The organism is Magnetococcales bacterium (assembly GCA_015228815.1).
Taxonomy (GTDB): Bacteria; Pseudomonadota; Magnetococcia; order Magnetococcales; family UBA8363; genus UBA8363.
On sequence record JADGCV010000009.1, the window covers coordinates 1 to 115,343 of the forward strand.

Genomic DNA, 115,343 nt, shown 5'->3' on the forward strand with positions numbered 1-115,343 from the left:
AAAATCAAAAACAAAGTCAAAAACAAAGTCAAAACCCTGGGGGCAATCCCCCAGACCCCTTTTTTCTTTCAATAATTTTGATCTTTGGGGGTACCTGGGCCGTGAAGATGATCGATCATCGATCATCATCCCCGTTTCAGGACCCATCCGGTCCAGAATCCCATGAGGATGTCGCGCAGGACGTCAAGAATCCGAAACAGGATGACGATCGCAAGCGCCGCATCCATCCCCACGACCGGCTCCAGACAGTAGACCAGAACCCCTTCGCGGATTCCGATTCCACCGGGGACGAAAAGGACGAAAAAACCGGCGAGGATGGCGGCGGGAGTCGCGGTCAGGGCAGTGATGACGAGTGTGGACGAAAGAGGAACTCCGGTGGCCATGGCAATGGCGAGCAGCAGCAAGCCGCTCAGGAACCACTGGCCGAGGGCAAACAGGGACAATCCGAAAAACCTCCAGGAACACAGATGCCCCGATCCCTGTTCGACGAGGAGGAATCCTTTTTTCAAGGGTCCCCTGGCCCATGGTTTTGGATGGACCATCCCCTTCCGAAGGACAGGGCAGAGGACGAACCCGGTCACCACCAGAAGGGGGAGAAGCCAGGCAAGGTGTCCCTGGAAGGGACCGGCCACCGCCAGCAGCAGGCCCGAAAGAAGGATGGCCAGTTGTTCAAGGGCCGTGGCGGTGGTGACCGCGGCGGGAGTCCACCCCAGACGGCGGGCATGAAGACCGCGTCCAACCAGCCCCCACAGTTTTCCGGGGATGTATTTGGCCACGAGAAGGATGCCGACATGGGCCAGGGCCAGACGATGGTCGAGGGGGTGGGGGATCATGGTCTGCAGGGCGCGTCGCCAGAGGAGGGCGGACCAGACGACCTGGAGGACTTCGAGCAGCAGGATCGGAAGGAGAAGTTCGGGACGGTCCAGGGAAAGAGAATGATCGTCTCCGAGCGAAATCATTTTGAGGATCGCACCGCCGAGACCGATGACCAGGAACCCATGAACGAGAATCGAACGCCAGGGAAGGGGGGGAAAAATGGATTCCTCGGGTTCGGACATGGACGGGGGCGTCGGGATCACAACAGCGTCGCCAGGTGATCGACGATGATGCGGCTTGGCGATACCTCGGGCAAGGGCCGGGGATGCCATTGGCGATCGTGGTGCCGGTCCACGAAGGCATCGATGACGTTGGGATCGAGGTCGGCGATGATGGTCCCCTGATCCAAACCTTCGTGCCGTTCGGTCGCCTGGCGCAGCAGCAGACAGGGGAGTCCCAGGTAGGCCGCTTCTTCCTGGTTGCTGCCGCCGTCGGTCATGAGGAAGCGGGCGCGGCGCAATCGTTGGATGAAAGAGATGTAATCGGTCCGTTCCATCAGTGTCACGTTGCGATTGGTTTCGAGTCGGGACAGCCAGGGGGTGGATCGAAGTTTGGCGCGGGTGGCGGGATGGAGGACGAAATAAAGCTCGATCCGTCGGGAAACCCGTTCGATGGTTTCCATGATGAAGCGGAAGCGGTGGCGGCTGGACAGATTCTCGAAGCGGTGGACCGAAACGACGGCAAAATTTTGTGAATTGGTTTTACAGGACAACGTGGCGTTTTCCTGGTTCAAGGCGAGGCGCAGGGTGTCGAGCAGGGTGTTGTGGTGGGTGTCGATGATGGTGTCGTGGCGGCGGGGGGAAAGGTTTTGCACGGCCCAGGACCCGGGACAATAGAACACATCGGCGAGGCGGGACACCAGGATGCGGGTTGGTTCCTCGGGGAAGGGATGGAAAAGGTTGAAGGAGCGCAAGCCCGCCTCGACATGGGCGACGGGGACCTGGGCCCCCTTGGCCATGATCGCTCCGGCCAGGGTGGACAAGGTATCGCCATGGACCAGAACGATTCGTGGTTTGGGATGCCAGAGGGTTTTCCTCCGTGAAACGCCGCTCTGCCACAGGAGCTTCCCCAACCATTGCAGAAGCCTGGATTGGGTATTGGCCTCCATGCGCGGGATGAGTTCGAGATCGGGAGGAGAGAGGGCGAAGCGGTCGAACAGGTCCTGCATGGTTTCGTGGTGTTGTCCGGTGAGGACCAGGTCGTGGGGGAGATGCCGGCGCCTCAATTCGAGGAGGATCGGGGCCATTTTGATCAGTTGGGCTTTGGTACCCAGAATGATGCGAATCATGAGTCGCTCGAAAGAAGATGATCGTCAACGCGATGAGCGTATCTTTTTTTGTTCATCCTCGAACCGTTTCAACTCGGTTCGGGCAATATCGTATTCCTGATCGGCACGGGTGAAATGGTCGAGGGCCGCGCGGTAGTGAAACAAGGTCATTTTTTCGTCCATCAGCAGGGCGTGATGTCGGGCCATCGCCAAATGGGCCGGACCCAGCCGCTCACGCTGCCCTTCGACCAATCCCAATTGATACTGATAGTTCGGCACCATCGGCTTTTCCACCGTCAACCGCCGCAACGATCGTGCCGCCGCGTCGCGTTTTCCCCCCTCCGAGAAACTGACCGCCAGCCGATAGCGCAAATCGGGATTGTCGGGCTTGAGTTCCAGGGCTTGCAGAAAAACCTCCTCGGCAAGGGCCGGCTTTCCTTCGTCGAGCAACAACAACCCCTTTTCTCTCAGAAACCAGGGATCCCGGGGATGGGTGGCAAGAAGGGCATCGATGTCGGCCAGGGCCTTTTTTGTTTCTCCGGCATAACGGTGAACCATGGCCAGACCATAACGGGCTGAAATGTCATCGGGCCGCGTCTTCAAGCGGTTTTGCAAGAGCGTTTCCGCCTTGCGTGGATCGGTTTCGCTCGCGGCGATCAGAAAAGCCTGAACCCGTCGCAGCGACTCCGGGGCGACGGGGGCGGCGCTGTTCGTGGTGGTACGAACGACGCTCGCCGTTCTTTCGGCGTCCAGGACCCGTTCGGCGCTCAAGGGATGGGTCAAAAGATAGGGGGCCGGCATGCTCGCCTTGCGCTGTTCCCCGAGAAGATGCCTGAGAAAGATGGCCATGCTCTCGGGATTGGTACCGGTCTTGGCCAGATAATGAATGGCAAGCCGATCCGCCTGGCTCTCTTTCTCCCGCATGGAATCGAGCATCATCGATTGCGCCGCCGCCGAACTGCCAACCATGGCCGCTTCGGTGATCCGGTTGTTGCCCGACGCCACGCCCGCCGCAAGCCCCGCCACGGTGGCCAGAAGCGCCTGAATGGAAACCGAGCGCATCTCCTTTTGCAGCCGGACATGATGTCCCGCCGCCAGATGGGCCGTCTCATGCGCCATGACGCTGGCAAGCTCCTCGGGAGACTGGCATTGGTCCACCAGGCCGCTGTTGAAAACCAGATGGCCGTTGGGCAGGGCCATGGCGTTGATCTGACTGTTGAGGATGATGTGAAACTGCACCGAGTCGGCGGGAAGTCCCGCGGCCTTGACCAGTGGTTTGCCCAAAGTATCCAGGAGTTCCTCGATTTCCGGACTGTCCAGGACCACGACCGTTTCCTTTCGCTCGGAGGCTTCGGCGGACGCAAGGAGAAACGAGCCGGCGAAAAAAAGGACCAGAAGTCCAGGCAAGGGACGAAACCGCGAAACAATAGGAAAAAAAGCGGCGACAGACATGGGGAATACCTTGTGGCAGGTCGTGACGAAGGGCATGGAAAATTCAAGGCATGTTTTTTGCGTTCTTTCTCTCGTTTTTTCCGTTCCCTTTCGATCGCGGCGGCAGTAAAAGAGGCGCCAGATGGCAACCGGTGAAGATTTTCACCCATCGGCGGGGTTTTTGCGAGCATTAATCATGTGGAAGGGATTTTTGCGGGCATTCGTCATGAAACAGAGGTATCCTTCCATGAACCGGACGGTAGCGAAAATCAAGAGGGACGAGCAATCATGAACCCGAACCGTTTTCGACGTCTGGTCGAACTGCGACGGATCCGCGAAGAGACCGCCGCCAATGCCCTGGCACGGGTGATGGCCCGGATCCGGAAGGTCGAGGGGGAGATTGCCGGGCTCGATCGGGAGACGGAAGAGGAAAAAAGGATGGCCAAGGAAAACCTGGCCTCGGGCTGTCCCCTGTCGCCGAAAATGTACGAGGATTTTTTTCGTGGTCAGATGTGGCGGCGGCGGCGTATGGAAGAACACAAGGGGCGGTTGTTGCTCGAATCCCAATCGGCCAGGAAAAATTGGCTCGATGCCAGAACCCTGCTGGAACAGGCCGGGAAACTTGCCCAGAAGGCGGACGCTGTCCAAATCAAGGAAGAGCGGCGCAAGGAAGGCAAGGAATTGGACATGATGGGTGTTCTGGGAGCGTCGCATTCGATTTCGTAATCGCCAAAGCCAGTGACAGGAGGAATCCTTGACGTATCGGAAAAACACGACCAGTCCGGTCATGGCGCGGGGGCTGGAAAGGGGTTGCTCCTTTTGGGGGAACCGATTGTTGGTGTTTCCTGGATTTCCAGGCTGGGTGCTTTTCCTCTTCCTGTTCGCCGCGCCGGGTTGGACGGCGGATGCGGGCAAGGAGGTTCAGGCGCCACCCCAACAGGCGGGAGGCAGCGCCGTTGCCGCCGACAAGAAAAGTGGAACGGCCCAGGGGACGGTGCCCCAGGCCTCTTCCGTCGGACACGCCGCCAGCGCTCCCACGGCAAAAAAGGGGGATGAGGCCAAAATTCCCGCCAAAATTCCCCAAGACCCGCTTCATCTGCTGGACCTCCTGGAAAAACGGCGTCTGCTCCTGGAGGAACAGACACGACGCATGGAGGTGCGCGAAGGGGATCTCAAGCGCCTCGAGGAAAAACTGGCCGGTCGCATCGAAGCCCTGGAAAAACTTCGCGATGCCATCCGTGGTGACCTGGAACGCGAAAAACAGTTCGATGACGTCAATATCGCCCGGCTCGGAAAAATCTATACCAGCATGAAACCGGGAGCCGCCGCCGAAGGACTCAAGACCCTGGACCCCGATACGGCCGTCAAGGTGCTGAAGGTGATGCCCGAAAAGGTGGTGGCCAAAATCCTCAACAAAATGGATCCGCTCTCGGCGGGCCGTCTGGCCGATGAACTTGGCATGCCTCTGGCCGACAAGAGGCGGCGGGGCGAGTGACCCTGCCAAACGCCGCGGATGAAAAAATAACGAGACCCTCGAAAAAGATTCAGGAGACCCCCGAATGTTCCGATAAGGTCAGGGTGGGCGGGAATGTATCGCTTCTCCCCACCACCTTGAATCGGATCCTCAAGTGGCAGAAAAAAAGGTTCAGGAACGAACCGGAACATCCGATAAAAGGGTAAAGACAACATCGCACCGCTTGCGGTCGAAGTTGGCGCCGGCAGGATGCCGCGCACAGGGTGCGAAACCAAGGTTTCGCGGTACCTGAAGCAGGAACCTCGGGCTAGGGTTGGCCTGAATTTGAACGAACAACCCACCTCCATCCAGGGACGGGTAATGAAACGGATTCGATCCGTATTCAGGAGGTGACGATCATGTCCGCTTTTTTCCTCTCCCCCGGTCGGTTTCATCCAAGACCATCCCCAGTACCACGCCTGTCCCGTCCGTACCATCGGAAACAAACCGACGAGCCGGGATCCAGGAACTGAAATCAATCACATCGTCGCCACTCCAGGTTTCAGCGCGTCGCCATCGCCTCGCATGGAATCCGGGAGGGGGACCAAACACGATCATGATGTCGCGTTTTTCCATGTCTTGATGGTCGATCCCGAGATCGAACTGTCCAGGAAAGGGGTGATTGCATGATCAATCTAAAAAATTGATTAAACGTCAGGAAAAATAATCTTCTGCATTGCGATACGGCCAGCGTCCTTTGGATTGGGGTGCGGCAGGAATGATGACGGGTTGGGGCCAACCTGAGAAGAACGGCTCAAAAAGACCAGGGAAGGTTAATCAGAGGTCATTGATCACACTCAAGGAGGAATTTCCATGGCTCTTTCCATCAACACCAATATGGCGGCATTGAACGCCCAACGTCAGCTCAACAAATCGACCGGCAGTCTGGGCAAGACGTTCGAGCGGCTTTCGTCGGGACTGAGGATCAATCGTGCGGCGGACGATGCGGCGGGATTGTCGATTTCGACGCGGATGACGGCCCAGATTCGCGGGACGAGTCAGGCGATGCGGAATGCCAACGATGCGATTTCCGCGGTTCAGGTTGCCGATGGCGCCCTGGAGGAGACCACCAACGCCTTGCAGCGGATTCGCGAACTGGCGGTTCAGGGGGCCAATGATACGGTGATCGCGGGGGACCGGGAAGATATACAACTGGAGATCAGTCAGTTGGTTTATGAGGTACAACGGATTTCATCGCAGACAGAGTTCAACAATCAGAGAATTGTCAACGGATCGTTTGCCACCAAAAAGTTTCATGTGGGGCCTGATGGCGGCCAGACGATTCAGGTGACGGTCAATGCGGCGAGCGTCAAGGCATTGGGGGTCAACTCGACCAATGCCAAACTCTACAGTGCGACGATGACGGCGGCCCAGATGCAATCGATGGCCAATGGTCTGATCGGGCGGGTCGATTCGGCGTTGGATTCGGTGTCGGACATCCGCTCCAATCTTGGCGCCTACCAGAACCGGTTCGAAGCGGTGATTGCCAATCTGGGCAGTATTGTCGAGGCGACCCAATCGGCGCGGTCGCGCATTCTTGATGCCGACATCGCCAGCGAAACGGCCAATCTGACCCGCAACGCCATTCTGCAACAGGCGGGAACGGCGATCCTGGCCCAGGCCAATCAACAACCGCAGATCGCCCTGCAATTGTTGGGTTGAAGCGAAGGGAGATTCGTTCTCCCTCGGGTGAATGAAAGAAATCGAGGGGTTGGACCAGCCCCGGCTAATGAATGGTCCAAGCCTATCCACGGACGGACGCGAAATGCGCGGCTGAAATTCAGGGCTGCATTCAAGGAGAAGTATCATGGCACTTTCGATCAATACCAATCTGGCCTCCATCAATGCCAATCGCCAACTGGGCAAATCGACGCTGGCTCTGGGAAAGACTTTTGAACGGCTTTCGTCGGGATTGAGGATCAATCGTGCGGCGGACGATGCGGCGGGGTTGTCGATTTCGACCCGGATGACGGCCCAGTTGCGTGGTACCCAACAGGCGGTGCGCAATTCCAACGATGCCATTTCATTGATCCAGGTTGCCGAAGGGGCGCTGGACGAAACGACCAACGCCTTGCAGCGGATTCGCGAACTGGCGGTCCAGGCGGCCAACGATACCCTCGTGGCCAGCGACCGTGCGGACCTTCAGGATGAGGTCAATCAACTGTTGTCGGAAATCGACCGCATTTCCATCGATACCGAGTTCAACAATCAGAAGTTGCTGAGTGGTGGTTATGAGACGGCGAAAAAGTTTCATGTCGGCCCCGATGGGGGACAGACCATTGCGGTCTCCATCATGCGCGCCACGACCACATCCCTGATCAGCGCCGCGGCGGCGGGCGCCGGCAGGGTGCTGATTTCCACCCAGACCCAGGCCAACCTTGTCATTGGCCGGATCGACAGCGCCCTGGATTCGGTTTCCGACATCCGTTCCAAGCTTGGCGCCTTCCAGAACCGGTTCGAGGCGGTGATCGCCAACTTGAGTTCCATCGCCGAGGGGACCGCTTCGGCCCGTTCACGGATTCTGGATGCCGACATCGCCGCCGAAACCGCTAATTTGACGCGGAATGCGATTCTGCAACAGGCGGGAACGGCGATTTTGGCCCAGGCCAACCAACAACCTCAGATCGCCCTGCAACTTCTGGGTTGAGGATGACGAGGGGGGGAGGGTTTGGACCGGCCCTCGCAAATGAACGGTTCTGATTGCCAGGGAAGGCAATGATCAATGGAATCATCGATTCCTCACTCATGGAGATTATGATGGCACTCGCAATCAACACCAACATGGCTTCGATCAACGCCCAACGCCAACTGCAGAAATCGACCACCACTCTGGGCAAGACGTTTGAACGGCTTTCATCGGGATTGCGCATCAACCGTGCCGCGGATGACGCCGCGGGACTGTCCATCGGCACCCGGATGACGGCCCAGATGCGTGGCACCAATCAGGCGATCCGCAATGCCAACGATGCGATTTCCCTGGTTCAGGTGGCCGAGGGGGCGCTGGATGAAACCACCAATGCCCTGCAACGGATCCGGGAACTGGCGGTTCAGTCGGCCAACGATACCCTGGTGGCCAGCGATCGGTCCGATTTGCAGGACGAGGTCAATCAACTGATGTCGGAAATCGATCGCATCGCCATCGATACCGAGTTCAACAATCAGAAACTTCTGAGCGGTGGGTATGAGACGGCGAAAAAGTTTCATGTCGGTCCCGACGGTGGCCAAACCATTGCGGTGTCGATCATGCGCGCCACGACCACATCCCTGATCAGTGCCGCAGCGGCAGGCGCCGGCAGGGTGTTGATTTCCACCCAGACCCAGGCCAACCTTGTCATTGGCCGGATCGACAGCGCCCTGGATTCGGTTTCCGACATTCGTGCCAAACTGGGTTCGTTCCAGAATCGTTTCGAAGCGGTGATCGCCAATCTGGGGAGCATCGTCGAGGGAACTTCCGCCGCCCGGTCGCGCATCATGGATGCCGACATTGCTTCCGAGACCGCCAATCTGACGCGGAATGCGATTCTGCAACAGGCGGGGACGGCGATCTTGGCCCAGGCCAATCAACAACCCCAGATTGCACTGCAATTGTTGGGTTGATCGCGGCCCTTCCCCCGGCAGCGTCCATACCGGTGTCGGCGCGGCATTGAATGTCCGACCGGCGCCGGGTGGACCGGCAACATGATGGCCCGGTTCAAAGGGTTCGTGGATGCCAGGGGCGGCGTTGCCCGATCGACGAGGGTATGAGGCCGGCCCGCGTCAAAAAGAACGGCTTTGTTTTCCAGGGAAGGTGAATTCAATCGGGGATCATGAGGATCCCTTACAGGAGCATGGCAATGGCACTTGCAATCAATACCAACATGGCTTCCATTGGCGCCCAGAGACAACTGCAAAAATCGACCAGCGCCTTGGGCAAGACCTTCGAACGGCTTTCTTCGGGTCTGCGTATCAATCGGGCCGCCGACGATGCGGCGGGGATGTCCATCGGCACCCGAATGACGGCGCAGATTCGTGGCACCACCCAGGCGATCCGCAATTCCAATGATGCGATCTCAGTGGTCCAGGTGGCCGAGGGGGCGTTGGAGGAGACCACCAATGCGTTGCAGCGGATTCGCGAGTTGGCGGTCCAGGGGGCCAACGATACCCTGATCGCCGGCGATCGCGAAGATCTGCAACAGGAAATCACGCAGCTGGTGTATGAGGTGCAGAGAATTTCGTCTCAGACCGAATTCAACAATCAACGGGTCGTCAATGGTTCGTTTGCCGCCAAGAAGTTTCATGTCGGTCCCGATGGCGCCCAGACGATTCAGGTGACGGTCAATGCCGCGAGCGTCAAGGCGCTCGGGGTCAACTCGACCAACGCCAGACTTTACAGCACCACGGCGACGGCGGCTCAGATGCAATCAATGGCCAATGGCCTGATCGGACGGGTCGATTCGGCACTGGATTCGGTTTCCGACATCCGCTCCAATCTTGGTTCCTACCAGAACCGGTTCGAGGCGGTCATCGCCAATCTCAGCAGCATTGTCGAAGCGACCCAATCGGCCCGGTCACGCATCATGGATGCCGACATCGCCACGGAAACCGCCAATCTGACGCGCAATGCAATCTTGCAGCAGGCGGGAACCGCGATCTTGGCCCAGGCCAATCAGCAACCCCAGATCGCCTTGCAGTTGTTGGGATAAGGGGCTGATCGGTTACCTTGACCAATGGGGCAGAGCTGACCCCGAACGAATGACAGGCTCACCTCCAGCCAGGGATGGAACGTAGCGAACAAAAGGGAGATTCGCTTCCGGGAGGGTAGGATCATGGTACTTGCGATTCATCGAAGCATTCCAGCCATGAATACCCAACGCAATGTTTTACGCATGTCCAGAGAGAAGGATGGGGTTGCATCACGGGTATCTTCAGGACTGGAACTCAAAAGGACGGTTGATGATCTTCAAGGGGTGTCGATTGGGATCGGGATGACGGCCCGTATTCGAGGCATCAACCAAACGATGCGCAATGTCAACGAGGCGGTTTCGCTGGTACAGGTTGCCCAGACGGCAATCGATGAAACGGCAACGGCATTGCAGACCATACGTGCGTTGGCGATTCAAGCCGCCAACGACACCATGACCACCGATGAACGGTGGAATCTTCAGCATGGTGTACGACAATTGCTTGAGGAAATCGACCGTATCGCCCGGGAATCGGCGGACGAAGGTTTGGAAAGGGAACAGGTTGGATTGTTGCCGGTCACGGGTGATGGGAAGGATGGCGATGGGGAGATTCTCCAGGCCATCAAGGAGGCGATGGCCTCTTCGTTGTTGCGGATGGGACAGGCCATTCGTCAATCGACCCGGGACCGGGAGTATCCGGTGGTCAGCCACATCGACAAAATGTTGGATCTGGCGACCGACATCAGTACACGATTGGATGGGTATCAGGACCAGGTCAACGAACTGATCGCCCATCTGGAGGAAGACAAGGCGAGCCGAGTGACGAATTTGGCGCACGATGGAGAAAAAAACGAGTCGCGATGGACGGTTGAAGCGGTTCGGGATGCACTCATCGAGAATGCCGACGCGGCGATCCAGACTCAGGCCAATCAGGGTCCGAAACTGGTCCTTGAATTGTTGGACGGGTAGAAAAAAAGAGCCGACAACGGCCCAATGGCGGCCTCTCCGATCTTCGGATCGCGAGGGGCCGCCCGACAAGGAGAAATTCATGGAGAGCAACAATGATACAGTCGTCAGGACGGAGAGAGAGAAGGTCGCTTCGATCATGAAACCCGTGGCGGGAAAGCTTCATCCGGGGATCGATCGGGGTGGTGGCTTCGATGCCGAGTTGGTTCGGGCGGAGGCCAGGGTGGAAAACAGGCTTTCGGTGGTGGAAAAGGATAATCTCAAGGGATTGGCCGATGAAATCACCCAGGCCTTGTCGGGGTTCAAGTCCTTGCGTCTGAGCATGGACCGGGAATTGAACCAGGTGGTGGTCCGGGTGATGGACGTCCGCAGCAATCATGTCCTGCGCCAGATCCCCGGGGAGCGGATGGTGGATCTGGTGAAACAAATGCGCGACCTGGAGGGGGTATTGTTGAAGGCGACCGCGTAAAACCGGTGTGGCGCCGCCCGGATCGCAAGATTCCGGGCGGCACTGTTTATGGTGCTTTCAGCCAGGTTCAACGGTTCCTTGGGCAAACCTTCGGACCTTTTGTTTTAATTTTAGGTGTCTCGTCAAAACTTTAAATAATTTCATCCAAATTCTCGGACCTCTTGCTTGAGCCTTCAGCCCCTCCGTTCAAACCTTCGGGCCCCTTGTCCACACCTTCAGGCCCCCTATCGATCATGAAAAGCCTGCAATCGGGATGTCCTTTTCTTTATGGCTTGTGATAACATGCCGGCGTTTCCTACCCACTTGTGACTGAAATCCCATGGCCTGGATCAAAGCGAACGACCTGCACTTGAGTCTTGGAGGCGCTCCATTGTTGGATGGGGTCGATTTTTCGATCGAGGCGGGAGATCGGGTTTGTCTGATGGGCCGCAATGGGGTGGGAAAGAGTACCCTTCTGCGCCTTCTGGCTGGCGAACTCCTTCCCGACGGCGGTCGGATCTTGTTCGAGCCGGGGAGTCGGATCCGTTATTTGCCTCAGGAGGTTCCTTCCGGGTTGTCGGGAACGGTTTGGGACATCGTGGCCTCGGGGCTGGTTGCGTCGCAGGGAGAACACCTGGGAGCGGCTGATGGGTCGTTCGGGGAATGGAACGCCCCGGTACAGGTCGAGACCACCCTTTCACGGTTGGGCCTGGCGGGGGAAGAGCGGTTCATGGAGCTTTCGGGAGGGTTGAAGCGGCGGGTGCTTCTTGCCCGGGCCCTGGTGACTGCTCCCGATGTCCTGCTGCTCGACGAGCCGACCAACCACCTGGACATCGAGGCGATTGCCGGATTGGAAAAGCTGTTTGCCGGTTTTCATGGTTGCCTGGTGTTCGTTACCCACGACCGCATGTTCGCCGACACGGTGGCGACACGAATTTTCGAATTGGACCGAGGCATTCTGACCGACTGGCCTGGAAACCACGCCGAATATCTGCGCCGCCGTGAACTGCGATGGCAGGAGGAGGCGGAACGGATGGCCCGGTTCGACAAGAAATTGCAACGCGAGGAGGCGTGGATCCGCCAGGGAGTCAAGGCCCGCGGGACGCGCAACATGGGTCGGGTCCGGGCGCTGGAACGATTGCGCGAGATGCGGCGGCAGCGTCGGGAACGGATGGGATCGGTACGGATGCGCATCGAGGAGGCGGAACAATCGGGAAAACGGGTCATCGAGGCGGAACGGATTTCCTATCGCTGGAAGGACGTGCCCATCATCGACGATTTTTCGACCATCATTCAACGTGGCGATCGCGTTGGGATCATCGGTCCCAACGGTTGTGGCAAAAGTACCCTGCTCAATCTGCTCATGGGGCTTCTGATGCCGGCGACGGGGTGTGTCCGTCAGGGGACGCGGTTGGAAGTGGCCTATTTCGATCAGATGCGCGCTGCCCTCGACGAGGAACGATCGGTTGCCGACAATGTGGCCAACGGTCGGCAACAGGTCGAATATGGTGGCCGCAGTCGCCACATCATCGGCTATCTGGAGGAATTTCTTTTTTCTCCCGACCGTGCCCGAATGCCGGTCAAGGCGCTTTCGGGAGGGGAGCGCAATCGTCTGTTGCTGGCGCGGCTGTTTCTGCAACCTGCCAACCTTCTGGTCATGGACGAACCGACCAATGACCTGGATGTGGAGACCCTGGAACTGCTCGAAGAGGTTGTGGGCGGGTTTGCCGGAACCCTGATTCTGGTATCGCACGATCGCGCTTTTCTCAACAATGTCGTGACCTCGATCCTGGTTTTCGAAGGGGAGGGGAAAATCGGCGAATACGTGGGTGGTTATGATGATTGGCTGGCCCAGCGTTCGCCGCCCCAAGTGGCGGAGGCCAGGGAGAAGCCGGCGGAAAAAAAACGCAAACCGGTGGAAGTGAACCGGATACGGCGAAAAAACATGGCCGAGCGCAAGGAACTGGCGGAAATTCCGGGACGGATCGAAACTCTGGAACAGGAACTGGCTCTTGTGCAGACGACCATGGCCGATCCCGCCTTCTACAGGAAGTCCCAGGGGAGGGAGGTCAACGATCTGCGCCAGCAGGAACAGCGGCTTGAACAATCCCTGGCCGAATTGTTTCAACGATGGGAAGCCTTGGAGGCCATTCCCGATTGAACGACGAGGGAGTCCGGGAGATGAACGAGGATGCGCGGGAAGTTCCCTACAACGATTTGCGGCCCGATCTGATTCTGGATGCGGTCGAATCGGCGGGTTGGCGTTGTGACGGCCATTTGTTGGTGCTCAACAGCTATGAAAACCGGGTCTACCAGATTGGACTGGAAGATCATCCGCCCGTCGTGGTCAAGTTCTACCGTCCCGGGCGCTGGTCGGACGCGGCGATCATCGAGGAGCATCGGTTTTCCCGGGAACTGGCCGATCTGGAAATCGATGCCGTTGCCCCGTTTGCGGTCGGAGAAAGGACTTTGCACGAATATCGTGGTTTTCGTTTTGCGGTCTATCCGCGGCGTGGCGGACGGACGCCCGATCTGGAAAACCCGGATATTCTGGAACGGCTCGGGCGGTTTCTTGGGCGCATGCATGCCGCCGCGTCGGTGTGTTCCTTCGACCATCGGCCCGGTCTTGACGCCCGGTCTTTTGGTCTTGAACCTGGCCGTTATCTGATCGAGAGTGGTTGGGTCCCTTCCGCTTATTCCCAGGACTATCGGGAGGTTCTTGAGCGGTTATTGTTTCTGATCGATGCCGGGTTCGACCGGGCGGCGCCATGGCGTCCGATCCGTCTGCATGGTGATTGCCATGGTGGCAACATGTTATGGACCGATACCGGTCCCTGTTTTGTCGATTTCGATGATGCCCGCATGGGACCGGCGATCCAGGATTTGTGGATGTGTCTTTCGGGAGGTCGGGAGGAGCGGACGTTGCAACTGCAATCGCTTCTTTCCGGATATCGGCAGTTCCATGATTTTCAACCGCGGCAATTGCATCTGGTGGAACCGTTGCGTACCCTCAGGATGATCCACCATACCGCGTGGATTGCGCGTCGTTGGCACGATCCTGCCTTTCCCTTGGCTTTTCCGTGGTTTGCCGAAGGGAGGTTCTGGGAGAATCATCTGTTGGCGCTGGGGGAGCAGATTCCACTGATGGAAGAACCGCCCCTGGAGGTGATGCAATAAAAATTATTGAAAGAAAAAAGGGGGCTTAAGGGATTGCCCCCAGACCCCTTTTTTCTTTCAATAATTTTTTCCCGAGATTGCAATCCTTGGCCCTGTTTCTCCTTTCGGACGATCCCCGATTTCCCAGCGCCGACCTCGCCGAGGGCAACGGTCTTTTGGCCGTCGGCGGCGATTTGACTCCCCGACGTCTCCTCGCCGCCTATCGGGGCGGCATTTTCCCCTGGTTTTCCGAGGGTGATCCCCTGCTGTGGTGGAGCCCCGATCCCCGTCTGGTCCTGAAACCGGAATGGTTGCACATTCCGCGCTCGCTCGCGAAAACCATCAGACGCAAAACATTTGCAATCACCTTCGACCACGCTTTCGGAGAAGTCATCACCGCATGCGCCAAGATCCGAAGATCGGGAGAATCGGGAACCTGGATCACCCGCGAAATGATCGACGCCTATCTGGCCCTGCACCGGTTGGGACATGCCCACTCGGTGGAGGCATGGACCGGAACCGGTGCATCGCGGACTCTGGCGGGAGGACTCTACGGCATCGTCCAGGGCGGATGTTTTTTTGGTGAATCCATGTTTCACCGTGTTCCCGACGCCTCCAAGGTGGCCTTCGTGACCCTGGTGCATCACCTTGCCGCCCAGGGGTTTACGCTGATTGATTGTCAGATGACGACCGATCATCTTCTGCGTTTCGGCGCCCGGGAAATCGCGCGCGCGCTTTTTTTGAAGATGTTGCGGGAAACACGGCACGATTCCATGCCCCCCGGTCCCTGGCATTCTTTTTCCAGACCTTGATCTTGTCTTTACTGTTGTTGGCCGCCAGACGACGAAAACATCTCCTTGCCGAACAATTCATCGCAGAATCATGGCTTGTCTTTTGCATTGATCCCTCTTCGATAGCGCCTTGCCCAACCTCCTTTTCGAGGTGGATCAATGACGATTGGGGAAAAAATCATGATGCCTGTAGCGTCCCAGGGACACTTTACGACACCCCTTCCATGGAAGGATCGTTACCGCGGCGCCGTCATCCTTGGGACGGTTCTGGGAGGGATGTTGATGACCTCCTGTCAAACGACCGACATCAAGGCCTCGAAAAACCATTTTCTCCGCCCGACCGATCCCCCGGTCCATATTGCCGCGGGAAGCGACCTGGTCCCGGAGGTGGTGGCGGAAATGAAAAACGGCGCCGATGACGGGCGGCGTGACGAGGTGTACACGATCACGGTTACCGAAATGCCGGTGCGCGATCTTCTTTTTGCCCTGGCGCGGGATGCGAACAAGAACATCGATGTCTATCCGGGCATTACCGGTCGGGTCACCCTGAGCGCCATCGATCAAACCCTGCCGCAAATTCTCGACCGCGTGGCCAAGCAGGTGGGAATTCGTTATGAAATCGATGGCGAGACCGTCATTGTCTCTCCCGATCGTCCATACCTCAAGATCTATCAGGTGGACTACATCAATGTTTTGCGCGATGCGGTGAGTTCCAACAAGGTTTCGACTCAGGTCTCCACGACCTCCCTGAGTTCCGCCGATCTGACCGGAACGGATGCCAATCAATCCTCGACCAACCTTTCGACGTCATCGACCAACCGATTCTGGCGCACGCTGACGCTGAACGTTCAGACCATCCTCAACAGCGACCGGACCGGAAGTCTCGACACCGGCGCTGCCGCCGGGCAATCGGGGGGGGGTACGGAAGGCGAAATCATTCTCCCCGGAGGGGCGACCTCGAAAGTGATTCCAGCCGCGGGGGTCGGGGATACCATCGGCGGGGTGATACCGCCGACGGGAGCGGCCACGGATGAAACGGCGACGGGAACCGAGGCGGAAGGGACGGGCATCGTCGCCATCAATCCCGAGGCGGGATTGATCTCGGTCTATGCCTCCTCGACGCAACATGAACGGATCCAGAAGTATCTGGACACGGTTCTGGACAACGTCCATCGTCAGGTGTTGATCGAATCGACGGTGGTCGAGGTCGAACTGAGCGATGGTTTTCAGGAGGGGGTGGACTGGAACAAAGTGTTCAACCAGGCAGCGGGCATGACGGTCAGCGGCGCGTTTTCCACCATGAATCCGCTCGACGAACCCCTGGATTTCTTCACCATCCAGCACGACGGCGATACCGGTTCCAACGGGACGATCAGCGTCGCTCTGAAGGTGTTGGAAACCTTCGGCAACACCAAGGTGCTCTCCTCGCCCAAGATCATGGCCCTCAACAATCAATCGGCGCTGCTGAAAGTGGTCAAGAACGAGGTATTTTTCACCCTGGAATCGAGTGTCAACAACAGTTCCACCAACACCAGCACGACCGGTACCGCCGCGACCGCGCAGATTCCGGTGTTCAACACCAAGGTGCATACGGTGCCGGTGGGCCTGATCATGTCGGTCACGCCGCAGATTTCCAACAACGACATCGTCAGTCTCAATGTCCGACCGACCATTTCCCGGATCTACGACTGGAAAAAAGATCCCAACCCCGCCCTGAAAAGGAATACCCTGACGACCGGCCTGGAGGAGGATGTCGAGAGCAAGATTCCGCTGATCGAGGTCAAGGAGATGGAAACCTTGATGCGGATTCATTCGGGACAGGTGGCGGTGATGGGTGGATTGATGCAGGATGTGACGGCGGAGGATTCCAACGGCCTGCCGGTTTTGGGACGGATGCCGGGATTGGGATTTCTTTTTGGCAATCAGGCCCGGCTGTCGAAGAAATCGGAGTTGGTGATTTTTCTCAGGCCGGTGGTGATGAGTCAGGGCAAACCGCGCGACATGACGGCGCGTGATCCCAGGCGGACCCGTCCGGTACTGGCGCAACCGGTCGTCAAACCGCCACAAAAACAGGACCAGAAACCAGCCGCGCCCGCCAAGGATTCCCCCCTGCCGGAACAGGGAGGGACCCCGGAGAAGGGCAATGGGACGGAGGAACCCGCCGCCCCGCCACCGGCGGCCCCCACGGGTGAAACCCCGGCGGCGGCATTGGCTCCGGGCGAATCCTATCTTGATTTCACGATGCCGGGTGGCATGGGGGGCGGTGTCCCGCCGCAACCTTCCGCCCCGACCGCCATGAATGCTGCCACCACCCACATTGCCCCGACCCCGGCGCAACCGGCCCTTCCTCCGGAGATGGAGGAGGATCCCATGCTTCCCATGGACAATGGCGAGCGTCATCATGGAGACGGTCCGGAGATGGGACGGAGTTCGGCTCGGAGCGGGGTCTTTCTGGAACTGGGCTCGTTCCGGCAACAGGCGCTCGCCGACAATGTTCAATCCCAGGTGAAGGCGATCGGTTTGCCGATCCATCGGGAACAGGCGATCGTGGCGGGAACCGCCTATCAGCGGGTCCGGTCCGGCCCCTACGGCAGCCGTCAGGAGGCGGATCACGCCCGCAACCGTATCGCCAGCGTGACCGGGATCCAGGCCCGACTGGCGACCAATTGAACCATTGCCAAAACCGATCCGGGAGCACTTCCCGGATCGGCTCCTTTCGTAACTTTCCTGCCAACGGTCTTGGACCGCCATGGATCCGCGAACGCGATCACCCTGGTTTCGTTCCACCCGGACCGTCTTTAAGAGTTTATCCTTGACAATTGGTGCCCCTGGTTACGATTCTTTACTGAATAATCGTCGTATTTTCAGGACATTCTGGTATAATGGGTACCAAATCGGGGCAGAACCGGACCGGGTAGTGACGCCCGGACTCCGGCGTTTCTCCTGTACGCCAAAGGTGGCCGGCAATGTTTAAATTATTGCAAAACAAATGGCTTGTCGCAATTCTCATCATCCTTGGCATCACCGTGGCGGGGGCCTTTTTGTTGATGGTTCCCCAGACTGCGATGGAGCGCAAGGGGATCGCCCTGGACCGCGACAAGCTTCCGGCGCGACAAAAACAGGCGGACACCGGAAAGAAGGAACCACCGGTGCAGGTGGAGGCCGCCAAACGGGAACCGGTGGGTGGGGTGACCCAGCTCAAGGGGCTGGCTTTTGCCGAATTCGAAAAGGTCAAACGGGTCCTCGAAGAAGGGAGCCCGGTCTTCCAGGGCGACCGGATCGTCACCGGGAGCAAGGCGCGCCTGATCCTCAAGATGAAGGATGATGCGGTCATCGCCCTGGGCGAGGACAGCGAGTTTCTTGTTCAGCACTATACCTTCAAGGTCCGTCCCGACAATACGGTCGGCGAGGAGGATGGCAACAAGGGCCAGGTGGAACTGACCCGGGGTCTGGCCAAGTTCACCTCGGGGCGGCTGGGGCAGATGAAGAACAAACCGTTCCACCTGGTGACGCCGGTGGCGACGATGGGGGTTCGCGGCACCCAGGGGTTCATCCGGTTGAACGGCAGCGGTGCCGACATGGCCATCGAGGTCGTCTCCCTGAAGGACGAGGTCCTTGTATGGATGGAGGAGCCTGCGAAAAAATTAAGTTCCTCTTCAGGAGAGATCCACTTTTTGACCGCCCTGATCGGCGAAGCGTTTGCCGCGGATCTTGGCCGGGAGCCGGCGACGGTCAAGACGAATCAGATGTTGTCGGGATCGCCGACCTCCCCCCCCGTGATTACCGATGCCCCCAAGGAAAAATTGAGTGATGCCCACACGAGTACCGCGGTGAAAAAGCTGCCGGAAGGGGCCCGGAAGGACCTGGCCCAGAAAGCGGCCCAATCCCTGGTGGACAAGGGGGCGGCGGCCAATGTCGAAGAGGCGGCCAAACTCCTGGAACAAACGCCCCAGGCCCTGGAACAATTGGTCGAAGAGGCGGAAGAACACCTCATGGAGGAGACCCGGGCCGATGTGGAAAAACAATTGGAAAAAGACGAAAAGCTGAAAGAGATCGATGCGGACCTCAAGAAGGCCGAGGAGGGTGGTGACACGGCAAAGCTCACTGAATTGAACGAAAAGAAACAGGCATTGCTTGCCGACTCCCATCCCATCGACACGGTCATCGATGGGGTCGATCAAAAGAAATCGGCGGACGGGGCGATCGAAAAGGTGATTCCCAAGGTTGAAAGTTTTGCCGAGGAGGTGACCAAGGCGGTCGCAGAAGGAAAAAACCTTCAGGAAGCGCTCGAAGGGAAGGCACAAAACTATCGGGAAGATGTCAAGAGCAAGGCCAAGGCGCTGGGCATCGAGGATTACGAAGGGGCAAAACGGACTGGAGAGAAAATACGGGAAGAGGTCAAGGACCAGATTCCGGGACAGCCTGCTCCGGGTGAAAAAACGTTATCGCCCCTGGGGACGCAACCCCTGCCGGGAGAAACGCGACCTTCTTCTGCGGCAACGGATGTAGAGGGAACGGTCTCCGGGACTTCGGAAGGGGCTTCGACCGATGCAGCCGCCAAGGATGCGGGTGGGACAGCAGCGGAAGGGACCAAGGATGCCGCCAAGGGGAGCACCACCGCCACCGATGCGAAAGCCGGAAGTGCTGTACGGGATCCCAACAGTGTTTTTGCAGACACCGCCCGAACCGCCGCCACCCCGACCACAACCACGACGGGAACGACGTCATCCACCACGTCCGATTCGAACAAGACGACTTTTTCTCCCACTCCTATTTCCTTCAACAAACCACCGGTCATGGCGGCCCAGACGTTTTCGGTGGACGAAAACAAACCCCTCAACACGATCGTCGGAACCCTGGCGGCGACCGACCCCAATACAGGCAATGTCCTGAGTTTCACCCTGACACCGACGGACGTGTTCACGGTGGATGCCGCAACCGGGGTGATCACCACGGTGGCACCCCTCGATTATGAAAAAACCGCCTCCTACACCCTGACCGCCACGGTGACCGACAACGTTCCCGACAATACCAAGGACAAGAAGATCACCACCATCACTGCGGCGATTACGATCAATGTAAAAAATATCAATGAGACTCCGACAATCGTCGCTCCAGGGACGCTGCTTGTCGATGAGGATGGAACGCTCAAGGTGTCGGGCATCACCGTTGCCGATCCCGACACCCTCGTTGCCGTGACGACGGGGGTGGAACCGGGGGATTTGTCGGTAAAACTTGAAGTAGTCCATGGACTTATCACCCTGACCGATACCTCTGGAGTCACAATCGTCGCCTCTGGGGCCAATAATTTAACAATGAAAGGAAAGCTTCCTTCCCTGAATAATGCTCTAGGAAAACTCACCTATACACCAAAGAAGGACTATAACGGAAGTGATGTTCTGTATGTGGATGTTGATGACCTTGGAACTCAAGGCAGTGGGACAGCGAAGTCCACATCCACCCAGATAGCAATTACTGTGCAACCAATCAATGATGAGCCAAAGTTTAACAATGCCGATCTAAAATTTACCGTCGATGAAAACATGCCGGTGGGAACACAGGTTGGTAATAATATTTTCGCCTCCGACGTTGAGCTTGATACTATTACCTATTCCATCACCAAAGGCAATTTGGGCAATGCCTTTGCCATCGAACCAGACACAGGCAAAATCACCGTAGCAGCTAAGATCGATTTTGAAGTCAATCCGATCTATACTCTGGAAATAGTAGCAAAAGATGCCGGTTTAGCATCACAACAGACAGGTGCCATTCCCGCCAAGGTGGTAATCGAAGTCAATAATGTCAACGAACCGCCCCGCTTCAAGGATCTTCCCAACGCCATCGGCGCCCTGGAGGACACGATCAAGGCGTTATCCGAGATCCAGATCGACGATCCCGACCTGACCGCATCCAGTACCGAAACTTTGAAACTGACCCTTTCCGTCGAACACGGGACCCTTTCGACCCGTTCCGACCACAGCCTGGCGGAAAAGACCCTGACCCTGACCAATACTCTGGCCAATTTGCGCAAGGAATTGGAACGGTTGAACTATCGGGGCGAGAACAACTATGCCGGGGTCGATACCCTGACCCTGAAACTGGATGACCAGGGCAACATTGGTTCCGGAACGACGATTCCCGCCACCGGGACCGTGGCCATTTCCATCGTTGGAGTCAATGATGTCCCCACGATCACCCCGATCACCGATGTGATCATCGACGAGGACAAATCGAAATCATTTTCCTTCCAGGTGGCCGACCTGGACACCCCTGCCAGTGATCTTCTGGTCAGCGTTGCGTCGTCCAACACCGACCTGTTTCCCACGGCCAATCTGGTCCTGTCGGGGACCAGTACCGATCGGACCCTGACGGCGACGCCGGCGCTCAACCGTTTTGGCGACGCGGTCATCACCTTGACCGTTTCCGACAAGAACGATGCCACCCAGACGAAGACCTCAAGTTTCAAGGTGACGGTGCGGGCGGTGGCGGACAAGCCGGTGATTACCGCGGCCACGACCAGCGAGGATGTGCAAACCACCTCGGGACTGGTACTGGCCCGCGCCGGGGTCGATGGCGACGAGGTGACCCATTTTCAGATCAAGAACATTGTCAACGGAGCGGTCTACAAAAAGGATGGGGTGACGATTGTCAATGAAGGCGAGTTCATCACCGTCGCGGAGGGAACCGCGGGATTGAAATTCACCCCTGGGACGAATCTTTATACCGTCAGCGGCAGCGTTGTCTTTGGATTCGATGTATTTGGCGCCACGGCGGCGGCGGATACGAACGTTGGTCCCGAAAAAGCGACCGCGACCATTGCGGTCACCAGCGTCAACGATGCGCCGGTGATCACCAAACCGGCCAACGCGACCGTCCTTGAGGACACAGCGCTTGTCATTACCGGTTTGAGCGTTGCCGATGTCGATGCGGGAACCGCTTCCCTGCAAGTGGTTCTGTCGGCTCTGGACGGTACCGTGACCCTGGCCAAGACCGATGGCATCTCCATCGAATCGGGGACCAACGACAGCGCAGCGATCACCTTTTCCGGTCCCGTGACCGCCATCAACGGGGCGTTGTCGGGGATGAGCTATCGGGGGGACACCTCTTTTTCCGGCAGCGACACACTGACCCTCAAAGTGAATGACCAGGGCAATACCGGCGCGGTCACCACCCCCCTGACCGATGAAAAAACGGTGACGATCACCGTGACGGCGGTCAACGATGCGCCGGTGATCACCCGGGGAATCACGACATCCCAGACCTATACCGAAGGCGACGCGGTGGGCAACAACACGGCCATGGTCATTGATGAGGCCATCGTGATCGAGGATGTCGATGATGCCGACCTGAGCGGCGCCACCCTCACCATTGCCACGGGGAAAGATGGAACCAAGGATCAACTCGATGTCACCGCCACCGAGACGATCGCCAAGAGTTGGAATGCGACCACGGGCGTTCTGACGTTGACCGGCAGTGCGACGGTCGCCGATTACCAGGCGCTTCTGCGCCAGGTGACCTTTACTTCGACGAGCGACGATCCAAAAGCGGGAACCCGGACGGTAACGATCAAGGTCAACGATGGTGATCTTGACAGTGCCTTGGCCAGTTATTCCATTGTCGTCGTTGCCGTCAACGATGCCCCCTCCATGACCGCCGGCAGCACGCTTAACTATACCGAGAACGATGCCGCGACCGTCGTCGAATCCTCGTTGACCGTCACCGACCTGGACAATGCCTCCCTGACGGGAGCGAGCGCCACCATTTCGAGCGGCTATCAGAACGACACCAGCGACAGCGACACCCTGGCTTTCGCGGACAGTGGTGGTATCACCGGTTCCTGGGACGCCACGACCGGGGTCCTGACCTTGACGGGCAGCGCCACCAAGGAAGCCTATGCCGCGGCCTTGAAAACGGTCACCTTTGTCCACACGGGGGACAACCCCACCACCGATAACCGAACCATCTCCTTTGTCGTCAGCGACGGCAGCGCCTCTTCGACGGCGGTCACAAGTACCGTGGCGATGACCGCGGTCAACGATGTTCCGGTGGTGACCGCCACGGCGAGCATTTCGGTCAACGAGGGAATCGATGCGGTGCAGAACACCGCCATGGTGATCGACGGTTCGATCACCGTGAAAGATGCGGAAAGCGACACCATCACTGCCGCGACGATCACCATCGGCACCAATTATGTCAACGATGAGGATGTCCTGATCTTCCCTGCCACCCTGGGCAACATCCAGGCAGACACGACGAACGGCAGCGATAGCGGCTACAGCGGTTGGAATGCGACCTCGGGCACCCTGAAACTGACCGGTTCCGGGACCGTTGCCGAATACCAGGCCGCCTTGCGGACCATCAAATACCACAACCTGGACAGCGATATTCCCACCGCCTCGACCCGCGGCATTTCCTTCCAGGTTACCGATACCGGACAAAGCCTTGCCGCCACCGCCCAGGTAACGATGGTTCCCCAGAACGATTCACCCACTCTGGTCCAGGGATCGGCACTCCTTCCGAGCTACACCGAAGACAGCCCCACCAGCAAGCATGCCGAGCTTATCGATAACGGCATCGTCCTGGCCGATGTCGATGACACCAACATTGAAGGGGCGACGGTGACGATCTCCGCCACCTATGACAGTGGCAAGGATCTTCTTGCCTTCGACAGCGCCTTCACCAGCAGCACCATTACCGGCACGTTCAACGCGACCACAGGCGTGTTTACCCTGGCGGGATCCGACACCGTAGCCAATTATCAAACCGCGTTGCGGGCAGTCACTTATGCCAATTCGAGCGATCATCCCACCGCCGGATCGCGGACGATTACCTTTGCGATTTCCGATGGTTCTCTTTCCAGCAACAGCACGAGCGTCACTTTTGATGCCACCGCCGTCAACGACGCGCCGATCGTGGTTTCAGGTGGAACACGGGCCTATACCGAAAATGATGCCGCAACCCCTATCGATACCGCCATTACCGTATCCGATCATGAAGGGGATGGTCTGACCGGAGCCACGGTGAAAATCACCGGCAATTATGACAGCGATGAAGATGTTTTGGCCTTTGCCACCATCGGTTCGATTTCCGGCTCCTGGAATGCGATCGACGGTACCTTGACCTTGAGCGGTTCGGGTACGACCAGTGAATACCAGGCGGCGTTGCGCACGGTGACCTATATCAATTATTCCGGCAGCGCCACCAACGACAATCCGACCGCCGGCAATCGGACGGTTTCCTTTGCCGTGACTGAGACAACGCCTACCGTGAATGGCACTTCGGCTTTGACGAGCACCGCCGCTACGGCTACCGTCACCGTCGTTGCCGTCAACGACCCTCCCGTTCTGACTGCCCCGACCAGCACGGATCCATTCACAGAGGACAGTACTTCTTTTGTTCTCATCGACAAGAACAACCAGTTTATCATCATTGACGCGGAATCGAATCAGATACAGGGGGCGACGATCGCCATTTCCGGCATTCCCACAACGACAGGGGATGGTCCTGCCGACGAATTGCAATTTACGACCCAGAATGGCATTACCGGAACCTGGAATGGTGGAACCAAGACACTGACTTTGTCGGGAACAGCCTCCCTGGGAGACTATCAGACGGCCCTTCGTTCGGTTACCTATTACAACAACAGCCAGGATCCGGGTCAGGGAATCCGGACCCTGACCTGGACCGTGACCGATGCGGGAGGTGGCAGCGCCACGAGCATTTCAAAAACAAGCTCCCTGACAGTCAATGCAGTCAATGGGGTGCCACAGTTGTCCGGTGGAAGTGCTTCACCTTTGATCTTTACCGAAAACGCTGCTGCAACAGTCATTGATACCGGTGTCACCGTCACCGACGAGGAAAACAACAAGATCTATGGCGCTACGATCACGATCAGCACCAATTTCCATGCCACTGATGTCGGAGGCAATACGGAAGATACCCTTTCCTATACTGGCAATGGTACCAATATCAATGCAGGAGTTTGGAATTCAACAACAGGGGTATTGACTCTGAGCACTACTACCGGCCAAACCGCTACCCTGGCCGATTACATGGCCGCCTTCGATAATGTCAAGTATGTCAACAGCAGTAATGCGCCACACGCCGGAGTTGATAACAAGCGCACCGTTACCTGGAGCGTTACGGACTCCGAAGGAGCGACAAGTTCAGTTGGGACGACAAGTCAAATCCAAATAACAGCGGTCAATGATGCCCCCACCGACATCCAGATCAGCAACAATGGCCTCTATGCAGCGTCGCCCGTCGGTACCGTCATCGGTTCTCTGACCGTCACCGACCCCGATCTTTCCACCGACACCTATACCTTTTCCTTGACAAGCGGTACGACCGAGTTTTCCCTGGCCAATGGCAAGGATACCTCCATTTATACCTCGGGCAATCTGACGGTCAATCTGGCCACACTCAGCACCACGGGAGGCAATGGCAGCGGCGTCTACACCGTAAGTGTGCAAGTAACCGACAGTGGTGGATTAACCCTTTCTACTCCAAAAACCCTGAACATCACCGTCACATCGGCTCCGTTCGATAGCGGCAACATGACCCCAGTCGGCGACGCCACCGCGGTCGCCACGATTGTTTCCACTGCCAAGACCCTGTTCAATACCGTAGTGACCAATCTCGTTGGAACAACGCCAACAAGCGTCAGTCTGACCAACGACAACCTGCGCACCATGATCCTGGCCAAGCTCAACCAGCAGTTGACCGGAAGCACTTCGGGCCTGGAACATATCGGGCAGATCATCGACAGGATGGGGGTCTCGGTCACATCCGACCCAAAAATCGAGGTCACCATGCGCATCAAGGCATTGAGTACCATTCATTCCCGCCTTCCGGCCTCGGTGCAGACAAGTTTCTGGGGCCTTGTGGATACCATCACCCCGTATGGCGGGAGCTATACGTTTGACATGAAACTGACCGTCGTTCCGGTCGTCAGCGGTACGACGATCACCTACAACAACTCCAGTTCCAAACTGGAAATCCTTCATCTGAAAATGCTGCCGGATGTTTTATCGCCCACGGTTCCCTATTCCATTGCCCTGGATACACTGGTTTCCAGTTACAACAGCGTCCTGACCAATCTGAAAACTGATGGAACCCTGGCTTTTTTCCTTGGAGGGGGCGTTCCCCGGCATATCGTCGAGGCCGCCGTTGGCAGCGTTACGGGTGACACGGAATACAATGCGATGAAGGCTCAAGGGGTTTGGACGACCGCAACAGGCAATTCAACATCGGCGCCCAATTCTTCTTCGGGGGTACGTCTGGACTATTTCCTGCCGGGCAACATCAGTGGCATCACCTTCAACACGGGAAACATTACCTTGTCTCCGTAAGTGTGTATTGTGGTTTTTTTTCAGTTTGCCGTAACGAAGAAAACAGCGAATGGCGGGTGCTGTTCCGCCTCGGGTGGAATTCGACAAGTGCCTTTTTTTGATAAACTGGATACATTGCCATCAAATGGAGGAACTGATCATGGGTACGATGAAAAGTGTCCAAGTTATTTTTGCCAGACTCCTTTAGATCGGCTCCACCATTCTCCTGGCCGCTTCCATAAGAAAGCCTGATCTTGTCATGCCTATTTCCCGGGCAGTCACATCGATGCGTTGCAATAGAGTTTCTGCCATGGAAACGTTGACCGTTACCCATTTTGCCGGTACATCCACGCGCACCAAGGCCCGCAACACCTCATCGATTTCTCGGTCATGCCCAATTGCGCTCAACAGTGATGGGGCAGGGATATCTTCGCCATCTTTTACCATGGCTCCAATATGCATCGCCAACGCTTTCTCCGCATTGAGCAGCGCTTCGTCCAACGAATCTCCGCCAGACACACATCCTGGCAAGTCCGGGAAAAAACTCCCAAATCCAACTTCTCCGGCATCGTTTTCCCCTCGTTCGACGATGACGGGGTAATGTCTCACATCCATTGGATTCTCTTGGCGTATTTTTAAACCGCTTTGCCGTTCGATGGATTTGATTGTCCCTATCGGAATGATTTTTCTGGGATGTGGAACCGTAACTTTACCTGCTCTTCCTGGATGAACAAACTGATGGTGACTCCCAGAAATATCCGATAGCACCCAGCCGGCAACCTTCAACGCATCAATAATTTCCCGGCTGGATAAAGTATTCCCCATGTTATCCCCGATCTCGATTCCGGTGAATGGCCATTGTTGTCCAATAGTCTGCACGTTGGGCGCACCCGCCTGCACCCCGGTGATGATGTAATTCACGTCAGCTACGGCCATGCATCATCCTGCATCCCCGCGCAATCCAGGAAAGAAAGACGATTATTAAAATGATCGCAGGTGTTTTGTTATTTTTGGTGGGCCGTGTAGGGCTCGAACCTACGACCCGCTGATTAAGAGTCAGCTGCTCTACCAACTGAGCTAACGGCCCAAGGATGGGGTAATGCGAAGAAGCCGGTGTGGTGTGGATTGGTGACCTGCGCGATTGTGGTTCCCGCCCATCGGCGCCTGCTGCCAGGATTATCGGGTGATGGAGGATTCAAGTCAAGTGGCAAATTGGATATCGTGGTTTTCCCTGAACGCATGACGATGAAGTCGTCCCATGGATGTTAAATTAATACATTTATATATAATATTATGGAAAATTTCATCGATCAAGTGACACATCATCATGGATGATTTCTGGGAACTGTTCATTGCGTTATTGATCGAACCATTTGAAAGTTCATGAAATTTACATTAAAATTTGGCGGAAATTGAATTTAATCAGAATTATATGTATAATATAGTCAATTGCAAAATAATTTCCAATCGGTCATGGTGCGATTGCAGGAATGTCCTGGTTCCCGGGATGTGATCTATGGGATGATCCATCGAAATCATTTGGAGTCGGCAATGCTGGATGGTATCGATCTGACCGTTGTTGAATCCCGGTCCTTGATGCATCGTATCGAGGTGGCCATGGTCAGTCATGAGGAGTGGCTGGCCAGGTTGTACCGCGTTCTCATCTGCGGCGGATCCCTGGGCGAGGAGTATACCGCCAGTGATGCCCATGATCGGTGCAAATTCGGGCAATGGTTGCGCAAGATGTGTCAATACAACCCCAAGCTCGAATCCTTCCCCCTGGTCGTGGATATTGCATTCCTTCACCGACGGATGCATGAAGCGGTCCAGGATCTGCTGCGTTACCACGCCTCCCCCAATATGGATCGGGACATTCTGGCGCGCATGTATGACGAGGTCATCGCAAAAAAAATGGCGTTTCGCTGGCTGGTGGCGGCTTTGGATCACCTGATCTGCTACCAGATTCTCCATACCGACCCCCTGACCAATACCCTGGGTCGTGAAAAACTTCTCGCCACCCTCAACAGGGAAATCGCCGATGTCGCCAAAAACCCGCAGCGCGAATCCCTGATCGCCATGGTCGATATCGATTATTTCAAAAAAATAAACGATACCTACGGCCATCTTGCCGGCGACCGTGTCCTGATCGAAGTGACGCGATTCATCAAGGCCAACCTGCGACCGACCGATCTTGTTTTTCGTTACGGTGGCGAGGAATTTGTCCTTTTTCTTTCCAATACCTCTCTTTCCAGGGCTGGGAATCTGCTCGATCGCCTGCGGCAACGGCTTTCCAGTTACGAGATTTCCACGACCCCGCTCTCCTTTCCCCTGACCATTACTGCCTCCTTTGGCGTTACCCGCCTGACCCCCCATGAATCGGTTCAGGATCAACTTGAACGCGCCGATGGCGCCATGTACCAGGCCAAAAAACAGGGACGTAACTGCGTCGTCGTCGTTTGATGCCACCTCCCATCCATACTGCCCAGGTACCTCCCCGGTTTGGGACTATTGAAAGAAAAAAGGGGTCTGGGGGCAATCCCCCAAACCCCCAGACCCCTTTTTTCTTTCAATAATCCTTGGCCCTGGGGGTACTTGGGCCGTTACGAATATTCCATTCATTTTTAACTTGCAGATATTCAGTTGGTCTGCCATTATTAAAAGCGTCGAGGATCGCCTATATGGTCCTATATTGAATCATTGAATCGCATCATATCATCAATCGTGATCATTGGAAAAAAACATGGCGCAACCATCCGGAAAACTGACCATGAAGGGAGGATTGTCGCTGCGTTTCGCCGGGGCGGGTGACGAACATTTTTTGCTGGACATGTTCAAGGCGGCGCGTCCCTGGCTGGCCATGGCTTCTTCCGATGCCGACCTGGTGCAACACCTCTACGAGGAACAAAAACGGATCACCCGCATCGGCAACGAGACGGTTTATCCCGAACATCTGGACTTCATCATCGAAAAACTGGGCCAGGATGTCGGGCACATGGTGGTCGATCTTTCCTCCGACCATTGGCGTCTGAGCCAACTGGAAATCCATCCCCAGGGGCAAGGAAAGGGGATCGGCTCCGATGCCGTCTTGAGCATCATGTCGGCGGCGGGAAATGCCCGGGTGCCGCTGACCGTCGCCACTCCTGTGGTGCTGTCACGGGTTGTCGGGTTCTATCGAAAATTGGGTTTCGCGGTGCGTGCCCTGGTTCCACCCATGGTGGAATTGATCTGGATTCCACAATCCATGCGGAAGTAATCAACAGACGATTGCGGTGATCGAATCCCTGAGGGGTCTTCCTTTTGAAAATCAAGAGGGATGATGCTTCGGAGGAACAAAGTGAATCAAGGAAATGAATACTTCGGAGCCCGGTTCCAGGTGCAAACCGGGAAGGGAAAATCCCTTCCCGGATTTGTGGGAAACAGTTATTTGAAAATAACCATCAGATAAGATTGTACTGCATTGTTTGAATCGTATTGGTGCTGGTATTGTCGGTCCAACCGAGGCTGAGCGCCGTGGAAACGGCACCGCTTGTCGGATCGGTGACCTGAATGGTATTGATCGATGGCCCACCGACCATGCCATTGGTGATGCTGATCGGGGTGATGCCACCGTTGAATCTCCAGACACCATCCAAACCCATCGTGATCGTACTCAGACACAATCCCTTTTGGCTGTCGTTCCAGGCAACATATCCATTTTTCAGATCGGGCATGAGTGTCAGGCTCGGCCCGTAGAGACTTGACGCCCCGGAAAGGGTGACGGCAGAGGAAATATTAAAATTGAATCCTCCCTGCGGATCATAGGCCATCTTCAAGGTGCCGTCGGTGTTGGTCCAGAGAAGGATATTGGACAAGCCACACGCTTCGATGACCGGGCTTCCCTTGCAGGAAGCGGAAAGTGCGGTGATCGTCGATGGGGTGCCGGAACCCGGGGTGCAAGGGATCGCCGCCCAGGAGATCGATTGTGTCTTCCCATCTTGCCAGGCAACAACATAATACAATTGGCCGCCGATGAGTTTAAGATCGGCGCTCGGCCCCCCGGTCGGTTGCGATCCGGTGATGGAGCTTTCGAGACTGGTGTTGAATTGCCATGATCCGGAACTGCTTTGGTTGATTTGAACATAACGCAACACACTGTCTGACCAGAAGATCATTCCCTGATTGTCCGCAGGGCCCAGAACAAGCGCGGGAGGAAAGTTGCTGGTTCGGCTGGTGGCGTAGACAGCATTGGAAAATACAAGCGTGCTGGAAACAGCAAAATTGACCCAGGTATAGCCACTGGCACCAATCCAGGACATGAAGTTGCTGCCCCCATTCTGGATCTGAAAGCAGGGACTGGTGCTTCCGCGTTGTCCGGCAGAGACCTGAGGATTGGGGCCGGGAGTGGTTGAACTCATGATCGATTCCTTACTTGGGGGTCCTTGAAAACGGTCCATTTCAGACGAGCGTGGCATCGACCGTCCTTATCGCGTATGCCGAACTAATTGAAATGAACCTGAAAAGCCGCCTCCTTGGTGTCATCCACATGTCCTGGATGAATCCGTACAACATGGACCGGACCGATACGATCATTCGAATCCAAGGTCAGGGTGTAGTGTCCCGATTCGAAGGCACAAGGACCCGAAACCAGAAGATTGACCGTGAAACCTTCCCGTGGGGAATGGGGTTTGGTCGCCTTGGGTTTGGCAATGACCGAACGAATCGTGGCCGTCATTGTATTCCCTCCCGCATCTTCCAAAATGATTTCCTTGCCGTTCCTGGGAGCGAAATGGGTGCTTTGGATGGTTTCCAGTCTGGACATGCCGGGTCTCCTCAATAGGGTATTTTGTACGAGTTATGCCTGAGTCGCGTGATGTTTCGGCCTTAACATCTTTCAATCAGGCACCGGATAATATCCCTGAAGGGCAATGATAAAATTGATCGTCAAATAAGGAGGGAGGGTGGGAAATGCGCTCGGATTGGCGCTGCCTCCTCCCGGGCCCACCGTTACGGCACCATTGGTCATGGTGCTGATGGTGGTGGAAAGGGCCGGCATGGCGGGTTGATAGGTGGATGTATCGACAACGACGTTGGTTCCCTGGAGCGTCGCCTTGTTGGTTGGATCCACCGCCGTCGTGGTGACGGGACCGTTGGATGGGGTGGTAACGCCCGTCAGATTATAAGTTTTGCCGGCGACCGGATCGACCGCTCCGGGGCTTCCGGGGACGATGTCGGTCGTCGCCTTGGCGGTAATGGCCCCCTTTTGTGGTGTTGCCGGAAAATTGATGGTTTGTGAACTCATGGTCGGCTGAAACGTGGCGCTGTGGGTATGAAGCGGCAAGTAGGATGCCGTGATCGTTGTTGCAGTGTTTCCTGCGGAAAGGCCAAGTTGCCGGAAATAGAATGCCTGGGTATCTACGCCGAATGGGCTTTTTCCCTTGAGGTTCGGCAAGCCAAAAGTATTCTTGCCATCGCCACCATAAAATGTGCCAAGCAATGAAAACAATGCATTGTATTGACTGACGTTAAGGATCACTCCATCGCACAGGTGGAAGCCCGATGGAATTCTATTTGTAGGCCATGGAAGAATTGTACTCATATAACTATCCATTGCTGTTCTCCTTTGCGATCGATGTTTTCAATGAATCGTTTGTCTCGGGCTGACTTTGTGGATACTCGATGTCTTAAGACGCAATATCGGAACAATAAATATGTTAACTAATTATGAAATCTGATCATGGTTATCACATGAACGCCATGTGTTTGTCAACGGAAATTATTCATTGATGGGACCAAAATTTATATATAAATATCATATTTTCATTAAAAATCATATATCTGAAAAAGAAAAAGCCCGAGGAGGAACCTCGGGCTTGAGGGGTTTATCGGTGTAGAGGCCTGAGAGGTGAATCCCTCGAAAAATTTGCAGAGGGAATCAGGGACGGTACAGATCGATGATTCGGTTGACGTCATAATCGGCGTGACCGCCGACCCGTTGTACAATCGCTTCCATCCGCTCGTCCAGGGTGGGTCGTTCCACCTTGTAGAGCAGTCCCATGGGGGCCTGACCGCGGCTGCTGGCGTGGGCCAGGGCCATGGCGGCGCCGAGGTCGGTTACATCGTGTTCCGGTGGGATTGGTTGGACCATTTCACGGTAGGATTCCACCGTGTCCAGGTTGTTGAAGGAGGGGCATTGCGAATAAATGTTGATGTAGGCGAAGCCGCGATGTTCCAGCCCTCCCTTGATCAGGTCGGCGCACACCGATGGTTTTCCGGCGAAGCCTTGGGCCACATAGGTGGCGCCATAGGTCAACATGTACAACAGCGGGTTCATGGGGACCTCGGGGCCGCCATAGGGGGTGGTATAGGCTTTCATTTCGGGACGTGAGGTCGGGGAGTACTGTCCCTTGGTCAGGCCATAGATGCCGTTGTCGAACAGGACGTAGGTCAGATTGCTGTTTTTGCGCGCCATGTGCGGCATGTGACCGCCGCCGATGGAAAAACCGTCGCCGTCGCCGCCCATCACCATGACCGTGAGGTCGGGACGGGCCAGTTGTGCTCCTGTCGCGACCGGGCCGGCCCGTCCGTGCAGCGTGTGCATTTTGTAGGAGTGCAAAAAATAGGGGGTTCGTGACGAACAGCCGATCCCGGAAATGCAGATCAGTTGACTTGGATCGACACCGGCCCCCGCGAGGGCGCGATAGATGGCGTTGAGAATGCCGTAATGGCCGCATCCGGGACACCAGACAACCGGAACCTCCGATTTGTAATCGGCGGGCTTCAGGTCGATTTTGTTGTATGTTCCACAGAACATGAAAGGATCTCCTTTGCTTTTTTCATTATTTGATTCGGAGTGAATGGAATGCCGCCGCAAATGGTGAACGAAATCGGGTGGATCGATGTTTCGGCGCGGATGAAGTGGGCGAGTTGTCCCTGAAAATTGACCTCCGGTACCAGAATCTTGTGACACTGGCGGGCAAACTCTTCATAGTGCCGCACCGGCATGGGATACATCAGTTTGGGATAGAATCCCTTGACGCGAATCCCCTCCCGGCGCATCCGGGCCACTGCCTCGCGCACGACGCCGATGGTGCTGCCCCAGGCGATGATCCCCAGGTCTGCCGTGCCGTCGCCATCGATCTCGGTCGGTTTGACATGATCGACCACCGTGCGCAGTTTGCCGAACCGTTTGCGGTGCATTGCCTCATGGTTGGCGGCGGAATAATTGGGCGCTCCCGTCGGGCCGTGTTCCAGACCGGTGGCCACATGCATTGCTGCCGGGGTTCCCGGATCGGCCATTGGCGAGATGCCGTCTTCGGTTTGCCGGTAACGTTGGTATTCCCCCTGGCCATCCCAGCGTTTGCGTTCGATCCGGCGGATGGCGTCCGGATTGGGGGCGGGGACGGTTTGCGTCGAGAAGGCGAGCGATCCATCCGACAGCAGAATCACTGGACATTGATAATGTTCCGCCAGGTTCAGGGCTTCCACCGTCAAATGGATGCAGTCGTTGACATCTTCCACCGACAACACGATGCGTGGCGCGTCGCCGTGACTGCCGTGAATGGCCAGAAACAGGTCCGATTGTTCGTGTTTGGTCGGCATGCCTGTCGCTGGTCCGCCCCGTTGCACATCGACGATGAGCACCGGGGTTTCGCTCATCGAGGCCATCCCCAGCATTTCACTCATCAACGCCAATCCTGGTCCCGAGGTTGCCGTCATTGCCCTCTTGCCGGCGTAGGAGGCGCCAAGGACCTGGGAGATGGAGGCGATTTCATCTTCTGCCTGGATCAGGACGCCATCCATCTTTGGTATATGGGTGGCGACAAACTTGGCGATTTCGGTGGCGGGGGTGATCGGATAGGCGGAAAAAAACTTGAGTCCTCCGAGTATCGCCCCCAATCCCACTCCGGCGTTGCCCGAAATGATCAGGACATCCCTGGGGGCCACGGGTGGATCGATGCGCCAGGGATCGTTCTTGTTCAATCCATCGACCAGGGCCTTTCCCCGGGAAAAGGCTTTCAGGTTGAATTCGAGGGCCTCTTTGCCCTTGGATTCGAACTTGTCGGTCAATACTGTGATCAGGGTTTTTTCGTCGATGTCGAACAGAACCGACAACGCCCCGAGTGCCACCATGTTTTTCGATCGGTAGGACTTGAGGCTTCGGGCTGTTTGCGACATGGGTATGGGGTAGGCGTGGACGCCTGGTGGAATATCCGGAGTGAAGCCGCCTTCGCCGGCATCGTAGACCAGGACGGTTCCTGCAACCAGGAGATGTCGGTTGATGGTGTAGGCTTCTTCGTTGAAGGTACACAGGATGTCGAAGGAATCTCCCGGATTGAATACGGCTTCCCGCGAGGTGCGCACCTGGTACATGGCGTATCCACCCTTGATTTCCGCCGGGAATGTCTTGAAGGTATAGACCTCTTGCCCGACCCGGGCGCAGGCTGCGGCTATGAAATCGCCCGTGGAGATGACGCCTTCTCCACCTTGTCCGGCGATTCTGATGACAAGATCTTTCTTTTCCATGTGCAGCACTCCTTTGTCATCCGCAGTGATTCCGATGCGACTGTCTCCCGACGACACCCATGGCGACCGAGACTCCCGCGATTCCCTTCTTGAAGAACAAGATCGGGGCCAGATTGGAAACATCGTTCTTTTTTATATAACAAATTGAAAAAAATGAAAAAAAATATAGGCAGCCCTCCATTGCCAGCGACGATGTACAATCGCGGAAATCAAAAAAGCCCGATAATCAGGCATTTGCGATGACTTTTCAGGCACCGTGAAAATTTCGAGGGCAGGAAGGATGGTAACCATTCGGATTCCGCCCCGTATTCAAAATTATTGAAAGAAAAAAGGGGTCTGGGGGCAATCCCTTAAGACCCCTTTTTTCTTTCAATAATTCCCAACCAGGGAGGAGTACCTGGGCCGTTACAGGATTTTCTCCCGCGACGCCCCTGCCGGTTTGGTATCCATTCTGCCTATGAAACATTGAAGGATCTGATTGTTTCCGGTTGTGCCGCCCGTTCGGATCAATAAACAGGCAAACGCCGAAATCCAACGGTACGATCGGGAAAACAATGCCCAATCAATAAGCACTCTGATCAAAGGATGCGCACCATGTTGGCCATCGCAAACTCCAGCGTTTCTCAAACCAGCCTGTATCGGGCTCCAGGGGTCCACGACGAACTCGTGACAGGCGCCACCGGCGGACGCAACAATGCCGAATACCGTCTGTTATCGTATCTGGAACAGCTCGGGCAGAAGGAATTGAGCCGACGCCAGGGAGTAGCGGAAATGGCCATCGTCAACTTCGGCATCACCTTCACCATCTATTCGGAAGGAGAGAACATCGATCGCGCCTGGCCGTTCGACATCATTCCCCGATGCATGGCCGAAACGGAATGGCGCCGTCTGGAATCAGGCCTGATTCAAAGGACACAGGCGCTCAACGCCTTCATCGACGATCTCTACAATGGACAGAAGATCATCAAGGATGGCCGTTTTCCCGGCGAAGTGGTGCTCAAATCGCGCAACTGGCGTCCGGAACTCTCCGGCATGGCCCCCAAGTATGGCGTCTGGGCGCACATCTGCGGCAGCGACCTGCTGCGGGACAAGGATGGGGTGATGTATGTCCTGGAGGACAACCTCAGAGTCCCTTCCGGCGTCTCCTACATGCTGGAAAACCGGATGCTTACCAAACGGATTCTTCCGGAACTCTTCTATGACCAGAGAATCCTTCCGGTCGATGATTATCCGAGCCAACTTTACGAGATGCTGGCCTCGTTGTCGCCACGCTCGGGCGACAAGGCGCGGGTGGTGGTGCTGACGCCAGGTATTTTCAATTCCGCCTATTTCGAGCATGCCTATCTGGCACAACAGATGGGGGTCGATCTGGTCGAGGCGCGAGACCTGATCGTGGACGAGGAGGATACGGTCCACATGAAGACGATTCATGGACTGAAGCGGGTCGATGTGATCTACCGCAGGATCGATGATGATTTTCTCGATCCGGAGGCGTTTCGCCATGATTCAATGCTTGGTGTCCCTGGTTTGATCCGTGCCTGGAGGCGGGGACGGGTGGGCCTGGCGAATGCTCCGGGGACGGGCGTGGCGGACGACAAGGTGGTCTACAGCTACATGCCCGAGATCATCCGCTATTACCTCGACCAGGATCCCATCATTCCCAATGTTCCGACCTGGCGCTGCCACATCCCCGAAGAACGCCAACACGTATTGGCCAATCTGGACAAGCTGGTCGTCAAACCGGCCAACGAATCGGGCGGGTATGGCATGCTCATGGGACCCCATGCCGCGAAAGAGGAACGGGAAAAGTTTGTCGGTCTCATACAGGCCAATCCGCGCAACTACATTGGCCAGCAGACACTGACCCCTTCCACCGTCCCCACCCTGGTCGATGGACGGATCGAGCCCAGGCATGTCGATCTCAGGCCGTTCATCCTGAGCGGAAAACAGACCTGGGTCACTGCCGGCGGTCTCACCCGCGTCGCCCTGCGACGCGGATCCTACGTCGTCAATTCGTCGCAGGGGGGGGGGAGCAAGGATACCTGGGTCATCGCCGATCATGACGGGGGAAAATGATGCTTTCGCGCGTCGCCGAAAATATATACTGGATGGCCCGGTATCTGGAGCGGGTCGAGGATACGGCACGTCTGGTGGTCGCAACCCATCATGCCATGCTCGACATGGCGCCGGTCAATCATGTACAACCGATGAACTGGGAACAGTTGCTCGCCATCACCGGCAGCCGGGAGGAGTTTTTCAAGCACAACAGCCAGGCCGGGGAACAGGAAATCACCAACTTTCTCATCCGTGACGATGACTATCCGGGCTCGATCCTCCGGGCGCTCCATTTTTCCCGGGAAAACATGCGTACCACCCGGGAATTGTTTCCACGGGAAGGCTGGGAATTTCTCAATCGTTTGTTTTTGAATACGAAAACTGCCTGTCAACAGGATATACAGGCTGCGGGGCGGCTTGAATTTCTCGAACAGGTCATCGCCGAATGCCTTCGGATCACCGGCCTGCTCGATTCGTCGATGGTTCGCGATGAAACCTTCAGCATGTTTCGCCTGGGGCGGTATCTGGAGCGGGCAGACATGGTGACCCGGATCCTCGACGTGCGTGGCGCCTTGATGCTTTCCCGCCAGGAGGATGTCGATCGCCCGTTGCGCAATGCCCTGTGGTTGACGGTGCTTAAATCGTTGTCGGGGGACCAGATGTACCGGCGTCGGGTCCGTCCGCGTGTCCGGGGAGCGGATGTCCTGGCGTTTTTGCTCAAGGATCAGGCTTTTCCCCGCGCGTTTCGTTATGGGGTGAGCGGCGTGGCGCAATGTCTGGAGTTCATCGGCGGCGCCCACCTGGCCCAGGGGATCATCGCCCGGATCGAGGACCAGCTTTATCTGGCCGACATCACCCGGCTGGCGGACAATACCGGTTTGCACGATTTTCTCGACCGCCTGCAAATCCTGCTGGGGGAACTTCATGCCACCATCAGCCGGACCTATTTCAATCAGGTGGTGGAACTCCCGTCCGTCGGCCACGCCGATCCATCGCCCGCCGGGGGGGGATCGTCGAGGGGAAGGACATCGACCGCGACGCTCAACCGGTGTTCCCGGCCTCCGGTGACGACCCCCTTCACAGGTGGCACGTCGGCATAGTCCCGGCCCACCGCCAGAACGATGTGTCGTTGTCCCGCCACCATGGCGTTGGTGGGATCGAAACCAAACCAGCCACTTCCCGGGAGGAACAGTTCAAACCAGGCATGGGAGGCATCGGTTCCCAGAAGCCGGGTTCCTCCCGGAGGGGGCTGGGTTTCAAGGTAGCCGCTGACGTATCGGGCGGCCAGCCCCAGCGAGCGCAGCACGCCGATGGCCACATGGGCGAAATCCTGACAGACCCCCGCCCTTTGCCTGAGTACCTGGGTCAGGGGGGTGGTGACCGAAGTGGCACCGGGGGCGTAGGAAAAGGAGTCATGAATGTGCCGGGTCAGGTGGTGGACCGCATCGAGAACGGGACGGCCAGGAGTGAAAATGTCCCAGGCCAGACGTGACAGCTCCGGATGCGGACCGACCAGGGGTGAGGGGAGGGTGAAAAAAACATTGCGTCGCGACTCCAGGCTTGCCTGGGGACTCCGGATCCATTGGCCAAGTTCTTCCCACGAATGTGAAAATCCAGGCCATTGCAGCATCTCGGGCTGACGGAGAACCTCGCTGTTGGCGGTGATCTCCAGGGTTGCGTGGGGACGGTGAATTTCAAAATAATGGATCCAGTTGCCGAAAAAATCGCGAAAGGAACGGATCAGATTCGGCTCGGGGCGCAGGCGAAGATCGAATTGCAGGCAGCGCTGATCTTCCCGTTCCACCGGTTGCAGTTGCACCCGGTTGTGGCACACGGTCACCGTTTCGGGATAGTGGTAGCAGGTGGTGTGGCGGACATGGTAACGCACGAGGATCCTTTAGGTTCAGACGGTAAAAAGGTGATGGGGAGTTTCGGCATGGCGAAAATAACTGTTGCTGGCGGTTTCGGAAAAAAGCGGCAACAGATTGCGGATGCGTTCGGTCAATTTCATCAACTCCTCGCGGCGTCCGCTTTCGGGGTCGATCCGCGCCAGGACGGCGGCATCGGCCAGACGGATGGCGGCAAGGCTTTCGAAGACGGTCCGTCCCAGGTAGGTGCGGTAGAGGGTCTGCCCCGGAGACCGGGGGGCCTGACGGGCATGTTTTTCCATCAGCGTCAGTTGGAACACCAGGGACCGGGGATCGGTGTCGTCCTGAAGCAGTTTCGCCAGAACCGGTTCCACCTCCAGTCGGGTCTGAAAATGGAGGCGAAAACTTTCAAGACCGTCGTTGAGGGCGAGCAGACGTTCGAGCATCGCCATTTCGTCGGCCCGGGGCGCGGCTCTTCCCAGGCATGTTTCCAGAAGCCACGCCAGAAACATCGCCCGTTCCAGACGCCGTCCCAGGTCGAGAAAAATCCAGCCAAGGTCGCGATTCATGTTTTCCCAGGTCAATCCGGCAAACGCCGTCAACCCCTGCAACAGCGGGCCCAGATCCCAGAGAAGGTGGTTGATGTCCTCGCCCCGTTGCCGTTGCCACCGTCCCAGGTGGGTGCTGACATTGTCCAGGATCCACCATGTATCCGAGGAAAGGCGGTCGCGCAGGGAAAAACTGGCCTGGATCAACGCCTGCAACGAATAGGCGAGCGATCCGGTTCGCGATGGATCGAGCAGGACCGAACGCAATTCCTGTTCGGGATCGACCTTTTGCGCCTGGGAGTCCGTGGCGGCGAAACCGGGATAGGTGGCAGTGACATGGGTCAGGGTGATCAGCAGCCGTTCGCGGCAGTATTGCCGTTGGCGGCGACCGAGTCCAATCTCTTCTTCTTCGCGCAGGGTGGTCGCTTCGCGGAACAGGCGGATGACGCTTTCGGCCCGTTCGGCGTACCGTCCGATCCAGAACAGATTTTCCGCCACCCGGCTGGGAAGGCCGACGGGGGGGGCTGAATCATGCGACGGGGTGGAGACGATCTGTTCCGGGACCGGTTGTCCCTTGCCGCCGACGACCCAGACATCCTTGGTCGAGCCTCCCTGGGCGGGGGAAAAGGAACGTTCCCGGGGATTGGCGGCTTCCATCGCTCCATCCTCGGTGGGGGCGACCCGGGCCAGTCCACCCGGCATGACCAGCGAACTGGTGCCGTCATGATGGAGAAACGCCCGCAACAACAGATGACGCCGGCACATCCCCTGGGCATCGATTCCCGGGACCACCGAGGGATGGATCAGGGACCGGGCGATGAAGCGACCGGGATGGGCCTCGATCCTCTGGCGCAGGGATTCATCGGCGGGCAGGCCGTTGAGGGGCAGCGACAATTCGGGTTTCAGCGGGAGGATCGCCCAGGGAAACGGGGTGTGATTCCAGGAGGAAAGGATATGGTTGCGGGCCGTTTCATCCCCCAGCCACCAGGTTTCGGGGTTTTCCAGATGCAGGTCCTCGCCGAGAAGAAAGCGGGCCAATGCCGGAAGATAGGGTTGCAACCCCAGGTTTTCCAGGAGGCCGCTCCCCAGGGGGTTGGCCATGACGGTGTGCCCTTCGCGTTGGACCTGGGTAAGGCCCACGACTCCCAGGAGGGAATCGCCGCGCAGTTCGAGCGGATCGCACCATTCCTCATCGACGCGGCGCAGGACGACATCGACCGGAACGAGGCCGTTGAGGGTTTTCAGGTACAGACGTCCGCCGCGGACGGTCATGTCGTTTCCCTGGGCAAGGGTCAGCCCCATGGCATGGGCGAGGAAGGTGTGTTCGTAGTGGGTTTCGTTGGCGGGTCCGGGGGTCATGAGGACGATGTGGGCATTTTGCGCCGCCCGGGGGGTCAGGCGGGTCAGTCCGTTGCGCAGGGCACGATAGAAGGGTTGCAGGGGGGCGATCGCGCCGAAGACGGAACGGGCCGGATACAGACGGTTGGTCAGACGACGGTTTTGCAGGACGTAACCATGACCGGAGGGGGCCTGGGTCCGGTCGGAGACGACCTGGAAGCGGCCATCGGCCAGTCGGACCAGATCGGCGGCATGGATGGGAAGGTTGAGTTTGCGCGCCGCGCCGTTCCAGAGGGGAAACAGAAAACCTTCATTGCCGAAGATCAGGTCCGGGGGAAGGATTCCCTCGCCGATCACCCGTTGCAGGCCATACAGGTCGCGCAACAGAAGGGTCAGGAGATGATGGCGTTGGATCATGCCCCGTTCCAGGCGTTGCCAGTCGGCATGATCGAGGATCAGGGGGACGGGATCGAACGGCCAGGAGCGCCTCTGGTTCGACCCGGCGGTGGGGGCCGTGCCTGTCCCAGGGGTGGCGACCGAATAGACCGCGCCCGATTCCCGGAGTTGATGCCGCGCCTCATCCCAGAGTCGTCCCGGTCGTTCGGGACCGCCGGCATACAGATGATCCAGGTAGGCGCGCCAATGGCTTCGCGGTTCCGCCGGTTGGGCGAAGGCTTCGTCGTAGGCGACCGGACCGGGTATGAAAAATGTCACGTCGCGGGAACTCCCCGGCTTGGGTTCAAGGTCAACATGACCTGGAGATGGCATCCCCCAGTCCGTGCCGGGGGGATATGAAGTCGGAGTCGAAGTCTTTGGGGCGATCCTCCGTCATTCCCTGCCATGGCGGGAGCCCCTTTTTGCTTTCAATGATTTATTTTTTCCAAGACCCTGGAATGCTTGCAAGAGTTTTGCCTTTTCGGGACAGGTTCCCGCGAAAAAGGCGCGAGACCTGAAAATATCAAGGCGTTGTCTTGGATTTTGCCATCGGGAGGGGCGTTTTGCCCGGTTTTCCAGGTTTGGGATCGCCCTTGCGATCCCATTCTGGTCAGGGTCGGATCTGTTGTCGCTGTCAACAAGGATAAAAAAAGGAAAATTTCCATGACGTACTGTGTCGGCATCTTGTTGGACGAAGGAATCGTCCTGGCTTCGGATTCCCGTACCAATGCCGGAGTCGATCATATTGCCTGTTATGCCAAGACCCATTCCTTCACCTGGGAGGGGAAGCGGCACATGGCGCTTTTGTCCTCGGGCAATCTGGCGACCACGCAGGCGGTGATCAGCCGGTTGCAACGGGAGATCCAACTTGCCGAGGACAACGCCCCCTCTCTGGCCAATGTCGGCAACCTGGAGGAGGCGGCGCACCATGTGGGACGCACCAGCATTGCCATTCAGGAACAATACAGCAGCAAGGCCCACGCCGAGGCCCGATTCGATGCTACCTTCATTCTCGGAGGTCAGATTGCCGGGCAGCCGCCACAAATGTTTCTCATCTATCCCGAGGGCAATCCCATCACACCGCCCCCCTACGGACCGTTTCTTCAGATTGGCGAGACAAAGTATGGCAAACCGATTCTCGACCGGATCATCGTGCCCACCCTGTCGCTGGAAAATGCTGCCCGCTGTGCCCTGGTTTCGATGGATTCGGCGATGCGTTCCAATCTTTCGGTGGGGCCGCCGCTGGATCTTCTGATCTATCGCCGTGACCGGATCGACGGGGGGATCCATACCCGGTTCGAAACGAATACCCCCTATCTGGGGGCGCTGCGCAAGAGTTGGAACAACGGCCTGAAACGGTTGTTTCAGCGGTTGCCCGAGTTTACCTGGGAAACAGCCACCCGCAATGCCGCTGAACGATCGGGAGATGCCTCATGAGCCTTCGCGTTGCCGTACATCACCATACCCATTATCGTTACGATCGCCTGATCGCCCTGTCGCCGCACGTATTTCGTTTGCGACCGGCGCCGCATTGCCGTACCCCGATCGAATCCTTTTCCCTGTCCATTCAGCCGAAGGAACATTTCATCAATTGGCACCAGGATCCGTTCGGCAATCACATCGCCCGTCTGGTGTTCCCGGAACGGTGCCGGGAACTGGTGATCGATGTGGAATTGATCGTTCGCATGGTGACCATCAATCCGTTCGATTTTTTTCTCGAAGAGTATGCCCGGGAGGTTCCGTTCGCTTATGAAGAGGGGTTGCTGCGGGAATTGGCCCCCTATCTGGTCCTCGATGATTCGGGGCCGCTTCTGGAGGAATGGGTGGCGGGGTTCGAATGGAAGAAGGAGGAGGGGACGACCATCGATTTTCTGGTGAAGGTCAATCGTCGGTTGTGGCGGGAGATCGGATATACCATCCGCCTGGAGGCGGGGGTGCAGAAGGTCGAGGATACGTTGAAGAAAAAGACGGGATCGTGTCGTGACAGCGCCTGGCTTTTGGTGCAGATCATGCGACGTCTGGGATTGGCGGCCCGTTTTGTTTCGGGGTATCTGATCCAGTTGACGGCGGATGAAAAATCCCTGGATGGCCCCTCGGGGCCGGAAAAGGATTTTACCGATCTGCATGCCTGGTGCGAGGTTTTTGTCCCCGGAGCGGGATGGGTGGGATTGGATCCGACCTCGGGGTTGTTCGCCGGGGAGGGGCACATTCCCCTGGCCTGCACGCCGCACTTTGAGAGCGCCGCGCCGGTGAGCGGTCTGACCGATCCGTGCAAGGTTCAATTCCGGTTCAAAAATTCGGTGCGCCGCATCGCCGAGACGCCCCGTACCACCAAACCCTACACCGAAAATCAATGGCGTGCCATCGACGCGCTCGGGCTCAAGGTTGATACGATACTCAAGGAAGAGGGAATTGCCCTGTCCATGGGTGGTGAACCGACCTTCGTCTCCATCGACGACATGGATGGGGCGGAGTGGACCATCGCCGCGGACGGCGCTCACAAGAGGGATCGGGCCCAGGACCTTTTACAACGGTTGCGCAACCGGTTCGCTCCGGGGGGGGTGCTCCATTTCGGCCAGGGAAAATGGTATCCGGGAGAGGAGTTGCCTCGATGGCGTTATGGTTGTTTTTTCCGCGCCGACGGGATTCCCTTGTGGCAACGTCCTCTGCTGCCGATGGCGGGGACCCCGGGGATGGATACCGACCGTGGATTTCATTTCCTGAAGATTGTGGCGGGGAACCTGGGAGGGATCGAACGATTCATCCAACCGGCGTATGAGGATCCCTTTTACCATTTGTGGCAGGAAGGAAACCTTCCCGTGGATGTCGATCCGCTGAAGTCGAATCTGAAGGATCCGCTGGAACGGCGGCGATTGTCGCGGTTGTTGGATCGTGATCCCGGGGCACCGGCGGGTTATGTTCTTCCTCTGGATCACGATGCGGCGACGGGCCATTGGGTCAGTGGTCCGTGGCGTTTTCGTCGCAAGGCTTTGTATCTGGTTCCTGGAGATTCACCTTTGGGATTGCGTCTTCCTCTGGGATCCCTGGAATCGGCCCCCGATCTGCCGTATGAGCCTGATCTGGACTCCTGTCCGTTTGCCCCGCTAAACCCTTTGCCGGAGGGATTTGTCGCGAAGCCGTGGTTGCTGGGGTTTGTCCGGACGGCCCTTGGGGTAGAGGTTCGGGAAGGACGGTTGCATCTGTTTCTCCCGCCCATGGCGCGTCTCGAAGGTTTTCTGGAGTTGATCGCCGCCATCGAGGCAACCGCCGCGGTGACTGGAATCGATCCTGTTCTGGAAGGGTATGCTCCTCCGGAGGATGTCCGGCTGCATCGTTTTTTCGTCACTCCCGATCCGGGAGTGATCGAGGTCAACATTCATCCGTCGCGTTCCTGGGCGTCTCTCAGGGAAAAGACGGTTGGTTTGTATGAAGAGGCGCGGCTGGCGCGGCTTGGAACCGAGAAATTTCTTGTCGATGGCCGGCATACGGGGACCGGCGGCGGCAACCATATCACCGTCGGTGGCCCGACGGCGGCGGAAAGTCCACTGTTGTCACGGCCCGATCTTCTGGCAAGCCTCATCACCTGGTGGCAACACCATCCGGCCCTGTCCTATTTGTTTTCCGGCCTGTTCATCGGTCCGACCAGTCAGGCGCCGCGGGTGGATGAGGCGCGCAACGACAGCCTGCACGAACTGGAAATCGCGCTCGGGCAGATTCCCGAGGGACCGGTGACCCAACCATGGTTGGCCGATCGGCTGTTGCGGCATATTCTGGTCGATCTGACCGGCAACACGCATCGGGCCGAATTTTGCATCGATAAACTTTATTCTCCCGACAGTCCCTCCGGGCGCCAGGGGCTGTTGGAACTGCGTGCGTTCGAGATGCCGCCGCATCCACATATGAGTCTGGTCCAGGCGTTGCTGTTGCGCATCTTCATCGCCTGGTTCTGGCGTCAACCCTATCGCCGACCGGTGATTCGCTGGGGCACGGCCCTTCATGATCAATTCATGCTGCCATTTTTTGTCGAGTCGGACATGCGGCAGGTGGTTGACGAAGTCCAACGGGCTGGTTTTCCGTTCGATTTCGATTGGCTGCTCCCCTTTTTCACCTTTCGTTTTCCGGTGCTTGGCGAGGTCACGGCAGGGGGGATCGTTTTGGAGATCCGGCAGGGACTCGAACCCTGGCATGTCCTTGGCGAGGAGACCACCAGCACGGGGACGGCGCGTTTTGTCGATTCCGCGGTGGAGCGGTTGCAGGTCCGGGTTTCCGGATTGATTTCCGAGCGGCATGCGGTGACCTGCAACGGGTATCGTTTGCCATTACGTTCGACGGGGGTGGGTGGGGAGTTTGTCGCCGGGGTTCGATTCAAGGCGTGGCAACCGCCATCGGGGCTGCATCCCCTGATGCCGGTCCATTCTCCTCTGGTGTTCGATGTCATCGATCTGTGGAACCAGCGTTCGATCGGTGGTTGTACCTATCATGTCGCCCATCCTGGAGGGCGCAGTTACGACACCTTTCCCATCAACGGCCTGGAGGCGGAATCACGGCGGTTCAGTCGTTTCTGGGATCATGGCCATTCCATGGGTACGTGGCAACCCGCGGCGATTCCGCCCGCCGGAGGGCGTTTTGTTCCGGAGGGGAGTGGACAGCCAGTATTGCGCGATGATCCCCGGACGGTGACTCGGGAGCTGGTGACGACCCTTGATTTGCGAAGGGTTTTTTCAGTGGCATGATGATTATTGTGGGTCCAGGGGCGAAGCCCCTGGTGGGGTCCAGGGGCGAAGCCCTTGGTGGGGTTCGGGGCGAAGCCCCGGAAAGTTTTGTTCATCAAGATAAATTGTAATTTGTTTTCCCGTTATTTTTCCGCGATTCGGGCAATTCATCCGGGTTTCCCCCGAGTAAACATATGTCCCTTATTCCAAACAGGACTGAAACCATGAAACTGCGCGAAATCCACCTTAAGGGATACAAATCGATCGATGGGGAGGACGGTCAAATCATTCCGCTTGGTGATGTGACGGTACTGCTTGGTGCCAACGGTTCCGGTAAAAGCAATCTGGTTTCTTTTTTCAAGATGCTGAACTTCATGACGACCGGAGCGCTTCAGCAGTATGTCGGCAAACAGGGGGCCAGCCGTCTCCTGTTCCATGGGCCAAAGCAAACGGAATCCGTTTCATTCAAACTCGGTTTTGAATTGGATTCCGCCAATGATACCTATGAAGTGAAATTGTCGCACGGGATGCCGGATCGGTTATTCATCAGCGGCGAGAAGATTACGTACCACAAAAAAAGTCCCCCGATGCCGTATCCGCAGGAATACTATCTTGATGCGGGAAGTTCGGAATCGCAATTACGCAACGATGACAGAATGACCAGCAAAGTTCTTTACCAACTGTTGTCCGGCATTCGTGCCTATCAGTTTCACGACACTTCAGACACGGCCAAGATCAAAGATCGAGGCTATGTCGATGATGCCAGATATCTTCGCAGCGATGCGGGAAACCTGGCGGCATTTTTGAAGATGCTGAAAGACCATGCCGATTATAAGAAATACTATGAGCGGATTGTCCGGCATATCCAGAGGGTGATGCCACAGTTCGGCGATTTCGACCTGGACCCTGTTCCTGGTGCCAAGGACTATGTTCGATTGAACTGGAAAGACCGTTCCAGCCATGAGTATCTTTTTGACCCTGGCCAGATATCCGATGGATCTTTGCGGTTTATGGCCATGGCGACGTTGTTGCTTCAGCCGCCGGGACTTTTACCCAGGTTTATAGTCCTGGATGAACCTGAATTGGGGCTGCATCCGGCTGCCATTGCCGCATTGGCTGGGATGGTTCGCGCTGCCGCGCAAAAGACCCAGATACTGCTGGCAACACAGTCCGCCCGTTTGGTGGATGAATTCTCTCCGGAGAATCTGGTGATCGTCGAAAGAGATGACGAAAAGCGGTGTTCGATATTCAAGAAACTTGATTCCGAATTGCTCAAAGAGTGGCTTGACCGCTACAGTCTTTCCGAATTGTGGGAGAAAAATGTTCTGGGAGGTCAGCCATGATTCGCCTGCACATGACCGCCGAGGGGCAAACGGAACAGGCTTTCGTCAAGCGCGTACTCATGCCGCATTTGGCCTGTTTCAATGTTTTTGTCGATGCCCGCTGTGTTTTGACCAGCAAGGATCATCGTGCCAGCAAGGAGTATCGTGGAGGGATGACGACCTATACAAAGGCTCGGAACGACATCCAGAATTGGATGAAAGAGGACTCAGCCCAAGAATGTCGTTTCACGACCATGTTTGATCTTTGCCGCCTACCCAACGATTTTCCGGGGTATGGGCAGTCTGATGGAATGGAGCCCTATAAACGAGTATCCGCACTGGAGGCGGATCTGGCGAAGGATATTAATTGTTCTAGATTTATTCCTTATATCCAACTGCATGAATTCGAGGCTTTGATTCTGGCCAATCCCAAGTGTTTGGATTGGGAATATATGGAACACAACGGCCCGATCAATAAACTGATTAAAGATGTGGGGAGCAAGAATCCTGAACTGATCAATGGCGGGCTGACTACAGCTCCATCACAACGAATTCTTGCGCAGATCCCGGAGTACGACAAGGTTGGCGCCGGCCCCGTGGTAGCAGAAAAGATCGGACTTCCAACACTCCGCCAAAAGTGCCAACATTTCAATGATTGGCTTATCGGTTTGGAGCGACTTGCTGGTTTTCCAAATGGATGACTGCATGTCTCAGGGACGGGATGTGAGCGGTGACCAGGATTGCGTCCCACGGTTTCCTTTTTCCTCAACGATTTTCTTCATCGTCTGGACTTTGGGATGGTAATGCTGTAGCCTTGATTCACTCCGTGCAAAATGTGAAAATCCATCGCCACGATCTGGAACGTCTCATGAATCCCGAAGAGGTTAAATTCATCGAAATCCTTCTGGTCGAGGACAGTCCGGGAGATGTCGAACTGACCCGCGAGGCCCTTGCCGACAGCAAGATGCTCAATTGCCTCAACGTGGTCGAGGACGGCGAGGAAGCGATGGCCTATCTGCGGCAACAGGGGCGGTATGCCCATGCCAAACGTCCCGACGTGGTTCTGTTGGATCTCAACCTGCCGCGCAAGGATGGCCGGGAGGTTCTCGAAGAAATCAAGGCCGATCCCGAACTCAAGGCGATCCCCGTCGTCATCCTGACCACCTCGCAGGCGGATGAGGACATCTTGCGCACCTACCGCCTCCATGCCAATTGCTACATCACCAAACCGGTCGATATCAACCAGTTTTTCGCCGTCGTCAAATCGGTGGAAAACTTTTGGTTTTCGGTCGTCAAACTTCCCCCCCAGAACCATCATGTTTCCTGAATCGCCCCATTCGGGCAGAATATCGACCACCAAGGTGCCCCTGTCGAATGGAGTGTCACCTGTCCGCGGGCTGCTGGTTGAAGACGATGTCGGCTTTGCCGGGCTTCTTGAAGAATGGTTGAACGATCTTGACCATCGTTCTTCCCCCATGGCTCCCTTCCATCTTACCCTGACCCGGGTCGATAATCTGTCCATGGCCCTCCAGGCGTTGGCGATGGACCCGTTCGACATCCTGTTGGTCGATCTCAATCTGCCCGATTCGGTCGGATTGGAGACTTTCGAACGAATCTGCGGCCCCGCCTGCAATCATCCGGTGATCGTCCTGTCGGGCCTGGACGACGAATCGCTGGCGATCCAGGCGGTACGCTCCGGCGCCCAGGACTATCTGGTCAAGAATACCCTTGACGGCAATCTGCTGTTCCGCTCCGTCCGTCACGCCCTGGAGCGTCACGCCCTGAATCAGGCCCTGGAGCGGGTTCGGGAAGAGGATCGGCGGCAACGGGAACAGGGGTCTCTGGAGCGTCTTTCGGAACGCAACATCAGCCGGATCACCTCGCAAATGCTGGGGATCGTCGAACTGAAAAGGGGCTATCCCGAGATTTTTTCACGCATGGTGTTGCGATTGGGCACTCTGGTGGAAAAACAATTGCAGATGCGGACCCACAAGATTCATTACAACATTTCCGACGAACTCAAGGAGATCGCCGCGGAGATGGGGTTCCTGCGCTGCGGTCCGCGCGACGTGGTGGATGTCTACATGGCGACGATGGAACTGCGGGAAAATCCGGAAAACCAGCTCCGCAACGAGGCGATGCACGAGGAATGCCGCTATCTGGCATTCGAACTGATGGGCCGCCTGGTCGCCTTCTACCGCCCCTACGCCCTTGGAGGGGAAGGGTGAGCAACCATGGTCCCACCCGGGATCTTTCACCGGCCATCGGGTCCGGATGCAAGGAAAACCGATCATGAGCGTCCACGAAAAATATCTTCTCAAGCTCTACATCACCGGTCACACCCCCCGGTCGGAACGGGCCATCAAGAATCTGCGCCGTATCTGCGAACACGATCTCGCGGGCCGCTATGAAACGCGGGTCATCGACATCCTGGAACAACCGCAACTGGCGGAAGACGAAAAGATTCTGGCCACGCCAACCCTGATCAAGGCGTTGCCCCCGCCGCTGCGTCGCATCATCGGCGACCTTTCCGACACCGACCGGGTCCTGCTGGGACTGGATCTGCTTCCGGTCGAAGTGCGCTGACCGCCATTCGCATGCCAAGGGATAGACACTGATGGTTACGGAAAATTCCAGAATTCCCGTTGAAAAATTGAGTACCGGGATCGAAGGTTTCGATCTGATCTCTCAAGGAGGGCTGCCCAAAGGGCGAACGACGCTGATCACCGGAACCGCCGGAAGCGCCAAGACCGTCTTCGCCGCCCAGTTTCTCGCCGAGGGGATCCGCAAGGAACATGAACCGGGGGTATTTGTCACCTTCGAGGAACATCCTGCCGAAATCCGGAAAAACCTTCTTTCCATGAACTGGCCGATCCAGGAATGGGAGGAACAAAACCTGTGGCGCTTCGTGGACGCCTCGCTGCAACCGGAGCAGGAAACCATCGAGGCGGGAGAATTCGATCTGGGGGCGCTTCTGGTCCGGATCGAACATGCGGTTCGTTCCATCGACGCCCAGAGGATTTCCATCGATTCCCTGGGGGCGGTGTTCACCCTGTTCAACAACTCTTCCCTGGTCCGGTCGGAACTTCGCAGGCTCAGTGCCGCGCTCAAGGCGATGGGGGTGACCGCCGTGATGACCTCGGAACGGACCCAGGAATTCGGCGAAATCGCCCGTTTCGGCGTCGAGGAGTTCGTCGCGGACAACGTCATCATCCTGCGTAATGTCCTGGAGGGGGAGAAACGGCGCCGCACCATCGAGATTCTTAAATTCCGCGGCACCACCCATCAGAAAGGGGAGTACCCCTTCACCGTCCTCCCCGATCAGGGGATCATCATCATCCCGCTGTCGGCCATCGAACTCAAACAGCGCTCTTCCGAGATGCGGGTTTCCTCGGGTAACCCGGAAATGGACCGGATGTGTGGTGGAGGTTTGTTCCGTGACTCCCTGATTCTGGTCTCGGGGGCCACCGGCTGCGGCAAAACCTTGATGACGGCGGAATTCATCGGCGGTGTTGCCAACAAAGGGGAAAAGTGTCTTCTGTTCGCCTATGAAGAAAGTCGTGAACAGTTGTTGCGCAATGCCAGTGGCTGGGGTTACGACTTTGAGGTTCTGGAACGCAGCAATCAACTTCGGGTCGTTTGTGCCTATCCCGAAAGTGCGGGACTTGAAGATCATCTGATCGCCATCAAGAGGGAAATCGATCAATTCAAACCTGATCGTGTCGCGGTGGACAGTGTTTCGGCTCTGGAACGAATCGGCAGCAATCGTGGCTTCAGGGAGTTCATGATTTCCCTTGCCTCTTTCGTCAAACACCGGGAAATCCCCGGTTTGTTTACCGCCACCACCGCCACCCTCATGGGGGGTCCATCGGTCACCGAATCGCATTTTTCTTCCATCACCGATACCATCATCCTGCTGCGCTATGTTGAAATGCTCGGCGAAATGCGTCGTGGCGTGACCGTTCTTAAAATGCGTGGTTCGATGCATGAAAAGGAAATCCGCGAATTCACCATCGACAACAAGGGAATGCACATCGGCAAACCTTTTCGCAACATTGTGGGTATCCTGACTGGAAAACCGGAATACCTCAATCTGGAAAGTGCCGACCGGCTGGCGGGAATGTTCAAGGATTGAGCGGGGACAAGGAACGGCCCAGATATCCCCTCCCCCCAGGGCCAAGGATTATTGAAAGAAAAAAGGGGGCTTAAGGGATTGCCCCCAGGGTTTTGACTTTGTTTTTGATTTTGTTTTTCCACGCGCCCTTTCACCCGAAGCAAGATTCCCGCATGATTTTTGCGGGAGTCTTGCGTAGGCGCGCGCCTTGGTCCCGATCTTTTCGCGGTTTTTGCGAAAAGATCGGGACGCATTGCAAGTTTTCATGCAGTGCGTTTGCCCTTCTTCGCAAAAATCGCTTTGCTTCGGGTGAAATGGCGCGTGAAAAAAAAGTCAAAAACAAAACCTTGGGGACAATCCCTTAAGCCCCCTTTTTTCTTTCAATAATCCAGAACCGGGGAGGGGATACCTGGGCCGTTACCTTCAGTGGGCTTCCCCCCAGTTGCGACCGGAGCCGATCTCCACCTTGAGCGGTACCGAAAGTTGCATGGCCGATTCCATCGAAGATCGAACCACGTCCCGGACCTGTTCCAGTTCGGGCAGTGGCGTTTCAAGCACCAGTTCGTCGTGAACCTGAAGAATCATCCGGCTTTGCAATCCTTCATTTGCAAGACGATGATGCAACTTGATCATGGCCAATTTGATCAGATCGGCGGCGGAACCCTGGATCGGGGCATTGATGGCGGTCCGCTCCGCCACCTCGCGCAGATTGCGGTTGGGATGATTGATGTCGCGAATCAGGCAACGTCGTCCTCCCAGGGTTGTGACATGGCCCAGACGACGGGCCGCGTCGATCGAACGTTCCATGAATTCGCGCACCCCCTGGTAACGTTTGAAATAAACTTCCATGTAACGGGCCGCTTCGAAATTGGAAATCTCCAGCCGTTTGGCCAGGCCGTAGGGACTCATGCCATAGATCAAACCAAAATTGATCGTCTTGGCCATGCGCCGTTCGACGGGACCATCGGCATTGAACAATTCCCGGGCGGTGGCGCTGTGAATGTCCTGATCGGCGGCGAATGCCTCTCTGAGGCGGGGGACCTCGGCCAGATGGGCCAGAAGACGCAACTCCACCTGGGAATAATCGGCGGAAAGGAGGCAAAAGCCGGGTGGGGCGATGAATGCCTGGCGGATGGCGCGGCCATCGGCGGAACGAATCGGAATGTTTTGCAGATTGGGTTCCGAGGAGGACAACCGTCCCGTCAGGGTGACCGCCTGGTTGAAGCTGGTATGCAGCCGTCCCGTGACCGGATGGACCAGTTGCCGGAGATTGTCGGTATAGGTCGATTGCAGCTTGGTCAGTGAACGGTATTCCAGGACCTTGTCCGCCAGGGGATGTCCCTGTTCGGCCAGTTTGGTCAATACCGTCACGTCGGTCGAAAAGCCGGTCTTTGTTTTTTTTCCCCCTTTCAGTCCCATTCTGTTGAATAAAATCTCTCCCAACTGTTGCGTGGAATTGACATTGAACCGTTGGCCTGCCTGTCGTTGAATTTCTTCGGACAGGGCGGCACAACGTTGTCCCAGGTCCGTTCCCATTTTTTCCAGGACGTTGACATCGATCAAAACGCCCCGGTGTTCCATATCGCCCAGGACCGGGATCAATGGTTCCTCGACCGCGGCGTAGAGATGCCAGACCTCCTCCCATTGCCGCAATGGCCCTTCCATTTTCCGCGCCGCTTCCCAGGCGACCTCGGCATCCTCGCAGGCATAAGGACCTGCCTTGTCGAGCGACACCTGGTCGAAGGTGACCTGGTTTCGCCCCGTTCCCGCAACTTCCTTGAAGGTGATCGTGGTACGTCCCAATTCTTCGAGGGCGATGGTGTCCAGATTGTGGCGCCGGTTGGAACCATGGAGCAGGTGGGAAAAAATCATGGCATCCTTGAAGAAACCGCGAAGGTGGATGCCGTATTTTTTCAGCAGGACGTATTCATACTTGATGTTCTGGCCGATCTTGATCGTGCCTGGATCCTCGAACAGGGGTTTGAGGCGTTCGAGGATCCGGTCACGGTCCAACTGGCCGGCGGGGGCCGCTTCGGGACGGTGACCTACCGGAAGATACCAGCCCCGTCCATCGCCCCAGGAAAACGAAAGCCCAACCAGTTCCGCCTGTACCGGATCGGTGCTGGTGGTTTCGGTATCCATCGAAAACTCGGATTGTCGTTCCAGGTGACGGACGAATGTTTCAAAGTCATCCATGGACATGATCAGCTGATAATCGAGGGAGGACGGGGGCGGCTCCGGTGGGATTGGGACGGTGTCGGCGGCGCCCGGCACGGGGGTGGATGGAGTGGTGGCGGAATCGGGAAAGGACGTCTTCAGTTTTCGCGCCAGGGAGGTGAATTCCATTCGGGTATGAAACGCCAGCAACCGTTCCCGGTCCACCGGTCGGCGGCGAAGGGTGGAAAGATCGACCTCCAGGGGGACATCGACCTTGATGGTCACAAGGTCCAGGGCCTGCCGCGCCAAATGTTGTCCGGCAATCAGATTTTCACGGCGCTGTTTTTGGGGAATTTCCATGACCCGGGCGAACAGGGCATCGAGACTGCCGAAGGTTTGCAACAGCTGGGCCGCGGTCTTGATGCCGATCTTGGGGATTCCTTCGATGTTGTCGGAGGTGTCGCCAACCAGGGCCATCGCCTGGGTCAGCAGGGAAACCGGAACCCCCCAGAGTTCCTCGACCTCCCTGGGACCGATCCAGCGATCCTTGGCGGTATCGAAAATTTTTGTTTGTGGCGAAATCAATTGCATCAGGTCCTTGTCGCCCGAGACAATCACCACCTCCAACCCCGCCGCTTCTCCTTTCCGGGCCAGGGTTCCCAGAAGATCGTCCGCCTCGAACCCCGGGAGGGTGAAGGATGGAATGTTGCAGGCGGCGACCATTTCGTGAATCGGTTCGATCTGGCAGGCCAGGTCCTCGGGCATCGAGTGTCGGTTGGCCTTGTAGCTGGGGGACAGTTCATGGCGAAAAGTGGGACCTTTGGCGTCGAAGGCGACGGCAAGATAGTCGGGCCGATGGTCCTCCAGCACCTTGGCGAGCATCTGGTGGAAGCCGAAAATGGCGTTGGTGGGAAATCCGTCGCGGCGGGCCAGATTGCGAATGCCGTGGAAGGCACGGTGGATGTACCCATTGCCGTCGATCAGAAAGAGCCTTTGAGGAGACGGGAACTGCGAAGGAGCGTCCATGGTGTCCTTGGGAGAATGTGGATTGTTGGCTCAAGGTGCTGCACAACACGGCATGGCGGAATCTTCAATCCGCTTTTTCCGAGTGCTACCGAACCGGGGACAATTTTTTATGATCACCGCGAAATCGATCGATGATCCATTCAACGGCGTCACTTCTGAAAAAAATGTGTGTCCATTTTGCCAGAGGCCTTATCCTTCGGTTGAATCGCAACGGGCGTAACAGGGACATGGAATCCCTGTGATTGGAAAAGCGGGATCGTCCAGGCGGATGGCCGTCAGATGGCCGCCATAGACACAACCGGAATCCAATCCTTTCGAATGGTCATGCAGCGCAAGACCGATGGCAGCCCAATGACCATAGACCACCGTTTCTCCCGCTTCCCAATAACGGACCCGATACCAGGGTTGAATGGAAAAACCATCAGGTGGCGGGGCATAGGGGTCGATCATGCCAGCTTTGCGCGCCTCTTCCGGCCAAACCGGTCGGCCATCCCGGGCCGTCAGGCGGATGCGCGTGAAGATCGATAAGGTATCCCGGTTCTTGTGCCATTCCTCTCTGCCGCATGACTTGATTGGCGGATGTCGCGTCAATGGGGCGAAAAAATCAATGCGCCGTTCCAGTTGGTCCATCATCCGGGTCACCCGATCGGCATGGACCATTGCCTCGGACAACGACCATAAAGGGGACAAACCTGCGTGAACCACATGACATCCTGTATCGCTGTCATGAATGATCAACGGAAAACGAGCCATCCAATCGAGCAGAAGTTCACAGTCCGGCGCTCCACGAAACGTTTTTTGCCAGGGTTCCATCCAGGTGGATCCCTTTGATGCGAACAGCTTTAAAATATTGACCTCATGGTTGCCCATCACGACCTGGGCCGATGCGCCCAGGCCATGCACAAAGCGCAGACATTCCAACGATTCCGGTCCACGGTTGACCAGATCGCCGACAAACAGCAGCCGGTCCTGCCCGGGCGAGAACGACAGGACCTCAAGCAATTGCCGCAGCGAGGCCAGACACCCATGGACATCACCGATCGCATAGACCGCCATGGTTTATTTCCTTTCCCAGCGGCAAAAGGGGTGAATTGTGAGGTTGGCGTTGAAATAACGCGGGTCGCTTGAAATTTCCGCGCCAAGCCAGGGCGGAAAGGGAAAAACCTGGTCGGTGGCATTCAATTCGATTTCGGCAAGGACCAGACCCTGATTTTCTCCGGCGAATTCATCCACAACTCCGCTGAATGTCAACACGCCCTAAAACAAACTGCGTTGCTCATTCTGATCTAATCTTAATACACCGATCAGGAGCCATGTTTTTGGATAGTGGGAGTGGGTCCCCATTACAAAGGCCATTCCTTTTTCTGGGTATTCTTCCCCAAATGTTCGCTTAAGATTCGTGAGTGCTTTTTCTTCCCCATAATTTCTTCTCCAATTATAAAAAGTTGCCGACGTCTCCCAATCCAAACATTGGTGGTCATGTGACCGACCACGGGTAGTGTACTGGTAATAAAACTCATAGGGGCAGGGCTCTAATGCCTTTTTTTCCTCCGTGAAACCAGACAGATCAAGCTCAAATTGTCTGACTGCGCTTTCGTAAGCAGTCTGTTCAGATTTAATCTGTTCCTGTGTTTTCTTTGTCCACGAAAATACTGGATTTTCTGGACGAATCAATGCCAAGGATTGTTGCCTTTCTTCCGCTTCACTGGTCGTGGCCAACAGGAGCGGTTGTAAAAAGGATGCCCGATGTTGTGGTTTCATTTCTTTTTCTGGACGAACAGTTTCCTCGTTGATACGCCGGCTCTCAGCCCTATTGTCCTTTCGTGGAACTTGCCACTCATATGAAACCCATTGCCAACGTTTAAATTTTTTCTCATCCTGCATGAAACGGAACCGGACTGGATACTGCCTGCGCCAGATTTTTTCCTCTGTGACACCGGCGCAACACACAAGTTCACTGTGACGTTTGCCCAAATGCGGCAGTGCTTTGGCAAGGATCAAAACCCGTTCGGTTCCGGATTTCTGAATGTTTTCCATTGGCATTACGATTTTCAACTCCGATATTCTTCACAACCAAGTTCCATCCTTCCTTTAATTTAGCAGCAACAACGGAGCGATGACAAGACCTTGGATCTCTTTCATAGCAGAGCAGGCAACTTGTAGCGTCAGATGCGAGGGCTGCTGCCCTATTCAAGTCATGGAGCGCTACCGTGGATGCCATGTGATGCAGGAAAATTTCCCTGAACAGGTCCATTTTGCCTGTGCGAGCCGCTTCCCTGCCCTCTTTTGGGTCTCCGAGTCCACGCAAATGCACGTACCGGATACCATGTTCAAGAAGCGAATCGGTGAGCACTTTTTTGGAAAATCCTTTTCGCCTTGAAATCGGTACCTCGCGAACATCGATAAGGCAGGCAATGTGTTTTGCCTTTAAGGTGAAAATAAAATCTTCCTGGTTTGCTCCTTCATATCCGATCGTGAATATCTGATTTACAGACATGGATTGTTCTACCTTTAATTGCATGGATTACAATAGAAATTATCGGGGCCCAGCAGCCGGTCCTGCCCGGGCGAGAACGACAGGACCTCAAGCAATTGCCGCAGCGAGGCCAGACACCCATGGACATCACCGATCGCATAGACCGCCATGGTTTATTTCCTTTCCCAGCGGCAAAAGGGGTGAATTGTGAGGTTGGCGTTGAAATAACGCGGGTCGCTTGAAATTTCCGCGCCAAGCCAGGGCGGAAAGGGAAAAACCTGGTCGATGGCATTCAATTCGATTTCGGCAAGGACCAGACCTTGATTTTCTCCGGCGAATTCATCCACAACCCAGAGCATCCCTTCGTGGACAAGAGTAAATCGCTGTTTTTCAATCAATGGTCTGAAACAAAGACGACCCAGCATGTCCAGCGCGTCGTCATGGGGGATGGCATATTCAAATTCATGCTTGCGGTTGTCCCTGGTGCGTCCCTTGATGGTCAAGGTTCCCCGTTCACCCGCGATACGGACGCGGACCACCCGGTCCTTGTCGGTGGAGAGGAATCCTTGAATGACCCGGATCGAAGTGGCTCCGTCGCGCCATTCATCCCCGGTTACCAGAAAACGACGTTCGATTTCAATGGCCATCGCCTGGGTTTCCTGGAATCATGGCAGTAAATCATGGGGCCATGGACCATCTTCCTCGATCGATTCATTTCCGGCGACCAGTGCCGCAAACGAGAGAAGGTTTTTGCGGGCACTGCCCAGGGGATAGTGGAAGGCATCCCAGTTGTCGCCGTCGCCCGAATCGTAGGAGACGAGAATATGTCGGAATTTCCAGGCTTCCCGCAGTTCCAGGTAGGCGCTGACGGTGCCGTGCTCGATGTCTTCCAGGTCCTTGAGGGACAAATATTTCTTGCGGCTCGCGGTCCGTCGCAGCAGTTTTCGCCGTTGCACTTCCCGAACGAATCCGTTCAAATCGACCCGACGCTCGGAAGCGCGCAGAAACAGGATTTCTTCCCGTGACAGGGGCGACAGAAAAATGGGAATGTGCGGAAATTGGTTGAGAATCCCTTCATCCCACAGTTTGGCCGGGACAAAGGGATTGCCTTCATAATAGGGAATGTCACCCGCGTCGAGAATTTCCTGGATCTGTTTGATTTCCAATGCCTGAAGATGACCTCGGACGTCGGCGACCACATATCCGTCCTTGAAGCGCATCGCCTCGAGTTCCATGCGGGATCGAAAGTGATAATCGACGCCGTCGTCTTCCCCAGGATTGGGACTGCGATCGTTGAAAAGAACCAAACGTCTGAATCGCGCTGCTGTTTCGGGATAGAACCGGCGGAAGGCGGCAAACAGAGGCCGTTTACCTACACAACCGGGTCCTGCCAAAATGACCATTTTACTCATGATGCGCTCCTGTCGGGGCGGAGGATTCGGGGTATCTTGTATCGAAAAAACAAACTATTGACAAAGAAAAAAGGGGTTCCCGCTTTCGCGGGAATGACAGGGAATTGCCCCCAGGGCTTTTGATGTTGACTTGTATATTTCCCGGAAGGGGTTCGGGGATGCAATCCCCAAGATTGTTATTTTGACGTTCTGCCTGAGTGGCATCATGTTCGTCCGTGTGCGGAAATGATCGCTTACGAGTCCGCGATCCCCAGTTCCTTCTGGAAAATGGCTTTGTGAATGTCGCCCAGGCTGATGATCCCGGCAAGAATGTCCCCTTTTTCGACCACGGGGATGCGGCGGATTTTGTGCAGGGCCATCTGGGTCGCCGCCTTCATGATGGGGTCCTCGGGGGAGGCGGAAAAAACACGCGAGGTCATCAGCGCTCCGACCGTCTTGTTCAAAACCGCATGGTAGGATTTTTCCATCCCTTCAAAATCGCGGGCGCGGATCGGATCGTGGAGGAATTCGGAATAACTGGGGAGCAGGGCGTTGAGAATGTCCTTTTCGGAGATGACCCCGAGGAGATGATTTCCCTCATCGATCACCGGCAGACCGCTGATCCTGTTGGTGCAAATGATGTTGGCCACATCGCGGATGGTATCATCCTTCTTGACGGTACGAATGTTGCGGGTCATGACATCCTTGACAAGCATGGAAGTACTCCTTCGGTTGACGGTTTATTGGCATTGATTTTCATGGAAATCGGATCGTTCGCTGTCCGATCGATGTCACCCGGCCTTTAAGATGTGGCGGCGTGCCGGACCGAAAGGGGATATGTCTTCCAGGGCCACCTCCACGTCCACCAGGGATGGAGTGTACGCAAAAAGAAAATTTTCAAAAAGGGTTGAATGTGTCCAACGTTCTTGTTTGTCGTTCCATGACCACCGCATCCTCCGGTCCAACGAGATCGGGATAGTAGCCCTTCCGTATGCCAATTTCCTGAAACCCAAGGCGTGCATAAAGATTTCTTGCGGGGTGGTTGGAAGATCGCACTTCGAGGATCAGTGCCCGGGCCTTGGATTGGCGGGCATGTTCGACCAGTTCGGACAGCAACGACCGGGCGATGCCCTGGCCGCGGGCGTCGGGGTCCACCTTGATGGCCAGAAGATGCCATTCATCGTGAAAGCGGCGGGCGATCATGAAGGCCAGCAGTTCCATTCGGTCATTCAACACCACCCGGTTGAATGAGTTCAGGCGCAATTCCTCGCGAAACATGGAATCGGTCCAAGGGCGCGGGTTGGCGATCTGGTCGAGTCGGGTCACCGCCGCAAGATCCGTTTCCACCATGGACCTGAAAATCATGCGGTTGGTTCCTTAGTGATTCATGACCGCCTGGGGCGGGCGGAGGTAAAGGGGTTCGAGTTCAAGCGAACCGGGGTAGCGGGTTGGGCAGGCGTGGTGCAGACCACGGCAACCAAGGAGTCCGGGACCGGGCTGAACAAAAGGGGTCTCCGGCATCAGAAAACGGGGTCCCAGGGCGGCCTGAAGGGGGATGCGACATCCATCGAGGCCGGGACCGCAGCAGAAAACTGGTTCATCGAAAAAGGTGGCCGCCAGCAAGGATGGGACCAGGGCCTCGATCGACCCCATGGCCGGGGGAAGGACGCAATCGAGTCGATCGCCATCACGACGATACAGGGCATGAAAAAGTAATGAACCCCCGGCATCCTTCAAAGACAGCACCAACCCGTGCGTCAACCCGGTCGCGGTCGCGGCCAGTTCCAGGGTGGAGATGCCAGCGATGGGCAGAGAATGGACCAGGGCGATCCCCTTGGCCAGACCCAGGGCGATCCGCAAACCGGTAAACGAGCCGGGACCCAGGGTGACGGCGAGAAGTCCTAAGTCGGCGAAGGAGCATCCGTGCCGTTCGAGAAGGGTGGCCACCTCGGTCGGGAGGGTGACCCCGAAACCGGATCCTTCGGCAAATCGGACCTCTTCGACAATCCGGTCCTCTTCCAGGAGGGCGACGCCTCCTTCGGGACCCGAACCATCGACGGCCAGGGTGCGTTCGCGCATGAATCGGATCCCCGTCGGAAAAGCCTTACTGGGCACCGCCAACCGGCCTGGGAACGTGGTGGCCCATTTTTTCCATGGCGAAGAGGATGATTGCCACGGCATTTTCATCGGAGACCTTGTCGGTATTGACGACCAGGTCGGAATATCTGAGATTGTTCGGGAACTGTTTATAAAAATCTCTCAGGAATTCGGCGCGTTCCCGGGTCCTGTCGGCGATGATCCGTTTGGCCTCGTCGATGGTGACGTTTTCCCGTTTGGAAACCCTTTTGGCGCATGGTTCCAGGGAGCCTTCGATGCGGACCCGGAATACATTGGGCCTGTTGGCCAGGATCAGATGGGCGCCGCGACCGAGGATGACGCCACCGGTGCTGGCGATGGCATAGACGGTTTGCGTCAGGCGGCGATGGTACTCCGCCTTGGAAAAACTTCCCTTGAGGATCAGGTCGCTGATCCAGTGTTCCAGGATGCTGGGATAGCGCTCATCCATCAGGTCCATGAGGTGTTTGTCGGTCTTGGCCTCCTTGATGATGTCGTCCACCATCGAATAGCCGTAGCATGGAATTCCCAGTTGTTGGGCCAGGAGTTCCGCAATGTGCCCACCCCCGGCCCCGACATCTCGGGAGACGGTGACGACGGGACATTTTTTTTCGTTGTCACATTCCTTGACACGGTTTTTGTCGAAGATGACCGAACGTGTCAAGCCACTGATTGCGACGATTCCGCTCATCGTCATGCTCCCGAAAAAAAGGTGTTTTTTATTTTTATCCGGTTGCCTTGTTACCTTCCCATACTACCAATGATGGATCCGTGTGGTCAATTTGTAACCGGAGAACAAAAAAATTAAATATAAACGACTCTTGTATGGAAAGGAGCCGATAAACTCCGGCGGGATGGCCGTGTTTTTCAGGCATCGGGAAGATCCGGGCTGCGGGAAGGAGTGTCAGCTGTCATGAGAAGAAACGGCGGACCGCCTCCCGGTCGCGGGTCAGAGGGGATGGCGGGAGTCCGTCGAGGAAGCGGCGACCGTACCATTTGTCAACCATGCGCCGGTCGAGGACTGTGAGAACTCCCCGGTCTCCGCGGCGTCTGAGGAGTCGGCCCAATCCCTGTTTCAGGGTCAGGATCGCCTTGGGGATGTAGAGTTCCTTGAAGGGGTTGACCGACTGCGATTCAAGCCAGCGGCTTTTGGCGGCGATCAGGGGATCGCCCGGCGATGCGAAGGGGAGGCGGTCGATCACCACCATGGACAGCGATTCTCCGGGGACATCGACCCCTTCCCAGAAACTGGCCAATCCCAACAAGACCGAGGCGACATCCGCCACGAAACGGCGCAACAGGACCCCATTGGGCTGGGTTCCCTGGACCAGAAGGGGAAAACGGGTGCGTCCGCGGATTCCCTCGTACACGAGGTCCAGCATGCGCTGCGAGGTGAAAAGGACCATGGCCCGTCCCCCCGAAAGTTCGAGCAGTTGCAGAATTTCCTCGATGGCGGTGGCGGGAAAGCGGTCATGGGTGGGTTCGGGGATTTCTCTGGGGACGTAGAGAAGGGTTCGATGGGCATGATCGAACGGGGAATCGAGGCGTTTGGCGATCATTTCCGCGGCTTCCAGGCCCAGTTGTCGGGCGAAGAAGTGAAATCCTTCGGCGCCTGGGCCGGTGGCGAGGGTCGCCGAGGTGAAGACATGACAGTCGGCGGCGGGGAACAAAAGTTCGCGCAGGGTGGGACCCGTTTCGAGGGGGGATGCGGAAATGGAAACGAAATGTCCCCGGGTTTCGAACCATTGGACCCGTCCCGGATCTTGCAGCACCCGGATTCGTCCCGACATCTCAAGCAGTTCCGCCGCGCGTCGCCTGCACGGGCCAAGACTGGTCGCCCGGGGGAGAAGGGGTTCGAGAACGTCCATCAGTCGATGCAGCGCCGCTTCCAGGGCAACCATCGCCCGTCCGGGGGTCTGGTTCATGGCCTCGGGGGGCAGACCGCCGCGGCTGTTTTCCTCCGGGAAGGCGCGCCTGAGCTCGATTGCCGCCTGTTTCAGGGTTTCGATGGCGGTATTCATTTCCTCGTCCGATACCCCCGCCACGGTCGTTTGTTCGTTCAGATCGCGCAGGAGTTCCTGAATCTGGCCGTTGGAGATTTCCCATCCGAAAAAGCGGGTGACGATGTCGGGGATGCGATGGGCCTCATCGAAAACGATGACATCGGCCTTGGGAAGGATTTCGCCGAAGCCCCCTTCCTTGACCGCCAGGTCGGCAAAGAACAGAAAATGATTGACCACGACCAGTTCCGCTTCCATCGCTTTCTGCCGGGCATGGGCCAGAAAACAATCCTTGGCGTAAAGGCAGTTGCGTCCGGGACAGACGAGGGTGTCGGCGTGGAGTTGATTCCACAGATCGGGATCGTGTGGTCCTTCGTGGCAATCGTCGCGATCGCCACTGGTGGTCTGTTTCAGCCAGCGGTCGATGCCTCCCAGGGCGAACCGTTTTTCCGGGGGGAGGCTGAACGCGGACAGATGCATCTGTTGGTGGCGAAAGTGACACAGATAATTGGCCCGTCCCTTGAGAACAGCCACCTTGAAGGGGCGTGACAGAAGTTGGCGGACAAGTTCGATGTCCTTGCCCACAATCTGGTCCTGCAACGCCCGGGTGGCGGTCGAGACGATGACCTTGCGGCCCAGGTGCAACAGCGGCAGCAGATAGGCGAGGGTTTTGCCGGTACCGGTTCCCGCCTCCACCAGGAGGGGTTTTTTCAGAGACGCCGCTTCCAGGACCAGGGAGGCCATTTCCTCCTGGGCGGGACGCGGTTCGTAGCCTGTGATTTTTTGCGCCAGGCGACTTTCAGGACCGAAAAGCCGATCGATCTGGTTTCGTGGATCCAACATGTTTTCTCTCCGGATCATGACCAACGGGGTCGAGGATAACCGATGCCGTTCGGCAGGACTCGGGAAAAAGTGGTGGGCGGCGAGGGGACCGGTCAGATTTTGGCAAGGCCGGTGCCGCGGAGAATGACGACCCGGTCGGGATGGGGGAGAAACTTTTGGTTGCGCGGGGGCAGGCCGGGAAAGAAACGGCTGAATCGGGTGGCGACGAGGATGTGATCCCAGGGATCCAGTTCAATGCCGCCAACCGCGACCGTCCGCTCCTGACGCAGGATAAGGTTGCCCGAGACCTGGGTGACGTGGGCGAGCAATCCCTGAAGTTGCCGGAGGCTGGGCACGACATGGGTCGTCATCAGGTGTTGGGCGGCCATCTGGGCTTCCTGATGTTCCCGTACCCGGGTGGCGAACCAGTTGAGAAATCCTTGCTCCCGGCGTAACAACGGGACCAGCCGTTCCCGATAGATGTCCATGGCCCGGGCGTCATCTTCCTGGGCCAGGGACGATTCGATGGCCTGTCCCGTTTCGAACAATTGTTGATGGACCGGTTGCAGCATGCCAAGGAGTTCTTCCAGGACCACGTCGGCGCGGGCGGCCCGGCGACCGACCTCTCCGGCGATCAGCCGTCCGGTCCCCAGTCCGAAGGGGTGTTCGTCAAGGTTGATGGTCGATTGGCGTTGGACGATCGCCTTGTGAACCCGGGCTGCCCAGGCCAGGTTCCCGACTTCCAGCCGGTCCAATAGTGGCGTAAGCTCCGGATCGACATCGACATGGGTGGCGGCGATCTGGTTCAGGGCATAGCGCAGACGGTTCAGCGGGGCGTGCATGACCTCGAGGACCGGGGCCAGACCTGGGACCGATTGTTCGACATGTTTGCGTCCCTCTCCTTCATACCAGGCGCCAAAGGCGTCTTCCGCCGGGTTGGTCAGGAGTTCCAGGACGCGCCGTTGCTCGACGTCGAGGGTCTGTTGCACCCATTCAAGGTAGGGGGGCCGAACCATTTCCGCCGGCGCCGAATCCGCCGTCGCGCCACTTTCCATCGCCATCCCGTGCAGACATGACAGCACCACCAGGGCAAGCAACAGCGCAAGCCATCCCCTGCGTCGCCCAAACGCCAAAAACCTGCCGTCGATGTGGCCCCCGTGGCGCACGAATCGTTTTTCCTCTTCCTTCTATGGTGATGTCCTCGATCCAACCCAAGGCCGTTTCAATGGCCGCCAAAGCGCTGCCAAAAAGTGGTAAACCCCTGGACAATCCATGGAAAATCATGGGATTCTCTCAAGAATCACCGCTGGATGGATGTTCGCGTAACACAGAAATGCAATATTTGTACCGTCTTTACAACAGATTGAAACAGATGCCGTCGCTCGGTTCGTCGTCGTTCGGTGCGCCGATGGGGGGGCAAGACCAGAGAGACCATCGGCACGACGTTTTAGTCATGATCGATCGGCCTTGCCATCAACGGGGGTGGGAGGATCGGGTTCATGGTACGCATCGTTCTTTTTGGCGTGTTGCTGTATCTGGGATACCGGCTGGTGTTGCATTTTCTGTTGTCGCCCAGGTCAGGCGCGGCGACGGCGGCATCCTCGGGACGGGACGCTGGCGATGATGCCCTGGTTGCCTGTGAAAAATGCGGGACCCGTGTACCACGACAGTCGATGGTGGTCCGGGGTGGGCATCTTTTTTGCGGTACCGAATGCGCCGGTTCATGATCGGCAATGGCTGGTGTGCCCACGTTTCCGGGTTCGCTGGTCGGGGAGGGGGTGTATGCACGATTTGGCTCTTGCCGGATGGGAAATCGATCGAACCGGGTCCATCGACGCTCCCGAGGTGACGGTGGTGTTACCCGCCTGTAACGAGGCCTTGGCCATCGGTGGGGTTGTCGCGGCGCTCCGGGCGGCGCATCCAGCGTGGGAAATCCTGGTGGTCGATGACGGTTCCGTCGATCGTACCCGGGAGGAAGCCTTGGCCGCCGGGGCGCGGGTGATTCGTCATCCGCGAAACATGGGCAATGGCGCGGCCATCAAGACCGGCGCCGGGCAGGCACGCGGGGCGTATCTGGTTTTCATGGATGCCGACGGGCAGCACGGCGCCGAAATGGCGGGAGAACTCCTGGCTTTCCTGAAGGAGGGCCACGACATGGCGGTCGGGGCCCGTGCCCTGGATACCCATGCCGGCTGGAGGCGGCGTTGGGGCAATACTGCCCTCAATCGTTTCGCCTCGGTGATGACGGGGCAACCGATTCCCGATCTGACCTCCGGGGTTCGGGCGGTTCACGGTGCCACCTTCAAACGTTTCCTCTATCTTCTTCCCAACGGGTTTTCCTACCCGACAACCATCACCATGGCCTTCATGCGTTCGGGATTGAGTGTCGTCTTTCATCCCATCCGCGCCCGTCGGCGCACGGGGGTCAGCAAGATCAAGTTTTTTCGTGACGGCACCCGTTTCCTGATCATCATCATGAAGGTGATCACCTTGTATTCTCCGATGCGCATCTTTCTTCCGGTCAGCCTTTTTTTCTTTCTTACCGCCTTGGGATGGTACCTTCATGTCTATGCCACCAGCGGTCGTTTGACCAACATGCCGGTCCTTCTGTTCACGGTGGCTGTGATGACCTTTCTAATTGGTCTTGTTTCGGAACAGATCACGACCTTGCACATGGCCTTGTCCCAGCTTGATCTATCGGAAAAACGTAACTGCCAGGTACCTCCAGGGCCAAGAATTATTGAAAGAAAAAAGGGGGCTGGGGGATTGCCCCCAGGGTTTTGATTTTGTTTTTGACTTTGTTTTTCACGCGCCATTTCACCCGAAGCGAATTTCCGCGGTTTTTGCGGAAAATGGGGCTGTGCTTTTTTCTGGTCATTCATAACGTGGCACGTTATCATGATGCGACTGGACCGGATCGACGCGGCATCAGGAATTTTGTTCTCCCGTCGTTTTGGCGGTGATGGAACAGGTCTTGTCCGCCTTCGGTCGTTCGAAGGTCGGTTTTTCTCCCTTGATCCGGTAATAGAGATCCTCGGCAATATTGGTGATGTGATCGCCGATCCGTTCCAGGTTTTTGGCGATGAACAAAAGATGGGTGCAGGAGCTGATGTTTTTCGGCGATTCGATCATGTGGGTCAGGAGTTCACGGAACATGCTGTCGTAAAGGGTGTCCAAGGCCTCATCCCCCTGCCAGATCGCCATGGCGGTGTCCGCTTTTTCGTCGATCCAGGCGCGGCGCATGTGGTCGAGTTGCTCCAGGACCATGAATCCCATGACCCGGAGTCCGCCCGAGGCCTCCGGCAAAGGATGCAATGCCAGGACTCCGACCCGTTTGCTGATGTTCTTGCTGAAATCGCCCATCCGTTCCAGTTCGGAGGAGGCTTTCTGGATGGCCACCACCCAGCGCAGATCATCGGCCATGGGAGAGCGCAGGGCGAGAATACGGATCGACTCCTCTTCGATCGCCAGATCCAGGGCATCCACCTCGGAATCTCTCTGGATCACCTCCTGGGCGAGCGACAGGTCGAACCGTCCGACGGCGAGCATGGCATCGTTGATCATGCCATGCACCCGCTCGAACTGACGGATGAGCAGGGCATCCAGGCGCGTGAGTTCTTCATCAAAGGCGGCCACGGTATGGGGCGGGGGACTTTTGGGCATGAGGGTTTTCCTGTCTGTGACGTGAACCCGTGGTTTCAGCCGAAACGACCGGTCACATAGCCTTTGGTACGTTCCTGTTTTGGATTGGTAAAGATGACTCCGGTCTGATCGAACTCGACCAGCTCTCCCAAATGAAAGAAACCGGTATAGTGCGAAACCCGCGCCGCCTGCTGCATGGAATGGGTGACGATGACGATGGTGTAGTTGCTGGAAAGGTCATCGATCAATTCTTCGATGCGTGCGGTGGCGATGGGATCGAGGGCGGAACAGGGCTCGTCCATCAGGACCATTTCGGGATTGACGGCGATGGCCCGGGCGATGCAGAGCCGTTGTTGCTGTCCGCCCGAGAGGCTGGTTCCCGGTTCCTTGAGCCGATCCTTGACCTCGTTCCACAGGCCCGCCTTGGTCAGGCTGGTTTCGACGATCCGATCCATTTCGGCCCGGTCGCGGGTCATGCCATGGATGCGCGGTCCATAGGCAATGTTGTCGTAGATCGATTTGGGGAAGGGATTGGGCTTTTGGAAGACCATTCCGACCCGGGCGCGCAGTTGGACGACATCGACGGAAGGGCCGTAAATGTCGTCGTTGTCGAGGGTGATGGATCCGGTGACGCGACATCCCGGAACGGTATCGTTCATGCGGTTGAGGCATTTGAGGAAGGTACTTTTGCCGCAGCCCGAGGGTCCGATGAGGGCGGTGACGCGGTTGAGTCGGATGGGGAGGGAAACTTCGGTCAGGGCCTGTTTTTCGCCATAGTAGACGCAAACGTGTTGGGAATCCATCTTGACCGGCTCTCCTGGCGGGGAGGCGGCTGCGGAAGGGTTGGTCGAAGTGGCGTGGAAGTCGCCGGAAGTTTTGAGCGTAAAAGAATTTTTCACGTGGGTCACCCTACCAGCGCCGTTCGACACGGTTGCGAATATAGACCGCCAGGGCATTCATGGCAATCAGAAAGACCAGGAGCACCAGGGTCGCTCCGGAGGTTTTTTCGAGAAAGGCCCGTTCAGGGCTGTCGGCCCAGAGGAAGATTTGCACCGGCAGGACGGTCGCGGGATCCAGGACATTTCCAGGGAGGTCCATGATGAAGGCGACCATGCCGATCATGAGGAGCGGCGCGGTCTCTCCAAGGGCGCGGGCCATGCTGATGATGGTTCCGGTGAGCATTCCCGGGGCGGCGAGGGGGAGGACATGGTGGAGGACGACCTGAAGGGGGCTGGCGCCCAGTGCGCGGGCGCCGTCGCGAATGGCGTCGGGAACCGCCTTGAGCGAGGCGCGGGTGGCAATGACCAGGGTCGGAAGGGTCATCATCGCCAGCGTCAGACCGCCGACAAGGGGGGCGGAGCGGGGCAGATGCATGACATTGAGATAAAGGGCGAGTCCCAGCAGGCCGAAGACAATCGAGGGGACGGCGGCAAGATTGTTGATGTTGACCTCGATGAAGTCGGCCCAGCGTCCCTTGGTGGCGAACTCTTCAAGGTAGACCGCCGAGGCGACGCCCAGGGGAAACGAAACGAGGAAGGTGATGAGCAGGGTCAGCGTGGAACCCTTGATGGCTCCGAGGATTCCGGCAAGTTCAGGATTGCGGGAATCGCCGTTCTCGAAGAAAACCCAGTTGAACTGAATGTCCAGGCGGCCATTCTTTTCGAGGAGTTCGATCCATTGGGCCTGTTTGTCGGAGATGTGCCGTGACGATTCGGCCTGATTGCGCGGGACTTCCCCCTTGACCCACATGTCCACTTCATCGGCGGCGGTCAACCAGATTTTCCGGGTTGTGGCCAGCCATTCGGGATGATGGATGAGTTCCTGTTGCAGCTGATGGGCCGCTCCCTCGCTCAGGAGTTTATAAAGACTCATTTTTTCAGTACGTTCACGGACCTCGGGAAAGAGGGCGTTCATGGCGTTTTTCAGGACGGCGCGATGGTCGCCCCGGACCAGGGAGTCTTCGGAATGGTTGCCGTCGGGATCGAGGAGTGCGGGATCGAAGGAGACATCGAGGAGGATCCGGGTTTGCACGAAGGCCATCGAGCCGTTGACGATCATGGTTCCCAGAAGGAGCAGCAACATGGCCAGGGCCGTGGCCAGACCGGCGATGCCGTACCAGCGGAAGCGGCGGCTGGCGGCATGGCGGCGTGCCAGATGTTTTTGTTGTTCTGGAGTTGTCTTGGCGAATGCGCTCATGGTCAGGCCCTCATTGTTTCTCGTGGTAGCGTTTCACCACCCCGAGGGCGATGACGTTGAGGATCAGGGTGACGAAAAAGAGGGTCAGCCCGAGGGCGAAGGCGGCCAGGGTTTTGGGGCTGTCGAACTCCTGGTCGCCGACGAGGAGGGTGACGATCTGCACGGTGACGGTGGTCATGGCCTGAAGGGGGTTGGCCGTCAGGTTGGCGGCGAGTCCGGCGGCCATGACCACGATCATCGTTTCACCGACGGCCCGGGAGATCGCCAGGAGCAGGGCGCCGACGATTCCGGGGAGGGCCGCGGGCAGGACGACCTGACGGATCGTTTCCGCCTCGGTCGCGCCCATGGCGAGGGAACCGTCGCGAATGGCCTGGGGGACGGCGTTGATGACATCGTCCGACAGCGACGAGACGAAGGGGATGATCATGATGCCCATGACAAGGCCTGCGGCCAGGGCGCTTTCGGAAGCGACATCCAGTCCCAGGTCCGTCCCCAGGGAGGCGATGGCCGGGGCGACGCTCAAGGCGGCGAAGAGTCCATAGACGACCGTGGGGACCCCGGCGAGAATTTCAAGGGCCGGTTTGACCCAGCTGCGCACGCGGGGGGACGCGAATTCGGAAAGATAGATGGCGCAGAACAATCCCACCGGAGCGGCGACGATGATGGATATTCCGGTGATCATCAACGTGCCGGCAAACAGCGGCACGGCGCCGAAGGAACCGGTTCCGCCGACCTGGTCGGCGCGGATGGCGGTTTGCGGGCTCCATTGCAGGCCGAAAAGAAAGTCGGTGGCGGGGATGCTGGTAAAGAAACGGAGGGTTTCGAAGATCAGGGAGAGGACGATTCCCGTGGTGATGAAAAGAGAGATGGAGGAGGCCCCGATCAAGAGCCAGCCGACGATCCGTTCGACCTCCATGCGGGCGCGGAATGCGGCGTGGATCCGTTTCCATGCATGGTGGCAGCCGGCCAATCCCAGTCCCAACGTAAGCAGGGCCAGCAGCAGCTCGGCATTGTGATGAAGGCGTTGCATGGTTTGGATCGATTCGGCAGGGATCCCCATGGCATCGCTGAAAGGCATTTGTCCGCCGGCGACGAGGGTGATTTTATTGATGAGAACCGATTGCACCATGGGGTCGGAGGTTCGGACCGTCTCGGGTAGGGAGGACAGAACAAGGTGGTTCACGGCCCAGGTGACGGTCACGGCGAAGAGCGCCATCACCAGGAGTCCGGGGAGAAGAGACCACAGCGCCACATACACTCCGTGATAACGGGGCAATGAATGCAGCCGTTCTCCCTTGGCCAGGACCTGGCTTTTGTAATTGCCCAGGGCGTAGCCGGCCAGAGCCAAAATGGCCAGGTAGATTCCCGTCGATTGGAGACCCATGATTGATGTGCCCTCGTTTGCCCCAAGGGAGTTGAAACGTTCGATCCTTGATTCTGGTACGACATCAAGTTCCGTGCCAGAAGATCATTTCCGCGCGACATCCGATCGAACGGCATGTAATTCATTGATAGAACACGATAAAATATGTATTGAAAAATATGTTGGCAGGGAAGGATTTCATCAATTTTCAGTTTGATCATCAAGGATTCTTCAAACTAAGGAACGATTCCTTAGCGCCGGTTGCTTTCGAGGTCGGCGGCAGGCATGCTTAAGATTGTGGCCCGAGGATGGGATGGAGCAAGAGGGAGCGACGGATGACGGATGCGGAATTGGAAATCTATCTGGAAGATCTGGAATCGGATCGGGTCGAGCGCAAGGAGTCGGAACGGGCGGGGGACAAGATTTGTCAGGCGATATGTGCCTTTGCCAACGATATGCCCGATCATCGGTTGCCGGGCGTGATCTTTGTGGGCGTCAAGGATCAGGGTTCTTTCACCGGTCTTGCCATCACCGATCAACTGCTACAGAATCTTTTCGCCATGCGTTCGGATGGAAATATTGTTCCACTCCCGGCGATGACGGTGCAAATGGTTCAGGGACCGGGTGGAAATTTTCAGTCCTGGCGGTCCCTATGGGCAAGTGACAAGGAATAATTTTGGCAAACCTGGGGCCTATGGCTATCGTAATCCAAATCTGGCCACGGTATTGAAGGACCTTGGTTATGTTCAACAATTTGGCATGGGGATTGGCATGACCAGAAAGGCGATGGCGGAAAATGGCAATCCACCACCGGAATTTCAGGTTGAAGAGACCCATCTGACTGTCGTCTTGAGGAAGCGTCCATGAATGTTCCGGTCATTGCGTTTTTCAACAACAAAGGTGGCGTTGGTACGACTTCCCTGGTGTACCACATATCCTGGATGATGTCCGAACTGGGATTGTGTGTCGTGGCGGTCGATCTGGATCCTCAGGGAACTCTTTCGACGGCCTTTCTCGATGAAAATGAATTGGAATCATTGTGGCCGGAGAACGGGAATGCGGCCACGATTTTCGAGGCCATCCGACCGATCAAGGAAGGTGATGGCGATGTCGCCGAGCCAAGACTTGTCCGAATCAATCGAGGCTTGTATTTGATTCCAGGAGATCTGGCGTTATCTTCGTTCGAGGATGATCTGTCCGAAACCTGGGCCAGGTGTCTTGGAGGTGATCAGCGCGCCTTCCGAATCACCTCCGCGTTTTGGCGTGTATTGCGGACCGGGGCGCGGCAGTGCGCCGCGGATGTGGTGTTGGTGGATCTTGGGCCCAATCTTGGGGCCATCAATCGTTCGGCGATGATTGCTTCCGATTACCTGGTCATTCCTCTGGCGCCGGATCTTTTTTCATTGCAGGGGGTGTGCAATCTGGGATCAGCCTTGCGTCAGTGGCGCGGGGATTGGAAGAAAAGGCTGGATGAGGTCAAAGAATCCACCCTGGACCTTCCAGGGGGAACTCCGCGGCCCGTCGGGTATATTGTCATGCAGCGTCTGGTTCGTCTGGATCGTCCTGTCACGTCTTATGATCAATGGATCAACCGGATTCCCGTGGATTACCGCAAGTTTATTTTGGGCGAATCCAATCCGGAAGGCGTAAACGTTGCCAACGATCCTCATTGCTTCATGTCACTGAAGCCCTACAACAGTCTCATGCCCATGGCCCAGGAGGTGCGCAAACCTGTTTTTCATTTGAAACAGGCGGATGGTGCCCTGGGTGCGTATATCCATGCGGTTCACGGCGCGTTCGCGGATTTTGAAAAACTTTCACGCGAGATCGCCAACAGGGTCGGAATATCCATTCCATGATCGTTCAGTACGTTTGGGAATTCATGCTCGATACCTGGGCCAATTCCGTTGCGACCAGGGTCCAGATGGAAGAGTCGCCCCCGGTTTCCAGACAGTCGTCGCGGGGACTGACGACCAGGGAAATCAGGTTGGTGACCCGTCCCCAAAGTTGGTTGTTGTCGTTCCCCGTCACCGAGAGTCGCAATCGATAGGGGCCGGGCATGAGTGGAAGATGGGGCACATGGAGGTCGAGGGTATGAAGCCCTTGGGGCAGGGAGGGGCGGCGATCCAGGGGACCGGGCATGCTGAACAATGCGGCGGTGATGTACCCATGGTAGGGCTCGGCCATGAAGGAAAAATGGGGCTGTTGCAAAAACTGGCGCGCTTCCATGACCAGTCGCAGGGTCATCGGTTCCCCGTTGCGAATGATGCCATCGCGTTCACCTCTGCCGTTGAACAGGATTGCTTCGCGAATCCAGATGTACGCCTCGGAACCGGGATGGTGAATGATTCCCTTGTCATGGGCTTCCAGATTGGCGGATGCATAGCGTCCGATCACTTCCATGGTGGGACCGACATGTTCCAGGTGTCCCTTTCTCAGGTACATGGCGCTGGTACACAAACGGTCCACCTGGGAAAGATTGTGGGAAACAAACACAACCGCGACACCCGATTTCGCCAACCGATGCATCCGATCCAGGGCCTTGTTGCGGAAAACCATGTCGCCCACGGACAATACCTCGTCCACAAGCAGAATATCGGGTGACATGTGGATGGCGACGGCAAATCCAAGCCGGGCGCGCATTCCAGAGCTGTAGTTGCGCACCGGGGTATCGATAAATTCGCCGATGTCGGCGAATTCGATGATTTCATCCATGCGGTTGTTGATTTCACGGCGGGAAAGTCCCAGAATTGCCGCATTGATGTGAATATTTTCCCGGCCACTCAAAATGGGGCTGAATCCTGCACCCAACTGGATCAGTGCTCCGACCCGTCCACGAACGACCACCCGTCCACGGTCGGGTTTGACAAGTCCGTTGATTAAACGCAAAAGAGTTGTTTTTCCCGAGCCATTTGGACCGATCAGACCGACGACATCCCCACGTCGGATGGTGAAACTGACATTCCGAACTGCCCAGAATTCATCCCGACGCAATTCAGCCGAGGCGTTTCCACCACACAGTTCCCGACCGACATCGGTCACGCCATACCACAGCGACCTTTTAAGATCGAGACAAAATTTTTTGCCGACGTTCTCTCCATGGATCAATACTTCTTCCGGCATTCCGGCCTCCGTTGGCGTAGCCGTTCAGGCCCCTCCCCGTATTAAAATTATTGAAAGAAAAAAGGGGTCTGGGGGATTTCCCCCAGGGTTTTGACTTTGTTTTTCCACGCGCCATTTCACCCGAAGCAAATTTCCGCTTTCTTTCAATAATTGAATCCGGAAGGTACCTGGGCAGTTACCTTCTATCCGGAGTCCGGCGTCAACTCCGGACCGCACGTCCCAGTTTTTCTTCGATGCTTGCGATTTTTCCAGTCAATCGATCCCGGGCATTCTTGCGAATATCGGCCTTCAGCACCAGAGAGACACGCTGACAATCTTCAAGCATGCGATCATGGCATTTTTTGACAACCGCCATCACCTCATCCCATTCCCCCTCCAGAGTCGTCCCCATCGGTCCCAATCGATAGGGAAGACCCGAGGTATCGATGATGTCGAGGGAACGGGCGACATAAGTACTGACGCTTTCACCCTTGTCCAATGGTGTCATGGAAAATTCAAGCAGGACACTCACGACATGTTCTCCTGAAGTATCAATAGGTTGATGGAAAACAGGGCGGTGATGCCAGGATCATGTGACCTTCAATTGTTTCATCAAGGTCGTTCTGGCGCTTCCCTGGCGGCGCCGGTTTCCTTGTCTTGGTGACCGTTGGCCAGGACCTTGACCGGCTCGGAAACATCAGGACTTCCCTTCTGAGGGGTGTCGATTTTTTTTGCCTCCGAAGGGGCTTTGGGAATGGAGATGAATCCTGCCTTGCGCAAGATTTCCTGCCCGCCAACCCCCTGGACCCACTCGATGAAGGGTTGCAGCAAGGGAATCTGCTTGTCAAGAATGTAGAAATACAACGGGCGCGCCAGCGGATACAATCCCCTGATGGTAAAATGGGCCGTCGGAGGAAAACATTCCGTTTCTTTTTTTTCATCACGGGCGATACAGAGCGTCTTGACCGCGACCGTCACGGTTGCCATGCTGGTGAAACCAATACCACAAGGACTGTTGGCAATCTTTTCCAGCAACCGGTCGTTCTCCCGGATCGTGATCAGGCCGGGATGGAAATGATTGCGCTCATGAAACATTGTCTCCCGGAAATAAATATAGTCACCGGAATTGTTCTTGCGCGACATTCTCACGATCGCATTGTCCGAACATCCCGGCACCGACACCCCAAGATCATTCCACCCTGAAAAGCCATCGTCGCGGCCAAAGAGACGGCCCAGCTGGTTCAAGGTGATACCGTTGAGGGGATTGGCCTTGTTGACGATGATGGAAAGGGCGTCATTGCCAATCACGAATTCCTTGGGTGGCGCCCCGGAACGTTGCTCGATCAAACGAATCTCCCTGTTCTTCAGCGATCGGGTGGTGACGGCGACATCGACATGGCCGTTGATCAGGGCGGCGATGCCGTTGCCGGAGCCGCCACCATTCACCTCGAAGAACACCCCCGGATTGCCTTCCTGATAGACCTTGGTCCAGTCATTGACCACGCCGATCATGGCGTTGGATCCCTTGATACGAATCCGATTGACGCTGTTGACAGCGGCATCGGCGGTTGCGTGGATCCACACGGCCATCAGCCCAAGCGCCAGGACGAGGAACCATCCGTTTGCCACACGCACGATCGCGCCATGGCGCTCCCGCCACAACCGACAGGCGTGGTTGGCAATTTTTACATCGATGTCCCGAAAGGAAACGTTCACTCCATGGCATCCGAATCTCAGGAGACGGTTGATTCCAGGACATCCTTGTCCATGTCGCAATGCAGATGGAGCGCGGCGTTCCCGGCCATCTCTGCGTCAAAGGATTGATTGGCGACGAAAATTTGCCGGATGGCACCACCCAATCCATTCAGTGCCTGATACGACTCCCTGAAACGATCGCGATCAAAATGGGCAAAGGGTTCGTCCAGGATCAACATCTGGGACTGCGCCTGCGACCGGGCAGTCAGGGCCTGGGCCAACGCCAGACGCAGGGCAAGCATCAACTGTCGCCGCAGACCTCGTGAGGTCTCCGACAGATCGACAAAATCGTGTTTGACGGTGGAAAAAGCGAACAGATCCAGGTTTTCATCGATGCGCAAATGCTGGTAGCGGCCAAGGGTGAACAGTGGCGCCGTCCGGGCGATCAATCGCCGCAATTCGATACTGAAACCAAGGGCAATCTCTTTGGACGCCACCTGAATCAATTGACGTCCCATGCTCCGAACATCGATGCCATGGGAAATCCGCGTTTTTTGTTCCTTGAGGGACTGCAACCGTTCTTTCAGGGCCTGACTCCGTTCTTTGCGCTGCCGTTCGTTCTGGATTTCCTGTTTCAGATCTGTCAGAACCCCGGTCAGGGAATGAATCCGTTCATTATCCTGGCGTTGATCGTTATCCAGTTGTTGCAGCATACCCTCCAGGACCAGTTTCAGACGACCAAAATCGGAATTCCATTCATTGAGCAGGTTTCCAAGGGCGGCATCATCGACAAGGTTGCGTCCCTGCGACTGTTGCCATTGTTGCAGGTGTTCCGACCAGGGAACCTGGTCGCCCAGTGAAACAAGCCGGGCGATATGCTGACACAGCGGCAATTGAGATGTCTCGGAAATGGTGGCGACCCGCTTTTCTTCTTCCTGGGCCCGCGATTCCAGCATGCTCCTGGCCTGTCCATACTGCGATTTCAGGGCGCTGTTCTTGATGATCTTCCCAAGCCCCAACAGGGAGATGATCAGAAAAAGGACGCCCAGGCCCATGGCGCCCTGAAGATGAAGGGGTTCCAGATTTCCGGCAAGTCCGGAAACGATCTTCCCGACCAGCGCGAATCGTGGATCCTGGGGTTCGAAGGTGAGGACAAAGCCCGTTCCACCGACCACAACGGCAAGGAAAAGAAACAACAAGAACAACACCAGTCCCGTGCGACTGCGACCCGAAGCGACCGTCACCGCCTCGGCAAGGCTGTTTCTTTCTCCGGCGAGGCTCTGGGCGTCGCTGCCGGAAAGCCAGTGGGAACGGCTTTTGCCATCCTGAATGCTTTTATCGACGATCGAATTGAAGGCATTCAGGCTTTCCAGGGTGCGTTGCGTTTTTTCACGCAGTTTGGCGACGATGGCCGCCGCTTCCCCCAGATTCGAGGCTGAAAGGCCGACCAGGGCGTTTTGCAGATTTTTCAGGTTTTGATTCCAGAGCGAATACGATGCCTGGCGCCCCTGCTGGATGGTGGCGGAAAAAATGCTGGTCGCTCCCTTGTATCCGGAACCAAGACTGTTGATCTGTTGGGTTCGTTGGGAGACATCCTTTTCAAGGTTGCTCCGGTTGTCGGTCAGTTCGTCAAATTTTTGTTGTTTTTCCTCAAGCAATCCCGGCTTCAGGCCGATGGCGGCCAATTCCTCTTCCGTCCGTGTCGTTTCGGCGGCGATGCGTCCGATCTCTTCCCTTCCCGATTTGATTTCCGATTCGAATTGGGAGGAAACGACGGCCAGATCCTCGACCCCGGCGACCATTCGGACGATCCCCTCGGGGTTTTCTCCTTCGGGGGCCCTCTGGGAAAGATAGATTGTCTCGATGAAATGATGAAACTCCATTCCCACCGCCCGTACCACGGCGGCATTGACCGCATCCAGTCCGTTTTCCAGGGCTTTGTCCACCCCTTCGGCATTGAGGCGGGCCTGCGGGGGATCCCGGCGGCTGAACTGGCGGTAGACCGAGAGATTGCGGCCATCCGAGGCTACGAAATCCAGGGAGACCCATCCGCTGGGATGCCCCCAATGAATGGCTTTCTGGATCTGGTCCCGATCCAGGTTGGCGGAGCGACCGAACAGGGCCAGACTGATCGTTTCGATGATGGCCGATTTTCCCGATTCGTTGTCGCCGCTGATCAGAATGGTTCCCGTATGTGGAAACGAAAGATCAAGGCGGGTGAATTTAAGAATGTTTCCGGCTTGAAGGCGACGAATGATCATTGCACATTCCCTCCCTGGGCAAGGCGTTCCAACACAAGCGCGCGTCCCTTCTCGAACAGATCGGCGTTGAAGGTGGTGTCCATGGCTTCAAGCCGCCGGCGCTCCCGGGTACAACATGCATCGAACGCGGCGCTTGGAGAAAGCAACCGGAAGGGGTGATCCGGTTGGGCCGTAGGGGAAGGTTGATTCTCGGACATAGAAATATCCCACCATGATGTGTGACACCCCGCGACGGGGGCAGGAATAATGGAACCGGCAGTGACAGTTTCACCGTTTCGCGACTGATGGAGACATGTCGGCGCGGGATCCGTGCAGTCATAGTGTACTCGAAGGTTGCCTCCGGTAAACAGGATCAACGTGGCGCGGGGTGAAAAATGTGGTCATCCACGGCCTTTCACCCGGTCGATGGCATGGGCTGGATCAATGTGACCGGGGCATATCCGCTTCCCGGTTCACGCAAGGTGGTCATCTGTCCCTGATAGATGCGGGCGCCGATGCCCAGGATGCGGCGGCGGTAGACGAAAAACCGGAAATCGATCTTGACCGGCTGTTCCCGATCGGGACATCTGGTCTGCGACGGGGGCGCCAGACGTTGCACCAGGGTTTCTCCGGCGTTCAGGGCATCGAACCGGGTGCGGGAGATGGTGCGCCCCAGCAATACCCCTTTGCCGCCGTGGGAGGCGAAGGGCTTGAACACCCAGTGCCGCCGGTCACGCCACAACTGGACCGGATCCTCCCTGGCCATGAGACGGGTTCTGGGAACGAGTTCCAGCAATAATTCCCGTTGTCCGGGGGCAAGTCCCAGACCGGCCAGAAACTCCGGATCGCTCCACTGGATCATGCGCCGCTTGTCGGAGAGCAGGCCATAGACGCGCGGATTGGGGGTCAGGCACACCCGTCGTTCGAGCCATGCGGCGCGAACATGGGACATGGCCGCGGATTCAAGGTAAAAATCGCAATGGCGATTGTAGATCATCTCCACCCGTTTTCCCTGATGCATCAGAAAACCATCCCTGACTTCGAGTGCCTCGGGGGCGACCACCGCCGACGGGATGCCTACCGCGACGAATTGGCCGCAAAACGCCTGCATTTCATCATAAAGAAATTGTTTCTCCGGTTCTTCATCCAGTATGACCAGATATTCGGGGCGATTTTTTCGACCTTGTGAAAACAGACGCATCTCTTCCATGAAGGAATCGAGGATGCGATTGCGTCGTCCGTGGAATGAAAAAGGTGAAGCGCCCAGTTTTTGTTGTGCCTGCCAGGCCAGCAAGGCCCCACCGGCGTTGGTGTTGACCTCGATCAACCGGGGTCCTTCGGGGGTGATGTGAAAATCATACCCCATCATGACTGCGTCGTGACCCGGATCCAGGCGCGCGCTTTCGGGAAGGATGGGGGTGACACGTTGGCGATATTGGGGAAGGCGCTGCACATCGTAAAGCGCGCGGATGAGACGGATCATGGTGCGGACCCGATCCCGCGAAAGCGTTATCGGACAGTGGGCCGCCTTGGGTTCGGTCATGGGATCACGCATTGTCGTCACGGTCGGGTTGCTGAAAAGAATCCGGAGGTTCGGGCCGTTCCCGTTCGAACCACCGGGCATGCCGCAGGGCGGCGAAGGTTCCTCCCAGGGCGACTGCCGTCATGAGGGTGAAGAGGGCCGGGGCACCGATGGCGTCGAAGAGCCATCCCGAAACCAGGAGTCCCGTACCGAGTCCGGCGCCATAGGAAATAGAGGAAAACCAGCTTTGGGCCGTGGCGCGATACCGCGGATGCGCCGTTTCGAACACCCGGCGGATGGCGGCGATGTGAAAGGTTCCGAACGTGAAGGCATGCAGGACCTGGCCCAGAATGAGAAACGGCCAGGACAGGGTCAGTGCGTAAATTCCCCAGCGCGCCACCCCCAGGATCAGGGAACCGATCAGGACCCGGGAAACACCGAAACGCCTTAGAATGACGTTGGATCCCGCCAGGATCACGATTTCGGCCAACACCCCGAGGGACCAGAGAAAGCCGATCGACGTCTTTGAAAACCCGTTGTTCTCCAGATGAATCGACATGAAACCATAATAGGCGCCATGGGACAGCTGCATCAGGAGGCCCATGAGATTGAACCAGAAGACGCTGGCCGGGGAAAACAGTCGCGGCGGTGGCGCGTGGGGATGATGATGACACGGCTCGGCATCGGGAAGCGTGACTGCGATCAGGGTTTGCAGAAAAAGAAAGAGGGAAAGGGCTGCGGGAACGAGCCACAATCCCAGATGGTCGGTCAATGGGCCCAGGCCCAGTGCCAGGACGATGAATCCTCCCGAGCCCCAGAGGCGGATCCGTCCGTAATCCCAATGATGACGGGTGACGGTTTCCATGGCGGTGGTTTCGACGAGGGCGATCGAGCCGACATGGAAAAAATGGAGCAGGGCAACCCCAAAGGCCAACACCAATAGAGAGGCCGGATCGAAAAAAAACAATCCCGAGGCGACGAGCGCTCCCAGGGAGGTGGCGACGATGATGCCACGGCGGAAATCGCCACGATCGGCCAATCGCCCCCAGACGGGCGGGCCCAACAGTTTGATGGCCATCGAAAGGGCGGTCACGAGACCGATGGCCGCCGGTCCATGTCCGATGTGGGACATGAACAGCGGCCAGTAGGGCATCCAGACCCCCAGGGTGGCGAAGTAGAAGGTATAGAATCCCGCCAGGGAGATGTAGGAGTTCAAGGGGTCATGAACCCGGAGCCAGGGTCAAAAACGGAACAGAACCCATTGCGGGACCATCAGGCGGGGCTCGTGGCCATGGAATTTGGAATCGAACAGACCATCGCCGTTGGTATCGATCAGGAGGTACGGCCGACCGTTGGCGGGGATGACCTGGAGTTGAAACACCGAGCCGTTGATGATGAATTCGAAAACCTGATTGCCCTGTTCATCCTCGTATTTGCGCACGACCGTCTCGGGGCCGGCGATTTCATTGGATAAATCCTCGCGAAACTGCGTCGCCAGTGCCCCCTTGTGGGGGATGGGATGACCTTTTTCCAGGATGACCGGTTCTTCGGCCAGGGCGACCGAAAAGGAGGTCAGGAAAAAAAGGACGGGCGACAGTATCCGCCAGGATGAATTCCACTCCGGACGAAGACGGTTGATCATGAGGGTTCCGGGCTCCTTGGCTGTATGGCGTGCATGAGAATTGCGCATGAGGCACGGTTCTCATTGTGCGGTTTCCTCAAGGTCCATGGCAAGGGGCAATCCGCTGATTGTCGGCGGCAAATGATTTGTCCGGTCTTGTGACACATGATTAATCCGGTTTCCACTTCACCCGAAGCCAGATTCCCTCGTGGTTTTCGTGGGAATCTTTAAGGATCTGCGCCAACACATGTGCGCCAAAAGTCCCCAACCCCACCGCCAAGGCGGCGTTGATGCACCCCAGGAGGATGAATCGTTGTGCTTGATCCCTGTCGGTCATGTGGCTGGGTTCATGTCATCAAAAGGTTTCAAATTCTTCATCTGCCGGAGCGGCAAGGGCCTGGGTTGTGGTTCTGTTCATAATTTTTGCGGGCTGGTGAGATGACGCACGATGGGCTGCTGTGCGACGTGTCGGTACCGCCGGGTTTCTGGTACCGCCTACATTGAACATGCCCACCGCCCCCTGTAAATTTTGTGCGTTGGACAACAGTTCGGTCACCGAAGATTCCATCCGGGAAACGGCAACGGCATTTTGTTGAATGGCTTGATCCAACTGTTGCATGGCTTGGCTGATCTGATTGGCCCCCTGGGATTGTTCACCGCTGGAGGCGGAAATTTCCAAAACAAGTTCCGAGGTTTTCTGGATATCGGGAACCAGTTTGTTGATGATGTTTCCCGCCCGCTCCGCCACCTGGACACTGGCCCCGGAAAGCTGACTGATTTCACCTGCCGCCAATTGGCTCCGTTCCGCCAGTTTGCGTACTTCCGCCGCGACTACGGCAAATCCCTTGCCATGTTCCCCTGCCCGGGCCGCTTCGATGGCGGCATTCAAGGCCAGCAGATTGGTCTGGCGGGCGATTTCCTCGATGATGGAAATCTTTCCGGCGATTTCCTTCATGGCGTTGACCGCCTGTGATACCGCAGCGCCCCCTTCCTCGGCATCCTTGGCCGCCTGCCGGGCAATCGTTTCGGTCTGCTTGGCGTTGTCGGTGTTTTGTTGGATATTGGCCGACATTTGTTCCATGGAGGCGGAGGTCTCTTCCACCGCGGCGGCCTGACTGGAGGCCCCCTGCGAAATCGTCTGTGCCACCTGGGTCAAGTCACCGGCCCCCTCGTTCACCGCATTGGTGGCCTGCTGCACCGACGCAATCACTCCCCTCAATTTGGTGGTCATTCCGGCCATGGAGTTGAACAAACGGCCAATTTCATCGCTGCGGTCCATGCTGCAACTGATGCTCAAATCCCCATCCGCCAAACGACCAAACAATCCGCCACACTGATTCAACGGACCCACGATGTTGCGTGACAGCACCACGGCGGACATCAACCCGACAATCAAGGCAACAATACCGAAAAAGACCATTTCCCGAATCGCCAGGGTCGCTTCGTCGATCAGGGTTGTCCTGATTTCGAGCATCATCTGATCGGAACCCTTTTGGCTCCCATGGCCCTTTTCGACCTGTTCCATCCGTGTATCCACCCCCTCTGCCGCCTGGTCGAATTGTGTTTCCAAACGTTGTGTTTCGGTATCATGTTGGATCAACGCTTCGCCATTGGCGATCACTTTGGCAATGGCAGGTTGTTTCGCAGCCAAGGGTTTCAACGCATCCTGATCTTTTTTTACAAGAATTTCATATCGTTCGAGACCGGTATAGCTGAAATCGTTTACCGCCATCGCATAGTGCCATAATAGTTGTACCTCCGCGGCACCTATTTGTTTTTCAAGTGCCGTGACCGCCTCGGTGACGGAAGCATCCAATACGTCCATCAATTCGAGCTGTTTCCTTGTGCGCTCCGTCAGGTCCGTGCCGATTTTTCCAAGGGTGGAAAGTGTGTCCGCGATTTTTGTTCCTTCACCCTCGGAAAGAAATTGCGACCGCGTCAGATTGTCGAGACTTCCTTTTGATTCTTCGGAACTTTTCCGGAGTCGTTCCAACCCTTCCCGTTGGCGTTCGGGATGATAGTTGTGACTGGCCTCGGCGGTCCCCCAAATGATCTCCAAATAATTGATGCGAAGTTCCATCGCACCATCCGCGGCCAACGCGGCACGCTCCAGATCTTCCTGAACCAATGATCGAATGTGCCGGGCCGCGTTGGTGCTTAACCAGGATGATACTATTAATAATAAAATAACCAACGAAAAACTTGCTGTTAGTTTGCTTTTGATGCTCATGTTCATCATTTTCTCCAAACTGAGCGTTGACTTCAGGCGCCAAACCTGGATGTAAACAGTTGTTTATTTGCGATATATATTTCTTTAATTTTTACATGAACCAACAGAAACCCATTTTAAGTGTATTCTGACTGTTGAGTCAAATAGGAATCCGTTCATGTTGCAAGCTGTGTGACGCCGCATGGAATCCTGTCCCTCTTTGAAAAATCTGCGTCCATCCGCGAAATCCGCGGATTCACGACATACCCTCCGTATTCCACATACGCTTCATGAACTTTTCTTCTGTGCGATCCGCGGATTTCGCAGATTCGCGCAGATTCAAGACGAAGGATTCTATGCGGCGTCATACAGTTTACAACATGAGCGATCCGGTTTCCAACGCGGCGTATATGTAACCGTTCATATATTGCAGTAGTTTCATGAAGTTGTTTATTGACCCTTGTCAATACGTCATGGATTTATTTTGGAGAAATATTGGAGGTTTTGTATTCTTCAAAAATTTCCCTGAGTTTATTTTCGAGAGAATCACCGATGAAGGACATCCCAGGAAGTATCGTTTCGGAATCTTACGAAGCGGTTCGTGAACCGGTCTTCGATCAGACAATATTGGCGGCGGACATTCTCGTACCGGAGATTGAACTGCTGCTCGATGGCCGATTCAGACGTGAAGGAGACGATCTGGCGGTGACCGGACGGGATGGTCGAAGTTGGACCATCGAGGATTATTTTTCCCACGACCCGCCCCCCGTGTTGACTGCTCCCAATGGCGCCTTGATGCTGCCGGAGACGGTTGCGGCGCTTCTCGACATCGATCCACTGTCCGGGGCCATACAGGTTGCCGGTCCGAACATGGCTCCCGGTTCGTCTCCGAACGAACCGGGAGCCACCCAGGTTCCGTCCAGCCCGCCCGCGACTCCTTCGGCGCAGCCTTCCGTTGCCATCGGGACGGTTGGCGAAATGACCGGCCAGGTGTCGGTCAAGGGGGGCGATGGGGTGGAACGACCCGTCAAGACCGGAGATGTCATTTTCAAGGGTGATGTGGTGCAAACCACCAAGGGGGGGCTGATCAAGATCACCTTCACCGATGGAACCATCTTTCAATTGGGTGAAGAGGCGCGAAGCATCCTCGACAAGTATGTCTACGATCCCGAGGGAAAAAAAGGGGGATTCGAAGCGACGGTCACCAAGGGAATATTCAGTTTCCAAAGCGGCGCCATTTCGGGATTGAACGCAGGCCGGCATTCGACCATCAAGACGCCGACCGCGGTCATTGGCATCCGTGGCAGTCAGTTGTCCGGCGAGGTCACCGCCGATGGTTCGACGACGGTCGTCCATACCGCGGGCATCTTGGACATTTCCGATGCCCGGGGACAGGGGACGGTCACTCTGATCGAACCGGGTACCGCCACCCAGGTCGTCCTGGGCGCGGGCGCGCCGCAACCGGTATTCAAGGCCCCGGCCAGTTTTCTTTCCCGCCTCGAAGGACAGTTGGATATTCAAAAATTCAAGGAAGAACAGGGACGCAACGATTCGAAGGATGCCACCAGCGGTCAGGAACAAAAACCCGAAGGGGGAAAAGAACCCGCCGAGGGTGAACCGGGTCCGCGGGAGGGGAGCGGTGAAGGAACTCCGGGGGAACCCAAGGGGGCAACGGAGGACAAAAATCGGGAAGAGGAAAAAAGCGACGCGACCGATGCGCTTGAGGGTACCGACGAGTCTCTCGCCGGGGACGGGACTTTTTCGCTGGCCGATCTTATCGATACCGGTGGTGGCGCGGAGGGACTCATCGCCGTGGAAGCGGTTGGCGAAACCCTGAACACGCTTTTGACAACCTCCGTGACCAACACAAATCCCGTCAGAGGTCCGGAGACAGGTTCTTCGTCGAGCGACGTTCCATTCATCCTGGCAGGCAATGTCGCCAATCCCGAGGGCAACAGGAAAACGGGGACGGAAACGGTTCCGGAACCTTCCCCGGCAACGGATCCGGAGGTGACCGCGCCGTCGTCCGCCCCTCTCGAAACGGTCGAGGAATCGGGGGAACCGGAATTGGATGCCGGACAGGGGCTGGCTGATCTTCTCGGGTCTGTCGCGGACATGGCAACAAACGAAATCATGCTGTCATCCCTGTCCGACACCACCACCACGACCGATACCCCGACCCGTCCGATCCCTGAAAGCACCACGTCAACCCCCGCGGAACCCGATTTTTCTCTGGGCGATCTTTTGGGCGGCGGCGAATTTACCGCCACACCCGGCACTACCGACGATTTTTCTTCCGAATCCTCTTCCAACGACACGTCGGTTTCCCCCCCGACGGAAGAGGTTGCCGCGGTCCAACCCGCTTCTTCTCCCGATACGGAAAGTTTGGTCCCGGTCGGAGAAACACCATCTCCCGAGCCCCCTTCGCCCACTCCGCCATCCGCCGACGAGCCCCCTTCCACCACGACGGAAGGGACGGGAGGGAGCCGTGAGATTTCCGACAGCCGGTCCATTTTTATCAACGCGCCGCCAACCGGGTCCGTCCTCATCGAGGGCCTTCCGGCCCAGGGTGAAACCCTTCGGGCCAGCCACACTCTGGCCGACGCGGACGGATTGGGGACGATCCTCATCGAATGGTTCACCAATGATGAAGCCATCGTTGGCGCCACGGGACCGGTCCTGGTTTTGACCGAGGCCCAGGTCGGCAAGACCGTGACGGCAGCCGCCCGATATACCGATGGCCATGGTGTCAACGAACGGGTCGTCGGCAGCGCCACGACGACCGTGGCCAACCGCAACGATGCCCCGACGGGGTTGGTCACCATTCAAGGATCCCACCTCCAGGGGGCGACGCTGGCCGCCGTCCAGAACCTTGCCGATGCCGATGGTCTGGGCGCCCTGAACTACCGTTGGCGGGCCAACGGAGAAGAGATCCTCGCCGCCACGGGATCCACTCTGGCGCTGACCCAGGATCAGGTCGGCAAGGTGATCACCGTCAACGTGTACTACACCGACGGCCATGGAACCGGAGAATACGTCGCCAGCACCGCGACCGGAAGCATCGCCAACATCAACGACGCGCCAACCGGTTCGGTCACCATTTCCGGAACCGCCACCCAGGGACGCACCCTGACCGTCACCCATTCCCTCGCCGATGCCGACGGACTGGGAGCCATCACCTTCTTCTGGTCGGCCAACGGCACTCCCATTTCCGGGGCGACCGGCGCCACCCTGACCTTGACCCAGAACGAGGTCGGCAAGGTCATCACCGCGACCGCGAACTATACCGATTCCTTCAACGCCACGGAACGTGTGGTCAGTGCCGCGACCCATGCGGTCGTCAACATCAATGACCCACCGACCTCCGCCGACACCACCCAGACCACTGCCGAGGACACGCCTTTCGTCTTCGGCGCCGATCAGTTCGAGTTCATCGACATCGATTCTCCCACCCTGGCTCGGCTCATCATCGTTACCCCGCCGTCTGCCGGCAGGTTGCAAACCCGCGCCGATGGCGACCTCTGGAGCGATGTGGCGGAGGGACAGGCCATCGATCGTGCAACCCTGGATGCCGGAGAATTGCGCTATTTCCCCGATGAAAACCAATGGGGAATGGAAATCGCCACATTCCAATTCAGGGTCAATGATGGCGAGGACGACAGCGCCGAGATCTACTCGGTGACCTTGAACGTCACTCCGGTCAACGATGCGCCCGTTTCCGTCGCCTCGTCGATGACCCTGACGCGCGGTTCCATCGGGACCACCGTCACCGCCACCCACCTGCGTGCCAGCGACGTGGACAACGATGCCGGGGGATTGGTCTATACCTTGACAAGCCTCCCCACCCAGGGGGGACTGTATCGCTCCGCTACCCTTCTTGCCATGGGCGACACATTCACCCAGACCGACATCGACAATGGCCTGCTGACCTACAACCATTTTGGCGGCAGCGCCCTTTCGGACACCATCGGTTATTCCCTTGCGGACGGAGTTGGTGGACTGACCCAGGCCAATACCTTCGACATCACCGTCACCCCATCGACGGCGCCGACGGGCATCCGGTGGAACCCGGTCGGGGCCGGGGGCATGGCCTTCGAGATTGCCGCAGGGAACGCCCTGGTGCATGGCCTGGGCGGCGCTGTCGGCTTTGGCGAGGAAACCTTCGAGGCCACGGACGACAGCTACTGGATGCGCGATGTTTCGACCGTGTTCGCCCATGGATTCAACTTTCTGGGAACCCGATACGACGCCAGCACACAATTCTATGTCGGTTCGAATGGTTATGTAACGTTTGGTTCCGGCAGCTCCGAATATGTCCGGTATCCGATGTCGCAGTCCGTCATTCCCATGATCGCCGGCCATTTCCATGACATCGATACCCGCAATGGCGGCAGCATCCATCTGGACCTTGAGACCCTGAACGACGCCCGGGTCGTCACCATCACCTACAGCGATGTCGCCCCGTACAGCGATTCCTACGGTACCGGGGTCAACAATTTTCAGATCCGGCTGCACGATCTGGAAAACGGCGCTTTTGGCATCGAATTGCGCTATGCCTCGATGTCCTGGAACATCGATGGAACCGCCGGATGGTCGGCGGGAACGGGACAGGAGTTCGACCACGTCACCGGATCGGGCAGTACCGCCATGATCGATGCCCCCGCCAACAGCAACATCGATCATCCAGGCGTGTTTGCCTGGGTCATTTCCGATACATCACAGGCGGGAAACACCTACCTGCATGTCGTGGAAGAGGCGACCGCGGGCACGGTGGTTGCCACGTTGACGGGAATCGACCCCGATGTCGATGATGCATTGACCCTGTCGTTGGTGGATGACGATCAAGGCCATTTCGAACTGATCGACAATGATGGCGTCTGGCAACTGCGGGTCAAGGAAGGGGAAGGGATCCATCACGGCGAGGCCGCCAACCGTTCCATCGTGGTTCAGGTCACCGATGAAGCAGGATTGATTCATCGGACAAACATGAACATCACCGTCCACCAGAAGGTGACGGACACGGACAACGCCATCGTCCACATTGTGGAAGACGCGGCCATACCCGCGAGCGCCAACATTCGCGTCACCCCCGACACCCTGATCCATGCCGCGACGCAACTGGTCGCGACCGAAGCGCGCATCCTGTCGGTCACCGGTGGCACCCTGACCCGGGGGACGGACGGTTCCGCCATCACCCCTGGCGGCGCCGGAACCCTTCTGTCATTGACCGATGGCCACCTTGATTTAAGATTCACGCCGACGGCCAATCGCGACATCAACGCCACGTTCGGTTATGCGCTTGTCAATCCCGCGAATTCCAATGAACATTTCGGCAATGCGATCGCCGAGGTCATCATCACCGCGGTCAATGACGTCCCCCTGGCCGGGGGTGATGGAACCGTCACGGACCCAAGCGGGGGAAGCGTGAGCATCGTCGAGGACAGTCCCACCCCTTCGAGCGCCAACATTCGCTTCGAGCTTGCGACCCTTGCCGAGGTCGATTCCGGACAAACCCCGACCGCCATACGTATCCTTGCCGTCACCGGCGGCGCCCTGGCCCAAGGGGATGGATCGTCCATCACCTTTGGAACCAATGGAACGGTGCTGACCCTGAATGACCGTCATCTGGATCTCAGGTTTACCCCCGGAACCAATCAGGCAACCGACGCCACCTTCACCTATGTGGTCGTCGATGCCATCGATTCGACCCTCAACAGCGCCGCATCCACCGCGACCATCCCCATCACCGCCGTCAACGATGCCCCAACCGCCACCCAACCGGCGTCATTGTCCACCAATGAGGATACCCCGCTTTCGATCACCCTTGCCGGAACCGACCCCGAAAACGATCCCCTGACCTGTGTCATCGTTTCCGGCCCATCCTCCGGGACCTTGTCCGGCTCCGGGGCCAATCGGGTGTACACCCCGAACGCCAATTTCAATGGAAGCGATTCCTTTTCCTTCAAGGTCAACGATGGGACCGTGGACAGTGCCACCATCGCCGTTCCCATCACCATCGTTTCCGTCAACGATGCCCCGGTCGCAAGCAACGTCAGCGCCAGCACCACCAGCGGCCAGGCTGTCGCCGTGACCCTCGCCGCCACCGATGTCGAGGGCAACCCACTCACCTATTCCCTGGTGACCTCGCCGTCGCATGGAACACTGTCGGGTTCGGGGGCCAATCGGACCTATACCCCTTCCGCCTCCTGGTCGGGAACGGACACCTTCACCTATGTCGCCAACGACGGTACCACCAACAGCAATACCGCCACTGCCACCCTGACCGTCACCTCTTCAAGTCCCACGGCCATCGGTACCTGGCTGCTCAACGGCAATGCCAACGACAGTGTCGGTTCCTACCATGGCACCGTCACGCTTGCCACCCCGACCGTCAACTATAATGGCAGCAGCAACAAGGCGTATCATTTTTCGAGCAGTGTCAACGATTATATAAATATTCCACTGGATCTCAACGCCAATGTCCTGCCACAACTGACCCTGACCGCCTGGGTCAAGGCGGATACGCCAACCGCCGGTCGGCAGACGATTCTTTCCCACGATAATGGTGGTTATGACCGGGGAATGGGTATCGATCTGGTCAGTGGCAACGGCAAGTGGACCACCAACACGGGCGCGGCGGGGAGCGGCGTGTTGCTCTCGACCGAAAATGTCTCCACCGGCTGGACGTTTCTGGCCTCCGTCTACGACGAAGCCGCCGATACCGTCAAACTTTATGTCAATGGTTCCTTGTCCGCCACGGCCAGTACCAACATGTTGATGTATCCCGGTCTTTCCTACTTTCACTTGGGAAAGAATCCGACCTGGGGGGAGGCGTTCAACGGGTCGATCGACAATGTGCGCATCTACAACCAGGCACTGACCGCCGCGGACATCAACACCTTGTTCAACCAGGGCGTTACCGACCCGATCGTCCTGGATCTTGATGGCGATGGCATCGAGCTGTTGTCCGCCACGACCCAGGAGAACAAATTTTCAATGTCACCCGATGGGACGGTCACGCCGCGGACCTGGGTCCATCCCGACGATGGTTTTCTGGTTTTGGATCGAAATGACAACGGCCAGGTCGATGACATCACCGAGTTGTTTTCCAAGTATTTTTCCCCCGTGGCGACGACCGGAGGCGAGGCCTTGGCGACGCTCGATGCCAATGGGGATGGACGTCTTGACCCATCGGATCCCGGGTTTTCCCGGTTGTCGGTCTGGAAGGACCTCGATTCCGATGGAATCACTACCCCCGGGGAGTTGAGCCCCCTTTCCCAATGGCACATCGCCGCCATTTCCCTGGAAACCGAACCGGTCCATGCGGTCGTCGAGGGTGGATTGCTCCTTTCCCAGGGGACGATGGTGACCACGGAGGGGCAATCCCTTTCCTTTGTCGAAGTGGCCCTGCATGATCGCGAGGCGGAAGAACCAACACAGGAAGAGGACGCAACCTTCGAACAACAATTTTATACCCTGATGGAGTCGATCGAGGCCTCGGCCAATTCCGGAACTTTGCCCACGCCGCCATCCATGCCGGTTTTCGATTCATTGGAATCGGTCCATGATTCTCATGGAAGCTTTTGGCCCTTGGGCCTTGATGATCTGGTCGGTCCTGTCCCTTCCGAAATGACGACGGCTTTGGCCATGGATTTGCCCGATTCTGGCTGGGATGGGCTTCCAACACCGATCCTGCTCGATTTTTGACCGGTCTACGCGACCCTTTGACCTTGATCATCGGACGGGTGATCGGGGAGGGAAAAAAGAAAGGTGCTGCCCTGGTTTGGGGTCGATTCGACCCGGATGGATCCTCCATGGCGTTCGATGATCCGCTTGCACAGGGCCAGTCCGATGCCCGTCCCTTCGAAGCGGGCCTTGGAATGCAGCCTCTGGAAGATCAGGAAAATGCGTTCATGATGACGGGAGTCGATGCCGATGCCGTTGTCCGTGACCGAAAAAATCCATTGGGAAGCGTTTTTTTCCGCCGTGACATGGATGACGGGGGGATGTTCCCCACGAAATTTGAGGGCATTGCCGAGAAGATTCTGGAACAATTGGATCATCAGGGGCGCATCGGCCTGGAGGGTCGGGAGGGGGTCGCGGGTGATGGTGGCCTGGGATTCGCTGATCCACTGCGTCAGATGAGACAGGGCCTGATCCATGGCCTGATTCATGTCGGTGTCGGTGAAGGTGTCGTTGCGGGTCCCCATGCGGGCGTAGGTCAGCAGGTTGTTGATGAGTTTCTGCATGTGATGCGTGCCATCCACCGCATAGGCGATGTAGCGGTTGGCTTGTTCGTCCAATTGGTCGCGATAGCGTTTTTCCAGCAGTTGGACAAATCCGGTCACCAGCCGCAGAGGTTCCTGAAGATCGTGGCTGGCCACGGAGGCAAACTGTTGCAGATCCTGATTGGAGCGTTCCAGATCGCGGGTCCGTTCCGCCACCCGCCGTTCCAGATCCTGGTTCAGGGTGAGCAGCCGTTCTTCGAGGTCCTTGCGTTCGGAGATGTCTTCGATCACCGATACGAAAAACACCGTGTTTTTCTGGTCGTCGCGAATCGGCGAGACCGAAAGCATGACCCAGATCGAATGACCGTTCTTGTGCAACAGCCTGCGTTCCGCGGCATAATGGGTCATCCTGTCGGCGATCATTTCCCTTGATCGAAGCCTGTCCTGGTCCCGTTCGTCGGCAAGGGTGAGCTCCTGGAAATGCCGTGCCGTCAGTTCATCCCGGGAGTACCCGAGGATGTCGCAGTAGCGTTGGTTGAGCAGGAGAAAGGTTCCATCAGGGGCCAGATGGGCGATGCCGACCGCCGCCTGTTCGAAGGTGGCCTGGAATTTTCGCCGTTCCTCCTGGAGGGAGCGTTCGAACAGATGACGTTCGGTGACATCGCGAAAGATTCCCAGAATCATCCGGCCATCTCCCAGATCGGTCACCCCGGCGCAGATTTCGACGGGAACCTCGCCGCCGTCCCGCCGCACGATGAAAACACCCGAGAGCAGCCCTTTTCCTTTCTGGACGTGTTCGCGAAAAAGTTGTTGGTAGCGTTCGATCTCATGGGGCGGATGAAGGGCGGTCTGGTGCATGCCGATCACTTCGGAGACGGGACGCCCCAGGAGTTCACCCGCCTTTGAATTGGCATCGACGATGATTCCCGAGTCGGCATCGGCGATGAGGATGGCGTCGTTGGCCGATTCGACGAGAAGACGGTATTTTCGTTCGGAACGGACGAAGGCTTCGTGGGCCTTTCGGGCATCGGTGACATCGCGAACCATGAGCAGGAAACCGGTCGTGCGGTTTTCGCGGTCGAGGATGGCGGAGACCCGTGCATCCAGAATGCGAGGTTCTCCGTTGATGGTCTGCCCGATGGAAAAGGAATGGTGGCCGTGGCGGCGGACTTCTCCGATACCGTGGGCGAGGCGCTGGGGGGGGACTCCCAGTTCCTGGTGAATGGCATCGACGGTGTGTCCCAGGACGGTGGCGGCGGCACGATCGAAAAGGCGTTCCGCCTCGGGGTTGAAATATTTGATACGAAAATCAAGGTCGGTGGCGAGGATGGCCAGATCGGTGGCGGTGCGCAGGATGTTGTCCAGGGATACCGCTTTTTCCTCCAGGGCCAGGCGGGCTTCGATCAAGGCAGTCCTGCCCTGGCGCAGGGCGGAGGTTTCCATGAGTTGTTGCACCATGGGGGTGGCGATGCGGAAAAACAGGGAGGCCCCGGCGAGGATGACCAGCATGCCGATCCCGGCGACCACCAATCCAGCCTTGAAAAACGGCCAACGAATCTCCGCCATGTCGATTTTGGCGACGATTCCCATCCCGAGGATGGGAATCGGTTCATGGGCGGCCAGTACCGCGACGCCACGATAATCCAGTCCGATGAGGACCCCCGAACGCCCCATCAAGGCCTGCCGCATTGGTTCGCCACTTTCGGAATCGAAGGGAACCCGGGCGATTTTGTCATGGTTGCTGTGCCTTTGTTTGAGGGTGAAGACAATTTCCCGGCCTTCCATCCGGGCCATGGCGAATTCGCCGGTCTCGCCGAATCCTATGAATTTGTCGTGCGCCTCTCTGAGTTGGGCCATGGTCGCTTCGATCATCTGCCGTCGCGACCGGATTCCCTGGAAAATGGCCTGTTCCCGGGTATGGTTGGCGATGGCATCGATCAATCCGACGCGGCTTTTGACGAGTTCGGTCAGGCGCAACCGGTTTTGTTCGAACGATGTTTCATAGAGGATGACGATCGAAATGCTGCTCAAAAGGATGCCGACTGCCGCCATGATGCCGACCAGAAGGACGAAGCGCGCCAGTTGGGGGTTGCCTGGGGAGGGGATCATTCCAGTTCGCTCGGGTCCTCGGGGAGGGAAAACCGCATGAGTGTCCCCTGGGCCTCGCCCGGTTCGACCCAGATGCGACCGCCATGACGTTCCACGACCCGTTTGCAGATCGTCAGGCCGATGCCGGTTCCCGGAAACCGGGAACGGGGATGGAGTTTCTGGAAGATGAGGAAAACCCGTTCGGCGAATTGGGGGGCGATGCCGATGCCGTTGTCACGGATCGAAAAGATCCATTTCGCCCCTTCCCGGTGGGCGCCGATGTGAATTTCCGGGGTTTGATCACCCTGAAATTTGAGGGCATTGTCGAGCAGATGGCGAAACACCTGGAACAGTTGTCCGGGGTCTGCGTGTACGATGGGGAGGGGATCGTGGGTGATCCGGGCCGAACGGGTGGTGATGGTGGTGTTGAGCGACTGGAGCGTCTGAAGGAGGATCCGTTCGCAGTCGGTGGGGACGATGTCGCCGGAGTGGGTGCCGATCCGGGAAAATTCAAGCAGACTGTCGATCAGGGCCTGCATGTGGCGAACGCCATCGGAAACGAAATCGATGTAGCTGTCCGCCTTGGTGTCGAGGGCGCCACGGTAGCGCCTGGCCAGGAGTTGCACATATCCCGAGACGAGCCGCAGGGGTTCCTGGAGGTCATGGGAGGCGGCGTAGGTGAATTGTTGCAGTCCCTGGTTGGATTGTTCCAACTCCCGATGCAGCTGGCTGTTTTTTTGTTGCAGGGTTTCGTTGACTTCCTTGAGGGTTCGCAGACGTTCTTCCCGCTCCACGAGCCGTTCCATGATCTGCCTGAAATCGGTTTTGGCCTGATCCCGCTGAATTTCGAGGGAATGAAGATCGAGGCAGGCGCGGATCTTGGTGAGCAACAGGGGTTCCTGAACGGGTCTGGGAACCAGATCGAAACGATGCGGACCGGGTTCCAGGGTGGTTCCCAAGGCACGATGGGGGTCGGTGACCAGGTAGAGAAGACAGGGGGGGTGGGATTCGTTGAGGGCATTGAGGTCGCGGGCGAATTCGTGATGTCCTTCGAGCCATCGATCTCCGTCGAGGATCAACAACGCCAGATGATGCCGTGCGGCGATCTCGATGGCATGAGCCTCGGAGTGGGCGGAAAGGATTGTCCCCTCGATACGCCGGCGCAGCAGCGAGAGAACTTCCTGGCTTCCTTCGCGGGTTTCGCCAAGCACAAGAAGAACAGGAGGTTCGGGGAGCGTGGTTTTGGGGTGTGGACGATCGAGGGAGGATGCGTCCTCCCTGTCATGGGAGGGGGTCGGGTTGCCGCATGAGGTTTCTTCACCGATGCGTTTTCTGTCCGGTGGCCTGCCTGAAACAGGGATCGATTCCTGACGATGCATGCGGACCACCTTCGACCAGGGAAAAGGCAGGTTTGGCGAGAATGATTCATGGCCGGGGTTCATGAATACCGGAAAATTCCAAACTCCGGGCCATTTTCCGCCAAGTGAGGAACTCTGGCAAGAGAAAATAAGTTAAATCAATTATTTTCGTAGGACTATCCCTTTGTCGCGCGGCAGGCGATAGGATTGATGCATCGAACGTGATGCAAATGATCATGTCCTGAAGTGTCGCGTGAAGTGGCAGATCAGAATGCGTCCGTCCGCGACATCTGGAAATCCGAAATGGAAGTACATTCGATCAATGTTTGGCCTGAATTTGACATGCCATTCACAAAAGAAAGTTCGACCACCGAATGAGGTTTTTCTTTCGTCCATCGCTTTGCGGTTTCCGTGCGTTTGGGGTGATTCCCTGGTAGTGGGGAAGCCGATCGCCGCCGAGAGGACCTTAACCAAGGCTTCGTCGGAATGTTCCAGGCGAATCCTCCGGCCCTGGTCATTGAGGATTGCCAGGGCGGTACCAACCTTATGTCGCAGGATACGATAGGGCTCGTCAAACCGATCGAACTCCCTGGCAAGGCCCGGTTTGAAGGCCAGCTGCGGAAAGGAACGGGCCGCATGTTCGATGAATTCATCCTCCGGGCAGTCAACCAACTCCGGAACGGCGCGATAGCAGGTCATGAGCGACTGTTCGTCCGTGACATCCCATGGAGAATCGCTGTCATTTCCCAACAGGAACAGACAGCCCGCTGCTTCTTTCCTGGAACGCCAAACTGCCATTCGCGCCACCGTCGGTCGTGCCGGTTCATCAAGGTCTTCAAGAGCACGGCACCGGTCAAGCTGTATCATCAAGGCATTTTGCAAATCGCGATCCAAAGGACTCTCGGCGGTAAAGAGAACATCCACCATGCGCATTCCCGGAACTACCATCGTTTCGTAAATAGCCTTGTCTTTCCATAGGATACAGCCATCTTTCCTGGCCCGGTCGAAGAGTCGGGAAAAGGATTCCAGGCTTTGGGTGACATCAGGTCCGGATCCGCCGGCCCAGGTCATGCGCACCTCGTCAATGGCCAGATGGACTGGAATCATGGTTTTGCCGTTCTGGCATCGATAATTCGTCGCAGGTCGATTTCACTTTGATCAAAGAACCTGCCGGGGTATTCGGACAGACCACCCGATGCCGTCATGGTGATGGAATGGTGGCGTAATTCATCATCGTTCCGATCTAAAAAGTGGAACTGGGCCTCCCTGGATTGGAAAGGATGTTCGGGGTGAACGGCAGCCAGACGAATGCCGTTGATGATGTGGTCGCTGTGGGTTTCGATCACCACCTGGATTCCCTGGGCCGCAAGACGGGCAAGAAACTGTCCCATCGCCGATTGTGCCGCGGGGTGCAAATGGGCTTCCGGACTATCGACGATGAACAATGATCCAGGACGGGCCAGTAACCCCGCCACCACGATGGGCAAACAGTAGGTCAAGCCGAAACCGGTATTTGCCGGACGGACCCAATCATTCCGATACCCCCCTTGCAGATACCGCAGTCCTACCGCATCGAGTCCGGCGCAGATTTCCACCCGAAGCTTGACCCGGGGGACGAATTCGCTCATCCATTGCTCTACCTGTATGCTCAAGGTACTCAGAGATTGGGTACGTGGGTGGCGCAGTGCTTCCAAAACCGCGCTCTTTCCAAAAATGCGCAGGACCTCGGCGATGTTTTCGCCATGACACCCCAGGGCCAGATTTGCATCGGGAACGGAACCGAACATCTGAACATCTTCAAGGTTATCTCTCAGTGCCGACAGGTAGGTGAAAAGACCTGGAGTCCGATCGATCAAGAATGATGGCGGGTTGGTCGGGGCGTCCTCGCAGTGGAGAAAACGGTCCGATAAATTCAAGGACTTCAAGATAAAGACATGTGTTTCAACTGTTTGATCTCTGTTTTCCTCCATGGCAATCGTGATTTTATCACGCGACTGGTTCCGGGTAGCAAATATTTCCCCGGCGCTGCCAAGGTTCAGGCCGAACGGTCCATTCAGAGGTACGACTGCCTGATGGGACCGGGACGTTGCCTCGGTTTGGGCCAGTGTCGCAAGGCGGCCAAGAAGAATGGCCTGGAGAATGGAACTTTTCCCGGAGCAGTTGGTTCCGGTGAGAACGGTGAGTGACCGAAATGCAAAACGAATTCCACCAATTCCTTTGAAATCGGTGCATTGCAAAGCAGTGATCATGACAGTCCCGCTTGCAGGAGTTTCTGGACCTTGGTGAATCGTTCCTGTATCTGGGAGTACTTTCCGGTACCGGAAGTGATGGCGCTGATGAAATTATCATCGTCGGTCATCAATCGGCGCGCATCTTTGACGACCTGGGCGGTATGTTTCTTGAGCCATGTGGCGTTGACCCTGGTCAACATCACCGACCAGACATCGAACAGGGCGCGATTGAACGGGTGGATTTCGTCGGAGTGCGTGTACCATTTCCGGAAGGCATGATCTTCCCCGAAGAGTTGGAGTGCCTGCTCCATGGCGAACGAAAATCCGCGTTCGAGTTCGTCAAGCCTGCGATCCGGAACCTTGGACGGATTTCCCAAATCATGCACCGTCCGGGTCAGGAGGTCATCGATCCCGTTCATGTGCGAATAGTCTGAAATATTTTCAAGCCCCCTGAAGGCGCAGTGGCGTAATACCACTTCCCGATCGACCATGCGAACGTGGTCCTTGAGTTTGCTTCTTGTTACCTTGTGAAATGTCTCATGTGAACAAAGTTTTGCCAGGAACTCCCGTGTGCGGGGTTTGCTGATGCAATGACGGATTTCCTGGGGATTGAGCGGTGTCCCACCCGTATTGAGACGTCGAAAAATATCAAATTTGACCTGGTCTGGGGTCTGTGGATCGATGACGTTGACGGCCAGGGTCGTACTCATGAATCGCCGTGACCACAAGGATTTTTCCAATTCGGAAAAATACTTTCCTTGCAGTTCATGTTGTAGATATTCCAGCCGATCCAACGCAAACTCGTTCTTGCGAAAGGAACGGATCGTGGAGAGCCGTTGCACCCCATCCACGACCTGCAACAGCCCTTCGCCATCGGCGGAACAATAAAAGACCGGCAGGGGAATGCGCAACAGGATCGACTCGATCAGAAGGGATTGCTGATCCTTTTGCCAGACGCGACGCCTCTGGAAGTCGGGAGCGATATCCATCTCCCCCTGGTCGATCATGTCCAGAATCTGGCGAATGGAATACGGTTTGCTGTCAACACGAATCTTGTTTGGGTCGTAGGGCTTGGTGAGATCCTGATCGAGGATGCTGGAGGACTCCTCTTCGACACCGGTGTCCTCATTCTCATAATATTCCTTCCTTACTTTTTGTTGTTTCATGATCAACCGCTCCCAACTTTTTTATCATGAGTTTGTATTTTCATGGATTCATGTTGATTTATTTAAATAAATATCACATCCTACAATGGTTCTGCATTTCGATGCAAGCCAGGAAGTCCACAAGAAATGAGCGGCGCGGACTCGCCGGTACGATAAGAAGAGTAAAAAAATAGACCTTATCCAATCCAGGGGACTTGGCGGCAAGGAGATCCTCGGTCCGGGAGGCTTTGATTTTCTGAAATGCCACAGCCGTGGCAAATCACCTTGTCAATTGATTTGAACTCTGTTAAGCCATCGAGGGTCGAAAAAGAGGTTGGATGGGGTTTGAATCGCCACAGGGGCTTCCTGCATCGGTGTCGCGCAGGATGGTAACGAGCGAGGATGATCGAGGCCATGGAACACCGTACCAACGTACTTCTGGTCGAGGACAATCCGGCGGAAGCGGGATTGATCGAGGAAATGTTTCTGGATCATGGCACGGGGAAATTCACCCTGAGTCATGCCGGAGAATTGGAGACTGCCCTGGAATGTCTTGAACGGGATGTCTTCGATGTCGTCTTGTTGGATCTCAATCTTCCCGACAGCATGGGGTTGGAAACGCTCGACCGTCTCCAGTCGCGTCACCGCGATCTGCCGGTGGTGGTCCTGACGGGGATGGCCGATGAAGAGACGGCGGTCCGCGCTCTTCATACCGGGGCCCAGGAATATCTTGTCAAGGGGGATGTGATCGACGAGGGCAAGGTGTTGATACGCACCATCCGCTATGCCATCGAACGGAGTCGGGCCAGAAACGAATTACGCTTGAAGAATACGCTGTTGGAATCGAGCACCATGGCATTTCGCAACGTCGTCGAACACAATCGGGATGGCATCCTGGTGGTCGATTGCGGCGGAATGGTGCGATACGCCAATCCCAGAGTGGCGGATATCTTCGGTTGGAAGCAGGTCCGCGATGGTTTTTATTTCGGCTATCCGATGGCCGAGGGGGAATGTGCTGAACTGGACGTGGTCAAACCCGATCGTTCGACGGTCGTGGTCGAAATGAGTGTCGCCGATACCGAGTGGGAAGGGCAACCGGCCTTCGTCGCCTCCCTGCGTGACATCACGGAGCATAAGGCGACTGCCGAACGGTTGCGACTGGCACGGGATGCCGCCGAGAGGGCCAGCAGGGAAAACGCCCACGCCCGTAAATATCTTCAGGACATCGTCAATGCCTTGCAGCATCCTTTTTATGTCGTCGATGTCACAAATTATCGGGTCACCATGGCCAACGCCTACGTCATGGCCAACCACCAGGGGACGACCTGCCATGAATTGACCCACCAATCGGCGGTTCCCTGCGACCAGATCGACCATGTCTGTCCGCTGGCGGAAGTGGTCCGCACTGGACAACCGGCGGTCGCCGAACACCTGCATTATGACGACCATGGCCAGCCGCGCGATTACGAGGTCCATGGGATGCCCATGTTCGATGAATGCAACAAGGTGACCCATATCGTCGAGTATTCCCTGGACATAACGGCGCGCAAGCGGCTCGAAGATGAAATCCGTCTTGCCGGCACGGTGCTTGACAATGCCACCGAGGCGGTCATGGTGACCGACTCGACCAATCGGATTGTCATGGTCAATCCCGCCTTCACCAGCATCACTGGATATTCGATGGAGGAAGTTCTGGGAAAAACCCCGAATATTTTGCATTCGGGCCGGCATGATCGGGCCTTTTATGCGGCAATGTGGAAGGGGTTGCTGACGGAAGGCAAATGGGAAGGGGAGATCTGGAATCGGAGAAAAAACGGGGATCTCTATCCCGAATGGCTCTCCATCGCCACCATTCGCGATCAAAAGCAGGATGTGGTCAAGTTCGCCGCCATTTTCACCGACATCACCAAAAGAAAGGCGGACGAGGAGCAACTGCGATTTCTGGCCAACCATGACCCTCTGACGCAACTTCCCAACCGGGTTTTGTTTCATTCCCGGCTTGAATGGTCGGTGGCCCGCTCACGGCGGGACCGGAGTTCGATGGCACTGCTCTACATCGACCTTGACCGGTTCAAATGGGTCAACGATACCCTGGGCCATGTCGCGGGGGATCTTCTTCTCCAGGAAGCGGCGCGGCGTCTTTTTTCCTGCGTTCGCGAATCCGACACGGTCGGGCGTCTCGGTGGCGACGAGTTCGCGGTGATCCTGGCCGATCTCAGGGAATGTGCCGATGCAGGAAAGGTGGCTCGTCACATGCTTCAGGAACTGGCGCGTCCCTTTGATCTTGACGGGCGTCAGGCCTCCATTTCCGGCAGCATCGGCATTGCCTTCTTTCCCGACGATGCCCAGGAAATCGATCTTCTCATTCAAAAAGCCGATGCGGCGATGTACTACGCGAAACAGGCTGGAAAGAATACCTTTCATTTCCACGGGTCCGCCTCTTGAACCGTTGATCTGTCGGGGTATGGGGATGCGATTCCCAAAGATTTCGACTTGGCATTCTGCCCAAGAGGCGATTGTTCATGCGGAGAATGATCCGGGGTTGGGGATTGCGATTGGTTTGGTTGCCGATGCTTTTCCTTGCCGAAGGCGTCGCGGGGGCTTCGACTGTTTGTTTGCGTGATCGGGAGGTCGTTCGGGTGCGTGTCCGTTTCGAGGCAGCGCGTCCGCGATTCGACAATGATCAGAGCCGGGAACGAATCTCTGCCATGATGGTCCGGAAGACGGTGGGGGCCCATTCGGTGGGGCTGACCAAATCGGCGTTGTACTGGAAGGTTTCGGCACGCTTCATGACCGCTTCCCGTGGCGATCGGGAGGAGCGGTGCGTCCATTTGACCGAACTGACGCTCGATTATGGTTTTGGCGCGACTCCGGTATTCATCGATCGGCGCTATCCTCCCGGTGGCTGTCCCTACGAGACCATTCTGCGTCACGAAAAAGGGCATGTCGCGATTCTCGACCGTGAAGGGGGTGGGATGCGCGATTGGTTGCAGCGGCGGTTGTCCGCCATCGCCGCCGACATTCCCGCCATGGCGACGCGCTCGCCGAAAAAAACGGAACAGGAACTCCTGACCCGCATCGAAAACCAGACCACTCCCTTGTTCAAACTTCTCAAGGATCGCCTGACGGCGGCGCATGCCCGTCTGGATTCCCCGGAAAATCTGCGACAGACACAGAAACAGTGCAAAAAATGGTAACGGAGACGGCGTTCCCTTGATTGGAGAAACAAGGTACCTGGGCAGTTACAAACAAAGTCAAAACCCTGGGGGCAATCCCCCAGACCCCTTTTTTCTTTCAATAATTCTGGGCCCTGGGGGTACCTGGGCAGTTACGAATGTTCGCCAAAACTCTTGCCTGCGTCCATGAAAATCACATCGCCCCTTCTTTGGTGACCATGACAAGAGGCCGATGACATGATGATCCATGACGATCCGATACCAATGATTGTATCATCTCATGATCATCGTCTCATCATGGAGGACATTCATGGAGCAGATTCAAGAATCCATTCCAATCGTTCTGATCGATATGGCCGGTTTCTCCACACGAAACCGGGACACCAAAACCGATCATCTCAAACGTTTGCAACAGGGGATCCGGGAGAGCATCCAGCCCATGATTGGTTTTGCCGATCCGGAGCAGGTCATTCGCCGCCATGGCACCGGAGATGGTTATTATCTGTTCTTGAACGGTTATCCCATACCGGTGGCCCTGCGCTTCGCCTTGAATCTGGAAACTTTTTTATATGCGGATAAAAAACAACATTCGAGAGAGGAACCATTGCGTCTCCGGCTCGGGTTGACCCTGGGGGAGGTCGGATTGGTGGGTGATCAATATCTGGGAGACGCACTGACCCAGGCACAACGATTGGTTGACCACGATTGGATCAGGGAACTATTGAAAGAACGCCCGGATGATCCCCTGGCCCTGGTTGCATCGGCCACTTTTTGGAATCAATGGAACCATCATCCAAAAAAATCACATCCCAACCTGGCGTTTCCCGAAAACCGTCCCTGGATCGAAGAACAACTGATCGTCAAACATGGTGACGCCATTCCGTGCCGCATTCAGGTCGAAGAAGATATTTTTTCAAGGATCAAAAGAAAAATCCCCCCTTCGGTGTTCCAACCCCAACTCCAGGATTTGACCCCCTGGTTGCAATCGTTGCGTGACCGGACGCAGTACATCAAGATCAGCGGCATTGGTTCCGGTGGCGGACGCGGAAAACTGGCCAATCTGTATCCCATCGAGCAACTGTTCACGACGCTCAAAACGCGAGAAAGTCAACCTCGCGATTCCACGACCGGACCGGAGGCTGTGTTGGATCGCATTCGCGAGGTCAATCTGGCCGACCTCCTGCCCCGACACCGCCATCTCTTCATCGAAGGCCAGCCCGGTACCGGGAAAACCACCTTTCTCCATCTGGCTGCCGCCACGCTGGCCAAGGACCTGTTGGAAGTGGTCTGTCCCGAAGGCGGCACCTGGAGAAAACGTTATCTGGGAATGGATGATCCAGAACCATACACGCCACTTTTTTTGAAACTTTCTGAATTGGCCACCCTGTTGACCGACAGGAAAAGCGGTACAAGGGCCGATGATTGTGATCGTCTGTTGGACCTTTTGCAAACCACCCCCGACGCCAGTGAAGATCCGGCATGGCGCGATCATTGGCAACAATTGTTACGGAATGGACGGGCGCTCCTGCTCCTCGATGGGTTGGACGAGGTGGCGGATGACGCTGTGCGTGAACGGTTTTTTTCAATCGTTCAAAGCGCGAAAAATCGATGGAACAACTGCCGCATCATCGTCACCAGCCGTCCCTTCGGCGCGGAACGGTTGGCAGAGATCGGTTTCCATCGGGCCGTCATCGAACCGTTTGATGCCGAAGCCACGCAAAAATTTATCGGTCGCTGGTCGGCGGCCATCCATGCCACGGGGCAACAACCCGAGGGTGAAGCACGTCAGCATGCACAAAAACTGGAAGCAGCCATTCTGAACAGTCCTGCCATCCGTCTGCTTGCCGCCAATCCGGTCATGTTGACCTGTCTGTGTGTGATCCACTGGAACGAGGGCGAACTGCCCGAGGGACGGGCACGGGTCTACAAGGCGGTGATTCGATGGTTGCTGGGGAGCCGGGAACATTTGCGCAAGGAACGACACTATACCGACCGTTACGCCCTGGAGGCCTTCGCCGCCATCGCCCTGGCAATGATGGGGAGAGAAGAAGATGGAAAGAAGGCGATCTGCGACCTGGAAGAGGCGGCAAAGGTGGCGTGGCCCTTGTTTCGACGCCATTTCCCCACACCGCTCCCCGACCTGCGGCAGGTGCGGGATTGGGTCCGTTTTGAAGCGCTTCACAGTGGCATCCTGGAAGAACCTTCCAGAACCCGCATCCGGTTTTGGCATTTGACCTTTCAGGAATATTTGGCCGCCCAGGAACTGGCCTGGAAGAGTGATGAGGGCTGGTGGCAGGTGATCGAAAAACAACTGCTCAACGCCCAATGGCGGGAGACGGTCAACCTGTTGCCGGGAGTGCTTTTTGATGAAGGGGGAAAACGCCGGGTGGATGACCTTCTGTCCCAGGTATTGAACAAATATTCCGGGACCACACTGGTCGATGCCGCCCGGCAGGCGGGCATTCTGGGGCGCATCCTGGAACCGATGAAGGCGTATCAATATCAACCCGATCCGGAGATCCGCGGCCAGTATCTGGATGTCCTGAAACGTGCCACGGCCATATTCACCGTCGCAGGAGCACGGAAAGTGCCTGTTTCGGAACGCCTGTCGGCGGCGGAAGCCCTGGGCCAGGGGGGCGATTCGCGCCTTGCGGAAGATCAATGGCAAAACAACATGATCCCTGTCCCCGAAACCGACATTTGTTTGGGGAAGTATCTGGTCACGGTGATGGAATATCAACGATTTATCGAGGATCGCGGTTACGACACGCCCGATTTTTGGCAGGAGGAGCGCGCCTGGACTTTTCGCCAGGCGGAAGGATGGAGCGAACCGAGTGAATGGTTGGCACAACTGAACCATCCCAACCGTCCGGTAGTTGGGGTTTCGTGGTACGAGGCCTGGGCTTATTGTCATTGGTTGCACAAAAAAAGAGGGATCCCCTTCCATCTGCCCGAAGAAAAAGATTGGGAACGGGCAGCCACCCACCGACAAGGTGACTATCCCTGGGGACGGGAGCAACCGACTCCGGAACTGGCCAACTATGATGCTGGCAAGATTGACGCACCCAGCCCGGTGGGCATCTATCCCGCAGACAACGGCCCTCATGGCCATTGCGATCTGGCAGGAAACGTCTGGGAATGGAGTGCGAGTCCGTGGACGGAAGGTGGGATCGGTGATGAACGTGTCAAGAAGTACGGGCCACCGAAGGTGGTCAGGGGCGGGTCCTGGTTCGACCCGGCTTCCGGCCTCCGGGTCGGCCTCCGCTACGTCAGCCTTGCGGGCGGCCGCGGCGGCGTTCTGGGCTTTCGCCTCGCCGCCCCCGCCAGCCTTGGTTCTTGATTTTTTTGTTTTTTTTGATTTTCGGGTCCAGGGGGCGAAGCCCCCTGGTTTTGTAAAATGACAAAAAAATGTCTGTTTTTGTCATTTTGACTAACAAATGTGTCGTTTATACGGATATTTTGTCACTTTGTTGTCATTGTCATGGGCAATATGTCACTTTGTAAAGTGACAAACTGACAAAAGAGAGGAATTTGTCACTTTGGATCTGTCACTTTCCGAAGCGGCCATTGTTCTGGGCAAGACGCCCCGACAGATACGGTATCTGATCAAGTCGGGCACGCTGAAGGCCAAAAAAGAGAAGGGCTGCTGGGTCATCGAAGAGGGTTCCCTCCCCCTGTCCGACAGCCAGCGCCAGACCCTGGCCCGCCGCGCCACCACGGCCCGGGAGGCGATGGCAGAGGCGACCGCACCTGTGGAAAAGGTCATGGCCCGGGAACCGGTCGCCACGGAAAAGGGAGTGGCGTCCCGTGAAAAGGAAAAAGAGAAAAAAACCTACTCCGTCACCGATCTTCGGGCTTTTGCCCTGGGAGAGGAACTGTTCCGGGCCGTGGAACGCCACCTGGGTGGAGAAGATCCGGCCAAGATGTGCCTGTTCGAGGCGATGAAAATGCTTTGCCGGGGATGTCATGCCTTTCAGCCACCGCAAAAAGAGGCACGTTTTACCGAAGCCCGGGAAGCGGCGGCGGATGCGGTAACCTTTTTGCTCCTGACGGGAGAAGCCAACGATGCGATGCGCAAGGACCTGGCCCGACGAATCGAAGCGGAACTGATCCCCAAACTGGCCGCGCTCGCCGCCAGTCAGGAAAAACGATCCCGCAAAAAACGGCATGAAGGATTGACCGGCTTTTTTCCCGGTTCTTTTGGCCAATGACGCAGCCCGCCCCCATTCATGGCGATACCATGAAACTTGCCGCCATGGTCCTGCGGCTTGCCGATGTACCTGCGTTGAACCGGTCTCCCCTGGGACGCCGATTGCAGGAGGGGGTGTTGCGTCTGTTGGACCATGTCATCCTGGCCCTGGCCGGTTTTGACCGGAAACAACATCTGATCGCCGCCGACGCCGAACTGCAAACCTTGCGTGGACAGCTTCTTCTGGCCCTGGAAATGGAATGGTTGGAAGAGGAATCTTTTTTGGCCCTGGCTGAAATAGCCCATCAGGTGGGACGGCAGTTGGGAGGATGGATCAAGAAAACCCATGCGCAATCGGGTTGATCGGATGCATACAGGCTTGCCAACCGGGGCAAGGCGCGTTACCCTTGATCTCAGGGACGCTTCGATCCGCTTTTTCGCGACTGCGTTTATCTTTGGGTCATGGATCCCCAGGGGCGGGTCCTGGAACAACCCGGCTTCCAACCTCCGGGTCGGCAACCGCAACGACAACCTTGCGGGCAACCGCAACGACAATCTGGGCTTTCGCCTCGCCGCCCCCGCCAACACGCCGGACACCTCCGTCGTGCAGAAGCGCCCCGGGCGCAAAGGTTTGCGCCAAAACATTCCCTGCCTGCCCGTTCTCGTAGGAACGATCTTCCGAGCGTCCGGGCAGGCTCGATCCCAAAGGTCATAATGCGCCGGATCGCCAATCTTTTCGATGAACTCGTGTCTCCAATCAACCTTTGGCGGGCATGGTTGGAATTTCGCCGGGGAAAACGCAACCGCCCTTCGGTCATGGAGTTCGAATGGCAGGTAACCCGGGAACTTTTCTTCCTGCACCAGCAACTTGCGGAAGAGACCTATACCCCTTCGGGCTACCGGTTGAAGATGATCCATGAACCCAAGCGCCGTCTGGTCGCCGCCGCCCCGGTCCGGGATCGGATCGTGCATCATGCCATATACCGAGTCCTTTCGCCACTTTTGGATCCGGGATTGATTCGTGAAACCTGGGCCTGTCTGCCGGGACGGGGCAGTCATCGGGCGCAGATCGCCTGCATGGGAGCGATGGCAAGGTTTTCATGGCGGCTGGCCTTGGACATTCGCCACTATTTCCCCAGCATCGACCATACCCTCCTGATGGAACGGGTGATGGCCCGGCGCATCAAGGATCGGCGTTTGCTGGAACTGCTTGCAATCATTTGCCGCAGCGGCGATGGTCTGTACCGTCAACCGGAAATCGGCACCTTTCTGGGGTTTCCACCCGGTTTTCCACCCGTCGGTTGTGGTCTGCCCATCGGCAATCTGACCAGTCAATGGCAGGCGAACCATTATCTTTCCGGCCTGGATCATCATGTCAAACGGATCCTCAAAATTCCCGCTTATCACCGTTACATGGACGACATGATTTTTTTTTCGAACTCCCATGATCAGTTGCGGGAGACCCGGGAGGCGGTGGCAATCTGGTTGTGGGACCATCGCCGCCTGCACCTTAAACACCCGCACACCGCCATCCACACCACGAAGCGCCCCGTGACCTGGCTGGGCAAACGCATCAGCGCAACCACCATCAATCCCAGCCGTCGCCAGATTCGCAAAATGCAGTGCCGGATAATGACCCTGATCCGCCAGGGAGACGAAGCAACCATCCGTCATTCCGTCGCTTCCTACCGTGGGGTGTTGTTGTAAGGGAAAATGACACTTTGTCACTTTAGGATGACAATTTTGTCACTTTGTCTGTATAAAGTGACAAAAACAGGGGTGAAAACAAGGAATTTGTCACTTTGACTGACAAAAGCAGGTCCTTTTTGTGTCATTTTACAAAACCAGGGGGCTTCGCCCCCTGGACCCGAAAATCAAAAAAACAAAAAAAATCAAAGACCAAGGCTGGCGGGGGCGGCGAGGCGAAAGCCCAGATTGCCGCCGCGGAAGCCCGCAAGGATGACGAGGCGGAAGCCGACCCGGAGGCCGGAAGCCGGCGCTCCAGGACCCGCCCCTGACAGGATGAACATTCTGATCCCCTTCGGTCACAAGGGGATCCTTGGCTACAAATAAGGCACGTTTTTGATAAGCATTTGCATCCCAAACGTCCCGACACCATTCCCACACGTTGCCCGCCAGATCGAGATGCCCAAATGGACCCCGCCCTGCGGGGTATTGGCCTACGAGTGCCGGTTTGTCTCGTTGTTGGCCAAAGCAGGCATGCTCCAGGGTCGGGTCATCGTTGCCCCAGGGAAACCGGCGCCCATCCGTCCCGCGAGCGGCATACTCCCACTGCGCCTCGGTGGGCAGAAAAAACTCCTTGCCCGACTCTTTCGAAAGCCATTTGCAAAACTTCATGGCGTCGTTCCAATCCACCCCAACGACCGGTTGTTGCAGATCAGAATATTTTTTCTCCCGCCAAGAACGAGGTTCCCTGTGACCCGTATCCTGAAGGAAACGGCCATACTGTTGATTGGTGACCGGTGTTTCCGCAAGGTAGAATGGGGACAGTTGCACTTGATGTTTCGGCTTTGACCGATCTCCCAAATCATCATCTCCCATGGTGAACACGCCTCCCTCAACCCGAAGCATCCGCAGTCCTGGCAACCGTTCGTCAAGAAAAGAAAGAACATCCGACCGAACGGCGGGCGTCCCTGTCTTTTGCTGGCGATCAGGTACAGACGTTTGCTTGGTGGGTGGGTCTGGTGGATGCTGGGACAGTTCTCGAATACGCTTGTTCAACGCCCGGAAAATATTTTTCCGCTCCAGGGATTCCCACTGTTCCAGTGTGTGGTCAGGAGAGGCAAACCCCTGAAAACCGGCCAGATCGATGATCTTTTCCTCCCCGGTCTTCGGATCCTTAAAAGAAATCTTGGCAGCCTCTTCATCGAATGGACTGACAAACACCGGAAGGATCGTCAATCCCCTGTTCAAATGCGCGTCCAACAAAGGTGGCAATTCCTCGTTGTAAATGAATTCCGACGCAAGAAATGATTGCGAAATGAACAAGATTGCCGTGTTGGCCGCATCCATGGCTTCTTTGATTTTTTTCCGCCATTCATCTCCTGTTTTTATCTCCTTGTCGGTCCAGACAGCAACCAAACCATCGCGTTCCAATGTCTTCTTGAACGGAAGAAACTCCTTCAATAAAAGATCATCCTCATGACTATAACTTATAAAAATCTTAGACATGACCCACCCCAATCAATCAATATTCCTTCCAGTCAGAAAATATACGAGAAAAAGATGAAATATCCAACCCATGGAATGTTCCCTTGAGAACCAGGGGGCACCCTATCGATTTCCCGGAATTTCAACCGATGCGCGTTTTTATGGTTCATCACGATCGGAAGAAAGATCATCAATTTGAAAAACCGGTCGTGCAGCTGGGCAATGTCCATCCTGTCTCCGAATCATGCAACGCCCCTGGACCAGAAGATCAAAGACAAAAGCTGGCGGAGGCGGCGAGGCGAAAACCCAGAACGTCAATGTGGATGCCCACCACGTTGACGCCGCGGATACCGGTCCGAAGGCTGGAAGCCGGACCAAACCAGGACCCACCCCGAACAGGATGTAAATCCAGATTCCCTTCGGTCACGATGGGATCCTTGACCACAGGTGTGGCACGTTTTTTATAAACACCCGCATCCCAAACATCCCGACACCATTCCCAAACGTTACCCGCCAAATCAAAATGCCCAAATGGACCCCGCCCCGCAGGGTACTGACCTACAAGTGCCGGTTGATCTTGTTGTTGGTCAAAACAAGCATGCTCCGAGGTCGGATTGTCGTTGCCCCAGGGATACCGGCGCCCATCCGTCCCGCAAGCGGCATACTCCCACTGCGCTTCGGTGGGCAGGAAAAACTCCTTGCCCGACAATTTTGACAGCCATTCGCAAAACTTCATGGCGTCGTTCCAATCCACCCCAACGACCGGTTGCAGGTCGTTCGAAAATCGTTCATCCTTCCAATATTCTGGTTCCCGGCATGTTCGATTTGCCTCCAGGAAAAGACGATATTGCTGGTTGGTCACCGGGGTTTCCGCAAGATGGAATGGAGACAGTTGCACTCGATGGGCAGGCTTTTCATCATCGTATTCACCCTGATCATCTCCCATGGTAAAAATACCCCCCGGAACCGGCAGCATGCGCAGCCCTGGCAGCAGGTCAAACATGGACGGAGATGGTGGGTCTTGGGCGGACAGTTCTCGAATACGCTGGGCCAACGCCCGAAAAATCTCCTTCTGCTCCAGTGCCATGGTTCACCCCAATCGATCAATTGATATGCTTTCCGACCAAAGCATATACGAAAGGATGTCTGGATGTATATTCCCTGAATTCGAGCCGAAGGGTATTCTGTTCAGAAGGTCTGTCCAAGGAAAGCGGACATCAGATGGAATCCTGGATTGAAAGAGTGCGAGGCTGTTTTCAGGAGGGATTCATCGTAGGTTTGGTTGCCATCGGGGCAGATCCCCGTCCCGACCAGGGCAAAGGGGACCGGGTCGGAGTTGTGGGTACGCGACTGGATCGGGGTGGGATGGTCGGGAAGGGCCAGGGCGCGGTAGTTTCCATGACGCCGCAAAGCATCCAATATCGGCCCAACCAGACGGCGGTCAAAGTCCTCGATCGCCTGAATCTTGTAATCCAGCCGTCCTTCATGCCCCGCTTCATCCGGGGCTTCTACATGCACAAACATCAGGTCATGTCTTGTGAGACCATCAAGACATCCCCGGACCTTGCCTTCATAATCGGTATCCAACCATCCGGTCGCCCCGGGGACGTGAATCTGTTCAAAACCAATATGTGACGCAATGCCGCGCATCAGATCGACGGCGGAAATCATCCCACCTGTCTTGCCATGACAATCACGAAAGGAGGCCAGATTTGGCTTTCGACCCTGCCCCCAAAGCCAAATGGCGTTGGCCGGCTTTTTCCCCTGCGCCAGCCGCTTCCGGTTGACCTCATGATCCAGGAGAATCTTCCGCGATTGTTCCATCAACGAAAGGATCGGCGCCGAATCGGCGCCACGAGGCAAATAATTCGCCACATCCCGCCCGGAAATGTCGTGCGGCGGCGTGGTTTCAAGATTCTCCCCCCCACCGTGCCACACCAGCAAATGCCGGTACCCAACCCCAGGATGAAAACAAAACCGATCGCTGCCCACCCTGGAGTTGAGAAAACCAATCAGTTCTCCCCCCTCGGACGAAGAAATATGTCCCGCGGCAAAATCGTCCATGCGCCCGAAATGATCACCCAGGGTCACCAGATTGCAGCGCAGGGCCAAATCATCCTTCGCCAGGGTTACCCCCATGGCAGCCGCCTCAAGTGGGCTTCTTCCCGTATATCCCAGGGTCACGTCATAACCCAACACCCCAAGGTTGGCGACATCACTGCCCGGATAGTATCCCTCGGGGGTGTTCAAAGACCAGCCGCCAATCCCCTCCCGGACCATCCGGTCCAGGTTGGGGGTGTTGGCGGCCATCAGCGGGGTGCGACCATCAAGCTCGGGGAGGGGCCTGTCACTCATCCCATCCCCAAGCAGGATGACATACTTCATGTCCGGCATGTTCAACTCCGGAATCATTATTTCAGGAGGTCCTTCACGACATCCCGTTCCTTGCGCAGTTCGTCATGAACGGCATCAAACTTGGCCTTGGCCCAGGGGGTCATGGACAACCCTTCGACCACCTCGTAGGAACCATCACCCTTGGCACGAACGGGATAACCGAAGATCAAATCCTTGTCCACGCCATACTGGCCATTGGAACAGACCGCCACGGAACGCCAATCCCCGGCGGGCGTCGGCTGAATCAGGTCGCGCACATGATCGAGTGCGGCATTGGCGGCGGAAGCGGCACTGGAAGCACCACGGGCCTTGATGATTTCGGCGCCGCGATTCTGGACCGTCTTGAGAAAGGTTTCCTTGAGCCAGGATTCGTCGTTGATGACCTGGGCCGCAGGCTTGCCACCGATCCGGGCATTCTCGAAGTCGGGATATTGATTGTTGGAATGATTGCCCCAGACGGCCATGTTGGTGACCGCCGACACGGGCTGACCCGATTTTTCGGCCAGAAGGCTCTGGGCGCGGTTCTGGTCGAGGCGCATCATCGCCGAAAAACGATCCTTGGGGACATCGGAGTTTTTCATGGCGATCAGGCAATTGGTATTGCAAGGATTGCCGACGACCATGGCACGGACATCATTGGCGCCGCGATTGAGCGCCCGGCCCTGTCCAACGAAAATCGGGCCGTTCTCGCGGATGAGATCACCACGTTCCATCCCCGGTCCTCTGGGCTTCGCACCAACCATGAACACCCAGTTGATACCATCGAACGCTTCATCCGCCTTGTCGGTCAGGTCCATTCCCGTCAAAAGAGGAAAGGCACAGTCGGCAAGTTCCATGGCCACCCCTTGCAGGGCTTTCATGGCGGGGGTAATTTCCAACATTTTCAGGTGGACGGGACGATCCTTCCCAAAAACCTGACCAGAGGCAACACGAAACAAAATGCTGTAGGCAATCTGCCCGGCAGCGCCCGTTACAGCGACTCGAATTGGATTGGTCACGAATACACTCCTTGTCAATGGTTGATGCCTGATCACGCAGTTTGCCCGAGGATGATCCGGATGGCAACCACTCAAACAGTGCCGTTGCGACTTTTTTTGTAACTGCCCAGACCCCTTTTTTCTTTCAATAATCTCGAACCGGGGGGGTGCAGTTACCTTTTTTTCTCACCCGGCAGGGACTCCTCGATCATCGATTCCGCCCCGGTCCGGTCTCCCGACAGGTATCGGTCCAGCAGGCCCCGGGCAAAAAGCCCTTTCCAGAACCGGCCACGCTGGTCCAGGTCAGCGAACATCGGCGCCACCCGCCGTCGCCATTCGGAAAACCATAGCGCCATTTCTCCAAGATGATCAGGAAGCTGCGCCGCGATCCGTCGTCCAAGCCATCCCGAAAGGGCCGGCCCCGTGCCACCACTGGCAATGGCGACACAGATCGGTGGCCGGGAAATCAGCGCTGGCCAGATGGCGCTGCAAAACTCAGGTTGATCGACCACGTTGACGAAAATGCCCCGTCGTTCCGCCTGCCGACGAATCTCCCGATTGATCGGGGCGCTTTCATGGGTACTGACGACAAGCCATACCCCTTCCAAATGCCCAGGCACGAACGAGGCGCCAACCCAGGTGATCCGTTCCCGTACCGTTTCAGGCCAGGAATCGATCATTTCCGCCGGCGCGACAAGACGCAACGACGCCCCGGCGTCCAACAACAACGTCCCCTTTCGCGTCAATTCCTCTCCCGAACCGACCAGCAGGCAGTCCTTGCTTCTCAGGTCAAGGAAAAGGGGCAGAAAGGTGTGTCCCATGATCGTATCCGTCATCAACCGGGAGAACATTGACAAAAGAAACCATGAACGGTATGCAGCGGCACGGAGGATCGATTCAACGAGATTCCCTCCAACCTCCATCACGAAAACACCAAGGACCACCATGCCACCACAACCGATCAAACCACTCGATGTCCGCGGCTTTCCACCACCGCAACCCATGGTCATGATCCTCGAAGCGGTCACCTGGCTGGGCGCCGGATCATCCCTGGAGATCCTCCACGACCGCGTGCCCCATCCACTCTATCCGCGGTTGGCGGAACGTGGACTCCTCGTCCAAACCCGGGAAAACGGCGATGGCACCGTCACCCTGATCATCACCCGTCCCCACCAGCCCTGATCCCGTTGCGCTTGCGTTCGCCTCAGCGACCGCCACCGGGAAACAGCCCCTCAAGATACGTCTTGAGGTCGCGATTGATCGGCATGAAATAGACATGTTGCCCATGATCCGCGGCAAAAGCCATCGCCTGGTGGGCAAAATGAATGTTCCACGCCTCCGTGGGCACGAACGAACGGGGAAAAATCGCCAGATTCCGTTTCTCCCAATACCCCTGTGACTGCCGCGTCGTCACCGGAGAAATCCCCCAATAGACCTCCATCCCCTGCAACAGTTCACCATAAATGTCCATCAGGCGCGGATCGAAAAAGGGCTGGGTGAAAAACCCCACGGCCCCGGCATCGATCTTTTCGCGAACATAGGCCATCTCCGCCTGAAATCCAAAACGGTACGGATCAATGGCCCCATAGACCGCGACCTCGGGCATCTCGCGCCGAAACTTGCGGATGATATCGACCGCCTTTCCCCGGTATTGCGGAAAAAATGGATCGGGATGAACATCACCCGTCACCACCAGGACCCGGTCGATCCCATGCGCCCGCAACAATGGCGCCATCGGCAAGGGGGCGTCGGGGTCGATGTCCCGCGCCCGTATGTGGGGAATGGCCATGGAAAAAAAAGACCGCGCCACGGCACACCCCTGCCACGAACGCAGTTCAAACCGCGGCAGATCGGGAATGTTGATCCGATCGACCGCGGGAAATCCTTGTTTCAACAATTGAAGTTCCGCCGTCAAGGATTCCGTGTCCCGAGGGACCAGTTCAAAGGAAATCATCACTCCTCCCATTCACCCGACAAACCATCCCATGTTCCATAAACCCCCACCCACTTGTCGCCTACGCCAATCCTCTTTGTCAACCGGCAACCGCAAAAACGGGACCCGTGAGAAAACACCTTGTAAAAGATCCGTATTATCAATAAGTTCCAAAATTTGATAATTTTGTGAGTATTTTTCTCGTCACCGCTGTCACAGTGGAAGAGAAAAGGATGGCGATATATCCTATTTTTTTCCCAATAACTCTTTCAGATTTTCAAATGGCGTGTATCTGGCAACCTCTTGTTCCTCTTTTTCGAGCGTGATACCTTTGTTCAATTGGAATTCCACTTGGCGAGAATGTTCGTTGTCGTGACAGTAGATGCAAAGATTCTCCCAATTACTGCCATCGGATGGGTTGTTGTCATGATTATGGTCCTTGTGATGTACCGTCAATTCCGTAATATTGCCAAGGTCGAAAGCGCGGCCACAACGGGCACAGACCCACGGATGAATCCGCAACGATTGTTCCCGATATCCGCTCATCCGTTTATCCCGCTGTCCGATCGCTCCGCCAACCAGACGCTCCATCGCCCGCTCCCGCTCTTCGGCATCGCGACTCTTGGGCGGTTTGGGTCGTGGAGAAAAACTTTTCCTTTTCATGGTGGGTCTCCTGAACAAATCTACCAAAACGGAAGGGTAATGGTTCGCGCCATCGACTGGAGTGGCAATCAAGGAAAATCCGGTGATTCCACAGGAATATAATGATTGATAACAGATATTTATGTTCATTCACTTTCTCCCCTGGCCGCCCCGGTTATCGTGCGGGCAACCCCGGAAAAAATGACCGGACTATAAACAGGGGCACTTGAAATTGGAGAAAAAGAGAATTATTTTCATCTCTGGTTGATCGGCAAGGCCGGAACCGAAGCGTGGGTCCCGACCACGGTTGCCACGGTGGCAGCCAAACCAGGGAATGGCCGGAACATCGGTCATCCCCTTGAACCTCGATCATGCCACGAATTGTCGGACCAAGGGTGTCGCCACCCCGTGTCCGATCATGCCAGCAATGCCCGGGTGACAATACATCACACCCGAGCCGGGTTGGCAACAGGGGCCCCTCTCGAATGGATATCATTCGATCCCTGGCACGGACAGCAGAAAAAACGATCAAAAAGGTAACGGAAAACCCATTTCGGAGGTATCATTCCACCATGACGATGACCAACACTCTCAGCGAACGAATTCAACTGGCCAGAAAACACGCGGGACTGACACAAAAAGAGCTGGCCGACAAGGTAGGGATCAGCCAGACAGCGGTTCACAAGCTGGAGTGCGGTCGCTCGCGCTCCTCGCGCCGTACCGTAGCCATTGCCCTGACCTGCGGCGTCGATCCCATCTGGCTCGACAACGGTCGCGGCGAAATGGCCCTTCCCGGCGCCGCCGCCTTCGCCGCCGAATTCAGCGGCGTTCAGGAAGAGGGCGAAACCTATCGCACCTATCCCTTGATCGCCCGCATCCCCCTGATCTCCTGGGACGAACT

87 protein-coding genes, 1 tRNA gene and 2 pseudogenes (1 of these 90 running past the window's edge) are annotated in these 115,343 nt (G+C 56.7%); 38 read left to right on the top strand and 52 right to left on the bottom strand.

Annotated features, from left to right (window positions below; all coding sequences use genetic code 11):
- Positions 1-125: 125 nt before the first annotated feature.
- From HQL76_05340 to HQL76_05350, 3 genes are read right to left on the bottom strand one after another with little or no spacing between them, the layout of a single operon-like run.
- A complete protein-coding gene (locus tag HQL76_05340; GenBank protein ID MBF0108580.1) occupies positions 126-1,058 on the bottom strand; it encodes a flippase-like domain-containing protein in 933 nt (310 codons plus the stop codon).
- 17 nt (positions 1,059-1,075) lie between these two features.
- Positions 1,076-2,164, bottom strand: coding sequence for a UDP-N-acetylglucosamine 2-epimerase (non-hydrolyzing) (wecB, locus tag HQL76_05345; GenBank protein MBF0108581.1), 1,089 nt, complete (start codon positions 2,162-2,164; stop codon positions 1,076-1,078).
- Between the two features lie 24 nt (positions 2,165-2,188).
- The gene (locus tag HQL76_05350) at positions 2,189-3,595 is read right to left on the bottom strand and encodes a M48 family metalloprotease (protein MBF0108582.1); all 1,407 of its coding nucleotides are present in this window, start codon (positions 3,593-3,595) and stop codon (positions 2,189-2,191) included.
- A 267-nt stretch (positions 3,596-3,862) separates the two neighbouring features.
- On the opposite strand from HQL76_05350, the gene fliJ reads away from it, so the two are divergent.
- The 13 genes from fliJ (at position 3,863) to HQL76_05415 (ending at position 26,460) form a co-directional block, all read left to right on the top strand.
- The gene (gene fliJ, locus HQL76_05355; GenBank protein MBF0108583.1) at positions 3,863-4,300 is read left to right on the top strand and encodes a flagellar export protein FliJ; all 438 of its coding nucleotides are present in this window, start codon (positions 3,863-3,865) and stop codon (positions 4,298-4,300) included.
- A gap of 28 nt (positions 4,301-4,328) precedes the next feature.
- A complete protein-coding gene (locus tag HQL76_05360; GenBank protein MBF0108584.1) occupies positions 4,329-5,069 on the top strand; it encodes a hypothetical protein in 741 nt (246 codons plus the stop codon).
- 831 nt (positions 5,070-5,900) lie between these two features.
- Entirely contained in the window at positions 5,901-6,749 is an 849-nt protein-coding gene (locus HQL76_05365) for a flagellin FliC (GenBank protein ID MBF0108585.1), read from the top strand.
- A 145-nt stretch (positions 6,750-6,894) separates the two neighbouring features.
- Positions 6,895-7,734 carry a flagellin FliC gene (locus HQL76_05370; protein MBF0108586.1) on the top strand — a complete coding sequence of 280 codons (840 nt, stop codon included), beginning with the start codon at positions 6,895-6,897 and terminating at the stop codon, positions 7,732-7,734.
- 110 nt (positions 7,735-7,844) lie between these two features.
- Positions 7,845-8,684: a flagellin FliC gene (locus HQL76_05375; GenBank protein MBF0108587.1), complete on the top strand. Its 840-nt coding sequence runs from the start codon at positions 7,845-7,847 to the stop codon at positions 8,682-8,684.
- A gap of 236 nt (positions 8,685-8,920) precedes the next feature.
- Positions 8,921-9,769, top strand: a complete 849-nt coding sequence (locus HQL76_05380) for a flagellin FliC (protein MBF0108588.1) — start codon at positions 8,921-8,923, stop codon at positions 9,767-9,769.
- Between the two features lie 123 nt (positions 9,770-9,892).
- Positions 9,893-10,717, top strand: a complete 825-nt coding sequence (locus HQL76_05385) for a hypothetical protein (protein ID MBF0108589.1) — start codon at positions 9,893-9,895, stop codon at positions 10,715-10,717.
- Positions 10,718-10,796: 79 nt separating this feature from the next.
- The gene (locus HQL76_05390; GenBank protein MBF0108590.1) at positions 10,797-11,183 is read left to right on the top strand and encodes a flagellar protein FlaG; all 387 of its coding nucleotides are present in this window, start codon (positions 10,797-10,799) and stop codon (positions 11,181-11,183) included.
- A 319-nt stretch (positions 11,184-11,502) separates the two neighbouring features.
- A complete protein-coding gene (locus tag HQL76_05395; protein ID MBF0108591.1) occupies positions 11,503-13,323 on the top strand; it encodes an ATP-binding cassette domain-containing protein in 1,821 nt (606 codons plus the stop codon).
- 20 nt (positions 13,324-13,343) lie between these two features.
- The gene (locus HQL76_05400) at positions 13,344-14,339 is read left to right on the top strand and encodes a serine/threonine protein kinase (protein MBF0108592.1); all 996 of its coding nucleotides are present in this window, start codon (positions 13,344-13,346) and stop codon (positions 14,337-14,339) included.
- Between the two features lie 86 nt (positions 14,340-14,425).
- Entirely contained in the window at positions 14,426-15,130 is a 705-nt protein-coding gene (locus HQL76_05405) for a leucyl/phenylalanyl-tRNA--protein transferase (protein ID MBF0108593.1), read from the top strand.
- Positions 15,131-15,289: 159 nt separating this feature from the next.
- Entirely contained in the window at positions 15,290-17,779 is a 2,490-nt protein-coding gene (mshL, locus tag HQL76_05410; protein MBF0108594.1) for a pilus (MSHA type) biogenesis protein MshL, read from the top strand.
- Between the two features lie 296 nt (positions 17,780-18,075).
- Positions 18,076-26,460 (top strand): tandem-95 repeat protein, encoded by an 8,385-nt coding sequence (locus HQL76_05415; GenBank protein ID MBF0108595.1) that lies wholly within the window; start codon positions 18,076-18,078, stop codon positions 26,458-26,460.
- 183 nt (positions 26,461-26,643) lie between these two features.
- Here HQL76_05415 and HQL76_05420 read toward each other — a convergent pair whose 3' ends face one another.
- The 3 genes and pseudogenes from HQL76_05420 to HQL76_05430 form a co-directional block, all read right to left on the bottom strand.
- Positions 26,644-27,054: a type II toxin-antitoxin system HicB family antitoxin gene (locus tag HQL76_05420; protein MBF0108596.1), complete on the bottom strand. Its 411-nt coding sequence runs from the start codon at positions 27,052-27,054 to the stop codon at positions 26,644-26,646.
- Between the two features lie 12 nt (positions 27,055-27,066).
- Positions 27,067-27,264 (bottom strand): annotated as a pseudogene (locus HQL76_05425) (type II toxin-antitoxin system HicA family toxin).
- A 186-nt stretch (positions 27,265-27,450) separates the two neighbouring features.
- Positions 27,451-27,526 (bottom strand) — tRNA-Lys (locus HQL76_05430).
- A gap of 464 nt (positions 27,527-27,990) precedes the next feature.
- Between HQL76_05430 and HQL76_05435 the strand changes: the two genes are divergently transcribed.
- Positions 27,991-28,899 carry a diguanylate cyclase gene (locus HQL76_05435; GenBank protein MBF0108597.1) on the top strand — a complete coding sequence of 303 codons (909 nt, stop codon included), beginning with the start codon at positions 27,991-27,993 and terminating at the stop codon, positions 28,897-28,899.
- Positions 28,900-29,179: 280 nt separating this feature from the next.
- The gene (locus tag HQL76_05440) at positions 29,180-29,692 is read left to right on the top strand and encodes a GNAT family N-acetyltransferase (GenBank protein ID MBF0108598.1); all 513 of its coding nucleotides are present in this window, start codon (positions 29,180-29,182) and stop codon (positions 29,690-29,692) included.
- Positions 29,693-29,876: 184 nt separating this feature from the next.
- Here the strand turns inward: HQL76_05440 and HQL76_05445 are convergent, their stop codons facing one another.
- From HQL76_05445 to HQL76_05465, 5 genes are all read right to left on the bottom strand, one after another.
- Entirely contained in the window at positions 29,877-30,833 is a 957-nt protein-coding gene (locus HQL76_05445; protein ID MBF0108599.1) for a hypothetical protein, read from the bottom strand.
- Between the two features lie 83 nt (positions 30,834-30,916).
- A complete protein-coding gene (locus HQL76_05450) occupies positions 30,917-31,237 on the bottom strand; it encodes a hypothetical protein (protein ID MBF0108600.1) in 321 nt (106 codons plus the stop codon).
- A 72-nt stretch (positions 31,238-31,309) separates the two neighbouring features.
- A complete protein-coding gene (locus HQL76_05455; GenBank protein MBF0108601.1) occupies positions 31,310-32,014 on the bottom strand; it encodes a tail fiber protein in 705 nt (234 codons plus the stop codon).
- A 336-nt stretch (positions 32,015-32,350) separates the two neighbouring features.
- Entirely contained in the window at positions 32,351-33,229 is an 879-nt protein-coding gene (locus tag HQL76_05460) for a 2-oxoacid:ferredoxin oxidoreductase subunit beta (protein MBF0108602.1), read from the bottom strand.
- Complete coding sequence (locus HQL76_05465) at positions 33,196-34,941, bottom strand: 2-oxoacid:acceptor oxidoreductase subunit alpha (GenBank protein MBF0108603.1); 1,746 nt, start codon at positions 34,939-34,941, stop codon at positions 33,196-33,198. The genes HQL76_05460 and HQL76_05465 overlap by 34 nt, the downstream gene beginning before the upstream one ends.
- Positions 34,942-35,535: 594 nt before the next feature.
- Here HQL76_05465 and HQL76_05470 point away from each other — a divergent pair.
- Positions 35,536-37,017 carry a circularly permuted type 2 ATP-grasp protein gene (locus HQL76_05470; GenBank protein ID MBF0108604.1) on the top strand — a complete coding sequence of 494 codons (1,482 nt, stop codon included), beginning with the start codon at positions 35,536-35,538 and terminating at the stop codon, positions 37,015-37,017.
- Positions 37,018-37,948: 931 nt separating this feature from the next.
- On the opposite strand, the gene HQL76_05475 is transcribed toward HQL76_05470, so the two are convergent.
- Both HQL76_05475 and HQL76_05480 read right to left on the bottom strand, forming a co-directional pair.
- Positions 37,949-38,884: a transglutaminase family protein gene (locus HQL76_05475; protein MBF0108605.1), complete on the bottom strand. Its 936-nt coding sequence runs from the start codon at positions 38,882-38,884 to the stop codon at positions 37,949-37,951.
- A 15-nt stretch (positions 38,885-38,899) separates the two neighbouring features.
- Entirely contained in the window at positions 38,900-41,464 is a 2,565-nt protein-coding gene (locus HQL76_05480; GenBank protein ID MBF0108606.1) for a circularly permuted type 2 ATP-grasp protein, read from the bottom strand.
- Between the two features lie 384 nt (positions 41,465-41,848).
- Here HQL76_05480 and HQL76_05485 point away from each other — a divergent pair, with 384 nt between their 5' ends.
- From HQL76_05485 to kaiC, 8 genes are all read left to right on the top strand, one after another.
- Positions 41,849-42,622, top strand: coding sequence for a peptidase (locus HQL76_05485; GenBank protein ID MBF0108607.1), 774 nt, complete (start codon positions 41,849-41,851; stop codon positions 42,620-42,622).
- Entirely contained in the window at positions 42,619-45,918 is a 3,300-nt protein-coding gene (locus HQL76_05490; protein MBF0108608.1) for a transglutaminase family protein, read from the top strand. The genes HQL76_05485 and HQL76_05490 overlap by 4 nt, the downstream gene beginning before the upstream one ends.
- Positions 45,919-46,121: 203 nt before the next feature.
- Positions 46,122-47,240, top strand: a complete 1,119-nt coding sequence (locus HQL76_05495; protein MBF0108609.1) for an AAA family ATPase — start codon at positions 46,122-46,124, stop codon at positions 47,238-47,240.
- Positions 47,237-47,920, top strand: coding sequence for a DUF4276 family protein (locus HQL76_05500; protein ID MBF0108610.1), 684 nt, complete (start codon positions 47,237-47,239; stop codon positions 47,918-47,920). The genes HQL76_05495 and HQL76_05500 overlap by 4 nt, the downstream gene beginning before the upstream one ends.
- A 167-nt stretch (positions 47,921-48,087) precedes the next feature.
- Positions 48,088-48,546, top strand: coding sequence for a response regulator (locus HQL76_05505; GenBank protein ID MBF0108611.1), 459 nt, complete (start codon positions 48,088-48,090; stop codon positions 48,544-48,546).
- On the top strand, positions 48,536-49,447 hold the full coding sequence (locus HQL76_05510) for a response regulator (protein ID MBF0108612.1): 912 nt from the start codon (positions 48,536-48,538) through the stop codon (positions 49,445-49,447). The genes HQL76_05505 and HQL76_05510 overlap by 11 nt, the downstream gene beginning before the upstream one ends.
- Before the next feature lie 64 nt (positions 49,448-49,511).
- Positions 49,512-49,805 carry a circadian clock protein KaiB gene (gene kaiB, locus HQL76_05515; GenBank protein MBF0108613.1) on the top strand — a complete coding sequence of 98 codons (294 nt, stop codon included), beginning with the start codon at positions 49,512-49,514 and terminating at the stop codon, positions 49,803-49,805.
- A 31-nt stretch (positions 49,806-49,836) separates the two neighbouring features.
- Complete coding sequence (kaiC, locus tag HQL76_05520; protein ID MBF0108614.1) at positions 49,837-51,354, top strand: circadian clock protein KaiC; 1,518 nt, start codon at positions 49,837-49,839, stop codon at positions 51,352-51,354.
- A 402-nt stretch (positions 51,355-51,756) separates the two neighbouring features.
- Here kaiC and polA read toward each other — a convergent pair whose 3' ends face one another.
- From polA to HQL76_05580, 12 genes are all read right to left on the bottom strand, one after another.
- Entirely contained in the window at positions 51,757-54,516 is a 2,760-nt protein-coding gene (polA, locus tag HQL76_05525) for a DNA polymerase I (GenBank protein ID MBF0108615.1), read from the bottom strand.
- A gap of 189 nt (positions 54,517-54,705) precedes the next feature.
- Positions 54,706-55,572 (bottom strand): symmetrical bis(5'-nucleosyl)-tetraphosphatase, encoded by an 867-nt coding sequence (locus HQL76_05530; GenBank protein MBF0108616.1) that lies wholly within the window; start codon positions 55,570-55,572, stop codon positions 54,706-54,708.
- A 201-nt stretch (positions 55,573-55,773) separates the two neighbouring features.
- A complete protein-coding gene (locus tag HQL76_05535; protein ID MBF0108617.1) occupies positions 55,774-56,553 on the bottom strand; it encodes a hypothetical protein in 780 nt (259 codons plus the stop codon).
- Positions 56,471-57,013, bottom strand: coding sequence for a DUF488 domain-containing protein (locus tag HQL76_05540; GenBank protein ID MBF0108618.1), 543 nt, complete (start codon positions 57,011-57,013; stop codon positions 56,471-56,473). The genes HQL76_05535 and HQL76_05540 overlap by 83 nt, the downstream gene beginning before the upstream one ends.
- 152 nt (positions 57,014-57,165) lie before the next feature.
- On the bottom strand, positions 57,166-57,639 hold the full coding sequence (locus tag HQL76_05545; protein MBF0108619.1) for a CYTH domain-containing protein: 474 nt from the start codon (positions 57,637-57,639) through the stop codon (positions 57,166-57,168).
- A gap of 18 nt (positions 57,640-57,657) precedes the next feature.
- The gene (locus HQL76_05550; protein MBF0108620.1) at positions 57,658-58,404 is read right to left on the bottom strand and encodes a hypothetical protein; all 747 of its coding nucleotides are present in this window, start codon (positions 58,402-58,404) and stop codon (positions 57,658-57,660) included.
- Positions 58,405-58,637: 233 nt separating this feature from the next.
- Entirely contained in the window at positions 58,638-59,099 is a 462-nt protein-coding gene (locus HQL76_05555) for a CBS domain-containing protein (protein ID MBF0108621.1), read from the bottom strand.
- A 181-nt stretch (positions 59,100-59,280) separates the two neighbouring features.
- Positions 59,281-59,748, bottom strand: a complete 468-nt coding sequence (gene rimI, locus HQL76_05560) for a ribosomal protein S18-alanine N-acetyltransferase (GenBank protein ID MBF0108622.1) — start codon at positions 59,746-59,748, stop codon at positions 59,281-59,283.
- 12 nt (positions 59,749-59,760) lie between these two features.
- A complete protein-coding gene (gene tsaB, locus HQL76_05565) occupies positions 59,761-60,462 on the bottom strand; it encodes a tRNA (adenosine(37)-N6)-threonylcarbamoyltransferase complex dimerization subunit type 1 TsaB (GenBank protein MBF0108623.1) in 702 nt (233 codons plus the stop codon).
- A 25-nt stretch (positions 60,463-60,487) separates the two neighbouring features.
- Positions 60,488-61,189 carry a cytidylate kinase-like family protein gene (locus HQL76_05570; GenBank protein MBF0108624.1) on the bottom strand — a complete coding sequence of 234 codons (702 nt, stop codon included), beginning with the start codon at positions 61,187-61,189 and terminating at the stop codon, positions 60,488-60,490.
- A 220-nt stretch (positions 61,190-61,409) separates the two neighbouring features.
- Positions 61,410-63,341, bottom strand: coding sequence for an ATP-dependent DNA helicase (locus tag HQL76_05575; GenBank protein MBF0108625.1), 1,932 nt, complete (start codon positions 63,339-63,341; stop codon positions 61,410-61,412).
- Positions 63,342-63,433: 92 nt separating this feature from the next.
- A complete protein-coding gene (locus HQL76_05580) occupies positions 63,434-64,486 on the bottom strand; it encodes a hypothetical protein (protein ID MBF0108626.1) in 1,053 nt (350 codons plus the stop codon).
- A 333-nt stretch (positions 64,487-64,819) separates the two neighbouring features.
- Between HQL76_05580 and HQL76_05585 the strand changes: the two genes are divergently transcribed.
- Positions 64,820-65,047, top strand: a complete 228-nt coding sequence (locus HQL76_05585; protein ID MBF0108627.1) for a hypothetical protein — start codon at positions 64,820-64,822, stop codon at positions 65,045-65,047.
- A gap of 55 nt (positions 65,048-65,102) precedes the next feature.
- Positions 65,103-66,104: a glycosyltransferase family 2 protein gene (locus HQL76_05590; protein MBF0108628.1), complete on the top strand. Its 1,002-nt coding sequence runs from the start codon at positions 65,103-65,105 to the stop codon at positions 66,102-66,104.
- Between the two features lie 144 nt (positions 66,105-66,248).
- On the opposite strand, the gene phoU is transcribed toward HQL76_05590, so the two are convergent.
- The 4 genes from phoU to pstC are packed head-to-tail and all read right to left on the bottom strand — an operon-like array spanning position 66,249 to position 70,542.
- A complete protein-coding gene (gene phoU, locus HQL76_05595) occupies positions 66,249-66,983 on the bottom strand; it encodes a phosphate signaling complex protein PhoU (GenBank protein MBF0108629.1) in 735 nt (244 codons plus the stop codon).
- 35 nt (positions 66,984-67,018) lie between these two features.
- Entirely contained in the window at positions 67,019-67,918 is a 900-nt protein-coding gene (locus HQL76_05600; GenBank protein ID MBF0108630.1) for a phosphate ABC transporter ATP-binding protein, read from the bottom strand.
- Positions 67,872-69,158 (bottom strand): phosphate ABC transporter permease PstA, encoded by a 1,287-nt coding sequence (pstA, locus tag HQL76_05605; protein MBF0108631.1) that lies wholly within the window; start codon positions 69,156-69,158, stop codon positions 67,872-67,874. The genes HQL76_05600 and pstA overlap by 47 nt, the downstream gene beginning before the upstream one ends.
- Before the next feature lie 10 nt (positions 69,159-69,168).
- Positions 69,169-70,542: a phosphate ABC transporter permease subunit PstC gene (pstC, locus tag HQL76_05610; protein ID MBF0108632.1), complete on the bottom strand. Its 1,374-nt coding sequence runs from the start codon at positions 70,540-70,542 to the stop codon at positions 69,169-69,171.
- A 314-nt stretch (positions 70,543-70,856) separates the two neighbouring features.
- On the opposite strand from pstC, the pseudogene HQL76_05615 reads away from it, so the two are divergent.
- Both HQL76_05615 and HQL76_05620 read left to right on the top strand, forming a co-directional pair.
- A pseudogene (locus HQL76_05615) lies at positions 70,857-71,388 on the top strand (putative DNA binding domain-containing protein).
- Positions 71,385-72,380: a ParA family protein gene (locus tag HQL76_05620; GenBank protein ID MBF0108633.1), complete on the top strand. Its 996-nt coding sequence runs from the start codon at positions 71,385-71,387 to the stop codon at positions 72,378-72,380. Before HQL76_05615 ends, HQL76_05620 begins: the two are co-directional and overlap by 4 nt.
- Before the next feature lie 4 nt (positions 72,381-72,384).
- Here the strand turns inward: HQL76_05620 and HQL76_05625 are convergent, their stop codons facing one another.
- From HQL76_05625 to HQL76_05670, 10 genes are all read right to left on the bottom strand, one after another.
- On the bottom strand, positions 72,385-73,644 hold the full coding sequence (locus HQL76_05625; protein ID MBF0108634.1) for an ATP-binding cassette domain-containing protein: 1,260 nt from the start codon (positions 73,642-73,644) through the stop codon (positions 72,385-72,387).
- Positions 73,645-73,843: 199 nt separating this feature from the next.
- Positions 73,844-74,131, bottom strand: coding sequence for an MTH1187 family thiamine-binding protein (locus HQL76_05630; protein ID MBF0108635.1), 288 nt, complete (start codon positions 74,129-74,131; stop codon positions 73,844-73,846).
- 104 nt (positions 74,132-74,235) lie between these two features.
- Positions 74,236-75,339, bottom strand: coding sequence for a substrate-binding domain-containing protein (locus HQL76_05635; protein ID MBF0108636.1), 1,104 nt, complete (start codon positions 75,337-75,339; stop codon positions 74,236-74,238).
- A gap of 17 nt (positions 75,340-75,356) precedes the next feature.
- Positions 75,357-77,579, bottom strand: a complete 2,223-nt coding sequence (locus HQL76_05640) for an AAA family ATPase (GenBank protein MBF0108637.1) — start codon at positions 77,577-77,579, stop codon at positions 75,357-75,359.
- Positions 77,576-77,776, bottom strand: coding sequence for a hypothetical protein (locus HQL76_05645; protein MBF0108638.1), 201 nt, complete (start codon positions 77,774-77,776; stop codon positions 77,576-77,578). The genes HQL76_05640 and HQL76_05645 overlap by 4 nt, the downstream gene beginning before the upstream one ends.
- Before the next feature lie 197 nt (positions 77,777-77,973).
- A complete protein-coding gene (locus tag HQL76_05650; protein MBF0108639.1) occupies positions 77,974-79,101 on the bottom strand; it encodes a hypothetical protein in 1,128 nt (375 codons plus the stop codon).
- Positions 79,102-79,105: 4 nt separating this feature from the next.
- Positions 79,106-80,296: an MFS transporter gene (locus tag HQL76_05655; protein ID MBF0108640.1), complete on the bottom strand. Its 1,191-nt coding sequence runs from the start codon at positions 80,294-80,296 to the stop codon at positions 79,106-79,108.
- A 24-nt stretch (positions 80,297-80,320) separates the two neighbouring features.
- Positions 80,321-80,722, bottom strand: coding sequence for a DUF2782 domain-containing protein (locus HQL76_05660; protein MBF0108641.1), 402 nt, complete (start codon positions 80,720-80,722; stop codon positions 80,321-80,323).
- Positions 80,723-80,870: 148 nt separating this feature from the next.
- Complete coding sequence (locus tag HQL76_05665) at positions 80,871-81,038, bottom strand: hypothetical protein (protein MBF0108642.1); 168 nt, start codon at positions 81,036-81,038, stop codon at positions 80,871-80,873.
- A gap of 18 nt (positions 81,039-81,056) precedes the next feature.
- Positions 81,057-82,526 (bottom strand): chemotaxis protein, encoded by a 1,470-nt coding sequence (locus HQL76_05670; protein ID MBF0108643.1) that lies wholly within the window; start codon positions 82,524-82,526, stop codon positions 81,057-81,059.
- Positions 82,527-83,462: 936 nt separating this feature from the next.
- On the opposite strand from HQL76_05670, the gene HQL76_05675 reads away from it, so the two are divergent.
- A complete protein-coding gene (locus HQL76_05675) occupies positions 83,463-90,617 on the top strand; it encodes a tandem-95 repeat protein (GenBank protein MBF0108644.1) in 7,155 nt (2,384 codons plus the stop codon).
- Positions 90,618-90,622: 5 nt separating this feature from the next.
- Here HQL76_05675 and HQL76_05680 read toward each other — a convergent pair whose 3' ends face one another.
- From HQL76_05680 to HQL76_05695, 4 genes are all read right to left on the bottom strand, one after another.
- Positions 90,623-93,247 (bottom strand): PAS domain S-box protein, encoded by a 2,625-nt coding sequence (locus HQL76_05680; GenBank protein MBF0108645.1) that lies wholly within the window; start codon positions 93,245-93,247, stop codon positions 90,623-90,625.
- Positions 93,244-94,668, bottom strand: coding sequence for a hypothetical protein (locus HQL76_05685; GenBank protein MBF0108646.1), 1,425 nt, complete (start codon positions 94,666-94,668; stop codon positions 93,244-93,246). Before HQL76_05685 ends, HQL76_05680 begins: the two co-directional genes overlap by 4 nt.
- A gap of 150 nt (positions 94,669-94,818) precedes the next feature.
- On the bottom strand, positions 94,819-95,691 hold the full coding sequence (locus HQL76_05690) for a hypothetical protein (protein ID MBF0108647.1): 873 nt from the start codon (positions 95,689-95,691) through the stop codon (positions 94,819-94,821).
- Positions 95,688-96,500 (bottom strand): DUF3696 domain-containing protein, encoded by an 813-nt coding sequence (locus HQL76_05695; GenBank protein ID MBF0108648.1) that lies wholly within the window; start codon positions 96,498-96,500, stop codon positions 95,688-95,690. Before HQL76_05695 ends, HQL76_05690 begins: the two co-directional genes overlap by 4 nt.
- Before the next feature lie 18 nt (positions 96,501-96,518).
- Between HQL76_05695 and HQL76_05700 the strand changes: the two genes are divergently transcribed.
- Entirely contained in the window at positions 96,519-96,770 is a 252-nt protein-coding gene (locus tag HQL76_05700) for a hypothetical protein (protein MBF0108649.1), read from the top strand.
- Between the two features lie 59 nt (positions 96,771-96,829).
- On the opposite strand, the gene HQL76_05705 is transcribed toward HQL76_05700, so the two are convergent.
- Positions 96,830-97,981, bottom strand: coding sequence for a DUF262 domain-containing protein (locus HQL76_05705; GenBank protein ID MBF0108650.1), 1,152 nt, complete (start codon positions 97,979-97,981; stop codon positions 96,830-96,832).
- A gap of 393 nt (positions 97,982-98,374) precedes the next feature.
- Here HQL76_05705 and HQL76_05710 point away from each other — a divergent pair, with 393 nt between their 5' ends.
- From HQL76_05710 to HQL76_05730, 5 genes are all read left to right on the top strand, one after another.
- The gene (locus tag HQL76_05710) at positions 98,375-100,405 is read left to right on the top strand and encodes a diguanylate cyclase (GenBank protein ID MBF0108651.1); all 2,031 of its coding nucleotides are present in this window, start codon (positions 98,375-98,377) and stop codon (positions 100,403-100,405) included.
- 77 nt (positions 100,406-100,482) lie between these two features.
- The gene (locus HQL76_05715) at positions 100,483-101,157 is read left to right on the top strand and encodes a hypothetical protein (protein ID MBF0108652.1); all 675 of its coding nucleotides are present in this window, start codon (positions 100,483-100,485) and stop codon (positions 101,155-101,157) included.
- A 289-nt stretch (positions 101,158-101,446) separates the two neighbouring features.
- On the top strand, positions 101,447-104,476 hold the full coding sequence (locus tag HQL76_05720) for an SUMF1/EgtB/PvdO family nonheme iron enzyme (GenBank protein ID MBF0108653.1): 3,030 nt from the start codon (positions 101,447-101,449) through the stop codon (positions 104,474-104,476).
- Between the two features lie 199 nt (positions 104,477-104,675).
- Positions 104,676-105,347 carry a hypothetical protein gene (locus HQL76_05725; GenBank protein ID MBF0108654.1) on the top strand — a complete coding sequence of 224 codons (672 nt, stop codon included), beginning with the start codon at positions 104,676-104,678 and terminating at the stop codon, positions 105,345-105,347.
- Positions 105,344-105,688: a four helix bundle protein gene (locus tag HQL76_05730; protein MBF0108655.1), complete on the top strand. Its 345-nt coding sequence runs from the start codon at positions 105,344-105,346 to the stop codon at positions 105,686-105,688. The genes HQL76_05725 and HQL76_05730 overlap by 4 nt, the downstream gene beginning before the upstream one ends.
- Positions 105,689-105,785: 97 nt before the next feature.
- Here HQL76_05730 and HQL76_05735 read toward each other — a convergent pair whose 3' ends face one another.
- A complete protein-coding gene (locus HQL76_05735) occupies positions 105,786-105,965 on the bottom strand; it encodes a hypothetical protein (protein ID MBF0108656.1) in 180 nt (59 codons plus the stop codon).
- A gap of 107 nt (positions 105,966-106,072) precedes the next feature.
- Here HQL76_05735 and HQL76_05740 point away from each other — a divergent pair, with 107 nt between their 5' ends.
- Complete coding sequence (locus HQL76_05740) at positions 106,073-107,032, top strand: RNA-directed DNA polymerase (GenBank protein MBF0108657.1); 960 nt, start codon at positions 106,073-106,075, stop codon at positions 107,030-107,032.
- A gap of 129 nt (positions 107,033-107,161) precedes the next feature.
- On the opposite strand, the gene HQL76_05745 is transcribed toward HQL76_05740, so the two are convergent.
- The 5 genes from HQL76_05745 to HQL76_05765 all read right to left on the bottom strand — a co-directional run bounded on the left by HQL76_05745 (position 107,162) and on the right by HQL76_05765 (position 112,688).
- The gene (locus HQL76_05745; GenBank protein ID MBF0108658.1) at positions 107,162-108,517 is read right to left on the bottom strand and encodes an SUMF1/EgtB/PvdO family nonheme iron enzyme; all 1,356 of its coding nucleotides are present in this window, start codon (positions 108,515-108,517) and stop codon (positions 107,162-107,164) included.
- Between the two features lie 247 nt (positions 108,518-108,764).
- The gene (locus HQL76_05750; protein MBF0108659.1) at positions 108,765-109,583 is read right to left on the bottom strand and encodes an SUMF1/EgtB/PvdO family nonheme iron enzyme; all 819 of its coding nucleotides are present in this window, start codon (positions 109,581-109,583) and stop codon (positions 108,765-108,767) included.
- Between the two features lie 101 nt (positions 109,584-109,684).
- Entirely contained in the window at positions 109,685-110,881 is a 1,197-nt protein-coding gene (locus HQL76_05755) for a cofactor-independent phosphoglycerate mutase (GenBank protein ID MBF0108660.1), read from the bottom strand.
- A 26-nt stretch (positions 110,882-110,907) separates the two neighbouring features.
- On the bottom strand, positions 110,908-111,888 hold the full coding sequence (locus HQL76_05760; GenBank protein ID MBF0108661.1) for a malate dehydrogenase: 981 nt from the start codon (positions 111,886-111,888) through the stop codon (positions 110,908-110,910).
- 152 nt (positions 111,889-112,040) lie between these two features.
- Positions 112,041-112,688, bottom strand: a complete 648-nt coding sequence (locus tag HQL76_05765) for a hypothetical protein (GenBank protein ID MBF0108662.1) — start codon at positions 112,686-112,688, stop codon at positions 112,041-112,043.
- Between the two features lie 124 nt (positions 112,689-112,812).
- On the opposite strand from HQL76_05765, the gene HQL76_05770 reads away from it, so the two are divergent.
- Complete coding sequence (locus HQL76_05770; GenBank protein ID MBF0108663.1) at positions 112,813-113,049, top strand: DUF2249 domain-containing protein; 237 nt, start codon at positions 112,813-112,815, stop codon at positions 113,047-113,049.
- A 22-nt stretch (positions 113,050-113,071) separates the two neighbouring features.
- Here the strand turns inward: HQL76_05770 and HQL76_05775 are convergent, their stop codons facing one another.
- Both HQL76_05775 and HQL76_05780 read right to left on the bottom strand, forming a co-directional pair.
- Positions 113,072-113,833 carry a methylenetetrahydrofolate reductase gene (locus HQL76_05775; GenBank protein MBF0108664.1) on the bottom strand — a complete coding sequence of 254 codons (762 nt, stop codon included), beginning with the start codon at positions 113,831-113,833 and terminating at the stop codon, positions 113,072-113,074.
- 213 nt (positions 113,834-114,046) lie between these two features.
- A complete protein-coding gene (locus tag HQL76_05780; protein MBF0108665.1) occupies positions 114,047-114,391 on the bottom strand; it encodes an HNH nuclease family protein in 345 nt (114 codons plus the stop codon).
- A 623-nt stretch (positions 114,392-115,014) separates the two neighbouring features.
- Here HQL76_05780 and HQL76_05785 point away from each other — a divergent pair.
- On the top strand, positions 115,015-115,343 hold the 5' end (the start) of the coding sequence (locus tag HQL76_05785) for a helix-turn-helix domain-containing protein (protein ID MBF0108666.1). It continues 352 nt past the right edge of the window; the window shows 329 of its 681 coding nt (coding positions 1-329); its start codon is at positions 115,015-115,017; the stop codon falls past the right edge of the window.

Excerpts from the sequence above, each read along its gene's own strand:
- HQL76_05340 (MBF0108580.1), bottom strand. The coding sequence starts at position 1,058 with ATGTCCGAACCCGAGGAATCCATTTTTCCCCCCCTTCCCTGGCGTTCG.
- wecB (MBF0108581.1), bottom strand. The coding sequence starts at position 2,164 with ATGATTCGCATCATTCTGGGTACCAAAGCCCAACTGATCAAAATGGCC.
- HQL76_05350 (MBF0108582.1), bottom strand. The coding sequence starts at position 3,595 with ATGTCTGTCGCCGCTTTTTTTCCTATTGTTTCGCGGTTTCGTCCCTTG.
- fliJ (MBF0108583.1), top strand. The coding sequence starts at position 3,863 with ATGAACCCGAACCGTTTTCGACGTCTGGTCGAACTGCGACGGATCCGC.
- HQL76_05365 (MBF0108585.1), top strand. The coding sequence starts at position 5,901 with ATGGCTCTTTCCATCAACACCAATATGGCGGCATTGAACGCCCAACGT.
- HQL76_05370 (MBF0108586.1), top strand. The coding sequence starts at position 6,895 with ATGGCACTTTCGATCAATACCAATCTGGCCTCCATCAATGCCAATCGC.
- HQL76_05375 (MBF0108587.1), top strand. The coding sequence starts at position 7,845 with ATGGCACTCGCAATCAACACCAACATGGCTTCGATCAACGCCCAACGC.
- HQL76_05380 (MBF0108588.1), top strand. The coding sequence starts at position 8,921 with ATGGCACTTGCAATCAATACCAACATGGCTTCCATTGGCGCCCAGAGA.
- HQL76_05385 (MBF0108589.1), top strand. The coding sequence starts at position 9,893 with ATGGTACTTGCGATTCATCGAAGCATTCCAGCCATGAATACCCAACGC.
- HQL76_05390 (MBF0108590.1), top strand. The coding sequence starts at position 10,797 with ATGGAGAGCAACAATGATACAGTCGTCAGGACGGAGAGAGAGAAGGTC.
- HQL76_05395 (MBF0108591.1), top strand. The coding sequence starts at position 11,503 with ATGGCCTGGATCAAAGCGAACGACCTGCACTTGAGTCTTGGAGGCGCT.
- HQL76_05400 (MBF0108592.1), top strand. The coding sequence starts at position 13,344 with ATGAACGAGGATGCGCGGGAAGTTCCCTACAACGATTTGCGGCCCGAT.
- mshL (MBF0108594.1), top strand. The coding sequence starts at position 15,290 with ATGATGCCTGTAGCGTCCCAGGGACACTTTACGACACCCCTTCCATGG.
- HQL76_05415 (MBF0108595.1), top strand. The coding sequence starts at position 18,076 with ATGTTTAAATTATTGCAAAACAAATGGCTTGTCGCAATTCTCATCATC.
- HQL76_05420 (MBF0108596.1), bottom strand. The coding sequence starts at position 27,054 with ATGGATGTGAGACATTACCCCGTCATCGTCGAACGAGGGGAAAACGAT.
- HQL76_05435 (MBF0108597.1), top strand. The coding sequence starts at position 27,991 with ATGCTGGATGGTATCGATCTGACCGTTGTTGAATCCCGGTCCTTGATG.
- HQL76_05440 (MBF0108598.1), top strand. The coding sequence starts at position 29,180 with ATGGCGCAACCATCCGGAAAACTGACCATGAAGGGAGGATTGTCGCTG.
- HQL76_05445 (MBF0108599.1), bottom strand. The coding sequence starts at position 30,833 with ATGAGTTCAACCACTCCCGGCCCCAATCCTCAGGTCTCTGCCGGACAA.
- HQL76_05450 (MBF0108600.1), bottom strand. The coding sequence starts at position 31,237 with ATGTCCAGACTGGAAACCATCCAAAGCACCCATTTCGCTCCCAGGAAC.
- HQL76_05455 (MBF0108601.1), bottom strand. The coding sequence starts at position 32,014 with ATGAGTACAATTCTTCCATGGCCTACAAATAGAATTCCATCGGGCTTC.
- HQL76_05460 (MBF0108602.1), bottom strand. The coding sequence starts at position 33,229 with ATGTTCTGTGGAACATACAACAAAATCGACCTGAAGCCCGCCGATTAC.
- HQL76_05465 (MBF0108603.1), bottom strand. The coding sequence starts at position 34,941 with ATGGAAAAGAAAGATCTTGTCATCAGAATCGCCGGACAAGGTGGAGAA.
- HQL76_05470 (MBF0108604.1), top strand. The coding sequence starts at position 35,536 with ATGTTGGCCATCGCAAACTCCAGCGTTTCTCAAACCAGCCTGTATCGG.
- HQL76_05485 (MBF0108607.1), top strand. The coding sequence starts at position 41,849 with ATGACGTACTGTGTCGGCATCTTGTTGGACGAAGGAATCGTCCTGGCT.
- HQL76_05490 (MBF0108608.1), top strand. The coding sequence starts at position 42,619 with ATGAGCCTTCGCGTTGCCGTACATCACCATACCCATTATCGTTACGAT.
- HQL76_05495 (MBF0108609.1), top strand. The coding sequence starts at position 46,122 with ATGAAACTGCGCGAAATCCACCTTAAGGGATACAAATCGATCGATGGG.
- HQL76_05500 (MBF0108610.1), top strand. The coding sequence starts at position 47,237 with ATGATTCGCCTGCACATGACCGCCGAGGGGCAAACGGAACAGGCTTTC.
- HQL76_05505 (MBF0108611.1), top strand. The coding sequence starts at position 48,088 with ATGAATCCCGAAGAGGTTAAATTCATCGAAATCCTTCTGGTCGAGGAC.
- HQL76_05510 (MBF0108612.1), top strand. The coding sequence starts at position 48,536 with ATGTTTCCTGAATCGCCCCATTCGGGCAGAATATCGACCACCAAGGTG.
- kaiB (MBF0108613.1), top strand. The coding sequence starts at position 49,512 with ATGAGCGTCCACGAAAAATATCTTCTCAAGCTCTACATCACCGGTCAC.
- kaiC (MBF0108614.1), top strand. The coding sequence starts at position 49,837 with ATGGTTACGGAAAATTCCAGAATTCCCGTTGAAAAATTGAGTACCGGG.
- polA (MBF0108615.1), bottom strand. The coding sequence starts at position 54,516 with ATGGACGCTCCTTCGCAGTTCCCGTCTCCTCAAAGGCTCTTTCTGATC.
- HQL76_05530 (MBF0108616.1), bottom strand. The coding sequence starts at position 55,572 with ATGGCGGTCTATGCGATCGGTGATGTCCATGGGTGTCTGGCCTCGCTG.
- HQL76_05535 (MBF0108617.1), bottom strand. The coding sequence starts at position 56,553 with ATGGAAAACATTCAGAAATCCGGAACCGAACGGGTTTTGATCCTTGCC.
- HQL76_05540 (MBF0108618.1), bottom strand. The coding sequence starts at position 57,013 with ATGTCTGTAAATCAGATATTCACGATCGGATATGAAGGAGCAAACCAG.
- HQL76_05545 (MBF0108619.1), bottom strand. The coding sequence starts at position 57,639 with ATGGCCATTGAAATCGAACGTCGTTTTCTGGTAACCGGGGATGAATGG.
- HQL76_05550 (MBF0108620.1), bottom strand. The coding sequence starts at position 58,404 with ATGAGTAAAATGGTCATTTTGGCAGGACCCGGTTGTGTAGGTAAACGG.
- HQL76_05555 (MBF0108621.1), bottom strand. The coding sequence starts at position 59,099 with ATGCTTGTCAAGGATGTCATGACCCGCAACATTCGTACCGTCAAGAAG.
- rimI (MBF0108622.1), bottom strand. The coding sequence starts at position 59,748 with ATGATTTTCAGGTCCATGGTGGAAACGGATCTTGCGGCGGTGACCCGA.
- tsaB (MBF0108623.1), bottom strand. The coding sequence starts at position 60,462 with ATGCGCGAACGCACCCTGGCCGTCGATGGTTCGGGTCCCGAAGGAGGC.
- HQL76_05570 (MBF0108624.1), bottom strand. The coding sequence starts at position 61,189 with ATGAGCGGAATCGTCGCAATCAGTGGCTTGACACGTTCGGTCATCTTC.
- HQL76_05575 (MBF0108625.1), bottom strand. The coding sequence starts at position 63,341 with ATGTTGGATCCACGAAACCAGATCGATCGGCTTTTCGGTCCTGAAAGT.
- HQL76_05585 (MBF0108627.1), top strand. The coding sequence starts at position 64,820 with ATGGTACGCATCGTTCTTTTTGGCGTGTTGCTGTATCTGGGATACCGG.
- HQL76_05590 (MBF0108628.1), top strand. The coding sequence starts at position 65,103 with ATGCACGATTTGGCTCTTGCCGGATGGGAAATCGATCGAACCGGGTCC.
- phoU (MBF0108629.1), bottom strand. The coding sequence starts at position 66,983 with ATGCCCAAAAGTCCCCCGCCCCATACCGTGGCCGCCTTTGATGAAGAA.
- HQL76_05600 (MBF0108630.1), bottom strand. The coding sequence starts at position 67,918 with ATGCCCTGGCGGTCTATATTCGCAACCGTGTCGAACGGCGCTGGTAGG.
- pstA (MBF0108631.1), bottom strand. The coding sequence starts at position 69,158 with ATGAGCGCATTCGCCAAGACAACTCCAGAACAACAAAAACATCTGGCA.
- pstC (MBF0108632.1), bottom strand. The coding sequence starts at position 70,542 with ATGGGTCTCCAATCGACGGGAATCTACCTGGCCATTTTGGCTCTGGCC.
- HQL76_05620 (MBF0108633.1), top strand. The coding sequence starts at position 71,385 with ATGAATGTTCCGGTCATTGCGTTTTTCAACAACAAAGGTGGCGTTGGT.
- HQL76_05625 (MBF0108634.1), bottom strand. The coding sequence starts at position 73,644 with ATGCCGGAAGAAGTATTGATCCATGGAGAGAACGTCGGCAAAAAATTT.
- HQL76_05630 (MBF0108635.1), bottom strand. The coding sequence starts at position 74,131 with ATGACACCATTGGACAAGGGTGAAAGCGTCAGTACTTATGTCGCCCGT.
- HQL76_05640 (MBF0108637.1), bottom strand. The coding sequence starts at position 77,579 with ATGATCATTCGTCGCCTTCAAGCCGGAAACATTCTTAAATTCACCCGC.
- HQL76_05645 (MBF0108638.1), bottom strand. The coding sequence starts at position 77,776 with ATGTCCGAGAATCAACCTTCCCCTACGGCCCAACCGGATCACCCCTTC.
- HQL76_05650 (MBF0108639.1), bottom strand. The coding sequence starts at position 79,101 with ATGACCGAACCCAAGGCGGCCCACTGTCCGATAACGCTTTCGCGGGAT.
- HQL76_05660 (MBF0108641.1), bottom strand. The coding sequence starts at position 80,722 with ATGATCAACCGTCTTCGTCCGGAGTGGAATTCATCCTGGCGGATACTG.
- HQL76_05665 (MBF0108642.1), bottom strand. The coding sequence starts at position 81,038 with ATGACCGACAGGGATCAAGCACAACGATTCATCCTCCTGGGGTGCATC.
- HQL76_05670 (MBF0108643.1), bottom strand. The coding sequence starts at position 82,526 with ATGGACGTATTGGATGCTTCCGTCACCGAGGCGGTCACGGCACTTGAA.
- HQL76_05675 (MBF0108644.1), top strand. The coding sequence starts at position 83,463 with ATGAAGGACATCCCAGGAAGTATCGTTTCGGAATCTTACGAAGCGGTT.
- HQL76_05680 (MBF0108645.1), bottom strand. The coding sequence starts at position 93,247 with ATGATCCCCTCCCCAGGCAACCCCCAACTGGCGCGCTTCGTCCTTCTG.
- HQL76_05685 (MBF0108646.1), bottom strand. The coding sequence starts at position 94,668 with ATGAACCCCGGCCATGAATCATTCTCGCCAAACCTGCCTTTTCCCTGG.
- HQL76_05690 (MBF0108647.1), bottom strand. The coding sequence starts at position 95,691 with ATGATTCCAGTCCATCTGGCCATTGACGAGGTGCGCATGACCTGGGCC.
- HQL76_05700 (MBF0108649.1), top strand. The coding sequence starts at position 96,519 with ATGTGTTTCAACTGTTTGATCTCTGTTTTCCTCCATGGCAATCGTGAT.
- HQL76_05705 (MBF0108650.1), bottom strand. The coding sequence starts at position 97,981 with ATGAAACAACAAAAAGTAAGGAAGGAATATTATGAGAATGAGGACACC.
- HQL76_05710 (MBF0108651.1), top strand. The coding sequence starts at position 98,375 with ATGGAACACCGTACCAACGTACTTCTGGTCGAGGACAATCCGGCGGAA.
- HQL76_05715 (MBF0108652.1), top strand. The coding sequence starts at position 100,483 with ATGCGGAGAATGATCCGGGGTTGGGGATTGCGATTGGTTTGGTTGCCG.
- HQL76_05720 (MBF0108653.1), top strand. The coding sequence starts at position 101,447 with ATGGAGCAGATTCAAGAATCCATTCCAATCGTTCTGATCGATATGGCC.
- HQL76_05730 (MBF0108655.1), top strand. The coding sequence starts at position 105,344 with ATGACGCAGCCCGCCCCCATTCATGGCGATACCATGAAACTTGCCGCC.
- HQL76_05745 (MBF0108658.1), bottom strand. The coding sequence starts at position 108,517 with ATGTCTAAGATTTTTATAAGTTATAGTCATGAGGATGATCTTTTATTG.
- HQL76_05750 (MBF0108659.1), bottom strand. The coding sequence starts at position 109,583 with ATGGCACTGGAGCAGAAGGAGATTTTTCGGGCGTTGGCCCAGCGTATT.
- HQL76_05755 (MBF0108660.1), bottom strand. The coding sequence starts at position 110,881 with ATGAAGTATGTCATCCTGCTTGGGGATGGGATGAGTGACAGGCCCCTC.
- HQL76_05765 (MBF0108662.1), bottom strand. The coding sequence starts at position 112,688 with ATGGGACACACCTTTCTGCCCCTTTTCCTTGACCTGAGAAGCAAGGAC.
- HQL76_05770 (MBF0108663.1), top strand. The coding sequence starts at position 112,813 with ATGCCACCACAACCGATCAAACCACTCGATGTCCGCGGCTTTCCACCA.
- HQL76_05775 (MBF0108664.1), bottom strand. The coding sequence starts at position 113,833 with ATGGGAGGAGTGATGATTTCCTTTGAACTGGTCCCTCGGGACACGGAA.
- HQL76_05780 (MBF0108665.1), bottom strand. The coding sequence starts at position 114,391 with ATGGAGCGTCTGGTTGGCGGAGCGATCGGACAGCGGGATAAACGGATG.